106 protein-coding genes (1 of these 106 only partly in view) are annotated in these 112,263 nt (G+C 60.0%); 47 read left to right on the forward strand and 59 right to left on the reverse strand.

Annotation, left to right across the window (positions count from 1 at the left end; genetic code table 11):
- Window positions 1-81: 81 nt before the first annotated feature.
- Entirely contained in the window at window positions 82-600 is a 519-nt protein-coding gene (mobB, locus tag EKL15_RS18725; protein WP_060425412.1) for a molybdopterin-guanine dinucleotide biosynthesis protein MobB, read from the reverse strand.
- Window positions 597-1,187, reverse strand: a complete 591-nt coding sequence (gene mobA / locus EKL15_RS18730; protein WP_060425409.1) for a molybdenum cofactor guanylyltransferase MobA — start codon at window positions 1,185-1,187, stop codon at window positions 597-599. The genes mobB and mobA overlap by 4 nt, the downstream gene beginning before the upstream one ends.
- Before the next feature lie 148 nt (window positions 1,188-1,335).
- On the opposite strand from mobA, the gene EKL15_RS18735 reads away from it, so the two are divergent.
- The 3 genes from EKL15_RS18735 to dsbA all read left to right on the forward strand — a co-directional run bounded on the left by EKL15_RS18735 (window position 1,336) and on the right by dsbA (window position 3,343).
- Window positions 1,336-1,605: a YihD family protein gene (locus EKL15_RS18735; protein WP_004931268.1), complete on the forward strand. Its 270-nt coding sequence runs from the start codon at window positions 1,336-1,338 to the stop codon at window positions 1,603-1,605.
- Window positions 1,606-1,703: 98 nt separating this feature from the next.
- Window positions 1,704-2,690 (forward strand): serine/threonine protein kinase, encoded by a 987-nt coding sequence (locus EKL15_RS18740; protein ID WP_100397010.1) that lies wholly within the window; start codon window positions 1,704-1,706, stop codon window positions 2,688-2,690.
- Between the two features lie 29 nt (window positions 2,691-2,719).
- Window positions 2,720-3,343 (forward strand): thiol:disulfide interchange protein DsbA, encoded by a 624-nt coding sequence (gene dsbA, locus EKL15_RS18745; protein WP_004931264.1) that lies wholly within the window; start codon window positions 2,720-2,722, stop codon window positions 3,341-3,343.
- A 43-nt stretch (window positions 3,344-3,386) separates the two neighbouring features.
- Here dsbA and EKL15_RS18750 read toward each other — a convergent pair whose 3' ends face one another.
- Complete coding sequence (locus tag EKL15_RS18750) at window positions 3,387-4,283, reverse strand: acyltransferase (protein WP_015379457.1); 897 nt, start codon at window positions 4,281-4,283, stop codon at window positions 3,387-3,389.
- 497 nt (window positions 4,284-4,780) lie between these two features.
- On the opposite strand from EKL15_RS18750, the gene polA reads away from it, so the two are divergent.
- Window positions 4,781-7,579: a DNA polymerase I gene (polA, locus tag EKL15_RS18755; RefSeq protein ID WP_203090208.1), complete on the forward strand. Its 2,799-nt coding sequence runs from the start codon at window positions 4,781-4,783 to the stop codon at window positions 7,577-7,579.
- 516 nt (window positions 7,580-8,095) lie between these two features.
- On the opposite strand, the gene yihA is transcribed toward polA, so the two are convergent.
- Window positions 8,096-8,740, reverse strand: coding sequence for a ribosome biogenesis GTP-binding protein YihA/YsxC (gene yihA, locus EKL15_RS18760; RefSeq protein WP_019452177.1), 645 nt, complete (start codon window positions 8,738-8,740; stop codon window positions 8,096-8,098).
- 734 nt (window positions 8,741-9,474) lie between these two features.
- Here yihA and yihI point away from each other — a divergent pair.
- Together yihI and hemN are read left to right on the forward strand one after the other, a co-directional pair.
- Window positions 9,475-10,014, forward strand: a complete 540-nt coding sequence (gene yihI, locus EKL15_RS18765; RefSeq protein ID WP_071890410.1) for a Der GTPase-activating protein YihI — start codon at window positions 9,475-9,477, stop codon at window positions 10,012-10,014.
- A gap of 182 nt (window positions 10,015-10,196) precedes the next feature.
- On the forward strand, window positions 10,197-11,570 hold the full coding sequence (hemN, locus tag EKL15_RS18770) for an oxygen-independent coproporphyrinogen III oxidase (protein ID WP_100397012.1): 1,374 nt from the start codon (window positions 10,197-10,199) through the stop codon (window positions 11,568-11,570).
- 34 nt (window positions 11,571-11,604) lie between these two features.
- Here the strand turns inward: hemN and EKL15_RS18775 are convergent, their stop codons facing one another.
- From EKL15_RS18775 to glnA, 4 genes are all read right to left on the reverse strand, one after another.
- On the reverse strand, window positions 11,605-11,727 hold the full coding sequence (locus tag EKL15_RS18775) for a YshB family small membrane protein (protein WP_015379453.1): 123 nt from the start codon (window positions 11,725-11,727) through the stop codon (window positions 11,605-11,607).
- A 112-nt stretch (window positions 11,728-11,839) separates the two neighbouring features.
- Window positions 11,840-13,252, reverse strand: coding sequence for a nitrogen regulation protein NR(I) (gene glnG, locus EKL15_RS18780; protein WP_015379452.1), 1,413 nt, complete (start codon window positions 13,250-13,252; stop codon window positions 11,840-11,842).
- An 8-nt stretch (window positions 13,253-13,260) separates the two neighbouring features.
- Window positions 13,261-14,310, reverse strand: a complete 1,050-nt coding sequence (gene glnL, locus EKL15_RS18785) for a nitrogen regulation protein NR(II) (protein WP_004931246.1) — start codon at window positions 14,308-14,310, stop codon at window positions 13,261-13,263.
- Between the two features lie 193 nt (window positions 14,311-14,503).
- Window positions 14,504-15,913 (reverse strand): glutamate--ammonia ligase, encoded by a 1,410-nt coding sequence (glnA, locus tag EKL15_RS18790; protein WP_019452181.1) that lies wholly within the window; start codon window positions 15,911-15,913, stop codon window positions 14,504-14,506.
- A 370-nt stretch (window positions 15,914-16,283) separates the two neighbouring features.
- Between glnA and typA the strand changes: the two genes are divergently transcribed.
- From typA to fabY, 5 genes are all read left to right on the forward strand, one after another.
- Window positions 16,284-18,107 (forward strand): ribosome-dependent GTPase TypA, encoded by a 1,824-nt coding sequence (typA, locus tag EKL15_RS18795; protein ID WP_004931243.1) that lies wholly within the window; start codon window positions 16,284-16,286, stop codon window positions 18,105-18,107.
- Between the two features lie 166 nt (window positions 18,108-18,273).
- On the forward strand, window positions 18,274-18,864 hold the full coding sequence (gene yihX / locus EKL15_RS18800; protein WP_060425015.1) for a glucose-1-phosphatase: 591 nt from the start codon (window positions 18,274-18,276) through the stop codon (window positions 18,862-18,864).
- 51 nt (window positions 18,865-18,915) lie between these two features.
- Window positions 18,916-19,809: a virulence factor BrkB family protein gene (locus EKL15_RS18805; RefSeq protein ID WP_049201866.1), complete on the forward strand. Its 894-nt coding sequence runs from the start codon at window positions 18,916-18,918 to the stop codon at window positions 19,807-19,809.
- Complete coding sequence (gene dtd / locus EKL15_RS18810) at window positions 19,806-20,243, forward strand: D-aminoacyl-tRNA deacylase (protein ID WP_025304712.1); 438 nt, start codon at window positions 19,806-19,808, stop codon at window positions 20,241-20,243. Before EKL15_RS18805 ends, dtd begins: the two co-directional genes overlap by 4 nt.
- A 21-nt stretch (window positions 20,244-20,264) precedes the next feature.
- Entirely contained in the window at window positions 20,265-21,212 is a 948-nt protein-coding gene (fabY, locus tag EKL15_RS18815; protein WP_004931235.1) for a fatty acid biosynthesis protein FabY, read from the forward strand.
- A gap of 38 nt (window positions 21,213-21,250) precedes the next feature.
- Here the strand turns inward: fabY and EKL15_RS18820 are convergent, their stop codons facing one another.
- Together EKL15_RS18820 and EKL15_RS18825 are read right to left on the reverse strand one after the other, a co-directional pair.
- Window positions 21,251-22,912, reverse strand: coding sequence for an AsmA family protein (locus EKL15_RS18820; RefSeq protein ID WP_100397014.1), 1,662 nt, complete (start codon window positions 22,910-22,912; stop codon window positions 21,251-21,253).
- Window positions 22,913-23,040: 128 nt separating this feature from the next.
- The gene (locus EKL15_RS18825) at window positions 23,041-24,441 is read right to left on the reverse strand and encodes an NCS2 family protein (protein ID WP_019452186.1); all 1,401 of its coding nucleotides are present in this window, start codon (window positions 24,439-24,441) and stop codon (window positions 23,041-23,043) included.
- 240 nt (window positions 24,442-24,681) lie between these two features.
- Here EKL15_RS18825 and gltS point away from each other — a divergent pair, with 240 nt between their 5' ends.
- Window positions 24,682-25,893, forward strand: coding sequence for a sodium/glutamate symporter (gltS, locus tag EKL15_RS18830; protein WP_038872558.1), 1,212 nt, complete (start codon window positions 24,682-24,684; stop codon window positions 25,891-25,893).
- Between the two features lie 42 nt (window positions 25,894-25,935).
- Here the strand turns inward: gltS and recG are convergent, their stop codons facing one another.
- The 6 genes from recG to EKL15_RS18860 form a co-directional block, all read right to left on the reverse strand.
- The gene (recG, locus tag EKL15_RS18835; protein WP_033636486.1) at window positions 25,936-28,017 is read right to left on the reverse strand and encodes an ATP-dependent DNA helicase RecG; all 2,082 of its coding nucleotides are present in this window, start codon (window positions 28,015-28,017) and stop codon (window positions 25,936-25,938) included.
- Window positions 28,014-28,709 (reverse strand): tRNA (guanosine(18)-2'-O)-methyltransferase TrmH, encoded by a 696-nt coding sequence (gene trmH, locus EKL15_RS18840; RefSeq protein ID WP_060425007.1) that lies wholly within the window; start codon window positions 28,707-28,709, stop codon window positions 28,014-28,016. The genes recG and trmH overlap by 4 nt, the downstream gene beginning before the upstream one ends.
- A 5-nt stretch (window positions 28,710-28,714) precedes the next feature.
- The gene (gene spoT, locus EKL15_RS18845) at window positions 28,715-30,826 is read right to left on the reverse strand and encodes a bifunctional GTP diphosphokinase/guanosine-3',5'-bis pyrophosphate 3'-pyrophosphohydrolase (RefSeq protein WP_019452189.1); all 2,112 of its coding nucleotides are present in this window, start codon (window positions 30,824-30,826) and stop codon (window positions 28,715-28,717) included.
- A gap of 18 nt (window positions 30,827-30,844) precedes the next feature.
- Entirely contained in the window at window positions 30,845-31,120 is a 276-nt protein-coding gene (gene rpoZ / locus EKL15_RS18850) for a DNA-directed RNA polymerase subunit omega (protein WP_004931221.1), read from the reverse strand.
- A gap of 54 nt (window positions 31,121-31,174) precedes the next feature.
- Window positions 31,175-31,798, reverse strand: coding sequence for a guanylate kinase (gene gmk / locus EKL15_RS18855; protein WP_004931218.1), 624 nt, complete (start codon window positions 31,796-31,798; stop codon window positions 31,175-31,177).
- A gap of 205 nt (window positions 31,799-32,003) precedes the next feature.
- Window positions 32,004-33,527 (reverse strand): MFS transporter, encoded by a 1,524-nt coding sequence (locus tag EKL15_RS18860; protein ID WP_100397015.1) that lies wholly within the window; start codon window positions 33,525-33,527, stop codon window positions 32,004-32,006.
- A gap of 115 nt (window positions 33,528-33,642) precedes the next feature.
- Between EKL15_RS18860 and EKL15_RS18865 the strand changes: the two genes are divergently transcribed.
- On the forward strand, window positions 33,643-34,539 hold the full coding sequence (locus tag EKL15_RS18865; RefSeq protein ID WP_100397016.1) for a LysR family transcriptional regulator: 897 nt from the start codon (window positions 33,643-33,645) through the stop codon (window positions 34,537-34,539).
- On the opposite strand, the gene EKL15_RS18870 is transcribed toward EKL15_RS18865, so the two are convergent.
- Window positions 34,533-35,150 (reverse strand): trimeric intracellular cation channel family protein, encoded by a 618-nt coding sequence (locus EKL15_RS18870; protein WP_025304704.1) that lies wholly within the window; start codon window positions 35,148-35,150, stop codon window positions 34,533-34,535. The genes EKL15_RS18865 and EKL15_RS18870 overlap by 7 nt on opposite strands.
- Before the next feature lie 253 nt (window positions 35,151-35,403).
- Between EKL15_RS18870 and EKL15_RS18875 the strand changes: the two genes are divergently transcribed.
- Window positions 35,404-35,838, forward strand: coding sequence for a DUF3574 domain-containing protein (locus EKL15_RS18875; RefSeq protein ID WP_055317175.1), 435 nt, complete (start codon window positions 35,404-35,406; stop codon window positions 35,836-35,838).
- 34 nt (window positions 35,839-35,872) lie between these two features.
- On the opposite strand, the gene EKL15_RS18880 is transcribed toward EKL15_RS18875, so the two are convergent.
- Window positions 35,873-37,057, reverse strand: a complete 1,185-nt coding sequence (locus EKL15_RS18880; protein ID WP_004931212.1) for a NupC/NupG family nucleoside CNT transporter — start codon at window positions 37,055-37,057, stop codon at window positions 35,873-35,875.
- 360 nt (window positions 37,058-37,417) lie between these two features.
- On the opposite strand from EKL15_RS18880, the gene EKL15_RS18885 reads away from it, so the two are divergent.
- A complete protein-coding gene (locus EKL15_RS18885) occupies window positions 37,418-37,807 on the forward strand; it encodes a hypothetical protein (RefSeq protein WP_084827040.1) in 390 nt (129 codons plus the stop codon).
- A gap of 55 nt (window positions 37,808-37,862) precedes the next feature.
- Here the strand turns inward: EKL15_RS18885 and EKL15_RS18890 are convergent, their stop codons facing one another.
- Window positions 37,863-38,726, reverse strand: coding sequence for a YicC/YloC family endoribonuclease (locus tag EKL15_RS18890; protein WP_015379441.1), 864 nt, complete (start codon window positions 38,724-38,726; stop codon window positions 37,863-37,865).
- Window positions 38,727-38,852: 126 nt separating this feature from the next.
- Between EKL15_RS18890 and rph the strand changes: the two genes are divergently transcribed.
- On the forward strand, window positions 38,853-39,569 hold the full coding sequence (rph, locus tag EKL15_RS18895) for a ribonuclease PH (RefSeq protein WP_025160305.1): 717 nt from the start codon (window positions 38,853-38,855) through the stop codon (window positions 39,567-39,569).
- A gap of 96 nt (window positions 39,570-39,665) precedes the next feature.
- Window positions 39,666-40,307: an orotate phosphoribosyltransferase gene (gene pyrE / locus EKL15_RS18900; protein WP_004931204.1), complete on the forward strand. Its 642-nt coding sequence runs from the start codon at window positions 39,666-39,668 to the stop codon at window positions 40,305-40,307.
- Between the two features lie 31 nt (window positions 40,308-40,338).
- Here the strand turns inward: pyrE and slmA are convergent, their stop codons facing one another.
- The 3 genes from slmA to coaBC all read right to left on the reverse strand — a co-directional run bounded on the left by slmA (window position 40,339) and on the right by coaBC (window position 42,840).
- The gene (slmA, locus tag EKL15_RS18905; RefSeq protein ID WP_004931203.1) at window positions 40,339-40,935 is read right to left on the reverse strand and encodes a nucleoid occlusion factor SlmA; all 597 of its coding nucleotides are present in this window, start codon (window positions 40,933-40,935) and stop codon (window positions 40,339-40,341) included.
- A 251-nt stretch (window positions 40,936-41,186) separates the two neighbouring features.
- Window positions 41,187-41,645 carry a dUTP diphosphatase gene (dut, locus tag EKL15_RS18910; protein ID WP_100397017.1) on the reverse strand — a complete coding sequence of 153 codons (459 nt, stop codon included), beginning with the start codon at window positions 41,643-41,645 and terminating at the stop codon, window positions 41,187-41,189.
- On the reverse strand, window positions 41,623-42,840 hold the full coding sequence (gene coaBC / locus EKL15_RS18915; protein ID WP_049201884.1) for a bifunctional phosphopantothenoylcysteine decarboxylase/phosphopantothenate--cysteine ligase CoaBC: 1,218 nt from the start codon (window positions 42,838-42,840) through the stop codon (window positions 41,623-41,625). Before coaBC ends, dut begins: the two co-directional genes overlap by 23 nt.
- 183 nt (window positions 42,841-43,023) lie before the next feature.
- On the opposite strand from coaBC, the gene radC reads away from it, so the two are divergent.
- From radC to mutM, 4 genes are all read left to right on the forward strand, one after another.
- Window positions 43,024-43,707 carry a DNA repair protein RadC gene (radC, locus tag EKL15_RS18920; RefSeq protein WP_025304698.1) on the forward strand — a complete coding sequence of 228 codons (684 nt, stop codon included), beginning with the start codon at window positions 43,024-43,026 and terminating at the stop codon, window positions 43,705-43,707.
- A gap of 262 nt (window positions 43,708-43,969) precedes the next feature.
- The gene (gene rpmB / locus EKL15_RS18925) at window positions 43,970-44,206 is read left to right on the forward strand and encodes a 50S ribosomal protein L28 (RefSeq protein ID WP_004931195.1); all 237 of its coding nucleotides are present in this window, start codon (window positions 43,970-43,972) and stop codon (window positions 44,204-44,206) included.
- Between the two features lie 11 nt (window positions 44,207-44,217).
- Window positions 44,218-44,385 carry a 50S ribosomal protein L33 gene (rpmG, locus tag EKL15_RS18930; protein WP_002442576.1) on the forward strand — a complete coding sequence of 56 codons (168 nt, stop codon included), beginning with the start codon at window positions 44,218-44,220 and terminating at the stop codon, window positions 44,383-44,385.
- Window positions 44,386-44,466: 81 nt separating this feature from the next.
- Complete coding sequence (gene mutM, locus EKL15_RS18935) at window positions 44,467-45,282, forward strand: bifunctional DNA-formamidopyrimidine glycosylase/DNA-(apurinic or apyrimidinic site) lyase (protein ID WP_004931185.1); 816 nt, start codon at window positions 44,467-44,469, stop codon at window positions 45,280-45,282.
- 3 nt (window positions 45,283-45,285) lie between these two features.
- Here the strand turns inward: mutM and coaD are convergent, their stop codons facing one another.
- Genes coaD through waaA form a run of 3 tightly spaced genes read right to left on the reverse strand, consistent with a single transcriptional unit; the run spans window position 45,286 to window position 47,826 of the window.
- Window positions 45,286-45,771: a pantetheine-phosphate adenylyltransferase gene (gene coaD, locus EKL15_RS18940; RefSeq protein ID WP_004931181.1), complete on the reverse strand. Its 486-nt coding sequence runs from the start codon at window positions 45,769-45,771 to the stop codon at window positions 45,286-45,288.
- A 3-nt stretch (window positions 45,772-45,774) separates the two neighbouring features.
- Window positions 45,775-46,548, reverse strand: a complete 774-nt coding sequence (locus EKL15_RS18945; RefSeq protein ID WP_038872579.1) for a glycosyltransferase family 2 protein — start codon at window positions 46,546-46,548, stop codon at window positions 45,775-45,777.
- Window positions 46,549-47,826, reverse strand: coding sequence for a lipid IV(A) 3-deoxy-D-manno-octulosonic acid transferase (waaA, locus tag EKL15_RS18950; RefSeq protein ID WP_203090211.1), 1,278 nt, complete (start codon window positions 47,824-47,826; stop codon window positions 46,549-46,551). It lies immediately after the preceding gene.
- A 125-nt stretch (window positions 47,827-47,951) separates the two neighbouring features.
- Here waaA and EKL15_RS18955 point away from each other — a divergent pair, with 125 nt between their 5' ends.
- Window positions 47,952-48,965 carry a glycosyltransferase family 9 protein gene (locus EKL15_RS18955; RefSeq protein ID WP_049201837.1) on the forward strand — a complete coding sequence of 338 codons (1,014 nt, stop codon included), beginning with the start codon at window positions 47,952-47,954 and terminating at the stop codon, window positions 48,963-48,965.
- Between the two features lie 44 nt (window positions 48,966-49,009).
- On the opposite strand, the gene EKL15_RS18960 is transcribed toward EKL15_RS18955, so the two are convergent.
- The 3 genes from EKL15_RS18960 to rfaQ are packed head-to-tail and all read right to left on the reverse strand — an operon-like array spanning window position 49,010 to window position 52,319.
- Entirely contained in the window at window positions 49,010-50,110 is a 1,101-nt protein-coding gene (locus EKL15_RS18960; RefSeq protein WP_100397019.1) for a glycosyltransferase, read from the reverse strand.
- A 2-nt stretch (window positions 50,111-50,112) separates the two neighbouring features.
- The gene (locus tag EKL15_RS18965; protein WP_049270058.1) at window positions 50,113-51,240 is read right to left on the reverse strand and encodes a glycosyltransferase family 4 protein; all 1,128 of its coding nucleotides are present in this window, start codon (window positions 51,238-51,240) and stop codon (window positions 50,113-50,115) included.
- Window positions 51,237-52,319 carry a putative lipopolysaccharide heptosyltransferase III gene (gene rfaQ / locus EKL15_RS18970; protein WP_100397020.1) on the reverse strand — a complete coding sequence of 361 codons (1,083 nt, stop codon included), beginning with the start codon at window positions 52,317-52,319 and terminating at the stop codon, window positions 51,237-51,239. Before rfaQ ends, EKL15_RS18965 begins: the two co-directional genes overlap by 4 nt.
- Before the next feature lie 210 nt (window positions 52,320-52,529).
- On the opposite strand from rfaQ, the gene EKL15_RS18975 reads away from it, so the two are divergent.
- The gene (locus EKL15_RS18975) at window positions 52,530-53,486 is read left to right on the forward strand and encodes a polysaccharide deacetylase family protein (protein ID WP_100397021.1); all 957 of its coding nucleotides are present in this window, start codon (window positions 52,530-52,532) and stop codon (window positions 53,484-53,486) included.
- A gap of 8 nt (window positions 53,487-53,494) precedes the next feature.
- Entirely contained in the window at window positions 53,495-54,589 is a 1,095-nt protein-coding gene (locus tag EKL15_RS18980; RefSeq protein ID WP_060424994.1) for a glycosyltransferase family 9 protein, read from the forward strand.
- A 36-nt stretch (window positions 54,590-54,625) separates the two neighbouring features.
- Here EKL15_RS18980 and EKL15_RS18985 read toward each other — a convergent pair whose 3' ends face one another.
- Genes EKL15_RS18985 through rfaD form a run of 6 tightly spaced genes read right to left on the reverse strand, consistent with a single transcriptional unit; the run spans window position 54,626 to window position 60,999 of the window.
- On the reverse strand, window positions 54,626-55,603 hold the full coding sequence (locus EKL15_RS18985) for a glycosyltransferase (RefSeq protein WP_203090214.1): 978 nt from the start codon (window positions 55,601-55,603) through the stop codon (window positions 54,626-54,628).
- Window positions 55,600-56,841 (reverse strand): O-antigen ligase, encoded by a 1,242-nt coding sequence (locus EKL15_RS18990; RefSeq protein WP_060441454.1) that lies wholly within the window; start codon window positions 56,839-56,841, stop codon window positions 55,600-55,602. Before EKL15_RS18990 ends, EKL15_RS18985 begins: the two co-directional genes overlap by 4 nt.
- Window positions 56,842-56,869: 28 nt before the next feature.
- On the reverse strand, window positions 56,870-58,036 hold the full coding sequence (locus tag EKL15_RS18995; protein WP_060441455.1) for a glycosyltransferase: 1,167 nt from the start codon (window positions 58,034-58,036) through the stop codon (window positions 56,870-56,872).
- Entirely contained in the window at window positions 58,033-58,998 is a 966-nt protein-coding gene (gene rfaC, locus EKL15_RS19000) for a lipopolysaccharide heptosyltransferase RfaC (protein ID WP_047729607.1), read from the reverse strand. Before rfaC ends, EKL15_RS18995 begins: the two co-directional genes overlap by 4 nt.
- 2 nt (window positions 58,999-59,000) lie before the next feature.
- Window positions 59,001-60,047 carry an ADP-heptose--LPS heptosyltransferase RfaF gene (gene rfaF / locus EKL15_RS19005; RefSeq protein WP_047729608.1) on the reverse strand — a complete coding sequence of 349 codons (1,047 nt, stop codon included), beginning with the start codon at window positions 60,045-60,047 and terminating at the stop codon, window positions 59,001-59,003.
- 22 nt (window positions 60,048-60,069) lie between these two features.
- Window positions 60,070-60,999 (reverse strand): ADP-glyceromanno-heptose 6-epimerase, encoded by a 930-nt coding sequence (gene rfaD, locus EKL15_RS19010; protein WP_203090218.1) that lies wholly within the window; start codon window positions 60,997-60,999, stop codon window positions 60,070-60,072.
- Window positions 61,000-61,238: 239 nt separating this feature from the next.
- Here rfaD and kbl point away from each other — a divergent pair, with 239 nt between their 5' ends.
- Both kbl and tdh read left to right on the forward strand, forming a co-directional pair.
- Complete coding sequence (gene kbl / locus EKL15_RS19015; RefSeq protein WP_100397023.1) at window positions 61,239-62,435, forward strand: glycine C-acetyltransferase; 1,197 nt, start codon at window positions 61,239-61,241, stop codon at window positions 62,433-62,435.
- Window positions 62,436-62,444: 9 nt separating this feature from the next.
- Window positions 62,445-63,470, forward strand: a complete 1,026-nt coding sequence (gene tdh / locus EKL15_RS19020) for an L-threonine 3-dehydrogenase (protein WP_025304682.1) — start codon at window positions 62,445-62,447, stop codon at window positions 63,468-63,470.
- Between the two features lie 40 nt (window positions 63,471-63,510).
- On the opposite strand, the gene EKL15_RS19025 is transcribed toward tdh, so the two are convergent.
- The 3 genes from EKL15_RS19025 to gpmM are packed head-to-tail and all read right to left on the reverse strand — an operon-like array spanning window position 63,511 to window position 67,355.
- A complete protein-coding gene (locus EKL15_RS19025) occupies window positions 63,511-64,464 on the reverse strand; it encodes a divergent polysaccharide deacetylase family protein (protein ID WP_203090221.1) in 954 nt (317 codons plus the stop codon).
- A gap of 2 nt (window positions 64,465-64,466) precedes the next feature.
- Window positions 64,467-65,801, reverse strand: a complete 1,335-nt coding sequence (gene envC / locus EKL15_RS19030) for a murein hydrolase activator EnvC (RefSeq protein WP_049201812.1) — start codon at window positions 65,799-65,801, stop codon at window positions 64,467-64,469.
- A 9-nt stretch (window positions 65,802-65,810) separates the two neighbouring features.
- Window positions 65,811-67,355, reverse strand: a complete 1,545-nt coding sequence (gene gpmM / locus EKL15_RS19035; RefSeq protein ID WP_100397026.1) for a 2,3-bisphosphoglycerate-independent phosphoglycerate mutase — start codon at window positions 67,353-67,355, stop codon at window positions 65,811-65,813.
- A 297-nt stretch (window positions 67,356-67,652) separates the two neighbouring features.
- On the opposite strand from gpmM, the gene EKL15_RS19040 reads away from it, so the two are divergent.
- The 5 genes from EKL15_RS19040 (at window position 67,653) to cysE (ending at window position 70,836) form a co-directional block, all read left to right on the forward strand.
- Complete coding sequence (locus tag EKL15_RS19040) at window positions 67,653-68,087, forward strand: rhodanese-like domain-containing protein (RefSeq protein WP_038872623.1); 435 nt, start codon at window positions 67,653-67,655, stop codon at window positions 68,085-68,087.
- A gap of 28 nt (window positions 68,088-68,115) precedes the next feature.
- A complete protein-coding gene (grxC, locus tag EKL15_RS19045) occupies window positions 68,116-68,364 on the forward strand; it encodes a glutaredoxin 3 (protein WP_004931142.1) in 249 nt (82 codons plus the stop codon).
- A 57-nt stretch (window positions 68,365-68,421) separates the two neighbouring features.
- Entirely contained in the window at window positions 68,422-68,892 is a 471-nt protein-coding gene (secB, locus tag EKL15_RS19050) for a protein-export chaperone SecB (protein WP_025304678.1), read from the forward strand.
- Window positions 68,892-69,911 carry an NAD(P)H-dependent glycerol-3-phosphate dehydrogenase gene (gpsA, locus tag EKL15_RS19055; RefSeq protein WP_038872626.1) on the forward strand — a complete coding sequence of 340 codons (1,020 nt, stop codon included), beginning with the start codon at window positions 68,892-68,894 and terminating at the stop codon, window positions 69,909-69,911. The genes secB and gpsA overlap by 1 nt, the downstream gene beginning before the upstream one ends.
- A 103-nt stretch (window positions 69,912-70,014) precedes the next feature.
- Window positions 70,015-70,836, forward strand: a complete 822-nt coding sequence (gene cysE / locus EKL15_RS19060) for a serine O-acetyltransferase (RefSeq protein WP_004931135.1) — start codon at window positions 70,015-70,017, stop codon at window positions 70,834-70,836.
- Window positions 70,837-70,897: 61 nt separating this feature from the next.
- Here the strand turns inward: cysE and EKL15_RS19065 are convergent, their stop codons facing one another.
- The 5 genes from EKL15_RS19065 to cpxR all read right to left on the reverse strand — a co-directional run bounded on the left by EKL15_RS19065 (window position 70,898) and on the right by cpxR (window position 75,115).
- A complete protein-coding gene (locus EKL15_RS19065) occupies window positions 70,898-71,569 on the reverse strand; it encodes a DUF3313 domain-containing protein (protein WP_038872629.1) in 672 nt (223 codons plus the stop codon).
- Between the two features lie 104 nt (window positions 71,570-71,673).
- On the reverse strand, window positions 71,674-72,447 hold the full coding sequence (locus EKL15_RS19070) for a CHAD domain-containing protein (protein ID WP_203090223.1): 774 nt from the start codon (window positions 72,445-72,447) through the stop codon (window positions 71,674-71,676).
- A gap of 61 nt (window positions 72,448-72,508) precedes the next feature.
- Window positions 72,509-72,982 carry a tRNA (uridine(34)/cytosine(34)/5-carboxymethylaminomethyluridine(34)-2'-O)-methyltransferase TrmL gene (trmL, locus tag EKL15_RS19075; RefSeq protein ID WP_004931130.1) on the reverse strand — a complete coding sequence of 158 codons (474 nt, stop codon included), beginning with the start codon at window positions 72,980-72,982 and terminating at the stop codon, window positions 72,509-72,511.
- 43 nt (window positions 72,983-73,025) lie between these two features.
- Complete coding sequence (cpxA, locus tag EKL15_RS19080; protein ID WP_047729612.1) at window positions 73,026-74,420, reverse strand: envelope stress sensor histidine kinase CpxA; 1,395 nt, start codon at window positions 74,418-74,420, stop codon at window positions 73,026-73,028.
- Window positions 74,417-75,115 carry an envelope stress response regulator transcription factor CpxR gene (gene cpxR, locus EKL15_RS19085; RefSeq protein ID WP_004931124.1) on the reverse strand — a complete coding sequence of 233 codons (699 nt, stop codon included), beginning with the start codon at window positions 75,113-75,115 and terminating at the stop codon, window positions 74,417-74,419. Before cpxR ends, cpxA begins: the two co-directional genes overlap by 4 nt.
- Window positions 75,116-75,263: 148 nt before the next feature.
- Here cpxR and cpxP point away from each other — a divergent pair, with 148 nt between their 5' ends.
- The 4 genes from cpxP (at window position 75,264) to EKL15_RS19105 (ending at window position 79,148) form a co-directional block, all read left to right on the forward strand.
- Complete coding sequence (cpxP, locus tag EKL15_RS19090) at window positions 75,264-75,743, forward strand: cell-envelope stress modulator CpxP (protein ID WP_004931122.1); 480 nt, start codon at window positions 75,264-75,266, stop codon at window positions 75,741-75,743.
- A 132-nt stretch (window positions 75,744-75,875) separates the two neighbouring features.
- Window positions 75,876-76,778, forward strand: coding sequence for a CDF family cation-efflux transporter FieF (gene fieF / locus EKL15_RS19095; protein ID WP_033649885.1), 903 nt, complete (start codon window positions 75,876-75,878; stop codon window positions 76,776-76,778).
- A gap of 231 nt (window positions 76,779-77,009) precedes the next feature.
- A complete protein-coding gene (pfkA, locus tag EKL15_RS19100) occupies window positions 77,010-77,972 on the forward strand; it encodes a 6-phosphofructokinase (protein ID WP_004931116.1) in 963 nt (320 codons plus the stop codon).
- Between the two features lie 186 nt (window positions 77,973-78,158).
- On the forward strand, window positions 78,159-79,148 hold the full coding sequence (locus tag EKL15_RS19105; protein WP_038872640.1) for a sulfate ABC transporter substrate-binding protein: 990 nt from the start codon (window positions 78,159-78,161) through the stop codon (window positions 79,146-79,148).
- Window positions 79,149-79,213: 65 nt separating this feature from the next.
- Here the strand turns inward: EKL15_RS19105 and tpiA are convergent, their stop codons facing one another.
- Together tpiA and EKL15_RS19115 are read right to left on the reverse strand one after the other, a co-directional pair.
- Window positions 79,214-79,981, reverse strand: coding sequence for a triose-phosphate isomerase (tpiA, locus tag EKL15_RS19110; protein WP_004931113.1), 768 nt, complete (start codon window positions 79,979-79,981; stop codon window positions 79,214-79,216).
- Window positions 79,982-80,109: 128 nt separating this feature from the next.
- Entirely contained in the window at window positions 80,110-80,694 is a 585-nt protein-coding gene (locus tag EKL15_RS19115) for a DUF1454 family protein (protein WP_047729614.1), read from the reverse strand.
- A 199-nt stretch (window positions 80,695-80,893) separates the two neighbouring features.
- Here EKL15_RS19115 and EKL15_RS19120 point away from each other — a divergent pair, with 199 nt between their 5' ends.
- Entirely contained in the window at window positions 80,894-81,313 is a 420-nt protein-coding gene (locus EKL15_RS19120) for a DUF805 domain-containing protein (RefSeq protein WP_047729615.1), read from the forward strand.
- An 11-nt stretch (window positions 81,314-81,324) separates the two neighbouring features.
- Here the strand turns inward: EKL15_RS19120 and fpr are convergent, their stop codons facing one another.
- Window positions 81,325-82,071, reverse strand: a complete 747-nt coding sequence (gene fpr, locus EKL15_RS19125) for a ferredoxin--NADP(+) reductase (RefSeq protein WP_203090226.1) — start codon at window positions 82,069-82,071, stop codon at window positions 81,325-81,327.
- 3 nt (window positions 82,072-82,074) lie between these two features.
- Window positions 82,075-82,686, reverse strand: coding sequence for a metalloregulator ArsR/SmtB family transcription factor (locus EKL15_RS19130; protein WP_047729617.1), 612 nt, complete (start codon window positions 82,684-82,686; stop codon window positions 82,075-82,077).
- Between the two features lie 297 nt (window positions 82,687-82,983).
- On the opposite strand from EKL15_RS19130, the gene emrD reads away from it, so the two are divergent.
- Both emrD and tehA read left to right on the forward strand, forming a co-directional pair.
- Window positions 82,984-84,168 (forward strand): multidrug efflux MFS transporter EmrD, encoded by a 1,185-nt coding sequence (gene emrD / locus EKL15_RS19135; RefSeq protein WP_004931102.1) that lies wholly within the window; start codon window positions 82,984-82,986, stop codon window positions 84,166-84,168.
- A 134-nt stretch (window positions 84,169-84,302) separates the two neighbouring features.
- The gene (gene tehA / locus EKL15_RS19140; protein ID WP_060424970.1) at window positions 84,303-85,277 is read left to right on the forward strand and encodes a dicarboxylate transporter/tellurite-resistance protein TehA; all 975 of its coding nucleotides are present in this window, start codon (window positions 84,303-84,305) and stop codon (window positions 85,275-85,277) included.
- Between the two features lie 40 nt (window positions 85,278-85,317).
- Here the strand turns inward: tehA and glpX are convergent, their stop codons facing one another.
- From glpX to EKL15_RS19155, 3 genes are all read right to left on the reverse strand, one after another.
- The gene (gene glpX / locus EKL15_RS19145) at window positions 85,318-86,328 is read right to left on the reverse strand and encodes a class II fructose-bisphosphatase (RefSeq protein ID WP_060441465.1); all 1,011 of its coding nucleotides are present in this window, start codon (window positions 86,326-86,328) and stop codon (window positions 85,318-85,320) included.
- Between the two features lie 128 nt (window positions 86,329-86,456).
- Window positions 86,457-87,965, reverse strand: a complete 1,509-nt coding sequence (gene glpK / locus EKL15_RS19150; protein WP_203090242.1) for a glycerol kinase GlpK — start codon at window positions 87,963-87,965, stop codon at window positions 86,457-86,459.
- A 42-nt stretch (window positions 87,966-88,007) separates the two neighbouring features.
- Window positions 88,008-88,853, reverse strand: coding sequence for an MIP/aquaporin family protein (locus EKL15_RS19155; RefSeq protein WP_038872721.1), 846 nt, complete (start codon window positions 88,851-88,853; stop codon window positions 88,008-88,010).
- 524 nt (window positions 88,854-89,377) lie between these two features.
- Here EKL15_RS19155 and zapB point away from each other — a divergent pair.
- On the forward strand, window positions 89,378-89,617 hold the full coding sequence (gene zapB / locus EKL15_RS19160) for a septal ring assembly protein ZapB (RefSeq protein WP_004931092.1): 240 nt from the start codon (window positions 89,378-89,380) through the stop codon (window positions 89,615-89,617).
- A gap of 60 nt (window positions 89,618-89,677) precedes the next feature.
- Here the strand turns inward: zapB and rraA are convergent, their stop codons facing one another.
- The 7 genes from rraA to priA all read right to left on the reverse strand — a co-directional run bounded on the left by rraA (window position 89,678) and on the right by priA (window position 97,749).
- The gene (rraA, locus tag EKL15_RS19165; protein ID WP_038872664.1) at window positions 89,678-90,163 is read right to left on the reverse strand and encodes a ribonuclease E activity regulator RraA; all 486 of its coding nucleotides are present in this window, start codon (window positions 90,161-90,163) and stop codon (window positions 89,678-89,680) included.
- 75 nt (window positions 90,164-90,238) lie between these two features.
- A complete protein-coding gene (locus EKL15_RS19170) occupies window positions 90,239-91,156 on the reverse strand; it encodes a 1,4-dihydroxy-2-naphthoate polyprenyltransferase (RefSeq protein WP_100397030.1) in 918 nt (305 codons plus the stop codon).
- A gap of 96 nt (window positions 91,157-91,252) precedes the next feature.
- Window positions 91,253-92,587, reverse strand: coding sequence for an HslU--HslV peptidase ATPase subunit (hslU, locus tag EKL15_RS19175; protein ID WP_025304663.1), 1,335 nt, complete (start codon window positions 92,585-92,587; stop codon window positions 91,253-91,255).
- Between the two features lie 12 nt (window positions 92,588-92,599).
- Window positions 92,600-93,130: an ATP-dependent protease subunit HslV gene (gene hslV, locus EKL15_RS19180; RefSeq protein WP_004931085.1), complete on the reverse strand. Its 531-nt coding sequence runs from the start codon at window positions 93,128-93,130 to the stop codon at window positions 92,600-92,602.
- A gap of 102 nt (window positions 93,131-93,232) precedes the next feature.
- On the reverse strand, window positions 93,233-94,168 hold the full coding sequence (gene ftsN, locus EKL15_RS19185) for a cell division protein FtsN (protein WP_087762548.1): 936 nt from the start codon (window positions 94,166-94,168) through the stop codon (window positions 93,233-93,235).
- Between the two features lie 65 nt (window positions 94,169-94,233).
- Window positions 94,234-95,262, reverse strand: coding sequence for a DNA-binding transcriptional regulator CytR (cytR, locus tag EKL15_RS19190; RefSeq protein ID WP_038872675.1), 1,029 nt, complete (start codon window positions 95,260-95,262; stop codon window positions 94,234-94,236).
- A gap of 291 nt (window positions 95,263-95,553) precedes the next feature.
- Window positions 95,554-97,749 carry a primosomal protein N' gene (gene priA / locus EKL15_RS19195; protein WP_033654545.1) on the reverse strand — a complete coding sequence of 732 codons (2,196 nt, stop codon included), beginning with the start codon at window positions 97,747-97,749 and terminating at the stop codon, window positions 95,554-95,556.
- Between the two features lie 199 nt (window positions 97,750-97,948).
- Here priA and rpmE point away from each other — a divergent pair, with 199 nt between their 5' ends.
- The gene (gene rpmE, locus EKL15_RS19200; protein WP_004931078.1) at window positions 97,949-98,164 is read left to right on the forward strand and encodes a 50S ribosomal protein L31; all 216 of its coding nucleotides are present in this window, start codon (window positions 97,949-97,951) and stop codon (window positions 98,162-98,164) included.
- A 77-nt stretch (window positions 98,165-98,241) separates the two neighbouring features.
- Here rpmE and metJ read toward each other — a convergent pair whose 3' ends face one another.
- Window positions 98,242-98,559: a met regulon transcriptional regulator MetJ gene (gene metJ, locus EKL15_RS19205; RefSeq protein WP_006317756.1), complete on the reverse strand. Its 318-nt coding sequence runs from the start codon at window positions 98,557-98,559 to the stop codon at window positions 98,242-98,244.
- 304 nt (window positions 98,560-98,863) lie between these two features.
- On the opposite strand from metJ, the gene metB reads away from it, so the two are divergent.
- The 3 genes from metB to metF all read left to right on the forward strand — a co-directional run bounded on the left by metB (window position 98,864) and on the right by metF (window position 103,587).
- On the forward strand, window positions 98,864-100,024 hold the full coding sequence (gene metB / locus EKL15_RS19210; protein WP_060441468.1) for a cystathionine gamma-synthase: 1,161 nt from the start codon (window positions 98,864-98,866) through the stop codon (window positions 100,022-100,024).
- 2 nt (window positions 100,025-100,026) lie between these two features.
- Window positions 100,027-102,462: a bifunctional aspartate kinase/homoserine dehydrogenase II gene (locus EKL15_RS19215; protein ID WP_087762549.1), complete on the forward strand. Its 2,436-nt coding sequence runs from the start codon at window positions 100,027-100,029 to the stop codon at window positions 102,460-102,462.
- A 228-nt stretch (window positions 102,463-102,690) separates the two neighbouring features.
- Window positions 102,691-103,587 carry a methylenetetrahydrofolate reductase gene (gene metF / locus EKL15_RS19220; RefSeq protein ID WP_033645217.1) on the forward strand — a complete coding sequence of 299 codons (897 nt, stop codon included), beginning with the start codon at window positions 102,691-102,693 and terminating at the stop codon, window positions 103,585-103,587.
- Between the two features lie 109 nt (window positions 103,588-103,696).
- Here the strand turns inward: metF and ppc are convergent, their stop codons facing one another.
- Both ppc and argE read right to left on the reverse strand, forming a co-directional pair.
- The gene (ppc, locus tag EKL15_RS19225; RefSeq protein WP_100397032.1) at window positions 103,697-106,333 is read right to left on the reverse strand and encodes a phosphoenolpyruvate carboxylase; all 2,637 of its coding nucleotides are present in this window, start codon (window positions 106,331-106,333) and stop codon (window positions 103,697-103,699) included.
- Between the two features lie 258 nt (window positions 106,334-106,591).
- Window positions 106,592-107,737: an acetylornithine deacetylase gene (gene argE, locus EKL15_RS19230; RefSeq protein WP_033649896.1), complete on the reverse strand. Its 1,146-nt coding sequence runs from the start codon at window positions 107,735-107,737 to the stop codon at window positions 106,592-106,594.
- 216 nt (window positions 107,738-107,953) lie between these two features.
- Between argE and argC the strand changes: the two genes are divergently transcribed.
- The 4 genes from argC to argH all read left to right on the forward strand — a co-directional run.
- A complete protein-coding gene (gene argC, locus EKL15_RS19235; protein WP_025304655.1) occupies window positions 107,954-108,958 on the forward strand; it encodes an N-acetyl-gamma-glutamyl-phosphate reductase in 1,005 nt (334 codons plus the stop codon).
- A 20-nt stretch (window positions 108,959-108,978) separates the two neighbouring features.
- Window positions 108,979-109,752 (forward strand): acetylglutamate kinase, encoded by a 774-nt coding sequence (gene argB, locus EKL15_RS19240; RefSeq protein WP_038872691.1) that lies wholly within the window; start codon window positions 108,979-108,981, stop codon window positions 109,750-109,752.
- Between the two features lie 25 nt (window positions 109,753-109,777).
- On the forward strand, window positions 109,778-110,998 hold the full coding sequence (locus EKL15_RS19245) for an argininosuccinate synthase (RefSeq protein WP_019452247.1): 1,221 nt from the start codon (window positions 109,778-109,780) through the stop codon (window positions 110,996-110,998).
- A 68-nt stretch (window positions 110,999-111,066) separates the two neighbouring features.
- Window positions 111,067-112,263 carry the 5' portion of an argininosuccinate lyase gene (gene argH / locus EKL15_RS19250; protein ID WP_043140965.1) on the forward strand. The gene runs 177 nt beyond the window's last position, so only the first 1,197 of its 1,374 coding nucleotides appear in the window; its start codon is at window positions 111,067-111,069; the stop codon falls past the right edge of the window.

Raw genomic sequence — 112,263 nt, forward strand, 5'->3', positions numbered from 1 at the left:
CTGCCAGGCATCAAACAAAGCCGAAAGCCCTGAACATCAGTTCAGGGCTTTTTGCTATGCGTAAAATGCAAAAAAGCGCAGCTACGCTGCGCCGTTCAACCACTCGACAATAAAATCGGCGATGCTTTCCGGTTGATTGAGATCCAATTGCTTAGCCGCGATGGATAGCGGCCGATCGCTGGCTACCGCCACGACAAACTGATCCAGCATGCCTTCCAACGGTCTGCCGATCTCGGCCCGATAAAGCAGGATCTTGCTGACCGGCTCATGTTTGAACCCTTCCACCAGAATCAAATCGACCTTATCGGCATCAAAACGTTCTGCCAGGTAGCGCAGGTCCAAAGGTTGTTGTTCCGGCGTTTCGGTCATTAATGCCCAGCGGCGATCGCTGGCGACCAGCGTTTGGTCGGCACCCGCTTTGCGCAGCTCATAGCTGTCTTTGCCCGGCGTATCCACATCCATGTCATGATGCGTATGCTTTATCAACCCAACCCTCACCTGGCGCTGTTTCAGCATCGGGATCAGCTGTTTGAGCAGGGTGGTTTTTCCCGTTCCGCTATAGGCACCGATAGCCAGCAAGGGGGGCAATGAACGATTCATTTCTTTAGCTCTCGTGCTTGCTGCCAATTCCGGCAGTCTTCCGGCGTATTCAGATTATGAAATGCCGCTTGTTGCCCGCTGAACACCACGCGTTGTGCGTTAATCTGATGCAAGAACAGCATCAGCTTGCGTTCACCCCGCGTCAGATAGTCAGCCAGCTGCGGCGCTGTTTGGGTATGCAATAACGCCAGCGTAGGGTGATCTCGTTCACCATCGCTGGCAAAGGCCGCTGGCGCTGCGCCTTTTTGCTGCCATAGCTGCGCGACTAAGTCGGCGGGAAAGTCGGGGACGTCACAAGGGACGAAGGCCACCCACTCGTTGGGAGATTGCTTGAGCCCGGCGAGCATCCCGGCCAACGGCCCGGCGAAATCGGGCGTCAGATCGCCAATCACCGGCAAACCGCTCGCCTGGTAGCGTGCCTGATTGCGGTTGGCGCTGATGGCGACGGAAGCCACCTGCGGCCGTAACCGGGCCAGAACATACTGATAGAGTGCGATACCGCCAATCGACACCAGGCCTTTATCCTCACCGCCCATGCGCGTGGCTCGCCCGCCGGCCAAAATTACGCCGCTGATTTCTTTATGCATCTCGTTTATCCCGCCTTGTCGATGCGCTGATTGTAGCGCTAAAGCCGGCGTGACATCAGGATTTACCTTTATTGACAAGCCGGTTCTTTCACTGCGTGGGTAAGCCTGTTACTTTGTGAGTTTATTCATGCTATTGGACGATATTGAGATGAAAACGCATCGCGTAAATGAGTTGATCGAGCTGTTGCACCCGGCCTGGCAGGAAGATCCCGATCTCAATTTGATGCAGTTTTTGCAAAAACTGGCGAAGGAAGCGGGCTTCCAGGGCGAGTTGTCCGAGCTGAGCGATGATATTCTTATTTACCACCTGAAAATGCGCGGCAGCGCCGGCACGGATCAGATCCCGGGCCTGAAGAAAGATTACGAAGAAGATTTTAAAACGGCGCTGTTGCGCGCTCGCGGGGTTATTAAGGACTGACCTTCGTGCGGTGCGAGAAAGCATAGCTCGTGAAACGCGCCATTAATGCTACTATTTCTCATTCCCGGCACCGTGCTGTCAGCGATCAAACGAACGTTATGAATAACTCTGCTTTTAATTTCGACACTCTGTCGCCCGACTTGATTATGGACGCGCTAGAAGGGGTTGGCCTGCGCGTCGACTCCGGTCTGACGGCGCTGAACAGCTACGAGAACCGCGTCTATCAGTTTATGGACGAAGATCGCCGGCGCTACGTGGTGAAGTTTTACCGCCCGGAGCGCTGGAGCGCTGCGCAGATCGGTGAGGAGCACCAGTTCGCTCTGGATCTGGCGAAGGCGGAGATCCCGGCGGTAGCGCCGTTGGCGTTGCAAGGCGCTACGCTGCATACGCACGCTGGGTTCTTCTTTACCCTGTTCCCCAGCGTGGGCGGGCGGCAGTACGAGATAGACAACCTGGATCAGTTGGAATGGGTGGGTCGTTTCTTGGGGCGTATCCATCAGGTCGGTGGTGAGCGTTTGTTCGCCGAGCGGCCGACGATGGGGGTTGAAGAGTATCTCACCGCCCCGCGTCAGGTGTTGGCCGGTTGCGAGCTGTTGCCGGCAGCGCAGCGTGAGGGGTTCCTGCAGGCGACGGATAACCTGATCGCGGCGATTAAGCCGCACTGGCATCTGAACTGGCAGCCGCGCCGTTTGCACGGTGATTGCCATCCGGGCAATATTCTGTGGCGCGACGGCCCGCTGTTCGTCGATCTTGATGACGCACGTAATGGCCCTGCGGTGCAGGACTTGTGGATGCTGCTGCACGGCGAACGCCGCGATCAACTGATGCAGTTGGACGTCTTGCTGGAGGCGTACGGTGAATTTGCCGAGTTCGATCAGCGTGAGTTGGCGTTGATCGAGCCGCTGCGGGCGATGCGCATGGTGTATTACCTGGCCTGGGTCGCCCGCCGTTGGCAGGATCCGGCCTTTCCTAAGAGTTTTCCGTGGATGGTGGAGTCTGATTTCTGGTTGTCTCAGACTGCGGCCTTCACCGAACAGGTTAAGCTGTTGCAGGAGCCTCCTCTGCAGCTGACGCCAATGTATTGAAGCTTTAACACAATGGAGAGTTTAGTCTTATGAAAAAAATATGGTTGGCGCTCGTTGGCATGGTGATGGCATTCAGCGCCTCGGCGGCACAGTTTAGCGATGGCGCTCAGTACGTGACCCTGGACAAGCCGGTGACCGGCGAGCCGCAGGTGCTGGAGTTCTTCTCCTTCTACTGCCCGCACTGCTACCAGTTCGAGCAGGTCTATCACGTGTCTGAAAACGTGAAGAAGGCCTTGCCTGCCGGCACCAAAATGACCAAGTACCACGTGGAGTTCCTGGGGCCGTTGGGCAAACAGCTGACTCAGGCATGGGCGGTTGCGATGGCGCTGGGCGTGGAAGACAAAGTAAGCCCGCTGATGTTTGAAGCGGTACAGAAAACCCAGACCGTGCAAACGCCGGACGATATCCGTAACGTCTTCGTGAAAGCGGGCGTGACCGCCGCTGATTATGACGCGGCCTGGAACAGCTTCGTGGTGAAATCTCTGGTGGTTCAACAGGAGAAAGCCGCGGAAGATCTGCAGCTGCGCGGTGTGCCGGCGGTATTCGTGAACGGCAAATACATGGTTAAAAACGATGGCCTGGACACCAGCTCGATGGACGCGTACGTGAAGCAGTTCGCCGACGTGGTTAAATTCCTTAGCCAGCAGAAATAAGCCTGATTCAGCATGAAAAACGCCGGCATTGCCGGCGTTTTTTTTACCCGTATTGCCGCTTCAATTTATCCAGCAACCGATCTTTTTCCTGCCACAGCGTATTCAGCCACAGCTGGAAGCGCCGCTTGAACTGTTTGTCGTTGAAGTAGTCCCCGTGCAGGGTTTCATCGATCGGCAGCGTTTCTATTCTTACCACGATACGCGTCAGCCGCCCACACAGCATATCCATAAAGGGCCGTTGGTTATTTTCCGGATAGAGCAGGGTAACGTTCAACACTTTGTCGAACTGATTGCCCAGTGCGCTGAGCGTAAACGCAATGCCGGCGGCTTTGGGCGCCAGCAAATTGCGATACGGCGAATTGCTTTTAATTTTCTTGGCTTCCGTGAAGCGCGAACCCTCGACGAAATTGACGATGGTGGTTGGACGCTGACGGAATTTTTCGCAGGAACGGCGCGTCGTTTCGATATCCTTGCCGCGTTTCTCCGGATGCTTGAGTAAATAGGCGCGGGAGTAACGCTTCATGAATGGCATGTCCAGCGCCCAACAGGCCAGACCGACAAAAGGCACCCAGGCTAACTGTTGCTTGAGGAAGTACTTATTCATTGGAATATGATTTCTGAACAGCACGCACAATACGACAATGTCCGACCAACTTTCGTGGTTGCTGATCAGCAGATACCAGTTTTTTCGATCCAGCCCCTCCAGCCCTTCAATATCCCAACGTAATTGCCCGTTAATGCGCAATAACAGCGCCAGCCCCTGACACCAGCACCACATCATGAAATCGGCAAAAGCCGAGATATATCGCCAAACGGCGGGAATGGGCACCAGGAGTTTCACGATGCCGGCCAGCGTGATGGGGATGGAGCACAACACCGTCACCAGAATCGTGAGTATGACGGAAATGATAAAGATAACAGGCGTTAACAATCTTGGCATGGTTATGGGCTGACGGTTGTTGAGAACATCGTTGCATGCCGAAGCGCATGAACAAAAACATATTTTAACAGAAATCGCCGGGGTAAAGCGCCGCTAAAAATGACTGTTTTTCGTCTCATCGGATAACCATTTGCTGAGTTTTCGTGCAACTTTCCCAGCTTGTGCTAGGGTAATTGAGGCGCCGAATTTGATTAATAGTGCGATTAAAATCCGGCGAAAGTTATATCCACAAATCCAATAAAAGCCAGTAATAAAGCGTCGCCGGAATTCGTTCTTTTAACGCGGTGATTTAAATAGGAATTTTATTCGCCGTTATAACGATAATCGGAGCGTTATAATTCGGTCTCTTTTCTATGCACAAAGTTATCCACAGGTAAGATCTTGCGGATCCTCACGCACTATCACATCATTTTCGTCCGTAATGCACGCTAAGGTTCGTCTCCGGCGGCCAGCTATGGCATGCTTACCCCTATGTCCGATCACGATAAAGAAACGCTATGGCCCAGATTGCAGAAAACCCACTAATCCTGGTTGACGGTTCCTCCTACCTCTACCGCGCTTATCACGCCTTCCCGCCGCTGACCAACTCGGCGGGCGAGCCGACCGGCGCGATGTACGGCGTGCTGAATATGCTGCGCAGCCTGTTGCTGCAGTATCAACCGAGCCACGTTGCCGTGGTGTTTGATGCCAAAGGGAAGACTTTCCGCGATGAGCTGTTCGCCGAATACAAGTCGCACCGGCCGCCGATGCCGGACGATCTGCGAGCGCAGATCGAGCCGTTGCACAGCATGGTCAAGGCGATGGGCCTGCCGCTGCTGGTGACGCCCGGCGTTGAGGCGGACGACGTTATCGGTACGCTGGCGCTGGAGGCCGAAAAGGCCGGCCACGCGGTGCTGATCAGCACCGGCGACAAAGACATGGCGCAGCTGGTGACACCGAACGTCACCCTGATCAACACCATGAACAACACGATCCTCGGCCCGCAGGAAGTGTGCGACAAGTACGGTATTCCACCGGAGCTGATCATCGACTTCCTGGCGTTGATGGGCGATTCATCGGACAACATTCCCGGCGTGCCGGGCGTGGGCGAGAAAACCGCCCAGGCGTTGCTGCAGGGCATCGGTGGGCTGGATGCCTTGTACGGCAATCTGGAGAGCATCGCCACGCTGAGCTTCCGCGGTGCCAAAACCATGGCGGCCAAGCTGGAGCAGAATAAAGAGGTCGCGTATCTCTCCTATAAGCTGGCGACGATCAAAACCGACGTCGAGTTGGATCTGACCTGCGCTGAGCTGACGGTGTCCGAGCCGGATGTCGATACGCTGCAACAGCTGTTCAAACAGTACGAGTTCAAACGCTGGCTGGCGGACGTGGAAGCCGGCGTATGGCTGGAAAACAAGAAAGGCGCGGGTGCGAAAGCTGCCGGCGCTGCCAAACCGGCCGCCGCGGCGGAAGCGCCGAAGGCGCTGGCGGAGGCCAAGCTGTCCCAGGAAGGGTATATCACTATCCTGGATGAAGCGACCTTTACCGACTGGCTGGCGCGGCTGAAAAAGGCCGACGTGTTTGCCTTCGATACCGAAACCGACGGCCTGGATACCCTGACCGCCAACCTGATCGGTCTGTCCTTCGCGATTGCACCGGGCGAAGCGGCTTATTTGCCGGTGGCGCACGATTATCTGGATGCCCCGCCACAGCTGGATCGCGCCTACGTGCTGGAAGCGCTCAAGCCGCTGCTGGAGGACGATAAAGCGCTGAAGGTCGGGCAAAACCTGAAGTTCGATATGAGCCTGCTGGCGCGCTACGGCATTGAGATGCGCGGTATCGCCTACGACACCATGCTGGAGTCCTATGTGCTGGACAGCGTCGGCGGCCGTCATGATATGGACAGCCTGGCCGATCGTTATCTGGGCCACAAAACCATCACCTTCGAAGAAATCGCCGGCAAGGGCAAGAACCAGCTGACGTTCAACCAGATCGCCCTGGAGCAGGCGGCGCCTTACGCTGCCGAAGACGCGGATGTCACGCTGCAGCTGCACCTGGCGATGTGGCCGCAGCTGAAGCAGAGCGCAGAACTGCTGACGGTGTTCAACGAGATTGAAATGCCGCTGCTGCCGGTGCTCTCGCATATTGAACGCACCGGGGTGCTGATCGATCCGGCCATTTTGTCGGCCCACTCCCAGGAGCTGGCCAAGCGTCTGGCGGAACTGGAGGCGCAGGCCCATGAGCTGGCGGAAGAGCCGTTCAACCTGGCGTCGACCAAGCAGCTGCAGGCTATCTTGTACGAAAAACAAAAGCTGCCGGTGCTGAAGAAAACCCCGGGCGGGGCGCCCTCCACTAACGAAGAAGTGCTGGCCGAGCTGGCGCTGGACTACCCGCTGCCGAAGGTGATCCTGGAATACCGCGGCCTGGCGAAGCTGAAGACCACCTATACCGACAAGCTGCCGCTGATGATCAATCCGGTCAGCGGCCGGGTGCATACTTCGTATCATCAGGCGGTGACCGCGACCGGGCGTCTCTCCTCGAGCGATCCGAACCTGCAGAACATCCCGGTGCGCAACGACGAAGGGCGACGCATTCGCCAGGCCTTTATCGCGCCGGAAGGTTACCGCATCGTCGCGGCCGACTACTCGCAGATCGAGCTGCGCATCATGGCGCATCTGTCACAGGATGAAGGGCTGCTGAAGGCCTTCGCCGAAGGGAAAGACATTCACCGCGCCACGGCGTCGGAAGTCTTCGGCGTGCCGTTGGATAAAGTGACCGGCGAACAGCGCCGCAGCGCCAAGGCGATTAACTTCGGTCTGATTTACGGCATGAGCGCCTTCGGCCTGGCGCGTCAGCTGGGGATCCCGCGTGGGGAAGCCCAGCGCTATATGGATCTGTACTTCGAGCGTTACCCGGGCGTGCTGGACTACATGGAGCGCACCCGCCAGCAGGCTTCCGAACAGGGCTATGTCAGCACGCTGGATGGGCGCCGCCTGTATCTGCCGGACGTCCGCTCCAGCAACGCCATGCGCCGCAAGGCGGCCGAGCGTGCCGCCATCAACGCCCCGATGCAGGGCACGGCGGCCGACATTATCAAACGTGCGATGATCGAGGTCGACGCCTGGCTGCAAGGGCAGGAGAAGCCGCTGGTGCGCGCGATCATGCAGGTGCACGATGAATTGGTGTTTGAGGTGCACGAGTCGGTGATCGAAGAAGCCAGCCAACTTATCCGCCAATTGATGGAGGGCAGCATGACGCTGGCGGTGCCGTTGAAGGTCGACGTGGGCGTCGGCATGAACTGGGATGAGGCGCACTGATCGCCGGTTTATCGCCGGATGTGCTAACTGGCGAGAACCTAAGCATTTTTCGTAATTAAGCTACAAGATGCGGCGATAGTTTCCCCAACTTCGCCGTTCTTGCGCCGCAAATTGTGTAAGTAAACTACAAAAAATTCTTTTGCCCTGTGAAAAAATAATGTAGAGTTACAGGCGTAGGGTACAGAGGTAAGATGTTCTATCTTTCAGACCTTTTACTTCACGTAATCGGATTTGGCTGAATATTTAGCCGCCCCAGTCAGTATTGACTGGGGCGTTTTTTATTGTAAAAACAGCAGCAAGCCATACGTTTTTCCTATCTCTTCGCACCGCTTTTCGTTCCCGCTTCCGCTCCCTCAACGCCGTGATTTGGTGAGATCAGCCTGCCCTGGCGATAAGTTTTTATGATGGCTTTATTTCAGAACTGTAATTAGATAACAAAAAATCCCGCCTGTGGCTGAACTGCGGGCATAAAAAAGCCGATGCGGTGAGGCATCGGCTCTGGCGTTCAGCCTGGGCTTATTCGCCGGCTTCGTCTTCCGGCAGCACTTCCGGCGGGATCTCGTTAAACCAGGTATCCAGCTTCTGGCGCAGCTTGTCGACGCCGATCTTCTTCAGCGACGAGAAGGCTTCAACCTGGATATCCCCCATAAACGGCAGCACCGCTTCACGCACCATATTGAGCTGCGCCTTGCGTGCGCCGGAGGCCAGCTTGTCGGCCTTGGTCAGCAGCACCAGCACCGGGGTGCCGACGTCGACCGCCCACTGGATCATCTGCTGGTCGAGATCTTTCAGCGGATGGCGGATATCCATCAGCACCACCAGTCCTTTCAGGCTGTTGCGCATCTGCAGGTATTCGCCCAGCGCGCGCTGCCATTTGCGCTTCATCTCTTCCGGCACTTCGGCGTAGCCGTAACCCGGCAGGTCGACCAGGCGGATGCCGTCTTCCACTTCGAACAGGTTGATCAGCTGGGTGCGCCCCGGTGTCTTACTGGTGCGCGCCAGGCTTTTTTGGTTGGTCAGGGTGTTCAGCGCACTGGATTTCCCGGCGTTGGAACGGCCGGCAAAGGCGACTTCAATTCCTGCATCCCCCGGCAGATGGCGAATATCGGGTGCGCTGGTGACGAAATGGGTCACATGATAGTTGTAGTTCTTGCTGGTCAAAATTTTTCGTCTCCGTGAGGATGGCTAACTGGTTGGCGATTATAACTGCATCAGCGGTAAAAATGGCGTGTTTCTCGGTTTTTAAGCGGTGGGACGCGATAAAACGACAGTTATGCCGCGCGTAGGTTGTGAGACATTTGCCATTCGAATCGCGGGTAATGTCGCTTTATTCGAAAGTGATATTTATGTTTTTATTTTAAAAACAACATGTTGTTTTTTCGTTGTAGGGAAATGTCATCCAAAACGGTGTCAGGTGCCTTGAGCCTTCGCAACAATAACGTAAAGTAGTCGTTAACGCAGGGTTGCGCAGGATTAGGGAACATCCGGGAAGGATGACAAATCTCAGGGAACGCACAGGGCGTGCAATGAGTGCCAGGATGAACGCAAAAGGAAGTGACCCTTTCGCACCGGAATAGGCGGCAGGCACATCGGATGGTGAAGTATCGGCAATTTGGATGCCCGCAGGAAGCGCGCTCGGGAAGAGCGGATGCGAATGGATTGCGCCATGGACGATTTTTCTTTCAGGATGAAGGACGTAGTGGCAGGGAATGCGGTTATAGCAGAGGGAAAAACCGGGATGTTGCATGTACGCAAGGAGCGCGTAACAGGAATACCCTTCGCGAGAAGGTGCGAAATAGGCGGCAGGTTTAACCTGCCGCCTTTTTTCTTTGTCCGCTTTCTGCTAGATTCCGCCGCAATTCTATACTGAATCTACATACCTAAGAGCACACGCTATGAACCAGCCATCAAAAGCACCTCGCGGCAGCGCGGCGAAGTCAAAAACGAAAAAGAAAAGCCGTATGGAGCTCGATCAGGAAGCGCGCGAGCGCAAACGCCTGAAAAAGCGCCGTGGCCTCGCTTCCGGTTCGCGCACCCAGGTCGAGTCCGGCAGCCAGAAAAATAAATCGGCGGCGGCAGCCAAAGATCCGCGTATCGGCAGTAAAGTGCCGGTTGCGCTGGTGGTCGACGAGACCAAAGTGAAGGCCAAACCGCAGCCGAAACCAAAGGCCGAAGCGAAACCGCGCCTGTCGCCGGAAGAAGAGCTGGCGAAGCTGGAAAATGACGAGCGCCTGAACGCGCTGCTGGATCGCATCGACGACGGCGAAACGCTGAACGCGGAAGAGCAAGCGTATGTCGACAAGACGCTGGATCGCATCGATGTGCTGATGGACGTGCTGGGCATCGAACTGGGCGAAGACGACGACGAAGAAGAAGAGAAGCAGGAAGATATTCTGAAGCTGCTGAAAGGCGGCAATCCGAAAGACGCCTTTTAACGCGCTATGTGGCTAATCCCGACAATAGCCCTACTCTTGATGTGTTATCTGCTGTGGTTATTCGGTAAACTATGGCGGCTGTCTAAGCGCAAAGCGCGTTTTCGCAGCGCTTCCGTGGCCAGACAGCGCAGACAACCGCCCCTCTCCCGGCCCGGTAGAAAAAGATATCGGAAGGAGTGAGCATGTCAGAGCAGACGATTGTCTGGGATTTGGCCCTGATCCAAAAATATAACTACTCAGGGCCGCGTTATACCTCATACCCCACGGCGCTGGAGTTTAACCAGCGCTACGACGAAGCGGCGTTTCAACGCGCCGCTGCGCGCTACCCTGAGCGGCCGCTGTCGCTGTACGTGCATATCCCTTTCTGCCATAAGCTGTGCTACTTCTGCGGCTGCAACAAGCTGGTGACGCGCCAGACGCACAAGGCCGACGAATACCTGAACGTTTTGGCGCAAGAGATCGCCTGCCGTGCGCCGCTGTTCGCCGGCCGTAAGGTCGGCCAGATGCACTGGGGCGGCGGTACGCCGACCTACCTGGATAAAGCGCAAATCAGCCGGCTGGTGGCGTTGCTGCGCGAACACTTTGATTTCCTGCCCGATGCGGAGATGTCGATCGAGGTCGATCCGCGCGAGATAGAGCTGGATGTGCTCGATCATTTACGCGCAGAAGGCTTTAACCGTCTGAGCATGGGGGTGCAGGATTTCGACAAGCAGGTGCAGCAGCTGGTCAACCGCGAGCAGGATGAGGCCTTTATCTTCGCCCTGATAGAGCGGGCTAAAGCGCTGGGCTTCCGCTCGACCAATATCGATCTGATCTACGGCCTGCCGAAACAGACGCCGGAAAGCTTCGCTTTCACGCTGCAGCGGGTGGCTGAGCTGAATCCCGATCGCCTCAGCGTGTTCAACTACGCGCATATGCCGAACTTGTTCGCTGCCCAGCGCAAAATCAAAGACGCCGATCTGCCGGGCGCGCAGCAGAAGCTGGATATCCTGCAGCAGAGCATCGCTTTCTTGACCGGCACCGGCTATCAGTTCATCGGCATGGATCACTTTGCGCGCCCGGACGACGAGCTGGCAATCGCCCAACGCGAAGGCAAGCTGCACCGCAATTTCCAGGGCTACACCACCCAGGGCGACAGCGATCTGCTGGGGCTGGGCGTGTCGGCCATCAGCATGCTAGGCGACAGCTATGCGCAGAACCAGAAAGAGCTGAAGCATTACTATGACAGCGTACAGGCGCAGGGTAATGCACTGTGGCGCGGGCTGGCGTTGACGGACGACGATTGCCTGCGGCGCGATCTGATCAAAACCCTGATCTGCAATTTCCGGTTGGCGTATCAGCCGCTCGAACGGCAATACGGCATCGACTTTACCGCTTACTTCGCCGAAGACTTGCAGCTGCTGGCGCCGTTTGAACGCGATGGGCTGGTGGAGCGGGACGAGCAGGGCATCCGCGTCACGCCGCGCGGGCGCTTGTTGATCCGCAATATCTGCATGTGTTTTGACCGCTATCTGCGGCAACAGGCGCGCAGCCAGCAATTCTCACGGGTGATTTGAGGATGAAAAAACAGCCGCTGATGCGGCTGTTTTTTTAACTGAAGAAGTTAATCAGCGCGGCGCACAACACCGCGGCAACCGCCGCCTGCGGGGTGTGACTGGCAGCGGAGCCCAGCTCCGCGCCCTGAGAAATGAATACGATGAAAGAGTCCAGCATCGTCAACCTCCAGAGTGTGCGACACGATCATACTGCGCCCGCACCGGCTGTAAAGCCTGCGATTGGCGTTTTTTTGTGCGCCGGACTGCGTTTTTCATCATCCATCCTGCTCCTATTCCATGCCCAGCTCTTTAAGCTTGCGGGTCAGGGTATTGCGCCCCCAGCCCAGCAGGCGCGCGGCTTCCTGTTTGTGCCCTTGGGTGTGGCGCAGGGCGGTGGTGAGCAGCGTGCGCTCCATTTCCGGCTGCGCTTCCGACAGCAGGTTTTGATGACCGGAACGCAGCGCGCGATCGGCCCACTGCGCCAGCAGCGTGGCCCAGCTGTCCGGCAGACTGTGGCTGGGGCTTTCCGGCGCGGCGGTTTCGAACAGCTCACCCGGCAGATCCTGGATCAGCACTTCCTGCCCGGCGGCCATCACCGTCAGCCAGCGGCAGGTGTTCTCCAGCTGGCGCACGTTGCCCGGCCAGGGCAGGCGGGTCAGCGCGGTTTCGGTTTCCGGGTGCAGGTTCTTGGCTTCGACGCCTAACTCTTTGGCGGCGATCTGCAGGAAGTGGCGCGCCAGCCGCGGGATGTCTTCACGGCGCTCGCGCAGCGGCGGCAGGTGTACGCGGATCACGTTCAGGCGGTGGAACAGATCCTCGCGGAACTTGCCTTCCTGCACCCGCAGCTCCAGGTTCTGGTGCGTGGCGGCGATGATGCGCACGTCGACTTTCACCGGCGCATAGCCGCCGACCCGGTAGAACTGGCCGTCCGCCAGCACCCGCAGCAGGCGCGTTTGCACGTCGAGCGGCATATCGCCGATCTCGTCGAGGAACAGCGTGCCGCCGTCGGCCTGTTCAAAGCGGCCCTGACGGATTTGGTTCGCGCCGGTGAAGGCGCCTTTCTCGTGGCCGAACAGCTCCGACTCGATCAGATCCTTGGGGATGGCGGCCATGTTCAGGGCGATGAACGGCGACTTGGCGCGCGGGCTGTGGCGGTGCAGCGCATGCGCCACCAGTTCCTTGCCGGTGCCGGATTCGCCGTTGATCAACACGCTGATCGACGAACGCGACAGCCGGCCGATGATGCGAAACACGTCCTGCATCGCCGGCGCTTCGCCGATGATGTCCGCCGCCGGATCGCTGGCCGGCTGGCTGCGCACCGGCTGCTGCTGCTCCTGATAATGGCTGATGGCGCGTTCGACCAGCGCCACCGCTTCGTCGATGTCGAACGGCTTCGGCAGGTAGTCGAAGGCCCCTTGCTGATAGGCGCTGACGGCGGCGTCCAAATCCGAATGCGCGGTCATGATGATCACCGGCAGCATCGGATGGCGCTGTTTGATCTGCTTGAGCAGCGCCAGGCCGTCTATACCCGGCATGCGGATATCGGACAGCAGCACGTCGGGGGTTTGCGTGGCCAAGGCTTCCAGCACGTCATTGCCGCCTTCGAAGGTGGCGCAGCTCAGGCCCGCGCCGGTGAGCGCACGCTCAAGCACCCAGCGGATGGAGCTATCGTCATCGACGATCCAGACTATCCCTCGTTGCATAGCAAACCTCACTGACGAATGGGCAGGTAGACCGAGAATTCGGTATGACCTGGCCAACTGTTGAATTCAATTTTTCCGCAATGCTGATCGATAAGATTGCGGGCGATGGATAATCCCAGGCCGGTACCGCCTTCACGGCCGCTGACCATCGGGTAGAACAGCGTGTCCTGCAGCTGCGCCGGTACGCCGGGGCCGTCGTCTTCGACGTCGATGCGCGCCGCCAGGCGGTAGCGGGTGCCGTGCAACGTAATCTGAAACGCGGTGCGGGTGCGCAGCGTGATGGTGCCGCCCGCTTCGCCCAGCGCCTGCAGCGCGTTGCGGGTGATGTTCAGCAGCACCTGTTCAATCTGATCCGGGTCGTGGGCCATTTCCGGCAGGCTCGGATCGTAGTCGCGCACCAGCGTGACGTTATCCGGCATTTCCAGCGACACCAGCTGGCAGACGCGCTCCGCGACCTGATGAATGCTCTGGGTAATGTGCTGGCCGGGCCGCTGTGGGCCGAGCAGGCGATCCACCAGATTGCGCAGCCGATCGGCCTGCTCAATGATCACCTTGGTGTATTCGGTCAGCGCCGGATCGGGCAGCGCCTTGGCCAGCAGCTGCGCCGCGCCGCGCAGGCCGCCCAGCGGATTCTTAATCTCGTGCGCCAAACCGCGCACCAGATCGCGAGCCGCCACCTGTTGAGCATGCTGCAGCTGTTCCTGGCTCAGGCGGCGCTGATTGTCCATCGGCGCCAGCTCGACCAGGATATAGCCTTCCGGCAGCGCCTGAGCGGTCAGGGAAAGGATATGCGCGCGGCCGTCGACCACCAGGGTCACTTCGTTGTCGGTGAAGCCCTGACCGGCGCGCAGGCTTTCGCGCATCAAAGAGACGTTCAGCGAAAAATAACCGAGCAAATCGGGCAGCGGCGTGCCGAACAGCTTGCGGGAGCTTTGTGCCAGCAGCTGCTGTGCCGCCGGGTTGGCGTAGTGAACCGCCAGTGAGTCATCCAACAGCAGGATGCTGTTGATGAGTGAATTGAGGATCTGCCCAGCATCGGGCAGCTTGCCAGTTGCCATACAGCAGACTCCTGCACCTTTTTAGTGCATCTATCCTACTCCATCCGGGATCGGCGCGGTATGGAATAGTTTTGCAGAAAATACGGTGGAGAAAAAAACCCATCCGAAGATGGGCTGAAAGTTTCCACGGCAACAAAAAAGCGATAACAAAAATGTGGGCGCCGCCCGCCTGTGCAGACGGCGCGGGTAGGGCTTAGACGCTGTAGTACAGTTCGAACTCAACCGGGTGTGGCGTCATGCGAACGCGGTCCATCTCTTCTTTGCGCAGTTCGATGTAGGCATCGATCGCATCGTCGGTGAACACGCCGCCGCGGGTCAGGAACTCGCGGTCTTCGTTCAGTGCGGCCATTGCTTCGTCCAGCGAGCCGGCCACTTTTGGGATCTCGGCTTCTTCTTCCGGCGGCAGGTCGTACAGGTTTTTGTCCATGGCGTCGCCAGGGTGGATCTTGTTGATGATGCCGTCCAGGCCGGCCATCAGCAGCGCGGCGAAGCACAGGTATGGGTTAGCCGCCGGATCCGGGAAGCGGGCTTCGATGCGGCGCGCTTTCGGGCTGGAGACCACCGGGATACGGATGGACGCGGAGCGGTTACGGGCGGAGTAAGCCAGCATCACCGGCGCTTCGTAGCCTGGCACCAGACGCTTGTACGAGTTGGTGGTCGGGTTGGCCAGGGCGTTGATCGCTTTGGCGTGCTTGATGATGCCGCCGATGTAGAACAGCGCGGTTTCAGACAGGCCGCCGTATTTGTCGCCGGCGAACAGGTTGGTGCCGTTCTTGGACAGCGACATGTGGCAGTGCATGCCGGAACCGTTGTCGCCGAACATAGGCTTCGGCATGAAGGTCGCGGTTTTGCCGAAGGCGTGCGCCACGTTGTGCACCACGTATTTGTAGATCTGAATTTCGTCGGCTTTCTTGGTCATGGTGTTGAAGCGGGTTGCCACTTCGTTCTGACCGGCGGTTGCCACTTCGTGGTGGTGCGCTTCAACCACCAGGCCCATCTCTTCCATGGTCAGACACATGGTGGAACGCAGATCCTGCGAAGAGTCGACCGGTGGAACCGGGAAGTAACCGCCTTTCACCGCCGGACGGTGGCCTTTGTTGCCGCCGTCGTATTTTGTACCGGAGTTCCAGGCGCCTTCGATGTCGTCGATGGCCACGTGGGAACCGCGGATGCTGCTGCCGAAGCGGATGTCGTCGAACAGGAAGAACTCAGGCTCTGGCCCGAACAGCACGGTATCCGCGATGCCGGAGGAGCGCAGGAAGTCTTCGGCGCGTTTGGAGATGGAGCGCGGGTCGCGATCGTAGCCTTGCATGGTGCCCGGCTCGAGAATGTCGCAGCGAATGATCAGCGTAGGTTCTTCGAAGAACGGATCCAGAACCGCCGTGCTGGCGTCCGGCATCAGCACCATGTCAGATTCGTTGATGCCCTTCCAACCACCGATAGAGGAGCCGTCAAACATTTTACCTTCTTCGAAGAAGTCGGCGTTTACCTGGTGAGCCGGGATAGTCACGTGCTGTTCCTTACCCTTGGTGTCAGTGAAACGCAGGTCTACGAATTTCACTTCATGCTCATTCAGCATCGTCAAAACGTGTTCAGCGGACATACTTAACTCTCCCGGTTTATCATTGTCGTCGTCGTGGAACGAATCTGTGGAACTGGCTTTTTTTCGCCTTGAAAAGACTAAAGCGAAAAGCGTGCCAACTTTTAGAAAAGGCTTTTATCGCCTCTCTGCGCGGGTTTTACCCAGCCACAGTATGCACCATCAACGATAAATTGCACTGTTATGGTGCAATAAGGGTGGGCGCGGGCACCGAAATGGTGCAAAAGTGCAACGATTGCGGCTTTTTGCACCGTGAAAGGGATCACAAACTGACCGGTACGCGGTTGTTTATAAGAGATGGTTGTGATCTTGTTTAGTCCCTCGCTTAATACGTGTACAATAGCGCGCTATTTCTAATGCCCGAGGCAAAGCTGTGATCGAAAATTTGCGTAACATCGCCATTATTGCCCACGTTGACCATGGTAAAACCACCCTGGTTGATAAGCTGCTGCAACAATCCGGTACTTTCGGAGAGCGTGCGGAAGCGACCGAACGCGTAATGGACTCCAACGATTTGGAGAAAGAGCGTGGGATTACCATCCTCGCAAAAAACACCGCCATTAATTGGAACGGTTACCGTATCAACATCGTGGATACCCCAGGACACGCCGACTTCGGCGGCGAGGTAGAGCGCGTGATGTCGATGGTTGACTCGGTGCTGCTGGTTGTGGATGCAATGGATGGCCCTATGCCGCAAACCCGCTTCGTGACCAAGAAGGCCTTCGCCAACGGTCTGAAGCCGATCGTGGTCATCAACAAGGTTGACCGTCCTGGCGCGCGCCCTGACTGGGTTGTGGATCAGGTGTTCGACCTGTTCGTGAACCTCGACGCGACCGACGAGCAGCTCGACTTCCCGATCATCTACGCTTCTGCGCTGAACGGCATCGCCGGCGTCGACCACACCGACATGGCGGAAGACATGACCCCGCTGTATCAGGCGATCGTCGACCACGTGTCTGCGCCGCAGGTTGAGCTGGAAGCGCCATTCCAGATGCAGATCTCCCAGTTGGACTACAACAACTACCTGGGCGTTATCGGCATTGGCCGCATCAAGCGCGGTAAAGTGAAGCCGAACCAGCAGGTCACCATCATCGACAGCGAAGGTAAAACTCGCAACGGTAAAGTGGGCAAAGTGCTGGGCCACCTGGGTCTGGAGCGTATCGACAGCACCCTGGCGGAAGCGGGCGACATCATCGCCATCACCGGCCTGGGCGAGCTGAACATCTCCGACACCATCTGCGACACCAATGCCGTAGAAGCGCTGCCGGCGCTGTCCGTCGACGAGCCGACCGTAACCATGTTCTTCAACGTCAACACCTCGCCGTTCTGCGGTAAAGAAGGTAAGTACGTAACGTCGCGTCAGATCCTTGACCGTCTGAATAAAGAGCTGGTACACAACGTAGCGCTGCGCGTTGAAGAAACCGACGATGCGGACGCCTTCCGCGTATCCGGCCGTGGCGAACTGCACCTGTCGGTGCTGATCGAAAACATGCGTCGCGAAGGTTTCGAGCTGGCGGTTTCCCGTCCGAAAGTTATCTTCCGTGAAATCGATGGCCGCAAGCAGGAGCCATTCGAGAACGTAACGCTGGATATCGAAGAGCAGCATCAGGGTTCCGTGATGCAGGCGATGGGTGAGCGTAAAGCCGACCTGAAAAACATGGATCCGGACGGTAAGGGCCGCGTGCGTCTCGACTACGTGATCCCAAGCCGCGGTCTGATCGGCTTCCGTAACGAATTCATGACCATGACTTCGGGTACCGGCCTGCTGTACTCCACCTTCAGCCACTACGACGACGTGCGTCCGGGCGAAGTGGGCCAGCGTCAGAACGGCGTGCTGATCTCCAACGGCCAGGGCAAAGCGGTAGCGTTCGCGCTGTTCGGCCTGCAGGATCGCGGCAAGCTGTTCCTGGGCCACGGTGCAGAAGTGTATGAAGGCCAGATCATCGGTATTCACTCACGCTCTAACGACCTGACCGTAAACTGCCTGACCGGTAAGAAGCTGACCAACATGCGTGCTTCCGGTACTGACGAAGCGACTACCCTGGTTCCGGCCATCAAAATGACCCTGGAGCAAGCTCTGGAGTTTATCGATGACGACGAACTGGTAGAAGTGACGCCAACCTCGATCCGTATCCGTAAGCGTCACCTGACGGAAAACGATCGTAAGCGTGCCAGCCGCGGTCCTAAAGACGCTTAATCGCTGATTGAGTGTCTCATGCTTAGGGCGCGGTTCTCGCGCCCTGAGTTTTTTCCTCTGTTGTTCCTCGTTTGTGCGGCGCGCTATGCGCTTTTCCGTTCGCTCCCTGTTCAGCTGTTCCTTTTCCCGCTACAGTGAAATCTCACCGGCCCATCAGGAGAGGACTATGCTGTATATCTTTGATTTAGGTAATGTGATCGTCGATATCGATTTCAAGCGTGTGCTGGGCGTGTGGAGCAATTTGAGCGGCACGCCGTTGGCGGTGCTATCCGATCGTTTCACCATGGGTGAGGTATTCCAGCAACATGAACGCGGTGAAATCAGCGACGAAGACTTCGCCGGCAAGCTGTGCGATGAAATGGGCATCGCGCTCAGCTTCGAGCAATTCGCCACCGGCTGGCAGGCGGTATTTGTCGCGCTGCGCCCGGAAGTAATCGACATCATGCAGCGCCTGCGCAACGAGGGTCACCGGGTGGTGGTGCTGTCGAACACCAACCGTCTGCACTGCAACTACTGGCCGCAGCACTATCCTGAAGTGGCCGCCGCCGCCGATCATCTTTATCTGTCGCAAGATCTCGGCATGCGCAAGCCGGAGGCCGATATCTATCAACATGTGCTGGCTGCGGAAAACACCGCCGCCGCCGACGCGGTGTTCTTCGACGATCACCCGGCGAACGTCCTCGCCGCGCAGGCGCTGGGGATCAAGACGGTGCACGTCACCGATCGCGACGTGGTGCCGGCCTATTTTGCCCAATGAGCGCAGGGCGCGTTAAGCTTAAGGCGTATCAACTGACATCAAGGAGTGACCATGTCGTTTTTCCGCCGCAAGAAGCTGCCCTCTGCGATTAAGCCCGGCGTCACCTTCGGACGGTTGCTGTACCAGCGTATCGATCACGATGGCCTGACGATGTTGGCGGGCCATCTCGCCTATGTTTCCCTGCTGTCGCTGGTGCCGCTGGTCACCGTGGTGTTCGCGCTGTTCGCCGCTTTCCCGATGTTTTCCGACATCAGCGAACAGCTGAAGAGCTTCATCTTTTCCAATTTCGTGCCGGCCGCCGGCAACGTCATACAGAACTACCTGGAACAGTTCGTCGCCAACTCCAACAAGATGACCGCCGTCGGCACCTGCGGGCTGATCGTCACCGCGCTGCTGCTGATCTCCTCGGTGGACAGCGTGCTGAACACCATCTGGCGCAGCAAGAACAAGCGGCCGATCGTCTTCTCCTTCGCCGTGTACTGGATGGTGCTGACGCTGGGGCCGCTGCTGGTGGGTGCCAGCATGGCCATCAGCTCCTACCTGCTGTCGCTCAACTGGCTGGCACAGACCGGCGTCAACGGTTTGGTGGATCAGGTGCTGCGCATCTTCCCGCTGATTTTGTCGTGCATTTCCTTCTGGCTGCTGTATTGCATCGTGCCGACGGTGCGAGTGCCGCCCAAAGACGCGCTGATTGGCGCGGTGGTGGCCGGATTGCTGTTCGAGCTGGGCAAGAAGGGATTCGCGCTGTACGTCACCATGTTCCCCTCCTATCAGCTGATTTACGGCGTGCTGGCGGTGATCCCGATTTTATTCCTGTGGGTCTACTGGAGCTGGTGTATCGTGTTACTCGGCGCGGAAATCACCGTGACCATCGGCGAATACCGCGACTACCGCCGGCAGAAGGCGGAGCAACAGGAACAGAAACCAGAAGGGCAGCAGGAATGATTGCGTTGATTCAACGGGTGTTAAACGCCAGCGTCACGGTGGGTGGCGAGACGGTAGGCAAGATTGGCCCCGGTTTGTTAGTGTTATTGGGCGTGGAGCAGGGCGATAACGAGCAAAAAGCGCAGCGCCTGTGCGAACGCGTGTTGGGATACCGCATTTTCGGCGACGAGAACGACAAGATGAATCTCAACGTCCAGCAGGCCGGGGGCAGCGTGCTGGTCGTTTCGCAGTTCACCCTGGCGGCGGACACCCAAAAGGGCATGCGGCCCAGCTTCTCGCGCGGTGCTGCGCCGCAGGAAGCCGATCGGTTGTATCAATATTTTGTTGGCCAGTGCCGCGAACGCGGCGTAGAGACCCAGACCGGCGAGTTCGCCGCCGACATGCAGGTGGCGCTGGTCAACGATGGTCCGGTGACATTCTGGCTACAGGTCTAAGCATTCGGAGAACAGGCGTCTATGTATCACCTACGAGTACCCGTAACAGAGCAAGAACTGAAGGAGTATTACCAGTTTCGCTGGGAAATGCTGCGCAAGCCGCTGCACCAGCCGGTGGGTTCGGAAAAGGATGCCTATGACGCCATGGCCCATCACCAAATGGTGGTGGACGAGGCCGGTAAAATCGTCGCCATCGGGCGGCTGTACATCAATGCCGACAACGAGGCGGCGATCCGTTTTCTGGCGGTAGACCCGACGCTGCAGGATAAAGGGCTGGGGACGCTGGTGGCGATGACGCTGGAGTCCGTTGCGCGGCAGGAGGGCGTGAAGCGGGTGGTGTGTAGCGCCCGTGAGGACGCGGTGGACTTCTTCGCCAAGCTGGGGTTCGTCAATCAGGGGGAGATCACTGCGCCGCAGACCACCCCGATCCGCCACTTTTTGATGATCAAACCGGTAGCGACGCTGGACGATATCCTGCATCGCCCCGACTGGTGTGGCCAACTGCAGCAGGCCTGGTATGAACATATCCCGCTGAGCGAAAAGATGGGCGTGCGCATCAGCCAATACACCGGCCAGCGCTTCGTCACCACCATGCCGGAGATCGGCAACCAGAATCCACACCATACGCTGTTCGCCGGCAGCCTGTTCTCGCTGGCGACGCTGACCGCCTGGGGGCTGATTTGGCTGCTGCTGCGCGAGCGCCATCTCGGCGGCACCATCATTCTGGCGGACGCGCACATTCGCTACAGCAAACCGATCACCGGCAGGCCGCGGGCGGTGGCGGATCTCGGCTCGCTGAGCGGCGATTTGGCGCGTCTGGCGCGCGGCCGCCGCGCGCGCGTACACGCCGAAGTACATCTGTTCGGCGACGAGGATAAAGGCGCGGTGTTCGAAGGCACCTACATGGTGTTGCCGGCCGAGCCGGATGTGCCGTTGGATCAGGGCGGTTCTGAAGCGCTGGAAGAATAAGGCGGCGGCCCTGCCCTGAGGGCGGGCCGCGCAGTGCATTACGGCAGTTGTTGGTTCACCGCTTGGCCGTCGCCGGCGGTGGCCTGCAGATTGCCCTTCAACGAGGCTTTGAACGGCCCGTCGCTGTTCAGCAGCCCTTTCAACTGCAGCTCAAGGTTGCCGTCGCCCGTCAGCGGCACCGGCTGCCATCCCCATTGCTGCAAAGTGTTGATCGGTACCGATCGGCCGTGCAGCGTCAGCTGGAACGGCTTGCCCGGCAGCTGATCGACGGTCGCTTTGGCCTCAAGCAACCCATTAGGCATAAAGGCGCTGAGCTCGGTGACGGCGATCTGATTGGCGTCGGCGTTCAGCGCCAGCGAAGGGCGCCGCACGTCTATCTTGTTGAAGGTCGCTTCGCTGCCGTTCAGGTTCAGCGAGCCGGACCAGATGCCCCATTGGCGATCGCGCGCCAGCAGCAGGTTGCTGCCGTAGCCGTCCAGCGCGGTGATCTGGAACGGGAATGCCGGGTTGATATCGATGATCAGATTGCGGTTGGTGGTCAGTTTAGTGACGTACACCTCCGCCAGCCAGTCCGGCAGCGGTTTCAGCCACAGCTCGTGCCAGTCGATCGGCAGGGTGTACTCCAGCGCCGCCATGGCCACTTCATCCAGCTGCAGGCGTTTGCCGGCGCGCAGCCAGTTGCCGGAGGTGCGCAGCAGCCCGCCTTCCCAGCGGGTGGTGAATTGCTGAATGGCGATGCCGGCGGAAGAGAGCCGCAGGGTGGCGATCGGGTCGATCAGGTGGAAACTGCCGTTGATCACGTCGCCGGCGTTGACGTTGAGCGAGCCGTCTTCGCTGCGCCAGTCGCCTTTTTCGATGCTGACGTTTTGCAACGACAGATCGAGATCGTTAAACGCCCATGCCTTGCCTTCCAGGCGCGCGTCGATCAGATCGAAACGCTTGAGGGTGACCGGCGGCAGCGTGGTAAAGCGCTGCATGAATTCCGCCAGCGTCAACGGGGTCTGCATGCGCACGCCGCTCAGCCGCAGGCGATCCACCTGCCAACTGCCGTCGGCGGCGCGGCTGGCCACGCCGGTCAGGTCGCCCTGCGCCAGATTGGCGCCGAAGTTGTTCAACAGCAGCTGGCCCTGTTTTTGCTCCCCCTGCACCAACACCTTCGAGGCGGGTATGCCGTTCAGCGTCATCGAACCGGCGCTGAACTGGAACTGGTTGTTGTCCCCCAGCAGATGGCCGGCCAGCGGGCGCCACGGCGTGATGCCGGCAGTGACCTGCTGCGCGTTGAGCTGCCACTCGCTATCGTTGGACTGCAACGCCATGTTGCTCAGCTGCAGCACGTCGGCCTGTACAGGCAGCGCCGCCGCCTGGGGCTGCACGTTCAACGTGCCGTCGCGCAGCGTGACGCTGTGGAAATAGCGCGGTTCGGTGATTTGGCGCAGGCTGAGGCCGAGATCGACGCGTTTGGCGACCAGCGCCTGCGGCTGGCCGTTGCGCGCCAGCTGCACGTCTTCCAGAGCGATCTGGTCCGGCTGGCTCCACGAATGGGTGATTTTTCCTATCGACAGGCGGTATTCGCTGTTGTCGCTGATCCAGGCGCTCAGGCGGCCTGCCGCCCAGCGAGTTTGCCCCACCAGGTACAGCACCACCACCGCCAACACGATCAGCAGCAGCAACGTCAGCAACAGCTTTCCGATAAATTTCATCGTCTACATCCGCATCGGTCAAAAAAGATACCCTGTTTATGCCGCAATTGGCCGGGCATCTCAAGGGCAATGGTCTGATAGACAATAAAAAACGGCCGCAAGCGGCCGTTTGAACATCAATGGACGGGTTACTTTTTCTCGTGTTCCTGCGGGAACACCAGGTTCAGCACGATGGCGGTAATGCCGCCGGCGGCGATGCCGGAAGAGAGCAGGGTTTTCAGCCAGTCCGGCGCGAACTGCAGGATCAGAGGTTGCTGGGAGACGCCCATGCCGACGGCCAGCGACAGCGCCATGATCATGATGGCGCGACGGTTCAGACGCTCGCGCGACACGATGCGCACGCCGGAGGCGGCGATGGTGCCGAACATCACGATGGTCGCGCCGCCCAGGACCGGCTCGGGAATGTGCTGTACGAAGCCGGCCACCGCCGGGAACAGCCCCAGCGCGATCAGCATCAGCGCCACCACGAAGCCGACGTAACGGCTGGCGACGCCGGTCAGCTGGATCACGCCGTTGTTCTGGCCGAAGCAGGAGTTGGGGAAGGTGTTGAACACCGCCGACAGCATCGAGTTCAGGCCGTTGGCCAGCACGCCGCCCTTCAGGCGCTTCATGTACAGCGGCCCGCTGACCGGCTGTTCGGAGACGTCGGAGGTGGCGGTGATGTCACCGATGGTTTCCAGCGAGGTGACCATAAAGATCAGCATCAGCGGCAGCAGCAGGTTCCAGTCGAAGCCCAGGCCGTAATAGAGCGGCGTGGGGATGGTGATCGCCGCCGTGGGGGCCGCCGGTGCGTCGGCGGGCAGCATGTCCATCGCCCAGGCCAACAGATAGCCGACCGCCATGGCGATCACCAGCGAAGCCACGCGCAGATAAGGGTTGCGCTGGCGGTTCAGCAGGATGATCACCGCCAGCACCGCGCCGGCCAGCAGCAGGTTTTTCGGCGAGCCGAAGCTGTGATCGTTCATCGCGGCGTAGCCGCCGCCGATCGAGGTCAGGCCGACCTGAATCAGCGACAGGCCGATGATCATCACCACGATGCCGGAAACCAGCGGGGTGATGATGCGGCGCGCCAGATGCAGCACGCGCGACAGCAAAATTTCGGTGCAGGAAGCGACCATCAGGGTGCCGAACAGCGCGGCCATCATGGTCGGCACGTCGGCGCCGCCGTTTTTCAGCGCCAGACCGCCCATGATCAGCGGCGAAACGAAGTTGAAGCTGGTGCCCTGAATCGACAGCAGCCCGGAACCCACCGGCCCCCAGGTTTTGATTTGCAGAATGGAAGCCAGACCGGAGGCGAACAGCGACATGCTGATGATGTGCTGGGTATCCTGTGCCGGCAGGCCCAGCGCCTGGCAGATCAGCAGGGCCGGAGTGATCACCGCGACGAACATCGCCAGCAGATGCTGGCCGGCGGCAAACAGCGTTTGCGGCAGCGGCGGGCGATCTTCCAGGCGATAAATCAGTTCACTGGCGCGGGGTTCTGAGGCGGCTTGGCGCGCGGCATCAAGCTCGGAGGATGACATGCTCATGGTGTGGCGTTTCCAGATACGGCAAAGCAGGCATTTTAATGCTCCGCCCCGCAAAAGCAAACGGTTGCGCGTAAATATTATGTTGCCGACTTTCTCGCTTATGTCGCATTTTCATTCATTTTTTCTTGTCATCTCAGCGTTTTTTACTTTTAATCCTGCACTCATCAAGTTTAAAAACTAAGTGGTTTTCTATAACTTATTATTTTTATTTGGATCTTTTCCCTTACATGGAGTACCTGGATGTTTCATCTTGATACTTATGGCACGTTAGTCGCGGCGACGCTGGTTTTGCTCCTCGGGGGCAAGTGCGTCAGAACCATTCCTCTGCTGCGAAAATATACCATTCCTGCTCCCGTCGCCGGCGGTTTGCTGGTGGCTCTCCTGCTGTTAGCCCTGAAAAAGCTCGTCAACTGGGAAATCAGTTTTGACATGTCGCTGAAGGACCCGCTGATGCTGGCCTTCTTCGCCACCATCGGCCTGAACGCCAACCTGGCGCGTTTGCGCGCCGGCGGCAAGGTGCTGGTGGTGTTCCTGTTCGTGGTGCTGGGGTTGCTTATCGTGCAGAACGCCATCGGTATCGGCATGGCGAAAATGCTGGGGCTGGATCCGCTGATGGGCCTGATCGCCGGGTCGATCACCCTGTCGGGCGGGCATGGTACCGGGGCGGCCTGGAGCAAGCTGTTCATCGAGCGCTACGGTTTTGAAAACGCGACGGAAGTCGCCATGGCCTGCGCCACCTTCGGGCTGGTGCTGGGCGGCCTGATCGGCGGCCCGGTGGCGCGCTATCTGGTCAAGCACTCCTCCACGCCGGAGGGCACCCCGGAAGACAGCGTGCAGCCGAGCGGCTTCGAGAAGCCGGAAAGCGGTCGCCTGATCACCTCGCTGGTGATGATCGAAACCATCGCCATGATCGCCATCTGTCTGAGCCTGGGGCAGCTGATTGCCGGCCTGCTGAGCGGCACGGTGTTTGAACTGCCGAACTTCGTTTGCGTGCTGTTCGTCGGGGTAATCCTCAGCAACACGTTGGCCTTCACCGGTTTTTATACCGTGTTCGAGCGGGCGGTATCGGTGCTGGGCAACGTCAGCCTGTCGCTGTTCCTGGCGATGGCACTGATGAGCCTGCGCCTGTGGGAGCTGGCCTCGCTGGCGCTGCCGATGCTGGCGATCCTGGCGGTGCAGACGCTGGTCATGGCGCTGTACGCGATCTTCGTTACCTACCGGGTGATGGGTAAAAACTACGACGCGGCGGTGCTGGCTGCCGGCCACTGCGGCTTCGGCATGGGCGCCACGCCGACGGCGATCGCCAACATGCAGGCGATCACCGATCGCTTCGGCCCGTCGCACGTGGCGTTTTTGGTAGTACCGATGGTGGGGGCGTTCTTTATCGATATCGCCAATGCCATCGTCATCAAGCTGTATCTGCTGCTGCCGGTGTTCCCGGCGGTGGGGTGATATCGCGAGTCATAATGAAAAGGGCGCCTGCGGCGCCCTTTTTTATGCGTTGGAGTAGCGTGCCTTCTCCGGCAGCCAGCGTTCTATCAGCGCCTGGGCGTGCTCCGGATAGTGCTGATGGAGATGGCGAGCGACGCGCTGCACTTCGGGGATCATCGCCTGGTCGCGCAGCAGGTCCGCCACCTTGAATTCGGCGCTGCCGGTCTGGCGGGTGCCAAGCAGCTCGCCCGGGCCGCGGATCTCCAGATCGCGCTGCGCGATGACGAAGCCGTCGTTGCTGTCACGCAGCACCTGCAGGCGCGTTTGCGCAGTCTTGCTCAGCGGCGTTTTGTACAGCAGCACGCAGTGTGAGGCCACGGCGCCGCGTCCTACGCGGCCGCGCAGCTGGTGCAGCTGCGCCAGGCCCAGCCGCTCCGGGTTTTCGATGATCATCAGGCTGGCGTTCGGCACGTCGACGCCGACTTCGATCACCGTAGTGGCGACCAACAGCTGCAGCTCGCCCTGTTTAAACGCCTGCATCACCGCCTGCTTTTCCTGCGCTTTCATGCGGCCGTGCACCAGCGCCACCTTCAGCTCCGGCAGCGCGGTTTTCAATTCTTCCCAGGTGGCTTCCGCCGCCTGCGCTTCCAGCAGTTCGGACTCTTCGATCAGCGTGCACACCCAGTAAGCCTGCCGCCCCTCTTCCAGACAGGCGCTCTTCACCCGTTGAATGATGTCGGCGCGGCGGGTATCGGGAATGGCGACGGTAGTCACCGGCGTGCGGCCCGGCGGCAGCTCGTCGATGACCGAGGTATCGAGATCGGCATAGGCGGTCATCGCCAGCGTGCGTGGGATCGGCGTGGCGGTCATGATCAGCTGATGGGCGTGGAAGCCCTGTTCTTCGCCTTTCTCCCACAGCGCCAGCCGCTGATGCACCCCGAAGCGGTGCTGCTCATCGATGATCACCAGCGCCAGGCCGTTAAATTGCACCTGCTCCTGGAAGATGGCGTGGGTGCCGACCACCATCGACACCTGACCGCTGGCGATGGCCTCCTGCTGCGCGATGCGCGCCTTGCCTTTCTGTTTGCCGGCCAGCCAGCCGACCTCCAGCCCCAGCGGTTCGAACCACTGGCGGAAATTGTTGGCGTGCTGCTCGGCCAGCAGCTCGGTCGGCGCCATCAGCGCCACCTGCTTGCCGTGCGCGATAGCGCGCAGCGCCGCCAGCGCCGCCACCAGCGTTTTGCCGGAGCCGACGTCGCCCTGCACCAGTCGCATCATCGGGAAGTCTTTTTGCATATCGGCTTCGATGTCGGCCACCACGCGCGTTTGCGCGCCGGTCGGCGAGAACGGCAGCTGGGCGAGAAAACGGTTTTTCAGCCGATCGTCCGGCAGCAGCGGCTGCGCCTGGTAACTCTGGGCGCCGGCGCGTACCGCCAGCATGCTGAGGTTATGCGCCAGCAGCTCTTCGAGGATCAGGCGTTTTTGCGCCGGGTGTTTGCCCAGCTCCAGATCCGCCAGCTGGATGTCCGGCGGCGGGCGATGCAGGGTGTGCAGCGCCTGCGGCAGGCTCATCAGGCCGCCGCTCAACTCCGGCGGCAGCAGTTCGGCGATGGCGCAGGTATCCAGCAGCTCCAGCGCCTGATCGGTCAGCTTGCGCAGCGTGGCTTGCCGCACCCCTTCGGTGGTGGGGTAGACCGGCGTCAGAGACTCTTGCAGCTCGACTTCGCTGGCTTCGCCCTGAATGCGGTATTCCGGATGGATGATCTCCGCGCCGTGGTTGCCGCGTTTGATCTCGCCGTAGGCGGTCACGCGGCGGCCGGTGGCCAGGCTGTTCTTCATCGCGGCGTTGAAGTTGAAGAACCGCATGGTGAGGATGCCGGTACCGTCGCTGATCTGGCAGGTCAGCATGCGGCGGCGGCCGAAGCTGATGTCGCTGCGCAGCACTTCCCCTTCTACCGTGGCGTAGATGCCCGGCAGCAGATCGTTGATCGGGTAGAGGCGAGTGCGGTCTTCGTAGCGCAGCGGCAGGTGCAGCAGCAGATCCTGAATGGTCTCGAGGCCAAGCTTGGCCAGTTTGCCCGCCTGGCTGGCGCCAACCCCGGAAAGCGTGGTGAGTGGGACAGCATCCAGCAGGCGGCCTTTCATTTGCGCACCGTCGCCTGCATGGCCGCCCACCATTCGGCGCTGGCGATCACCTGGCCCTGCTCGTCAATCTGCGGGCGTGGCAGCCCTTTGCGCTTGGCCACGTTGGCCAGCACCGGGTAGCCACCTTCGAACAGCAGACGCTGCTGCTCTTCTTCATCCAGCATGCTGTTGTCGCGGCGATACAGGCCGGCGTTCTGCCGCTGGCGCTGCGCTTCATACAGGATCAGTGCCGAGGCCACGGAGACGTTGAGCGATTGCACCATGCCGATCATCGGAATGACGATGTCCTGATCGGCCAGCGCCAGCGCTTCTTCGGTGATGCCGGTTTTTTCCTGGCCGAGCAGCACGCAGGTGGGCCGGGTGTAATCCACCTCGCGGAAATCGACCGCGCGCGCAGACAGATTGGTGGCCAGAATTTGCATGCCCTGCGCTTTCAGGTGACCGACCGCGTCGCCGATGGAGCGATGGGTTTTGACGCTGACCCAGCTGTTGCTGCCGGCGGCGGAGGAAACCAGGGTGCGCATGCGGGTGGTGGGCCACACGGCGTGGACCTGATGCACGCCGACGGCGTCGGCGGTGCGGATAATGGCGGAGACGTTATGCGGTTTGTGCACTTGCTCCAGGCAGACCGTCAAATCCGGCTGCCGGGTCGCGAGCATTTCACAAATCCGCGCATAGCGTTCAGGACTCATAAGCGCTAGTTTCGGTTGCGGTTAACTTTGATCACATCCGGCATGATACGGATTTTACGCATGATGTTTGCCAGATGGATGCGATCGCGGGTGGTCAAGCGGATAAAGGCGCTATAAACCCGACCGTCTTTCTCTTCGGTGTTCAGGCTCTGAATATTGGACTCGGCTGCGTTGATCGCCGCCGTCAGGTTGGCCAGCGCGCCCTGGTGGTTGAACATGTCCACCTTGATCTCGGCGATGAACTCCTGCTCGGTCTCTTTATCCCACTCGACCGCCATGAACTTCTCAGGCTCTTTCTGATAGCCGCGAATATTGCGGCAGGATTCATGGTGGATCACCAGCCCTTTGCCCGGGCTGACGTGAGCGATAATCGGGTCGCCCGGAATCGGACGGCAGCACTTGGCGAAGGTGATCAACACCCCGTCGGCGCCCTTGATGGCCAGGTTACGCACGCCGGAGGAAGCGCCCAGGCTGGACTGATCGCCCTGCAGGTTCTTCGCCACCACCACGCTCATGGCGTTGCCGAGGCCGATTTCCGCCAGCAGATCGTCCAGCGTCGCCAGCTTCATGCGGTCCAGCTCGTGCTGAATGTTTTCCTGCGGGATTTCGGCCAGCTTGCGGCTGCCGCCCAACGCGTGGTTGAGCAGACGGCGGCCGAGGCCGACGGAGTCGTCGCGCTTGAGATTCTTCAGCATCTGGCGAATTTTGGCGCGCGCTTTCGAGCTGACCACGAAGTTCAGCCAGGCGGCGTTGGGCCGCGCGCCCGGTGCGGTGATGATCTCGACGGTCTGACCGCTGGTCAGCGACTGCGACAGCGGGTAAGGCTGACGATCGACGCGCGCGCCGACGCAGGCATGGCCGATATCGGTATGCACCGCATAGGCGAAATCGACCGGCGTGGCGCCGGCGGGCAGCTCGACGATGCGGCCTTCCGGGGTGAAAACGTAAATCTCATCCGGGAACAGATCGGATTTGACGCTCTCGATAAATTCAAACGAACTGCCGGCGCTTTGCTGCAGCTCCAGCAGGCTTTGCATCCAGCGCTGGGCGCGGATCTGCGCCGTGGTGCCGGTTTCGCCCTGTTCTCTTTCCTTGTAAGCCCAGTGCGCGGCCACCCCCATCTCAGCCATCTGATCCATGTCTTCGGTGCGGATCTGCACTTCGACCGGCACGCCGTGCGGGCCGATCAGCGAGGTATGCAGCGATTGATAGCCGTTGGCCTTGGGAATGGCGATGTAATCTTTCACTCGCCCCGGGCGCGGTTTGTACAGGCTGTGCACCTGGCCGAGCACGCGGTAGCAGGTATCGACCTCTTTCACGATCACCCGGAACGCGTAGATATCCATGATGGAATGGAAACGCTGTTCTTTGAGGTGCATCTTGAGGTAGATGGAGTAGAGGTGTTTTTCCCGCCCGCTGACGCGGCAGGCGATGCCGGCTTCGGTCAGCCGCCCTTCGATCTCGGAGAGGATTTTTTGAATCATCTCTTTGCGGTTGCCGCGCGCGGCTTTCACCACTTCCTTGATCACGCGATAGCGGTTCGGGTACAGCGCCTCGAAGCCCAGCTCTTCCAGCTCGGTCTTCAGGTGATGAATACCCAGACGGTGGGCGAGGGGGCTGTAGATTTCCAGGGTTTCACGCGCGATGCGCCGGCGTTTGTCGGGGCGCAGCGAACCGAGGGTGCGCATGTTGTGCGTACGGTCGGCCAGCTTGATCAGCACGACGCGGATATCCTGCACCATCGCCATGATCATCTTGCGGAAGTTTTCCGCCTGCGCTTCTTTCTTGTCCTGGAACTTCAGCTTGTCGAGCTTGGAGACGCCCTCAACCAGTTCGGCGACGCTCTTGCCGAACAGCTGTTCCATATCTTGATAGGTGGCTGGGGTGTCTTCGATGACGTCGTGCAGCAATGCCGCCATCAGCGTCTCGTGATCGAGACGCATTTCCGCCAGGATGCAGGCCACGGCGACCGGGTGAGTAATGTAAGGCTCACCGCTGGAGCGTGTCTGGCCCTCGTGCGCGTCGCGCGCGACGAGGTATGCCTGTTTGAGGCGCTTAATCTGCTCCTCGGGCAGGTAACGTTGAATCAGCAGATTCAGGCTTTCAAACAGGTACAAGGCGGACTCGCAGTCTAATTAACGACGACCTTCAGCAATCGCGGTAACCGCTTGAATCTCTGCGGCTTCCTGCTCTTGCTGTTCCTGGCGCTCACGCACGTCGAGGATCTGGCTGGTGATCAGGCCTTCTTCGATTTCGCGCAGGGCGATAACGGTGTACTTGTCGTTCTCTTCCGGAACCAGTGCATCTTTGCCGCCGGTCTGGATCTGACGCGCCCGACGAGCAGCGACCAACACCAGGTCAAAACGGTTACCAATTTTCTCTACAGCGTCTTGAACAGTTACGCGTGCCATATTTGTGCTACTCCACAGGTGACGAAAAGACTGGGCATGATACTGAAACTGCCTTCAGTCTGCCAATAGTTTGCTGATTAAAGCGTCATGCCGCAGCAACTGGCGGCCCAAACGCAGGCGTTCGGCGCGAATGATGGTCTTCAGATCGGACAGCGCCAGATCGAAATCATCGTTCACAATCAGGTAATCGTACTCCGCATAATGCGTCATTTCCGCCACGGCCTGAGCCATGCGCTTGGCGATCACCTCTTCGGAATCCTGCCCGCGCCCGCGCAGGCGGCGGCCCAGTTCTTCCTTCGACGGCGGCAGAATGAAGATGCTGCGCGCCTGCGGCATTTTGGCGCGGATTTGCTGCGCGCCCTGCCAGTCGATATCCAGAAACACGTCTACGCCGGTCGCCAACACTTGTTCGATGGCGGCGCGCGAGGTGCCGTAATAGTTGCCGAACACTTCGGCGTGCTCAAGAAACGCGTCCTGCTCGATCATCCGGCGGAATTCGTCTTTCGAGACGAAGAAATAGTGTTCGCCGTGATTTTCACCCGGGCGGCTGTCGCGCGTGGTGTGCGAAACCGAAACCTGCGTGTCGTACAGCGGTTGCGTCTTTAACAAAGCCTGAATCAGACTTGATTTACCTGCGCCACTGGGAGCAGAGACAATATAAAGCGTGCCTTGAGCCATGATGATGTTCGTTGATAACGGTTGATATGCCAATAACAGCGGATGTGTATTTTCTCCGCACAGTATACACGGCTAACGCGCCGGGTGCAGCGTTAGCTCGCATTTTGCCCGCCGCTTTGCGCGGAAAAAGCGGCGAATGAGCGAATTTGCGCGTCGAAGGGCAACATTTCAGCTGTTTTGGCCTCGGCGGCGAGGCCATGTCAGATTACGGCGCGTCGGTAATGCGTGGGGCGGACGAAGGGGTTTCCCGTGCGGGGTGGCGGAGAAAGAGAAAGATAATGACGGCGGACGCCAGCGTCGTCAGGGCGAGTAGGTACAGCAGATTCTGGAAAGCCAGTTCGTAGGCGTGCTTCAGCCGTGCGGCGTCCGCATTGAGCAGGGCGGTCGCCCGCGGCATATCCCCCATGGCCAGGGCGTGCGCGCCGGCGGCGTTTGCGGTTGGGGGAGCGAGATGGCGCCCAACCAACAAGGCCAACAGGGCACCGACGATCGCCAATGCAATGCCTTCCCCCGCGACGCGAACGGTGCTGAAAATGCCGGTCGCCATGCCCGCTCGCTCTCGCGGCACGACGCTGACGGCTAAACCGTCCATCAATCCCCAGGGCAAGCTGATACCGCAACCGATGGTCAGCATCGGTAGCAGTAGCCGCGCGAGCGATTGCCCCGGCGCATAGTGCGCCAGCCATGCCAGCCCGGCGGCGCAAATCAACAAGCCTAGGCTGGAAACGGCGCCGGCGGAAAAGCGGTGAGCGAATGCCCCGGTCAGCAGCGGCAGCGCCAGCATTGGTGCGGACAACGTCAGCATCATCATGCCGGTTTCCACGGTGCTGTAACCCTCGATGCCGATAAATCGGAGGGGAAGCAGCACCAGCAACACCACGTACGAATAGGCCGGCGCTGCCGCCAACAGCTGTACGCCGACAAAGCGCGGGTAGCGAAACAGCGACAGATCGAGCATCGGCCGAGCGGTGCGGCGTTCAATCAGGATAAAAGCCAGCATAAACAGCAGCGAGCCGGTCAGCGGCCTAATGACTTGCGCGCTGCTCCAGCCGCTGTCGGGCGCCAGCAGCACGGCGTAAGTCAACAGCGACAGCGCCAGCGTAAAGACGATGGCGCCGGGCCAATCGAGGCGAGAGGCGGCGGGATCGCGCGATTCGGGCATATCGCGCTGGCCGCTGAACAACGCAATGGCGCTGAGCAGCGCCAGGCAGAGAAAAAGTGCGCGCCAGCCGAAGAGCTGCGTCAGCGTGCCGGCCAGCAGCGGACCGAATGCCAGCCCGATGCCGAACGTGGTGCCCAGCAGGCTGAAGGCCTTGCTTCTCTCCGGCCCGTTAAATACCTGGGCCAGGCTTGCGGTTCCGCCGGCCAGTGCGGCCGCGGCGGAGATGCCTTGCAGCGCTCGTATCGCGTCGAAGGACATAATGTCTTGCGCCGCGCTCATGAGCAGAGCGCTGAGCGCGAGCGCCGCCAATCCACAGATAAACACGCGCTTGCGGCCAAAACGATCGGCGAGCGCTCCGGCGAGCATCAGGCTGCAGCCGAAGGTCAGCATAAACGCGTTGGTGACCCAACTGAGCGCGACCAGTCCGCCGCCCAAATCTTTAGCGATTGCGGTGAGCGCGACTGCGGGGCCGGTAAAGCTCAGCGGCATGATCAGGCCTGCGAGACACACGGAAAAGAGTATGAGCCAGCGCTGCGGGGGCGCATTCCGGGATGGATGAGCGTTCATGGGCGATTCCTGATGCGGTGGTTTCGATGGGTATGGATGATAAATAAGACTGAATAGGTTAAAAATAAGGCTGAATTCCACACTTTCAGGACAAAAACGCTCTAATGGGGGCCATATGGAAAGTTTGAGTGGGCTGCTGGCGTTTGTTCGCGCTGCCGAATCGTGCAGCTTTGTCGCTGCTGGGGAGCGATTGGGGGTGTCGGCCTCGGCGGTGGGTAAAAGCGTGGCGCGGCTGGAGGCGTCGTTGGGCGTCAGGCTGTTCAACCGCAGCACCCGGCGCATCAATTTGACGGAGGAAGGGGCGCTATTTTACGAACGCTGCCGGCGTATTGTTAGTGATATCGAGAACGCTGAAGCCGAGATGGCACGTATTTCAGAGGCGCCGCGCGGCAAGCTGCGCGTCAGCATGCCTGCCATCGGTTACCGCATGCTGGTGCCGCTGTTGGCTGATTTTACCGCGCGTTATCCTGAGATTGAGTTGGATGTGGACTTCAACGATCGCATCGCGGATCTGATCGCCGAGGGCGTTGATGTGGCGGTTCGCGGCGGAGAGCTGGCTGATTCCCGCCTGATGGCGCGGCGTCTTGGACCGTTTCGCCAGGTTTTGGTCGGCGCGCCGGACTACTTCCGCCGGCGCGGAACGCCGTTGAAACCGACGGATCTGCTCGAGCATGCTTGTTTGCGTTATCGCTTCCCGGGCGGGCAGCAGTTGCAGGCGTGGCGGCTGAGCGCCGACGATGAGGCGCTGTCGTTAAGGTTGCCGGTGACGATGAGTTTCAGCAGCGTTGAGGCGCTAATCCATGCGGCGCAGCAGGGATTGGGCATCGCCTACCTGCCGGATTTCACTTTGAGCCAGGCCCTGCGCGGCGGGCAGCTGACGGCGGTGCTGCAAGACAGCACGCCCGAGCGCGGCGCGTTTTCTGCCGTGTGGCCCTCTAACCGGCACATGTTGCCGAAAGTCCGGGTGTTCGTGGATTATCTGGCGCGGTACATGCTGCCGGACGATCAGTGATCCGGATGCTGGTAGTTGAACACCGGCAGGCCGAGGCGGAAGCGCAGGGCGATCAGGCGCGCGCTCAGGCCGGCGACCAGCGTGAGGATCACCACCAGATTGTGCGGCAGGCTGAGGTGCTGCAGGCCGATATACAGCCAGGCGGCGCTGAAGGAGATGCCGGCGTAGATCTCTTTCTGGAAAACCAGCGGGATACGGTTGCAGAACATATCGCGCAGCACCCCGCCGAAGACGCCGGTGATCACTGCGGCGATGGCGGCGATAATCGCACTGTGCCCCATATCCAGCGCCACCTGCGCGCCGATGATGGAGAAGACGATCAGGCCGACGGCGTCGAGCACCAGGAACAGGCGGCGCAGATGGCGCATCAGGGGGGCCACCCAGGTGGTGACGATCGCCGCTATCGCGACGATGACGATGTATTCCGGGTGTTTGACCCAGCCCAATGGAAAATGCCCGAGCAGCATATCGCGCACCGACCCGCCGCCGATCGCCGTGACCGAAGCGATGATGATCACGCCGAACATGTCCATTTGGCGGCGGCCGGCCGCCAGCGCGCCGGTCATGGCTTCGGCGGTGATGCCGATGATATAAAGGATGCTCAGTAACATAAGGGATTCACAGCGTACTTGCGTCAGAATGATGGCCGGCAGGGTAATCGCCGCCGATGGCGCGCGCCACTGAGTTTTTTTCACTGATGGTGTTTCGGATTAATTTAGCTAATCCAAACTCCGTTTTTATTGCCGATAACCAGCCTTTTTTAACATCTGGCTGTTGATAAAAGCATTAGAAATTTCGCGCTGGTTTCCATCGCTGACTATGCTTTTTGCAGCTAATCCTTCAACCGAGAAACCGAGACTGCAGATGAAAAACTCCCCGAAACTGGCCGCCGGCGCCGTGGTGGCCGCCCTGCTGCTGAGCGGCTGCGTGGCGCCAGGCCATCAGGCTGTGTCACCCGCTCCGGCTTGCCACACCGGCGATCCGATGATGCAAACAACGCTCTACTTCGGCCTGAATCGCCCGGCGGGGCCGGCGATCACCGCCGCCGAGTGGCAAACCTTCGTCGACAGCCAGGTGACGCCGCGTTTTAAAGACGGGTTGACGGTCTTTGATGCCAAAGGGCAGTGGCTGGGCCACGACGGCAAGCTGGCGCGCGAGAACAGCAAGGCGCTGCTGTTGATCCATGCGCCGGGCAAAGAGAGCGAGGCGAATATCGAGGCGCTGCGCAGCGGCTATAAGCAGCAGTTTGCGCAGGATTCGGTGATGCGGGTGGATGCGCCGGTGTGCGTGGCGTTTTAAAGCGAACTCCCGGCCATGCGGCCGGGAGTGGGGATTACAGCACCAGGCCGGCGATGGCCGCTGACAGCAGGCTCACCAGCGTCGAGCCATAAACCAGCTTCAGGCCAAAACGGGAAACTACGTTGCCTTGCTGCTCGTTCAGCCCCTTGATGGCGCCGGCGACGATGCCGATGGAGGCGAAGTTGGCGAACGACACCAGGAACACCGACAGAATACCTAGCCCGCGCGGCGACAGCTCCGCCGCGATTTTCTTCAGCTCAATCATCGCCACGAATTCGTTGGCCACCAGCTTGGTCGCCATGATGCTGCCCGCCTTCAGGGCCTCCTCCGCCGGGATGCCGATCAGCCAGGCCAGCGGATAGAACACATAGCCGAGGATCTGCTGGAAGCTGATGCCGAGCACCGCGGAGAACAGCGCATTGACGGCGGAGATCAGCGCGATAAAGCCGATCAGCATCGCCGCGATGATCATCGCAATTTTGAAGCCGGCCAGAATGTACTCGCCCAACATTTCGAAGAAGCTCTGATCTTCATGCAGTTTGTTCAGCTTCAGCTCCGGCTCGTCTTCGACCTGATACGGGTTGATGATCGACAGAATGATGAAGGTGCTGAACATATTAAGGATCAATGCCGCCACCACGTACTGCGCGTCGATCATCGACATGTAGGCGCCGACGATGGAGAGCGATACCGTCGACATGGCGGTCGCGGCCATGGTGTACATGCGGCGCGGCGAGATATCGCCGATGATGCCTTTATAGGCGATGAAGTTCTCCGACTGCCCCAGCACCAGCGTGCTGACGGCGTTGAACGACTCCAGCTTGCCCATGCCGTTGACCTTGGATAGCAGGGTGCCGACCAGGCGGATGATCAGCGGCAGGATGCGGAAATGCTGCAAAATGCCGATCAGGGCGGAAATAAAGATGATAGGGCACAAAACGCCGAGGAAGATGAACGCCAGGCCATCCTTGCTCATGCCGCCGAACACGAACTCCGATCCTTGGGCGGCGTAGGCGAGCAGGGTGTCGAAGAAGCCGGCGACGTGTTTGATCACGCTGAGCCCGCTGGCGGAGTGCAGGAAGAAATAGGCCAGCGCGCCTTCGATCACCAGCAGCTGGATGATATAGCGCAGGCGGATTTTCTTGCGATTATTGCTGACCAGCAGCGCCAGGGCGATGATCACCACCAGAGCCATAATAAATTGCAGAATTTGTGGCATAAACGGTCCGTACGGTTCACGGGCAGAGAAAAAACACATTTAGCCACAGCATCGACGTCCTTTCATTACCTTGCGTGATAATTAGAACAAAATACTTATGGCATGCGGGATATCTTGCCAAATGTCATCCACACGCGCTGTCCGGCAGTTTTTCATAAGCTTCCCGGTGAGCCGGTTCCCCAGGGGCCTGCCGGCTCGCAACCTGATGCAATCACTGTCACTCGCGTGCAAACGCCTGGAATCTGGCTCGCAACTGGTGCTTTTTCATGGCGTAAAGCGTGGTTTTCTCGAGGGAGGCAAAGAAAAATGCCTGAACAAGGCGCCATGATCGGCGCATCTTCTCGGATAAGGAGGCGAACAATGAATACCGGCATGTTGCTCAGGGCGCTGGCCAACGGGATTAATCCCGACACCGGCGAGCTATTGAGACCGGCTTCGGCGGCCTGCGCGCCGGAGGCTATCCGCCTGCTGTTCGCGTTGGCCAACGAGTTCGACGGTGAAGCCGAACTGCAGAAAAAAGCCCGGCTGACGCCGGAGGAGAAGCGGCAGAAGAATCTGGCCGAGGGGCGGCCGGCCAATGCCTACTTCCCTTGGCCGGAAGAGGAAAAGCTGAGGTTGCGCGAGAGCCATGCGGCCGGGGCGACGCTGGAAGCGCTGAGCGATGAGTTTGAACGCTCAACCTGGAGCATTGCGGTGCAGCTGCAGAAAATGGGGCTGATGGGCGAAGAACAGGTGGCCGCTTATCGCTGAGCTGCAGCCATAAAAAAGCCCGCTTGGCGCGGGCTTGATGGCGTGCGGGGCAGGATCACTCGATGTTCTGGATCTGCTCGCGCATTTGCTCGATCAGCACTTTCAGCTCGATGGCGGAAGCGGTGACGTCGGCATTGATCGACTTGGAGGCCAGGGTGTTCGATTCGCGGTTGAACTCCTGCATCATGAAGTCGAGGCGGCGGCCGACGGCTTCTTTCTTCTTCAGGATGTTGTGCGTCTCTTTCACGTGCGCTTCCAGACGATCCAGCTCTTCGGCGACGTCGATGCGCTGCGCCATCAGCACCAGCTCCTGCTCCAGGCGGGTGTTTTCCAGCTGTACCTGCGCCTCTTCCAACTTGCTGACCAGGCGTTCGCGCTGCCATTGCAGGATGTTCGGCATCTGGGCGCGCACTTTGACCACTTCGGCGCTGACGCCGTCGAGGCGTTGTTCGATCAGCGTTTTCAGCGCGGCGCCTTCGCTTTCGCGTGCGACGATGAAGTCATCCAGCGCGCCGTCCAGCGCCTGCATCAACTCGGCACTGATGGCGTCCAGATCCTGCTCCTGCGCGGACATCACGCCCGGCCAGCGCAGCACGTCGATCGGGTTGATTTCCCCTTCGTCGCTCTGCATTTTCACCCAGTTGGCGGCTTCAACCAGCTGTTTGGCCAGTTTTTCGTTCAGGATCAGCGAGCTTTGCGCGCTTGGATCCAGTTCGAAACGCAGGTTGCATTCGACTTTGCCGCGGGTCAGGCGGCCACGGATACGTTCACGGATCACCGGCTCCAGGCTGCGGAATTGTTCCGGCAGGCGGATGTAGGTTTCTAAGTAGCGCTGGTTAACGGAACGCAGCTCCCAGGCTGCGCTGCCCCATTCACCCTTGATTTCACGCCGGGCGTAGGCGGTCATGCTGCGGATCATTGATGCGTACCCGTAATAGGAAAAGATGGGGCGATTATAGCGTCGCGGCTGCGGGCAGGATAGGCATTACGTCACGAAGCCCGTATAATGCGCAGCCAATAGTTGATTTGAAGCCGGAGAGAGCCCATGCGTCCTGCAGGCAGAGCACCACAGCAAGTTCGCCCCCTGACACTGACCCGTCACTATACCAAACACGCTGAAGGTTCAGTGCTGGTTGAGTTTGGCGATACCAAAGTCTTGTGCACCGCCACGGTAGAAGAGGGCGTTCCGCGCTTCCTGAAAGGCCAGGGGCAAGGTTGGATCACCGCCGAGTACGGTATGCTGCCGCGCTCCACCCACAGCCGCAATGCCCGTGAAGCCGCCAAAGGCAAGCAGGGTGGCCGCACGCTGGAGATCCAGCGCCTGATCGCGCGCTCGCTGCGCGCCGCGGTGGATCTGAAAAAGCTCGGTGAATTCACCATCACCCTCGACTGCGACGTACTGCAGGCCGACGGCGGTACCCGCACCGCCTCCATCTCCGGCGCCTGCGTGGCGCTGGCCGATGCGCTGAACACGCTGGTGGCCAACGGCAAGCTGAAAGCCAACCCGATGAAGGGCATGGTGGCGGCGGTTTCCGTCGGCATCGTCAATGGCGAAGCGCTGTGCGATCTGGAGTATGTGGAGGATTCCGCGGCGGAAACCGACATGAACGTAGTGATGATGGAAGATGGCCGCATGATTGAAGTGCAGGGTACCGCCGAAGGCGAGCCGTTCAGCCACGATGAGCTGTTGGCGCTATTGGCGCTGGCCCGAGGGGGCATCGAAACCATCTTCCAGGCGCAGAAAGCGGCGCTGGCGGACTGATTTTTTAAGGCGACTGAGAAGTCGCCTTTTTTATGCCCGACGATCGGGCGGCAGTAATGACAAGACCCAAGCAGATTCAGACGAGGAGAAGCAGTAATGAAAGCCTATCAGCGCCAGTTTATCGAGTTCGCGCTTAACAAGCAGGTATTGAAATTCGGCGAGTTCACCCTGAAGTCCGGCCGCACCAGCCCGTATTTCTTCAATGCCGGCCTGTTTAATACCGGGCGCGATCTTGCGCTGTTGGGGCGCTTCTACGCCGAAGCCCTGATGGACTCCGGCATCGATTTCGACCTGCTGTTTGGCCCGGCCTATAAAGGTATTCCTATTGCCACCACTACGGCGGTGGCGTTGGCGGAACACCATGAGCGCGACGTGCCTTACTGCTTTAACCGCAAGGAAGCCAAGACCCACGGCGAAGGCGGTTCGCTGGTAGGCAGCCCGCTGCAGGGGCGCGTGATGTTGGTAGACGATGTGATCACCGCCGGCACCGCGATCCGAGAGTCGATGGAAATCATCGGCGCCAGCGGCGCTTCGCTGGCGGGCGTGCTGATCTCCCTCGACCGTCAGGAACGCGGCCGCGCGGATATCTCCGCCATTCAGGAAGTGGAACGCGACTATCACTGCAAGGTGATTTCAATCGTGACGCTGAAGGACCTGATCGCCTATCTGGAAGAGAAACCGGAAATGGCGGACCACCTGGCGGCGGTGCGCGCTTACCGCGAGCAGTACGGGGTGTAAGTAAAAACGCCGGGCATGCCCGGCGTTATCTTTATTGCAGCTGGGCCGCCAACAGCGGCCAGCGGGCGTCAAATTCCTGCGTTGGGCGATAGCGGAATTCCGAACGCACATAGCGCGACAACATGCCTTCGCAGAAGGCCAGCAGCTGGCTCGCCAGCAGCGTTTCATCGACGATAAAGCCTTTGCCTTCGCGCAATTTACGCTCTTTCAACACCTGGCGCAGCTGCGCCTCGATGCGTTCGAACAGCTGGTTGATGCGGCCCTGCAGGCGATCCTGTTCAAACATCAGCGCGTGGCCGGTCATGATGCGCGTCAACCCCGGGTTGCGTTCCGCAAAGCCCAGAATCAGCAGTAAAATCAGGCGCAGACGATTAAACGTCTCTTTCTCGTCCTGCAAGATCAGGTTGATGCGGGTGATCAGGCTGTCTTCGATAAACTCGATCAGACTGTCGAACATCCGTGTCTTGCTGGGGAAATGCCGGTACAGTGCAGCTTCAGAAACACCCACGTTCGCGGCGAGCTTGGCGGTGGTAATGCGTTGGCTGCCGTCGCTGGACTCCAGCATCTGGGCTAACGCCTGCAATATTTCCTCGCGCCGATTCCTTTTCGTCTTTTCTTTTTCTGCCATGTCTGATTAGACCCTTGCTAAAACTTAACTGACGGAAACCCGCGCACCGGCCGCTGCAGAGCAGGCTCTGTGCGGCTTATGTGATAGCTTTTTTACGATGCTGGGGTCAGCGGCCTTAACGGCCTTTTTCCGCGCTGCCTGGTGTGCGCTGCAATTGTCGCGGTAAAACCTTGCCGCAGAGACATCCTTCTCCCCGGAAAGGCAAGGTTCAGGCGACGTTTCCCTGCCGGCCATCGTGCCTTGGGTGGCGCTTAGTGGCGCCCCGAGTGGCCGAAGCCGCCTTCGCCGCGCTCGCTGCCGTCGAACTCTTCCACCAGGTTGAATTCGGCCTGCACCACCGGCACAAAGACCATCTGCGCGATGCGTTCGCCCGGCTCGATGGTGAAGTGCTTCTGGCCGCGGTTCCAAACGGACACCATCAGCTGGCCCTGATAATCGGAGTCGATCAGGCCGACCAGGTTGCCCAGCACGACGCCGTGCTTGTGGCCCAGGCCGGAGCGCGGCAGGATCACCGCCGCCAGGCCGGCGTCGGCGATGTGGATCGCGAGGCCGGTAGGCAACAGCGTGGTTTCACCCGGCGCCAGCTCCACCGCGCTGTCCAGGCAGGCGCGCAGGTCGAGACCGGCGGAGCCCGGCGTGGCGTAGGTCGGTAGCGGGAAATCCTGACCGATGCGCGGGTCGAGGATCTTAACGTCGATTTTTTTCATCATAACGGCTGACTATCTCGTCTATTAAACGTTGGCCAAGGAGTGCCTTGTCGCTCAGCGCCAGGCGCTTTTCTCCATCCTGCCAAAAAAGATGCAGGGCATTGGTGTCGCTGTTGAACCCGTGCTCTGCAAGCGATACATCGTTAGCGCAAATCAAATCCAGCTTCTTACGCGCCAGTTTTTGCCGCGCGTATTCTTCCACATTCTGGGTTTCGGCGGCAAACCCCACGACAAACGGTCGATTTTTGGTCATCGCCGCCACGCCGGCGACGATATCGGGGTTTTTTACCATCTTGAGGACGATTTCATCACCCTGTTTTTTTATTTTTTCATCGGCGATCTGCTCGGGGCGGTAGTCGGCCACGGCGGCGCAGGATATGAAAATCTGCTGCTGCGCGGCGCGCTGTTGCACCGCCTGCTCCATCTCCAGCGCACTGGTGACGTCCACTCGGGTGACCGATGGCGGCGTCGGCAGGCTGACCGGCCCGGCGATCAGCGTCACCTGCGCGCCGCGGGCGGCGGCGGCGCGGGCAATGGCGAAGCCCATTTTGCCGGAGCTGTGATTGCTGATGAAACGTACCGGATCCAGCGCCTCACGCGTCGGGCCGGCGGTGATCATAACCTGTAAATGTTGCAGATCCTGCGGGGCGGAGAAATGCGCGTTCGCCAGGTCGACGATGTCCAGCGGATCCAGCATGCGGCCCGGGCCGACGTCGCCACAGGCCTGGCTGCCGCTGTCCGGCCCCCAGAGCAGCATGCCGCGCGCCTGCAGCGTTTGCAGGTTGGCCTGCGTGGCGGCGGCGCGATACATCTGCTGGTTCATGGCCGGGGCGGCGGCGATAGGGGCGTCGGTCGCCAGGCAGACGGTGGTCAACAGATCGTTGGCCATGCCGGCGGCGACGCGCGCCAGCAGATCGGCGGTCGCCGGCGCCAGAATCACCAGATCCGCCCACTTGCCGAGTTCGATGTGGCCCATGGCGGCTTCGGCGGCGGGATCCAACAGATCGTCGGACACCGGGTAGCCGGAAACGGCCTGCAGCGTCAGTGGCGTAATGAACGCCTTGGCGGCGTGGGTCATCACCACGCGCACTTCTGCGCCCCTGTCGCGCAGGCGGCGCACCAGCTCTGGGCATTTGTAGGCGGCGATGCCGCCGCTGATGCCAAGCACAATATGTTTGCCGGAAAGTCCCGTCATCATCATTGTCCGATTGAAAGCCGAAAGATGCGCCATTTTAGCATATCCGCCGTTCAGGTGAGCGATTCCGCAATGGCTGCAGGGCGTTACATTGTGCTTTGCGAAACACTTCGCAATGTTATCAAACACCTGTCGAACGCGCCGGGCAGCACATGGCATGCTGTAGCCCTTTCAGGGAGGAACACGATGAGCAACCCGATTGTGGCGTGCTGGCCGGGCGCGCTGGCGCCGCGTGAAAAGCTGTTGATGCAGGGGGCGGCGGCGCTGTCAGACGCAGAACTGTTGGCCATTTTTTTGCGTACCGGGCTGCCCGGCGTGCACGTGATGCAGCTGGCGGAGCAGCTGCTGCGCCGGTTCGGCTCGCTTTATCACCTGATGTCGGCCGATCATCAGGCTTTTTGCAGCCAAAAAGGCCTGGGGGACGCCAGCTATACGCAGCTGCAGGCGATTGCCGAGCTGGCGCTGCGCTTCTTTTCCAGCCATTTGTCGCAGGAAAACGCCATGCTCAATCCGCGCGTCACCCAGCATTATCTGCAAAGCCTGCTGGCGCATCGCGAGCGTGAGGTCTTTTTGGTATTGTTTTTAGACAATCAGCACCGGGTTATTCGCCATCAGGAGATGTTTGCTGGTACCATCAGCAGCGTCGTCGTCTACCCGAGAGAAATTGTGCGTGAAGCGTTGAAGGCTAATGCCGCCGCGCTGATTCTCGCGCATAATCACCCTTCGGGTAAGGCTGAACCCAGTCATGCCGACCGTTTGATAACGGAACAGGTGGTGAAAGCCTGTCAGTTATTGGAGATCCGAGTGCTTGATCATTTGGTGATCGGTCGGGGTGAATGCGTCTCTTTTGCCGAGCGCGGATGGCTTTAAGCGATTTTTTCGCGATCCTTGTGGGATCTTTAGCTGTTCGGGACTTGAGCACTTACGCTTCAGAGCGTATACTACGCCACCTTTGAGAATCTTGGGTTTGGCGCAAGAGCCTATCTCAGCAGGTTTCTGACCTGATGTGTGGTTTCTACCTGATGACGAGAGTCTCCTCAGTATGAAGTTTGCTGAGATGGGCTCTAAAAGCCTGACGAGGCGGCCATACCCTATACGAAGCTCGAGCTGATTTGATTTTTGGAGAATAGACATGTCCCGAGTCTGCCAAGTTACTGGCAAGCGCCCGGTGAGCGGTAACAACCGTTCCCACGCAATGAACGCGACCAAACGCCGTTTTCTGCCTAACCTGCACTCACACCGTTTTTGGGTTGAGGCTGAGAAGCGCTTTGTAACTCTGCGTGTATCTGCTAAAGGTATGCGTGTTATCGATAAGAAGGGTATTGAGACGGTTCTGGCCGATCTGCGTGCCCGTGGTGAGAAGTATTAAGGAACTGAATCATGGCTAAAGGTGTTCGCGAGAAGATCAAGCTGGTTTCTTCTGCTGGTACTGGTCACTTCTATACCACCACGAAGAACAAGCGTACTAAGCCGGAAAAATTGGAACTGAAGAAATTCGATCCAGTTGTCCGTCAGCACGTAGTATACAAAGAAGCTAAAATTAAATAATTTTAGTGGATTAATGAAAAACCCGGCCTTGGCCGGGTTTTTTGTTTTATAAAGGGTAGAAAACGTCGGAGGGGAAGCCAGATGCCTGAATTACCGGAAGTTGAGACGAGCAGACGCGGTATAGAGCCTTATCTTGTCGGCCACAGCATTCAGTATGCGGTGGTGCGCAACGCGCGCCTGCGCTGGCCGGTTTCCGAGCAGATCCTGACGCTGAGCGATCGGCCGGTGCTCAGCGTGCAGCGCCGGGCTAAATACCTGCTGATCGAGCTGGAGAACGGTTGGATTATCGTGCACCTGGGCATGTCGGGCAGCTTGCGCATGCTGCGCGAGGAAAACGAAGATGAAGCCGGCAAACACGACCACGTCGATCTGGTGATCAGCAACGGCATGATCCTGCGCTATACCGATCCGCGCCGTTTCGGCGCCTGGCTGTGGTGCGAAGATTTGGCGACCAGCAGCGTGTTGGCGCACCTGGGGCCGGAACCGCTGAGCGAAGCGTTCAACGGCGACTACCTGTATGAAAAATCACGCAATAAGCGCACGTTGATTAAACCGTGGCTGATGGATAACAAGCTGGTGGTCGGGGTCGGCAATATTTACGCCAGCGAATCGCTGTTCAGCGCCGGGATCTTGCCCGATCGTCCGGCGGGATCCTTGAGCAAAGCCGAAGCGGAACTGCTGGTGAAGACCATCAAGGCGGTGTTGCAGCGTTCTATCGAGCAGGGCGGCACGACATTGCGCGACTTTTTGCAGTCGGACGGCAAACCGGGGTATTTCGCACAGGAGCTGCAGGTTTACGGGCGGGCGGGAGAACCGTGCCGCGCGTGCGGCACGCCGATCGAATCCGCCAAGCACGGGCAGCGCAGCACCTTCTTTTGCCGTCGCTGCCAGCGCTGAGCATCACTCGGCGGCGAGCTTCGCCATCAGTGCCTGGGTGACCACGTCAGGCAGGAAAGGTGCGATATCGCCGCCGTGACGGGCGACCTCTTTCACCAGTGAGGAGGAGATGAACGACCACTCTTCGGAAGGCATCAGGAACACGCTTTCCAGCGTCGGCATCAAATGGCGGTTCATGTTCGCCAGCTGCAATTCGTATTCAAAGTCAGACACCGCACGCAGGCCGCGCACCAGGATATTGGCATTTTGGTGAGCGGCGAAGTGCGCCATCAGCTCGCTGAAGCCCAGCACTTCCACATTGTCCAGATGCGAGGTGACCTGCGTCGCCAACGCCACGCGTTCATCCAGGCTGAACAGCGGCTTTTTACTCGGGCTGGCGGCGATGGCCAGAATCACGTGATCGAACATCAGTGACGCGCGCGTCACTAAATCCAGGTGGCCGTTGGTCATGGGATCGAAGGTCCCGGGATAGATGGCTTTGCTGGTCATGATTCACTTCTCTGAGTAGTTGCGGCCCAATGCCCATAATGCGGCATATTTATTGAAGGTATATTGCGCGTTGACCACCGCTAACAGCAACCCCTGTTTGCCATCCAGGAAGCCGGCGCGCAGCAGCCAGGTTTTGACGAAGGCGCCGAGCGTGTGGGTCAGGATAGACAGATAGCCGCAGCGCTTGCCGGCCCGGTGGCGCTGCGTGGCCCACTCTTCGGCGTAGCGCAGCTGTTTGCGCTGGAAGGCGAAGAAGTCGCGGCAGGTCAGGTGCAGCATATCACCGCTGAGGGGGATCACTTTGGCGCCGCCGATGTTCAGCGATTCGTGCACCAGATCGTCGTTATAACGATAGCGTTGGTTGGCGTACAGGCGGTTGACGCGGTCGGGATACCAGCCGCTGTGGCGCATGAAGCGGCCTAGAAACAGGTTGCGCCGCGCACAGCTGTAGACGGCGCCGTCGTCCGGCGCATTCAACACCCGCTCGATGGATTGTCGCAGCTCGGGCGTGACGCGTTCGTCGGCGTCGATCATCAAAACGTAGTCATGGCTGGCATAGCTTTGCGCCAGCTGACGCTGCTTGCCGAACCCTTGCCAGTCGGTGTGCGTGAAGACTTTGGCGCCCAGGCCTTCGGCGACGGCGACGCTGTCGTCCTCGCTGCCGGAGTCCAGCACGATGATTTCATCGGCCCATTCGACCGAACGCAGACAGTCCGGCAACAGCCCGGCTTCGTTTTTGGCGATCATCACCACCGACAGGCTTTTGCGGCTGCTCATTCAGTGACTCCGGGGCGGCAGGTGCGGTTCCAGCAGCTGCAGCAGACGCTGCAACGCTCCCTGATTCTGATACAACACTTCCACCGCATGGCGGCCGTAGTAGCGCCGGTAGTCTTCGTCGGTCAGCAGGGTTTCCACTTCCTTCACCAGCGAATCCACGTCGGTCACGGTGATCAGGCCTTCGGCCTGCGAGAGCTTGGCGCAGATGTCTTTGAAGTTGAAGGCATGCGGGCCCATCAGCACCGGGATGGCGTGCGCGGCGGCTTCCAGCGGGTTGTGCCCGCCGCGTTCCACCAGACTGCCGCCGACAAAGGCCAGATCGGCGATGCCGTACAGCAGCATCAGCTCGCCCATGGTATCGCCGATCACCACCTGGGTGCTGCCGGACGGGATTTCGCCGCTGCTGCGCAGGGTGTAGCTGAAGCCGGCCTTCTGCACCAGCTCTTTGGCGGTCGGGAAGCGTTCCGGGTGACGCGGCACCAGGATCAGCAGCAGATCGGGGTGTTTTTCCAGCAGTTTGCGGTGTGCTTCCAGCAGGATGGTTTCTTCACCGTCATGGGTGCTGGTAGCGATCCACACCGGGCGGCGCGGCGCCCATTGGCGACGCAGCGTAACGGCGCGGGCGGCCAGTTCCGGGGTGACGGAGATATCGAACTTCAGGCTGCCGGTTACGGCCAGCTGCGAGCGCTTCAGGCCCAGTTCGATAAACCGATCGCCGTCTTCCTGGTTCTGTGCGGCGATCAGCGTAATGCGGCGCAGCATATCGCGCATGAACCCGCCAATTTTCTTATAGCCGGCGGCGGAGCGGGCCGACAGACGCGCATTGGCGATCACCAGGGGGATCTGCCGCTGATGCAGCGCGTTAATCAGGTTAGGCCACAGCTCGGTTTCCATGATGATCACCAGCTTGGGATTCACCTGGTCGAGGAAGCGGTTCATGGAACCGGGCAGATCGTAGGGTAGATAGACATGATGTACGTCTTTGCCGAAAGCGGACTGGACGCGTTCTGAACCTGTTGGGGTCATTGTGGTCACAGTTATCGGCAAAGCGGGGTAACGGTGGCGCAGTGCCCGTACCAACGGGATGGCCGCCAGCGTTTCGCCGACGGAGACGGAATGCAGCATGATGCCGCCTGGCACGACTTTCCCGGCGCAGAAGCCATAGCGTTCCGCCCAGCGTTTACGGTAGGCTGGAGCTTTGCGGCTGCGCAGCAGTAAGCGGAGCCAGATCAGGGGTTGGATGAGGTAGAGTAGTACCTGATATAAACGCAGCAACATTCTATCAATTTCATTTATATGGGTTATTCGGAATAGTACCATAACTGGAAGGGAAAGGCGCTAATTTGGTAACCTTGGGTGTCAGTTTCAGACAACCGGCGAGCGATTTCGCCGACAGGCTCGGAATGAAGAATATTTTAATTATTCGCCGCGACAACATCGGCGATCTTGTTTGCACCACGCCTCTGATTGAAGGGGTGAAAATTGCCTATCCGGACGCTAAAGTTTATCTGCTGATCAATAAAGTCAGCCAGGACGTTGTTAAAAACAATCCTCATCTCGAGAAAGTCTTTGTCTATAAAAAGGCCAAGCACAAGGCCAAAAATGAAACGACGTTGGGCGTTTATTTCGAACGCTTGATGATCTTCCTGAAGCTGCGAAAAATAAAGTTCGATGCGGTCATTCTGGCCAACCCGGTGCCTTGCAAATACAGCCTGCGTTTAGCGAAAATGGCCGGCGCCACCCATATCATCGGCGCCGATTTGGGCACGAAAGATATCCATCGTCCGTTCCGCAAGGACGATTTCCACGGTCAACATCAGGTCGAACATACCTACAGCTATTTATCGGCGATAACCGACCAATCCATTCCGATCCCGCCGGTGCGGGTGTTTCTGACGCCTGAAGAGCGGCAATTGGCGGCGCAACGGCTACAGGAGCGTCTGCCGCCGGTCGAACGCGTATGCGCCGTGCACATCAGCAGCCGCAGCCCGAAAAGGCGTTGGCCGGTTGAACGCTATGCCGAAATCATCAACCGTCTGGTTGCCGATCCCCACACCGGCGTGCTGATCTTCTGGTCGCCGCAGGGCACGCTGGCGCCGGACGACATCGGCGACCAGCAGCGCGCCGAACAGCTGTTGGCGCTGTGCCAAAACGAACGCGTCGCGCTTTATCCGACGGCCTCGGTGCGCGAGCTGTTGGGTGGGTTCGATTTATGCGACCGGGTGCTGTGCAGCGACGGTGGGCAGATGCATCTTGCCGCCGCGCTGAATAAGGACATGGTGGTGTTCTTTGGCGATACCGATAAAGCCTCCTGGCATCCATGGACCGGCCGTCATCATATTTTGCAGAGTGAGTCGGGGCACTGTGAAGATGTTTCTGTCGATGAGGTTTGGCAGAAAATGCAGGCGCTCAGCTAACGAATAAAATAAGGCAGGTATCCCCTGCCTTATTTATTTCTCTATTATTTTTCTTTCAGCTCAATATATTGACGGCAAATAGGCTCCAGCCCATAACTCAGCAATTGCTGTTGATTTATCTGGGGCGGATTGGCGTAAATTTCCGCCATTTTTTCTGCCAGCGACGCTTCGTTTAATTCCGCCAGCGCGTTAGCCATGCCGGCTTTTTCCAGAATTTCCGCAGGGCCGCCCGGGCAGCGAGTGCTGACCACCGGCGTGCCGCACAGCAGCGATTCCACCAGCACGTTACCAAACCCTTCGCTGTCGGAGCTGAGCACCAGCAGCGAGGCATGGCGAATAAACGGGTAAGGATTGGCCTGGAAACCGAGGAAGAGCACGCGCTCTGCGATGCCCAGCTCTGTCGCCAGACGTTTGACCTCGGCGACTCTGGCATCATTCCCGGTGCCGATCAAGGCCAGCGGTGCCTGAATGCCCGAGTGCGCATAGGCTTTCAGCAGACGGTCATGCCGTTTGGTGGCGTGAAAGCGGCCGACGTGCACCAGATAGTCCTGGCCGGCCAGTTCGCAAGGCGCCGCCGCCTGTTGCTGGATGGCGTCGATGTCGAACGGGTTGTTGATGACCGCCAGCCGGCGTGGGCGAATCGGCAAGTTCTGCTGCAGATCGTCGCCAACCGCCCGTGAAACGGCGACGATATTTCTTCCTTGGTAAACGTTGGCGATTTTGCGCTGCTTCAGCCAGCGATCCAGGCCCTTGCGGTGGCCGAGATAGGAGGTGGAGAGAATGCCGTGAATGCAGAACCACAGGCGATCCGCGGCCAACCGCTTGCTGCGGCTGACGATGCGATCGGTTTTATGCAGATTGGAGAACACCAGATCGAACGCGCCGTGTTGGCGCTCGTGTTCGGCTATTGCCCGATCCAGCGCGGCGGCACGGCGCGACAGCTCGGTCAGCTTGCGCCAGGGGGCACGGCTGCGATCGGCCACCACCTGATAATCAATGCCTGACGGGATAGGGTAATTGCAGACGTCGCGCAGCGAGATCAGACTGACGTCATGCCCCTGTTGCTGCATGCCCTGGCATAGGGTCAGCACCACTTTTTCCGCGCCGCCTCCCGGCAGGCCGTCGATGATCATCAGAATACGCATAGCTAATCCAGTAACCGGTTATAGAGGGAAATCAGCTGTTCGGACAGATGCGCCGGCGTAGCCGTCATAATGCGCAATCTCGCCGCTTCGCCCATGGATGATCCCAGCGCCTGGCGCGGCAGCGCCCGAATGGCCTCCGTGATGGCCGGTACGTCGAGCGCGTCGGTCACGAAGCCGTTCTGGCCGGGGGTGATAAACTCGGCGCCGCCGCAGGTGGTGCTGGTGATAACCGGCAGGCCGCACGACATCGCTTCCAGAATCACATTCGGGAACGGATCGTACAGCGTCGGCAGGAGCAGCGCGTCCGCAGCCTGATAGAACGGCAAAGTCTGCTTCTGAACGCCCATAAAGTGAACCCGCTCGCCGCAGCCCAGCGACTGTGCCAGCGCCCGGTAGCGTTTTTCGGCCTTGTCTTTGCCGACCACCAACAGATGGCTGTCGGTCGCCGCCACGGCGCGGATGGCGGCGGCCAGCCCTTTGCGCTCGAAACCGGAGCCGACGAAGATCAGGCAGTGCGCCCGTTGTGGGATCTGATACTGCTCGCGCAGACGTTGGCGCAGGGCCTCGTCGGCGGGCGGGAACTTTTGATTGTCGATGGCGTTATAGATCACCGTGATTTTGTCGGCGGGTACGCCAAAGTCGGCGATGATTTCCTGCTTGATCATCTCGGCGTTGCAGATGACGGCTTTCAGCTCCGGCGCGGCGTACATGGCGCGCTCGGCGCACATCACATAGCGGTGATAGCGATTGGAGAACAGCCATTTGCGGCGCCATTCCGGCAGCAGACGCGCACGCTGCAGCAACCAGCGGCGGTGTACGCCGTCGCCGGCGCGGTAGATGTCGCAGCCGGGAATGCGCTCGTGGCTTTGCACCAGATCGAAACGCTCTTTCTGCCACAGCGCCCTGGCTGCCACGGCGAAGCCTCGCTCGCGGCTGATGCGGCCGAGTTTTAACGGGTTGCACAGGTGGATATGCCAGTTGGGATTGGCGTCACCCTGCCATTCGCGGGTGATGACGTTCAGATCGAGATCCTGTTGCTCCAGCGCCTCCAGGGCGCGGGAAACGAAACGTTCGGCCCCGCCGTCCGGGCGGTATTTTTGGCGAACGATCGCCAAACGAAATGCTTTCATGCCAGCGTGCTCCGCGCGGCTGCAATCACCGCGTCTGTAGGAATAAGGTCGAGATACCGTTCGTCGGTGCCGGTATCAATGGCGTCCGGATCGGGCAGTTCGCCGAAGTCGCCAGCCCAGATCACGGCGCCGGTAGCCTGCCATGGCCGCCAGAAAGTCAGCTTGGAAGGGCCGAACAGCGCCACACACGGCGTTTGCAGCGCGGCGGCCATGTGCATCGGCACCGAATCCACGCCGATAAACAGCTTGGCGTGGTCGATCAGGGCGGCCAGCTGGCGCAGCGTCAGCTGGCCGGCCAACGAGATCACGCCCTGCGGCGGGCAGAGCGCCAAAATGCGTTCTACCATGGCTTGTTCTCTGGCGTCGGGGCCGGAGGTGATCACCAACTGATGGCCATCGGCCTGCAAGGCGGCGAGGGTGGCGGCCATTTTCTCTTCGCTCCAGCATTTGAAGAACCAGCGCGAGGTGGGCTGCACCACAATATAACTGCCGGCGACGCCCTGTTTCTGCAACCGTTGCTCACAGGCCTGCCAATCCTGCGGATCGTAACCCATGGTCACATGATCACTGAGCGCGGGCAGGTTCAGCGGCGCCAGCAGCGAGAGATTTTGTTCGACGGTATGCAGGTGGGCGTGATTGTCGACCGGCACCAGCTGCGTGTGGCAGTGGCGCCACAGGAAGCCGCGGCGTTTGGGGAAATCGAAGCCCAGACGGATGCGCGCGCCGGTCAGGCGCGTGATAATGGCGCTGCGCCACTGATCGGCCAGGTTGACCACCAGATCGTAGCGCTGCGCCTTCAGGCGGCGCAGCAGCGCCAGCTCGTGCCCCAGATGCGCGCGGGTGCCCTGTTTTTTCCATTGGCGGTCGATGGCGAACAGCGTCGACAGTTCCGGATTGCTGGCCAGCATCTCCTGCGTTTCCTGATACAGCAGCACATCGATCTGCGCCTGCGGGTAGTTTTGCCGCAGGCTGCTGATGACCGGCGTGACCAGCAGCATATCGCCGTGATGGCGCAGTTTTATGATCAAAATACGCTGTACGGATGGGGCGGAAGTTGGGGCAGGCGCGTCGTTCATCATGAGTCGCTTTCTGGGAAACCAATCTTTGATTCTAAATGACCCGATCGCATGTGGCTACTGTTGCAAGGTTTTCTTGCCGGGCCGCAAAAAAATCGTCGGGCCGGGGACGAATGCGCTTCAACGTTGTCCAAACCAGGCAGCAAAGTCGTTTGCCCTGGCGAAACGGCCTGCGTAACATAGTGCATTCTGTTGATATCAGGCTCGATATTCATGACTAAACCGGCGTTTCTCATCACCATTGATACCGAAGGCGATAATCTGTGGCAAAACCACGATCGCATCGCGACCGAAAACACGCGTTTCTTGCCGCGCTTTCAGGCATTGTGCGAAAAATACGCCTTCAAACCGGTTTATCTCACCAACTATGAAATGGCGATGGATCCGGCTTACGTCGAGTTCGCGCGCGACGTGATCGCCCGCGGCGCGGGAGAAGTGGGCATGCACCTGCACGCCTGGAACAGCCCGCCGCTGACGCCGCTCACCGACGACGACTGGCGCCACAAGCCTTATTTGATCGAGTATCCCGCCGATCAGATCCGCGCCAAGGTCGATCACATGACCAAGCTGCTGGAAGATGCCTTCCAGACCAAAATGCTCAGCCATCGCGCCGGCCGCTGGGCGTTCAACGAATATTATGCCTCGCTGCTGCTGGAATACGGCTATCAGGTGGACTGTTCGGTGACGCCGCGGGTCAACTGGCAGTTTTCGCCGGGCAACCCGCAGGGTAACGGCGGTACGGACTATAGTCGGTTCCCGTCGCAGGCCTATTTCATCGATCCGCAGAATATCGCCAGGCCGGGCGCTTCGTCGCTGCTGGAAGTGCCGATGAGTATCCAGTATAAGCACTCCGCATTCGTTAATGCATTCAAGCAAGGGTACGATCGGCTGCGTGGCAAACGGCGCCCGACATCAGTCTATTGGTTGCGGCCAAGCGGCAGCAACCTGGATCTGATGAAAACTGTAGCTGAAGCATCGTTTTCTCAAGGTAATGATTTTGTTGAGTTTATGCTGCACTCCTCCGAATTTATGCCGGGCGGCAGCCCGACGTTCAAAACCGAGCAGGATATCGAAGGGCTGTACCGCGATCTGGAGCAGCTGTTTGACTGGCTGCAGCAGCGTACGGTGGGCATGACGCTGGCCGAGTATTATCAACTTAAAGCGAACTAAGCACGCACATGTCGAAGAAATGGAAAATCAAGGTTGCCGACTGGTTCTTGCGGCGCTATACGGCGAAGTACGGCCGTTTTCAGGACAAGGCGACGTTCGACGGCGCCCAGCAGTTTGACAATATCGTCATCTATTCCACCACGGCGTTGGGCGACTTCATGTTCAACACGCCGGCATTGAGGGCGATGAGGGAACGCTACCCCAATGCGCACATCACGCTGGTGGTGCACAAGAAAAACCGCGAGCTGGTGGAAAACGGCCGTTATTACGATCGCGTGGTGTATTGGGACAGCAAGATCAAGACGATACGCCCATTGCTGAAATCGCTGCGCGAGCATCAGCCGGATTTGGCGCTGATTCTGCACTCCCACCTGCCTTATGACATCATCAGCGCCGTACTGGCCGGGGCGAAGTACATTATCAGGGATAACTACAGCTCGGGCATTTGCGGGCTGGAGCCTTGGCTGACCAACTATATCTTCCATTATTACGGCCACTTTGTACGCCGCAAACTGGAGCTGATTTCCATCTTAGGCTGCCGCAGCGACGATCCGACGATGGAAATTCCCGTGGATTATCAGCGCGGCGTCAAAAGCAGCGAGCATCCCACCATCGGTTTTCAGCTGGGGGCGTCAACAGAGTCGCGTTGCTGGCCGGTTTCGCACTATGCGCGGCTGGCCGATGAGCTGGTGGCGAAGCACCCCAATGTGCGCATCGTGCTGATTGGCGCACCGTTCGACGACGGCAAGGCCAAACAGTTTATGAGCCTGATCGGCCCGCAAACGCAGGCCTGCGTGGATAACCAGATCGGTAAAACGGGACTGCAAGGCTTGCTGACGTTGATCGACAGTTTCCATGTTCTGGTCACCGGCGATACCGGGCCGCTGCATCTGGCAGTGGCGTTGAAGGTGAAAACCATCAGCCTGTTCGTGACCGCCGACTCACGCTCCACCGGCCCGATTCAGGATGCTGAACTGCACCGCATCATTCAGGTGTCGCGTACCGGCTATACGATGCCGCTGGAGGCGGAAAGCCCGATGGGGGTCATCCAGCCGCAGCGGATTTATGAGGAGCTGGTCGCGCACGTGCCTTTAGCGCGCTGAGGGAGCGACGACGCATCGGCCGCCCGGCCGATGCGGTTAGCGCGGCTTGCGCCCGCGCAGCTTCGAAAGAAAGGTATCCACTCGCGCATAGCGCATCTGGCGGACTTTTTTGCCCGGCACGTCGCTGTTGCGGCAGATATCGGCGGCGCGGCGCAGGATGTGCAGCGTTGCCGGCGCGTAATGATAATAGCCGTACACCGCCTTCGACATGCTTTTCACCTCGGAAAAGCAGTTGGCCAGCATCAGGGCGGCCAACCGGCGCAGCGGCTCATCCCCGGGATGCTGCGCCACAAAACGCAGCATCTTCTCCATGGCGAACAGCAGATCTTCAATATCTTTGGGTTTGATATTGCGAGTGATGCCTTGGCTGTTATCCCGATAGAAATAGAGCTCGCAGTCCAGATGGGCGATGCGGCGGGTTTTGAAATACTGAAAAGGCGTGAAAATCACGTCTTCATAGCGCCTGCCGTCTTCGAACGTTTCCCCTTCCAGCAGCGTGCGTTTATACACGCGGCTCCAGAGATGCCACATCGAGCGTGCGAACAGGGGTTGCAGGCAGCTCAGCCCCAACTGTGAAAAGTCGTAGGCTACGGGCAGCGCCGCGCGGTTATCCGGCGTCGGCGGTTGTTCGGTGAACTTCTGATAATTAAAGTCGATCAGGTCATATTCACCGGTGGTAAGCAGGGGCCGCAGGATTGCCAGATAGTCGTCGCTCAGCAGATCGTCGCCGTCGAGGAAGGTGAGATAGCGGCCGGTGGCCAGCCGTAAGCCGACATTGCGGGCGTGCGCAATGCCGCCGTTGGGCTGTGAAGTAAAGACCACGCGCGGGTGCCGCCGCTGCGCCAGATATTGGTTGACCTGCGCACCGGAGGCGTCGGTGGAGCCATCGTCGATGATCACCACCTCGATATCGTCGCTAATCTGCGCAAATAACGAATCCAGCGCAGCGATAACGAACGCTTCATTATTATAAAACGGCACGATAACGCTGAGCAGCGGCTCCTGAGGATTCACGGGGTGGGCTCCTGAACAGGGGGCTGTTTCGTGACGGAAAGAACGGCGGCGATCAGCGCCAGGCAGAACATGGCGGTGCCTTCCGTGCTGAAGAAGATGACGTCGCTCAGGCCGTAAACGAACAGGCTGACGCTAACGCTCAGCAGCAGCGCGTTGCGCTGTGGCCGGAACGAAGAGAAGAACAGACAGACATAGAGCGCCAGCAGCAGCAGTACGCCCCAGACGCCCTTGAGCGAGTAGGTTTCCAGCAGCTCGTTGTGCAGGTGGACGTTGATGTAGGGCATGACGCCAGACAGGCGAGGTTGCTGTGCGACCATTGCACGGATCTCTTCGCCGCGCTGTTCGGCGGATTGGCCCCAAGGGGCTTGTGAACCGGTGCGCCATGCCAGCGTTTGCATCGACAGCCGTGAAATGATCGAGTTTTCAGTCTGTGGCTGATCCATCAGACGCATATCGGTCTCAAAGGCCTGAATGCGTTCTTCTATCTGCGGTTTAAACACCAGGCCGCAGGCTACGAGCAGCAGCGGTACCGAGGCCACCAACGCGAGTTTGTGTTTCCTGGAAACCAGCTGCTTGGTCGCCAGCAGCGACAGGCAGACCGCTACCGGGTAGACCAACATGGCCGCGCGCGTGCCGGTGAGTACCAGTGCAGAGAAGGACAGCAGGAATGCCGCAATGTACAACACCAGGCGGTAGCGGGTGCGCAGCATCAGGATGGCTTGCATCATGACCAGATCGATGGCGGTCATCAGGTAGGCGGCGACCGTGGCGCGATCGAAGTTGAGCTCTACGCGCGGGATATCCAGACGCAGCCCCTGATAGAGGGAATAACCGTTGATCGCCAGGCCGGTGGCGAGAGCTACAACGATCAGCAGGCGCTGCACGCACAACCGCTCATTGAGTGCGATCAGCAAGATGAAGGCGGTCGCGAGCTGCAGTTTGCCGGTCGACATATAAGAGCGATAAATATTGATGTACTCACCCGGCTGTTTGAAGTGATGCATCCAGAGGATGGTTCCCATGCCCACGCTGAACATCAGCGCGGGCAGCAGCAGATTTCTCGCGTTGCTGAAGTAGTAGCGCGGGTACAGGCAAACGGCGATAAAGGCGATGTAGCTGGAAACGTAAAACAGATTGCGTCCGGTCGCGGAACCGAAAGGGATGGTGCAAAAAGCGATGGCGCACCCCAGATAGATCAGATAGCTGAAGGCAGGGTGCGGCGTTCTGTGTTTTAGCATCGGGCGTGTTTTCCGGCTCACGTTTCAATTAAGCGATAAAGGATCGCAGCGTGTCGTCGAACTCAGCTTTGAACTGAGCATAGTTGAAATGTTCCGCAGGATAGCGCTGCGCATTTCGGCTCAGAGTCTGGTAGGTTTCGCGCGCCAGCAATTTCTCAACCGCATCCGCACAGTCGAGATGCGACAGCAGCTTGGGCGCCACCAGGCTGTCGGTCAACGGATCGTAGACCTCATGCGGGAAGTCGACCTCGATATTGGTGAGCTGCCGGTGTTGTTCGACGGTGACCGACGGCGTCAGGCCAATGCCGCAGACGCCGTCCTTGACCGCTTCCGGCTGGCCGTCAACCTGCGGGAAAATGACCGGCACGCCGAAATAGAGCGATTCCATGCAGGACAAGCCGAACGGCTCGGTGATCGGCGTGCTCATGTAGATGTGCGTGCGATTGAAGAAGCCGGCGACGTCATCCTGATAACCGCTGAAGGTGACGCGGTCGCCGAGCTGAAGCCGGGCCGCCAGCGCCTCGAACGCCGCGCGATCCGGCCCTTTGCCGGCCACTTCCAGCGTGACGTCATGCCCGCGCCGCAGCAGTTCCTGCATCATTAATAATGAAACGCTGATGCCTTTCAGGCTGACCAGGCGTGAAGCGGTGCCGATCCTGACCGGCTGCGACAGCGTTTTCGGCGCAGTGTCGATCCCCGCCGGCGTCTTGATGCGGTTGATCACCACGTGATTTGGGCAAGGCAGATTAAAACGCAGCTCCATCACCCGCTTCGACGCGTGCGAGGCGGAAATGACGCCGTCCAGCATGGCGAAGAAACTCAGCGTCTTTTTATTCTTGGGGTAACGCCAGGAGCAGCCGTGATCGTAGTAAACCAGTTTGCCGCGTTTGGGTTTGGCCGCCAGCCCCGGCACCAGGTCCCAGACGATCACCACGTCGGCGTTCGCCCGCTCGATTTTCCACTTCAGCAAAAATTTGCGCAGGAACTGCGGGCAGCGTAACGGCAGCGCATTGATCAGGCGGTTGGCGAAGGTGACGGGCTGATGCGCAGGCAGCTGGCGGCGGATCTCTTCGCCAATGTCGCCGCTGATGCACAAGACCTGGTTGCTGCCGTCGGTGGTATCGTTGATGTACTGCAGGAACAGGCGTTCGACGCCGCCCATTTTACCCAGGTTGATAATATGCAGTTTTTTCATGCTATAACCTTTTGCAACGCCTGCCATGCCGTATCGGCGTCGATTGTCGCCATGCTTTTTTCCGGCGAAATCAGCGAGTGCTGATTTTGCCCGTAGCCGCCGATCAGGCCGGGATCGGTCGGCCCGAACAGCGTGATGTTGGGTTTGTCGAGCGCGGCGGTCAAATGGCTGAGCCCGGTGTCGACCGAGACCACGCCCTTGGCGCCGGCCAGCACCTCGGCCACCTGCTGCAGGCTGAGCTTCGGCAGCACTTCGACATGTGAAAAACCTTCCGCCAACCGCAGCGCGCGCTGATGTTCATGCTCTGCGCCCCACGGCAGTTTGATCTTCAGCCCGCTGTCGGCCGTCAGCGCGATCAGCTCGCGCCAGTTCTGCTCCGGCCAGTGCTTGTCGTCACGCGTCGTCGCGTGCAGAAACACCAAATACTGCCCGGCATCGGCCGGCGGGCGGCTGAGAAAGCGCGCGGCGATGGCGTAATCGCCGTAGCTGCCCGGTTTGTCGTAACCGAGGCTTTTGGCGAACAGCTCACGCGTGCGTTCCACCGCGTGCTGCTGTTTGTCTATCTCATGGCGCACGTTGTAGAACCAGCTGGCGAACGGCTCGCGCGCGCTCTTGCAGTCCGGGCCATGTTTGTTGCCTTTGGCGATGCGCGTGATCAGCGCGGCGCTTTTGATCAGGCCCTGAGCGTCGATCACCACGTCGTAGCGGCGTTCTTGCAGCGCGCGCTTGAAGTCGCAGCGCTGTTGCCGGGTGTCGTTGCCGAACCAGTTCTTGCGCCAGCGGCGAATGGCCACCGGGATCACGCGATCCACCGCTGGGTGCCAGGTGGGGATTTGGCTGAAGCCTTCTTCCACTACCCAGTCGAAGCGGATATCGGGAATGGCCTGCAGCGCGTCGGTCAGGGCGGGCAGCGTATGCAGCACGTCCCCCATCGAGGAGGTTTTTACGATTAACACCTGCATGACTATTCCTCGCTGGCGACAAGTAACGGCGTCAGCGCGTCCAACACTTGCTGCGGCTGAATATCGATCAAACTTTGGTGGTACCCCTGCTCGGCATCACCCTTACGCACCTTGTGGTAGCCGCTGATCAAGCGAATGACCCGCGCCTTGTCGGAGAGCGGCGGCGTGAAGTCGGGGCTGCTTGGGCCGTACAAGGCTATCAGCGGTTTGTTCAACGCTGCGGCAACGTGCATTAAGCCCGAGTCGTTGCTGACCACTGCCCGGCAGGCCGCGATCAGGATCACCGCCTGCTCCAGCTGGGTTTTTCCGGCCAGGTTAAGGCAGAAATCGCGCGCGTCTTCCTGCAGCGCGGCGCGGATCTGTTCGCCGGCCTCGTGGTCTTTCGCCGAACCGAACAGCGCTATTTGATAGCCGCTCTCGATCAGCCGCTGAGCCAGCGCCGCGTAGTGATAGTGCGGCCAGCGTTTGGCGGGGCCGAATTCCGCGCCCGGGCAGAAGCCGACGATCGGCCGGCTGCCGGTCAGGTTGAACGCTGCGGTGGTGTCGGCGATCTCTTCGTCGCTCACCTGCAGCTGCGGCCACAGCAGCGGCTGCGGCAGATCGTCGGCGCGCTGAATGCGGCCTTTGTCATAGGCCAGCGCCACGTAGCGCTGCACCATCAGCGGGAAGGCCGCCTTGTCGAGCACGCGGACGTCGTTCAGCAGGCCGTAACGCATTTCGCCCCGCCAGCCGGTACGCTGCGGGATATCGGCAAAGAAAGGCACCAGCGCGGATTTGAACGAGTTGGGTAGAACGTAAGCGCGATCGTAACGGTTGGCGCGCAGGGCCCGCCCCAGGCGGCGACGCTCGCCGAGCCCCAGCGCGCCGTGGCCCAGCGGCATCGCCAGCGCCTGATTGACTTCCGGCATGCGCGCCAGCAGCGGGCGGCACCAGGCCGGCGCCATCACATCGATCTCCGCCGACGGGTATTCGGCCTTCAGGGTGCGATAGAGACTTTGCGACATCATCATGTCGCCAACCCAAGAAGGGCCGATAACCAGTATTTTCATACCCAGCGTTAATTCCTTCAGCTTATGCGGTGCGGTTCAACCAGGCCATGTACTCTTTCACGCCTTCGGCGACCGTTTTGAACGGTGCGTCGTAGCCGGCGGCGCGCAGCTTGGTCAGATCGGCCTGGGTGTAAGCCTGATAGCGGCCCTTCAGCTTCTCCGGGAACTCGATGTATTCCACCGCGCCCTTCTGGTGGAAGTCCACCACCGCGTCGGCCACCGCCTGGAAGGTTTCCGCCCGGCCGGTGCCGCAGTTGAAGATGCCGGATTTGCCGGTTTCCCAGAACCACAGGTTAACCGCCGCTACGTCGCCGACGTAGATGAAGTCACGCTTGAAGTTTTCGCTGCCGGCGAACAGCTTCGGGTTTTCGCCGCGGTTGATCTGGGTATTCAGGTGGAAGGCGACGCTGGCCATGCTGCCTTTGTGGCCTTCGCGCGGGCCGTAAACGTTGAAGTAGCGGAAGCCGCAGATCTGCGAGTCTGCTTCCGGCAGGATCTCGCGCACGTACTGGTCGAACAGGAATTTGGAGTAGCCGTACACGTTGAGCGGCGCTTCATACTCCCGCTCTTCGATGAACTCTTCGCGGCCGCCGTAAGTGGCGGCGGAGGAGGCGTACAGGAACGGGATTTCGCGATCCAGACAGTAGTGCAGCAGGTCTTTGGAGTACTGATAGTTATTGTCCATCATGTACTTGCCGTCCCACTCGGTGGTCGCGGAGCAGGCGCCTTCGTGGAAGACCGCTTCGATATCGCCCAGATCGTCGCCGGCCACGATGCTGGCAATAAAGTCTTCTTTATCGATATAGTCGGCGATGTCCAGATCGACCAGGTTGACGAACTTGGTGCCGTCTTTCAGGTTATCCACCACCAGGATATCGCGATATCCCTTGTCGTTCAGTGCCTTAATGATGTTGCTGCCGATCATGCCGGCGCCGCCTGTGACGAGAATCATTGGGTTACCCCTGCTAAGCTGCTGGCGGGGCACAATGCCCCACGCTCAATGGCGGTTATCATAGCATTTCATGCCGCGGCAAACAGCGGAAGGGCTCCGAATATCCCGCATTGCCATTGAAGCCCGCCTTTTGCCGTGATATCTGCTGCAATTTTAATATTCTCTCCCGCGCATTCTCGTCAGTTTGGTTACAAATCAGTAAAATATGCCGCAAATAGCCCAATCCTGGAGATAACCGAATGTCAGCGTCTTTTTATCAGCAGTTGGAACAACAGCTTGCCGCCACTCGCAGTGAAGGGCTGTTCAAGGAAGAACGCATCATCACCTCCGCGCAACAGGCGGACATCGCCGTCGCCGACGGCTGCCATGTGATCAACTTCTGCGCCAATAACTACCTGGGTTTGGCCAATCATCCGGCGCTGATCGCCGCCGCCAAGTCGGGAATGGACAGCCACGGTTTCGGCATGGCGTCGGTGCGCTTCATCTGCGGCACCCAGGACAGCCACAAGCAGCTGGAACAGAAACTGGCGGCTTTCTTGGGCATGGAAGACGCGATCCTGTACTCCTCCTGCTTCGACGCCAACGGCGGGCTGTTCGAAACCCTGCTGGGCCCGGAAGACGCCATTATCTCCGATGCGCTGAACCACGCGTCGATCATCGACGGCGTGCGCCTGTGCAAGGCCAAGCGCTATCGCTACGCCAATAACGACATGACCGAGCTGGCCGCACAGCTGAAGCAGGCCAAAGCCGACGGCGCGCGTCACATCCTGATCGCCACCGACGGCGTATTCTCGATGGACGGCGTGATCGCCAACCTGAAAGGGGTCTGCGATCTGGCGGACGAGTATCAGGCTCTGGTGATGGTGGATGACTCCCACGCGGTGGGCTTTGTCGGCGCCAACGGGCGTGGCACCCATGAATACTGCGAAGTGATGGGTCGCGTCGATATCATTACCGGTACGTTAGGCAAAGCGCTGGGCGGCGCTTCCGGCGGCTACACCGCCGCCAAGAAAGAAGTGGTGGAGTGGCTGCGCCAGCGTTCGCGCCCGTACCTGTTCTCCAACTCGCTGGCGCCGGCGATCGTCGCCGCGTCGATCAAAGTGCTGGAACTGCTTGAAGAGGGCGACGCCCTGCGCGATCGCCTGTGGGCTAACGCGCGTCTGTTCCGCGAAAAAATGACCGCCGCCGGCTTCACATTGGCCGGCGCCGATCACGCCATCATCCCGGTCATGCTGGGTGAGGCGAAGCTGGCGCAGGAATTCGCCAATGCGTTGCTCAAGGAAGGCATCTATGTGACCGGTTTCTTCTATCCGGTGGTGCCGAAAGGCCAGGCGCGCATCCGCACCCAGATGTCCGCCGACCACACCCCGGAGCAAATCGAACGCGCAGTGGCGGCGTTTACACGTATCGGTAAGGATCTTGGCGTTATTGCATAAGGTAAAACCATGAAAGCACTGTCAAAACTGAAAGCGGAAGAAGGGATTTGGATGACCGACGTGCCTCAGCCGGAGCTGGGCCACAACGACATCATGATCAAAATCCGCAAAACCGCGATCTGCGGCACCGATGTGCATATCTACAACTGGGACGAGTGGTCGCAAAAAACCATTCCGGTTCCGATGGTGGTCGGCCATGAATACGTGGGCGAAGTGGTGGCGATCGGTCAGGAAGTCAAAGGTTTCAGCATTGGCGATCGCGTGTCCGGCGAAGGCCATATCACCTGCGGCCACTGCCGCAACTGCCGCGGCGGCCGCACGCACCTGTGCCGCAACACCGTCGGCGTGGGCGTGAACCGTCCGGGCAGCTTCGCGGAATACCTGGTGATCCCGGCGTTCAACGCCTTCAAGATCCCGGATAACATCTCCGACGAACTGGCTTCGATCTTCGATCCGTTCGGCAATGCGGTGCACACCGCGCTGTCGTTCGATCTGGTCGGTGAAGACGTGCTGGTCTCCGGCGCCGGCCCGATCGGCATCATGGCGGCGGCGGTGTGCAAACACGTCGGCGCCCGTCATGTGGTGATCACCGACGTTAACGAATACCGTCTGGAACTGGCGCGCAAGATGGGCGTGACCCGCGCGGTGAACGTCAGCAAGGAAAACCTCAACGACGTGATGGCCGAGCTGGGCATGACCGAAGGGTTCGACGTCGGTCTGGAAATGTCCGGCGCGCCGCCGGCGTTCCGCACGCTGCTCAATGCGATGAACCACGGCGGGCGTATCGCCATGCTGGGCATTCCGCCTTCGGACATGTCGATAGACTGGAACCAGGTTATCTTCAAAGGGCTGTTTATCAAAGGGATTTACGGCCGCGAAATGTTCGAAACCTGGTACAAGATGGCGGCGCTGATCCAGTCCGGCTTGGATTTGACCCCGATCATCACCCACCGCTTCTCGATCGACGAGTTCCAGCAGGGCTTCGACGCCATGCGCTCCGGCAAGTCGGGTAAAGTGGTGCTGAGCTGGGATTGATCCCGGCAAACGTGAAAAGGGCCGGCATGCCGGCCCTTTTTTATGCTTGCGGTTTGGCTTGCGTCCAGTGCTGCCAATGACGCTTGATGAAGGTCACCGGCGGTGAGCTGGCGATGCTGTCGGCGATGACGCCCAGCGCGGTACCGGCGTTGGTTTTTTCCTTCGGCGGTTTGACCTTGCACTGCTTGATGCCGCCGCTGAACGGGTTCTTCGGCTGCGGTTTTTGCGGTTTGACCGGCGGCGGGACGTAGCTGCCGCCAGCGTTGCCCTGCGGTTCGTTCAGCAGCGCGCTCGGTTTGACCAGCACGATATCGGCGGGCAGCGACGGCAGCATCAGCTGCAGCACCTTTACCGTCGCCGGGCGCGGGTGGCCGATGGCGATGGCGGAGCCGTTGCGCCGCGCCAATTCGACCGCGCGGTTGAACTGGCGGCGGATGTCGGCTTCGTTCGCGGTATCGTCGAGAAACACCTTGCGTTTGATCACTTTCACGCCGGTGCCGGCCGCGGCGCGGGTCGCCTGGCTGCTGCCGATGGTCATGCTGTCGAGGAAGTACAGGCGGTAGCTTTCGAGCGCCTGCATCACTTTCTGCATGCCCGGCAGGCTGGAGGTCATGGCGCTGCCCATGTGGTTGTTCATGCCGACCGCGTAGGGCACGTTGTTCACCGCATTGCGGATGATGCGCTGGATCTCGTCGCTGCTCATGGAAGGCTGCAGGGTATCGCGCTCCAGCGGCTGCTTGCTGAGCGGCGCCATCGGCATGTGGATCAAGACTTCGCGGCCCTGGCTGTGGGCGCGGGTGGCCATCAGGCGGGCATGCGGTGCGTTGGGCAACACCGCGACCGAGATCGCCGTCGGCATTTGCAGCACCGCGTTTTCTTCGTGAGGGCGGTAGCCCACGTCATCGATGACGATGGAGAGTTTTCCTGCCTGCGCAGCGTAAACCTGCAGCAGACAGCCTATTAACAGAGCTGTTCGGGTTTTGACATAGCGCAAATCTATCTTCCCAACCACGGCAGTGGGTTAACCGCCTGTCCCTGACGACGGATTTCGAAATAGAGCGACGGCGTTCCCTGGCCGCCGCTGGTGCCGACCAGAGCGATCGGCTGGCCGGCGCGCACCTGCGCCCCGACGTTGACCAACGCGCTTTGGTTGTAGCCGTACACGCTCATGTCGCCTTTACCGTGTTCGACCACCACCATCAGGCCATAGCCTTGCAGCCAGTCGGCCAGCAGCACGCGGCCATCGGCGACGGCTTTCACTTCGCTGCCTTCGCGGGCTTCGATCACCATGCCTTTCCAGCGTAGCTCGCCCTGCTGCTGTTCGCCAAAGCCGTGCAGCGTGCGGCCGCGCACCGGCCACATCAGCTGGCCGGCCGGACGACCGAGGCCGCCGGTTCGCGCCATCAGCGAGCGATCGGCTTCGCTAGGTTTGTAGGTCGTGCCGGTTTTCTTCGCCTGCTGCTCCTTGATGCGCACCTGTTCGCGCACCTTGGCCGCTTCACGCGCTTCGCGTTCGGCGCGCGCACGGGCTTCGCGCTCCGCCCGAGCGATCTTGTCGCGCATGCGGGCTTCGTTCTGGCGCAGTTCCACCAGGCGTTGTTGGTCTTTTTCCAGCGAGGCTTCCAGCGCGGTCAGCGTTTTCTTGCGGGCGCCACGCGCCTGCTCCAGCTTCTGCTGCTGCGTCTGTTGCTCGCCCAGTAAGGATTTTTGCTGGCCCTGTTTGGCCACCAGCGTGGTTTTTTGCTTCGCCAGCTCGGCGCGGGTCTGCTTCAGCTCTTCGATGGTTTTCTGACGCGCTTCGTTCAGATAGCCGAAATAGGCCAGAATACGTTCGCTGCGCTGGCTTTCTTCACCGCTGAGGATCAGCTGCACGGCGCTGTGCTGCCCTTGCCGGAAGGCGGCGTCGAGCTGTTTGGCGAGGAGGTTTTGTTGGGTCGATTGCTGCTTTTGCAGTTTGGCTATCGAGGCGTTCAGGCCGGAAATGTCTTTGCCCAGCTGGGTGAGCGTGCCCTGGGTGTCGCGCAACTGGCGGCTGGCCTGGGCGATGGTTTTTTCCTGCTGACGCAGCTGATCCTGCAGCGAGCTGCGCTGCTGTTGCTGCTGCTTCACCGCTTTTTCTTTCTCGGCGATGCTCTGCTGGATGTCTTTCAGCTGGGATTTATTGTCTTCCGCCGCCTGGCCGGCGAGCGGCAACAGCAAGACGCCAGCGCAAAATACGCTGGCGCACATGGCGGTGAACGTCCTTGGCGCGGTGCGTTCAGGCAGCGGTCGGCTGCCTGCGTTTGCGCTTCGGGTTACCCTTGATAGTGCAAAAAACGCCTTCTCCCTCATGGAGAAGGATTATTCCACGATGAACAGCGGCTTACCAGTCATCTCTTGCGGGATTTCCATTCCCATCAGCGTTAACAGGGTTGGCGCGATGTCCGAAAGCTTGCCGCCTTCGACCGCCCGCGCCGGTTTGCCGACGTAAATCAATGGCACCGGCAGGCTGGTGTGGGCGGTGTGCGCCTGGCCGGTGGCCGGATCGCGCATCTGCTCGGCGTTGCCGTGATCGGCGGTGATCAGCAGCTGGCCGTCGACGTCGCGCACCGCATCAACCACCTGGGCGATGCAGGCGTCCAGCGTCTCCACCGCTTTGACCGCCGCTTCATACACGCCGGTATGCCCTACCATGTCGCCGTTCGGGTAGTTGCAGATAATGGCATCGTATTTGCCGCTGCGGATGGCGCTCAGCAGCTTGTCGGTCAGCTCGGCGGCGCTCATCTCCGGCTGCAGATCGTAGGTGGCGACCTTCGGCGAGTTGACCAGCACGCGGTCTTCGCCCTTGAACGGCGCTTCTACGCCGCCGTTATAGAAGAAGGTGACGTGGGCGTATTTTTCGGTTTCCGAGATGCGCAGCTGGGTTTTGTCGTGCTTCATCAGCCATTCGCCGAAGGTGTTGGCCAGCGACGCCGGCGGATAGGCGCAGGCGGTCGCGATGTCGGCGGCGTATTCGGTCAGCATCACGAAATCGCCGAACTGTACCTGCTTGGCGCGTGGGAAACCGTCGAAATCCGCGTTCACGAAGGCGCGGGTGATCTGGCGCGCGCGGTCGGCGCGGAAGTTCATGAAGATCAACGCGTCGCCGTCCTGCATTGCGGCATCGGCCTCACCGGCGGCGCGGATCACGGTCGGTCTGACGAACTCGTCGTTTTCACCGCGCTGATAAGCGGCCTGCAGGCCGGCGATCGCATCCTCGGCCACGGCGTCGCCTTTGGTCGCGGTCAGCAGGTCATAGGCCAGCTGCACGCGATCCCAGCGGTTGTCGCGGTCCATCGCGTAGTAGCGGCCGATCAGCGAGGCGATGCGCCCGACGCCCAACGCGGCGAAGGCGTCACGGCAGCGTTGCAGCGGGGCTTCGGCGCTGCGCGGCGGCGTGTCGCGCCCGTCGAGGAAGGCATGCAGATAAACGGCTTTGGCGCCGCGTTGGGCGGCTAGCTTGATCATGGCCAGGATGTGCTCGTCGTGGCTGTGCACGCCGCCCGGCGACAGCAGGCCCATGATATGCACCGCCTTGTCGGCCGCTACGGCCTTATCGACGGCGGCGGTCAGCACCGGGTTGGCGAAGAAGTCGCCGTCGGCGATCGCTTTGTCCAGCCGGGTCAGATCCTGGTACACGATGCGCCCGGCACCCAGATTGACGTGGCCGACTTCGGAGTTGCCCATTTGGCCGTCGGGCAGGCCGACATCCAGCCCGGAAGCGGCGATCAGCGTATGCGGCTGCTCCCGCCACAGGCGATCCATCACCGGGGTGCCGGCGTTCAGGATCGCGTTGTCCTGCCGCTCTTCACGATGGCCGTAACCGTCCAGGATCACCAGTACCATCGGTTTTTTGTTGCTCGACATTGCATTGACCTCTTATGAACTTTTTAAGCTGCGAATAGCCATGCGCCCGCCGCAGGCATGGCTATTCACCCTCGAAAAACCGGCTGATTTTACACCGCCGGCGGCGATAAATAGCCCAAAGAGATCAAGGTTGCGGCGAATCGCGCGGGCTTTTATGCTCTGACGTCGGGAATTTCTCAGCGCAGCCCGCAGTTTCTACAATCGCGCTTGCTTATTGGCTGTATTTGCCGCACTCGGCAGGTATACTCTGGAACCTTGACTTATTTATCCCTTAACTGACGGGAGTTGTTACACCCCATGCTGCAAGAAATTATGCCATTCGTAAGCAGACACCCTATTCTGAGCCTGGCTTGGATCGCTCTGCTGGTCGCCGTGATCGTCATGACCTTCAAAAGCCGTTTCTCCAAGGTTAAAGAGATCGCCCGCGGTGAAGCTATTCGCCTGATCAACAAAGAAGAAGCCGTGGTGGTCGACACCCGCAGCCGCGACGATTTCCGCCGTGGTCACCTGGCCAACGCCATCAACCTGACCGCCAGCGAAATCAAAAACGGCAGCCTGGGCGAGCTGGAAAAACACAAAGCGCAGCCGATCATCGTCGTGTGCGCCAACGGCACCGCCTCCCGCGAGCCGGCGGAGAACCTGAGCAAGGCCGGTTTTGAAAAGGTGACTATGCTGAAAGACGGCATTTCCGGCTGGAGCGGAGAAAACCTGCCGCTGGTGCGCGGTAAGTAACCGTTTAACCTATTTGAGGTGGCAATCCATGGCTAACATTGATATCTACACCAAAGCGACCTGTCCGTTCTGTCATCGCGCCAAGGCGCTGTTGAACAGCAAGGGCGCGGCGTTTAACGAGATCGCCATCGACGGCGATAACGCCAAGCGCGAAGTGATGATCGAGCGCAGCGGGCGCACCACGGTGCCGCAGATTTTCATCGACGGCCGGCATATCGGCGGCTGCGATGATTTATATGAACTCGATGCTCGCGGCGGCCTGGATCCGCTGCTTTAAGCAGCTTGCCGGTTCACCGAGTGTCAATAAGGACGTTTAACCAAGGGTATTACTCACATGTCAGAACAAAACAGCACCGAAATGGCTTTCCAGATCCAACGTATTTATACCAAGGACATTTCCTTCGAAGCGCCGAACGCGCCGCAGGTTTTCCAGCAGGAATGGCAGCCGGAAGTTAAACTTGATCTGGATACCGCGTCCAGCCAGCTGGCTGACGAAGTGTATGAAGTGGTACTGCGCGTAACCGTGACGGCGAGCCTGGGCGAAGAAACTGCGTTCCTGTGCGAAGTGCAACAGGCGGGCATCTTCTCGGTAGCAGGCATCGAAGGCACGCAGCTGGCGCATTGCCTGGGTGCATACTGCCCGAACATCCTGTTCCCGTATGCGCGCGAGTGCATCACCAGCCTGGTTTCCCGCGGCACATTCCCGCAGCTGAACCTGGCACCGGTCAACTTTGACGCGCTGTTCATGAACTATCTGCAGCAGCAGGCGGAAGGCGAAGGTGCCGCACCACATCAGGATGCCTGATGAACACCGTCAATGCTTCAATGACTGTCATCGGTGCCGGCTCGTACGGCACCGCATTGGCCATTACGCTGGCGCGTAACGGCCACTCCGTGGTGCTGTGGGGGCACAACCCCGCGCAAATTCAAACGTTGCAGCAAGATCGCTGCAATCAGGCGTTTCTGCCCGACGTTCCCTTCCCCGATACCCTGCTGCTTGAAGCCGATTTGGCGCGTGCGCTGGCGGCCAGTCGCGACGTGCTGGTGGTGGTGCCGAGCCACGTGTTCGGCGACGTGCTGCGCCAGCTGAAGCCGCATCTGCGCCCGGACGCCCGTATCGTGTGGGCCACCAAGGGGCTGGAAGCGGAAACCGGTCGGTTGCTGCAGGACGTGGCGCGTGAGGCGTTGGGCGAGACGATCCCGCTGGCGGTGCTCTCCGGGCCGACGTTTGCCAAAGAGCTGGCCGCCGGCCTACCGACGGCGATCGCGCTGGCGGCGACCGATGCGCAGTTCGCCGACGATCTGCAACAGCTGCTGCACTGTGGCAAGAGCTTCCGCGTCTATAGCAATCCCGACTTCATCGGCGTGCAGCTTGGTGGCGCGGTGAAGAACGTGATCGCCATCGGCGCCGGCATGTCCGACGGCATCGGTTTCGGCGCCAACGCCCGCACCGCGTTGATTACACGCGGGCTGGCGGAAATGAGCCGTCTGGGTTCTGCGCTGGGCGCCGATCCTTCGACGTTCATGGGCATGGCGGGGCTGGGGGATCTGGTGCTAACCTGCACGGACAACCAATCGCGCAACCGCCGCTTCGGCATTATGCTGGGGCAGGGCAAAGGCGTGCAGGAAGCGCAGGACAGCATCGGCCAGGTGGTCGAGGGCTATCGCAATACCAAAGAGGTGTTGGCGCTGGCGCAGCGGCACGGCGTGGAAATGCCGATCACCGAACAGATTTATCAGGTGCTTTACTGCCATAAAGACGCCCGCGAAGCGGCGCTGAGCCTGCTGGGGCGAGCCCGAAAGGACGAAAAACCCAGCGCGTGACATAAAACGATATGCCGGGGCAGCGTGCTGACCCCGCAAATGACCTGGGCCGCTTCGCGCTACCGTGTGAAGCGGCCCGTTTGGCAAGGCAGAGGGGAATGTGATGTCGTCAGAAGAGTTGGAGCAGGTCTGGAACAGCATTAAATCAGAAGCGCGAGCACTGGCTGATTGTGAACCGATGCTGGCCAGCTTTTTCCATGCGACGTTGCTCAAGCATGAGAACCTGGGCAGCGCGCTCAGCTATATGCTGGCCAACAAGCTGGCGACGCCGATCATGCCCGCCATCGCGGTGCGCGAGGTGGTGGAAGAGGCCTACAAGTCCGACAACCAGATGATCGTTTCGGCGGCGCGCGATATCCTTGCGGTGCGGCTGCGCGACCCGGCGGTCGATAAATATTCCACGCCGCTGCTTTACCTGAAAGGGTTCCATGCGCTGCAGGCTTACCGTATCGGTCACTGGCTGTGGCAGCAAGGGCGGCAAGCGCTGGCTATCTACCTGCAAAATCAAATTTCCGTCGCCTTCGGCGTGGACATCCACCCGGCGGCGACCATCGGCTGCGGCATCATGCTCGACCACGCCACCGGCATCGTGATCGGTGAAACGGCGGTGGTGGAGAACAACGTCTCTATCCTGCAGTCGGTCACTCTGGGCGGTACCGGTAAAACCAGCGGCGACCGTCACCCGAAAATTCGCGAAGGGGTGATGATTGGCGCCGGCGCCAAAATTCTCGGTAATATCGAAGTGGGCAAGGGCGCGAAGATCGGTGCGGGCTCGGTGGTCTTGCAGGCGATACCGCCGCACACCACCGCCGCCGGCGTACCGGCGCGTATCGTCGGGCGTCCGGAGAGCGATACGCCGTCGATGGATATGGACCAATACTTCAACGGCACCAATCACGGCTTTGAGTACGGCGACGGCATTTGAGTGCCGTCTGCGCAGCCATTCAGGGGGAGCTTCGGCTCCCCCTGTGTTTTTCAGGCGGCGGTCAGCCCTGTTTCGGGAAGTTGGTGATATCGGTAACGATGTCGTCGATCGCCGCCTTGACGTCATCCGCCGTGACCGGCGTGCTGTCGTTGTTGACGGTTTTGCCGTAAGCCTTGCGTACCACTTCCATCACCGTTTTACCGGTATCCTGGTCGATCAGCTCGCCTTCGATATACAGCGCGGTATTTTGCGTCCGGTGCCCGGTCGCCGCCATGGTGCTGGCAACGACCGCCGCGACCGGTACCACCTCATAGAACTTCATGTCTTCGTTTTCGGCGGAAACGGCGGTGATGGCGAGTTTGGCTACTAATACACGTGAGCCTGCCGGGCTGGGCAGAATGGTGAAGCGGTTCTGTAGCGCGGCTTTAATCCGCTGGGTCGCATACGCCTTGATTTTGTTCAGCGTGTCCTGGCTGACGCGCGTGGTCGGTTTTTCCGCCGGGAAATAGACCACCGGTTGGAAATAGAGGCCGCGGTAGTTGGATTCCTTGTAGTTTGGATCTATCCAGCGCAGCGTTTTATGGCCGCTTGGCGAGGTGGTTTCCTGCAGCTTGCTGTAATCGGACAAGAAGCCCGAATATTGAGACGTTTGGGTGACTTTGGACGAACAGCCCGCCAGCAACAGGCCCGCTGCCAGAACCGCCATGGCAACGCTCAAGCGTTGTTTCTTCATATGGTTTCCTATGATGAGTGGTGATTACCCTTACAAAACATAGCGCATTATCTGTGCCTCATCGGGCATTTTCGGGGCCGGGCGTGCCCTGCCGTGGCCTTTTTTCAGGATCGTGATGCGCCGCCGGTTTTCGCCGCCAGCGCCGGTGATAAGGCGGCGAGTAGGGTATCCGCTCTGGCCAGCGCCTGGCGTTGCTCAACTTGCCATAGGGGCAACAACGGCCAGAGATCCGCCTGATGCTCGGCCTGCAGGCACCAGACCTCCCGATCGTGCCAGTCGCCGAGGGCGTTTTGCGCCGCTTTGAGGCCCGTCGTCGCTTCGGCAGAGAGGGGAAGGCGTTGCGGATAGGCTTCGGCGGCGTAACGCAGGCGTTTTATCAGCAGCCGCAGACGGTGGCGATCGTAGCCGGTATCGGCCAATGCCCGGCGCAGCTGCCGCTGTTGGCGCTGCAGGCGCCGGTTCAGGCGGTATTTGGCGGTGCGTCGCGCGGTGCGGCGGAAGCGGCGCGGCCAGGCGTGCAACAGCGAGGGAAAGTCGATGAGCTGCGGATGGGCGAGCAGTTGACGGCAGCGAGCCTGAAGATCGCTCCGGCGCACGTTGGCCTGCCAATCGAGGCGATGGCTTGCCAGTTCGGCGATCAGCACCTCGAGATCGCGCAGCGGCGTCGTGAGCCTGCCCAACTCGGCGGCGGCCCGATCGAGCCGCGTTGCGCCGGGGCAGCCGCGCAACGGGCGCAGCAGGCTGCGAATGCGGCGCAGACAGACGCGCAGGTCGTGCAGCGCTTCGCTGTCTTGCGCCTGCTGCAGCCGCAGCAGCGCCTCGTTCAGCGCCGTCTCGAGGCGGCGAAGCTGGGTGACAATATCCTCGATGAAAGCCATGTGCCGTTCCTGGAAAGAACATCGCAGCGATGATGCTTCCAGTATGGCGCGTCGTCGCGGATTATGCCTTGATCAGCGCGCCGGCATAGTCCAGCTGCCGCCAGGCCTCATACACCACCACCGATACGGCATTCGACAGGTTCATGCTGCGGCTTTGCGCCTGCATCGGGATGCGGATTTTTTGCTGCGCAGGCAGCGCATCGAGGATGTCGGCGGGCAACCCGCGCGTTTCCGGGCCGAACAGCAGGTAGTCGCCGGCCTGATAGCTGACGGCGCTGTGCGCCGGCGTGCCTTTGGTGGTCAGGGCAAACAGCCGCTGTGGGTTTTCGGCGGCGAGAAAGGCAGCGTAATCGGCATGGCGGCTGACGCGGGTGAACTCATGATAGTCCAACCCGGCGCGGCGCAGGCGCTTGTCGTCCCACGGGAATCCCAGCGGTTCGATCAGGTGCAGGTTAAAGCCGGTATTGGCACACAGGCGGATGATATTGCCGGTGTTGGGTGGAATTTCGGGTTCAAATAAAACGATGTTCAGCATGTTGCAGGCCCCTCGTGAACGAGGGGCGCAGGATAGCAAACTCTTACTGTTCTGTCTTAGTCGACAGACGTTGATGATGCAGCGGCAGCCACAGCACCAGCCGCAGGCCGCCAAGCGGGCTGTCTTCGGCCTTCACCCAGCCGCGATGCTGGTTGACTGCCGCTTCGACGATCGCCAAGCCGAGGCCGGTGCCGCCGGATTCGCGGTCGCGCGCTTCATCGGTGCGGTAGAACGGACGGAAGATCTGCTCGCGATCTTCGGCGCTGACGCCGGGGCCGTCGTCGTCAACCTCGATGGTCACGCCCTGATTGTCGGCGCTGAACGCCACGGCAATGCGGGTGTGCGAATAACGCAGGGCATTGCGCACGATGTTTTCCAACGCGCTGTCCAGCGCACTCGCGTTGCCGAACAGCGTCCACGGGCCGGGCGGCGCGGTGATCTCCAACTGCTTGCCCATCTGTTCCGCTTCGAAACGGGCATTGTCCAGCACGTCGGCCCACAGGTCGTTGGCCTTCAGCTGCTCGCGCGCCAGCTCGCCTTTTTGCTGCCCGCGCGACAGCGCCAGCAGATCGTTGATCATCGAATCCAGCCGCTGCGCTTCGGTTTCGATGCGCGCCAGCTCGTGGCCTTCACCATGGCGGCGACGCATCAACGCGGTGGCCAGCTGCAGGCGCGTCAGCGGCGTGCGCAGCTCGTGCGAGATGTCCGAGATCAGCCGTTGCTGCGCGTTCATCATGCGCTCCAGCGCGCTGACCATCTGGTTGAAGCTGGCGCCGGTGGCCAGAAACTCCTGCGGGCCGGCCTCCAGTTCCGGATGCTGCTTCAGGTTGCCACGCGCCACGTCATCGGCGGCGTTCTTCAGCTTGCGTGCCGGTTTCGCCAGGCTCCAGGCCAGCCACAGCAGCAGCGGGGCGCTGATCAGCATGGTGACGATCAGCAGCAGCAGCGGCCGGTCGAACATCAGGTTGATGAAATCGGATTGCGGGCTGTTGGCGGGGCGGATCAGGTACAGCTGGTAGTTGTCTTCGCCGTCGCGCACCGCGAACGGCCCGACCAGCTCGACGCGACCGTACTTTTTCTTCTTCGGATGATCTGAATTATCGGATTGGCCGATGAAGTTGCGGACGATCTGCATTTCATTGCGCTGCGCGCCGATCACCCGGCCTTCGCTGGTGACCAGCAGCAGGCGTTGGCCCGGCGGCGCCCATTTGTCGATGGCGCGGAACAGGCGGCGCCACCACATCAGATCGTTGGCCGGATCGTTTTGCAACTCGGCCTCGACGTGCTGTTCCAGCATCAACCCCTGCCGCTGCTCGCTGTCGAGCAGCGAGGTCATTTGGCGGGAGTCGAGCTTGGGCACCATCAGCACCAACATTAGCACCAGGGCTAACGTGAACCAGAAAATGGCGAAGATGCGTGCCGTCAAACTGTTGATCATGTTGCAGATACCATCAAATAACCCCGCCCGCGCAGGGTTTTGAACCACGGATGCCCGTCTTTGCGATCCGGCAGCTTACGCCGCAGGTTGGAAATGTGCATGTCGATGGCGCGATCGAACGGGGTCAGGCGTTTGCCCAGCACTTCCTGGCTCAGCAGTTCGCGCGACACCACCTGGCCGAGATGCTGCGCCAGCAGGTAAAGCAGGGTGAATTCGGTGCCGGTCAGATCCAGTACCTGACCGTCGAAGCTGGCCTCCTGGCGGCCGGGGTTGAGCTGCAGGCCATCGACATCCAGCGTCGGGGCGCCGCTGTCGACCTGCTGCTGCTGTTCGCTCCAGTTGGAACGGCGCAGAATGGCGCGAATGCGCGCGACCAGTTCGCGATCGTTGAAGGGTTTCGGCAGGTAATCATCGGCGCCCAGCTCCAGACCCAGCACGCGGTCCAGTTCGCTGCCGCGCGCGGTCAGCATGATGACCGGCGTCTGGTGATGTTGGCGCAGTTCTTTCAGCGTATCGATGCCGTTTTTCTTCGGCATCATGATGTCGAGCAGCAGCAGGTCGACGGAGCTGTCCAGCAGCGACAACGCCTGCTCGCCATCGTGCGCGACGACGATATTAAAACCTTCCATTTCAAGCAGTTCTTTTAACAGCGAGGTCAACTCGCGGTCGTCGTCAACTAACAGAATCTTGTTCATTATGATTTACCTCCAGACGCAAAATACGTCATCAACTGTTGCCATTCCATGACTTTACGTAGTTTTACATGCACTGACGCAGGTTTTCAGGTGTAGCGGTACACTGCTCCTCGTTGATTCGCAAAGTGAGAAAGCTTGAGGAGTTGAAATGCGTAAGGTGACCGCATTAGTTATGGCATCACTGCTGGCAATTGGTTCGACCGCTGCCTTCGCTGCCGACACTATACCGGACACAGCCCAACCTCCCGGCAACGACGCGATGACCCGAATACCCGGCCAGCACCATATGTTCGACGGTGTCAGCCTCAGTGAACAGCAGCGCCAGCAAATGCGCGATTTGATGCGCCAGGCCCGGCACGATCTGCCTGGTGTCAATGTAGCTGAAATGGAAGCCATGCATAAACTGGTGACCGCAGAGAAATTTGACGAAGCCGCCGTGTATGCCCAGGCGGAAAAGATGGCCCAACAGCAGGTAAAACGCCAGGTCGAAATGGCCCGGGTGCGCAACCAAATGTATAACCTGCTGACGCCAGAGCAAAAAAGTGTTTTAGACCAGAAACATCAGCAGCGTATGCAGCAGATGGAGCAACAAATTTCTGGTTTGCAGCAAGCTTCTGCCCAGAAGTGAAGTACGACTGAGTAGTCCCCTGTTTTTCCTTGCCATAGACACCATCCCTGTCTTCCCCGCCATGATGGCGGGGTTTTTTTTATCCGACATTTCGCTATATTGAGCGCCACACCTTTTGACCGGGATCCCTTCATGGAACAGCGCTATGCACGCCTGGTAAAGTCCGCTGCGTTGGCCGCTACCGCGCTGGCGTCGTCGCTGCTGTTGATCAAAATCGTCGCCTGGTACCACACCGGTTCGGTCAGCCTGCTGGCGGCGCTGGTGGATTCGCTGGTCGATATTGCCGCCTCGCTGACCAACCTTCTGGTGGTGCGCTATTCGCTGCAGCCGGCCGATGCCGAGCACACCTTTGGCCACGGCAAAGCGGAATCGCTGGCGGCGCTGGCGCAAAGCATGTTTATTTCCGGCTCCGCCCTGTTTCTGTTCCTCACCGGCTTCCAGCATTTGTATGCGCCGCAAACGCTGCGCGATCCCGGCGTCGGGATCGTCGTGACGGTGATCGCGTTGATCAGCACCCTAATTCTGGTCACCTATCAACGTTGGGTGGTCAGAAAAACGCGCAGCCAGGCAGTGCGCGCAGATATGCTGCATTATCAGTCAGATGTCATGATGAATGGTGCTATTCTTATCGCTCTTGGGCTAAGCTGGTACGGCTTCCAGCGGGCGGACGCGCTGTTCGCGCTGGGCATCGGCGTTTACATCCTGTATAGCGCGCTGCGCATGGGCTACGAAGCGGTGCAGTCGCTGCTGGATCGGGCGTTGCCGGATGACGAACGCCAGGCGATTATCGAGGTGGTTTCCTCTTGGCCCGGGGTGAAAGGCGCGCACGATCTGCGCACGCGGCAGTCGGGGCCGACGCGTTTCATCCAGCTGCATCTGGAGATGGAAGACACGCTGCCGCTGCGTGAGGCGCATCGGTTGGCCGATCAGGTGGAACAGGCGTTGCGGCACCGTTTTGCGGGGGCAGACGTCATCATTCACCTGGATCCGTGCTCCGTGGTGCCACCGGGTAGGCAGGGGCATTGGGAGCTATAATCAGATAGAGGCATAGATCGAAGTATTATCATGAATATCTGAGTTAGCTCAGCGTGCCATGCGGTATTTTTACCGTTATATTGCGTGACTTGAATCAATTCAGCTGGGTGTTTTTGATATAATATCCAGCAATAAGCCGTAAAGCTGGTTTTCTGCAGCCGGAGAGGTTTCAAGACGATCGGCGGAGACAGAATTCTTAAGAAATTGCATCTACACAGTTCAGAGGTAGTCATGATCAAGAAAATCGGTGTACTGACGAGCGGCGGTGATTCGCCGGGTATGAACGCTGCAATCCGCGGCGTTGTGCGTTCTGCGCTTTCAGAAGGTCTGGAAGTTTTTGGTATTTACGATGGCTACCTTGGCTTGTACGAAGATCGCATGGAGCAGCTGGACCGCTATAGCGTGTCCGACATGATCAACCGCGGCGGCACCTTCCTCGGCTCGGCCCGCTTCCCGGAGTTCAGGGATGAAAACGTGCGCGCCAAGGCGATTGAAAACCTGAAGAATCGCGGCATCGACGCGCTGGTGGTGATCGGCGGCGACGGTTCCTACATGGGCGCCAAACGCCTGACGGAAGAAGGCTTCCCGTGCATCGGCCTGCCGGGCACCATCGATAACGACGTTGCCGGCACCGACTACACCATCGGTTACTTCACCGCGCTGGAAACCGTGGTGGAAGCGATTGACCGCCTGCGCGATACCTCCTCTTCGCACCAGCGTATCTCCATCGTGGAAGTGATGGGCCGTTACTGCGGCGATCTGACGCTGGCGGCGGCGATTGCCGGCGGTTGCGAATTCATCGTGCTGCCTGAAATCGAATTCAACCGCGAAGATCTGGTGTGCGAAATCAAGGCCGGTATCGCCAAGGGTAAAAAACACGCCATCGTGGCGATCACCGAGCACATCTGCGACATCGATGAGCTGGCGCGCCACATCGAACAGGAAACCAAGCGTGAAACCCGCGCCACCGTGCTGGGCCACATTCAACGCGGCGGTTCACCGGTTGCCTACGACCGTATCCTGGCCTCGCGCATGGGTGCCTACGCCATCGAGCTTCTGCTGCAGGGCTACGGCGGCCGCTGCGTCGGTATCCAGAACGAAAAAATGGTGCATCACGACATCATCGACGCGATCGAAAACATGAAGCGTCCGTTCAAGGGCGACTGGCTGGAAACGGCGAAAAAACTGTACTGATATGCCGCTCACCGCACGACAGAAAAGCCTCCGCTTGCGGGGGCTTTTTTATGCCCGTCGGCGATATATTCCGGAATCATCTATCCCAAAATTTTTTATTCTTTAATTGCCGGGAAAGTTTCTGGCAGGCTCTGATGCTAAATCAACCGATTGAGGTTGCGCTTAATTTTCTGGGAGAGCCTGTCGATGCGTAAATGGGGTGTTGGTCTGACATTGGTGCTGTTGGCGTCCGGCGCCATGGCGAAGGATATTCAACTGCTGAACGTGTCATACGATCCGACGCGTGAGTTCTATCAGGCTTACAACACGGCATTCAGCAAGCACTATCAGGCGGAAACCGGCGACAAGGTGACGGTGCGCCAGTCGCATGGCGGCTCCGGCAAACAGGCGACCTCGGTGATCAACGGCATCGAGGCCGACGTGGTGACGTTGGCGCTGGCCTATGACGTCGACGCCATCGCCGAACGCGGGCGTATCGAGAAAGACTGGATCAAACGCCTGCCGGACAACTCGGCGCCTTACACCTCGACCATCGTCTTCCTGGTGCGCAAAGGCAACCCGAAACAAATTCACGACTGGCCCGATCTGCTCAAGCCGGGTGTGTCGGTGATCACCCCGAACCCGAAAACCTCCGGCGGTGCCCGCTGGAACTACCTGGCCGCCTGGGGCTACGCGTTGCACCACAACAACAACGATAAGGCCAAGGCGCAGGAGTTCGTCAAAAACCTGTACAAGAACGTCGAAGTGCTGGATTCCGGCGCGCGCGGCTCGACCAACACCTTCGTTGAGCGCGGCATCGGCGACGTGCTGATCGCCTGGGAAAACGAAGCGCTGCTGGCGGAGAAAGAGCTCGGTAAAGACAAGTTCGAGATTATCACCCCGAGTGAATCGATCCTGGCCGAACCGACGGTGTCGGTAGTGGATAAGGTGGTCGATAAACGCGGTACCCGCGATGTGGCGACCGCCTACCTGAAGTATCTGTATTCGCCGGAAGGGCAGACCATCGCGGCACAGCACTATTATCGTCCGCGCGATGCGGCGGTGGCGGCCAAGTTTGCCGGGCAGTTCCCACAGCTGAAGCTGTTCACCGTGGATGACACCTTCGGCGGCTGGACCGAAGCGCAGAAGGTGCACTTCGCCACCGGCGGCGTGTTCGATGAGATCAGCAAACGCTGATGCCGGCTGAGCGGCAATAAAAAACCCCGGCTTGCCGGGGTTTTTTTATGGCAAGCCTAAGGCAATCAGGCTTTTTTCGCTGCGGCAGCGGCTTTGACGATCACGGCGAAAGCGTCGGCTTTCAGCGAGGCGCCGCCAACCAGCGCGCCGTCGATGTCCGGCTGAGAGAACAGCTCTGCGGCGTTCTTGTCGTTCACCGAACCGCCGTACTGGATGATGATTTCAGCGGCAACCGCGGCATCGTGTTTGGCGATGTGGTCACGGATAAATTTGTGCACGGCCTGCGCCTGCGCAGGGGTAGCGGACTTGCCGGTACCGATGGCCCAGACCGGCTCATAGGCGATCACGGTGCCTTTCATCGCCGGTGCGCCCAGCGTTTTCAGCACGGCGTCGATCTGGCGCGCACACACTTCTTCAGTTTTGCCCGCAGCGTTTTCCGCTTCGGTTTCACCGATGCACAGTACCGGGATCAGGCCGGCTTCTTTCAGCACGGCGAATTTCTCGGCGATGACTTCGTCGCTCTCTTTGTGGTAGGTGCGACGCTCGGAGTGGCCGATGATGATGTACTGGGCGCCGACGTCTTTCAGCATGTTGGCGGAAACTTCACCGGTGAAGGCGCCGGACAGGTTAACGTCCACGTTCTGCGCGCCCAGCGCGATGCGGCTGCCGGCCAGCGCGTGCTTGGCCTGATCCAGATACATCACCGGCGGGGCGATGGCGACGCCACAGCCGTCAACGCTGCTCAGCTCATTGCGCAGGCCGGCGATCAGTTCGTTGACCATGTGGGTGCTGCCGTTAAGCTTCCAGTTACCCATAACTAATGGATGACGCATGTTTTTTTCCTCCAACTAGAAAACGCGAGAGTCGAAATGACAACTGCCGGACCGGCAGTTTACCTGCCCAACAGTATAGAGATCATTAAGCGCGAAGGCTTTGCTTTTCGTCATTAAATGCCGCGCCGTTACGGCTCGGAAAGCGCCAGCTTAATCGGTTCAACCGCGAAGGTTACGCCTTTATCGCCGTTGTCCGAGACGACATAGCGAATGGCGCCGACCTGCTGTTGGTAAAAGCGCGACCCTTTGCCTTTTTCCAGCAGGCTGTTCACCTTGTTCTGGCTCTGTTCCACCGTCAACGCCGGTTCGAACTGGCGCATCAGCGCCGCCATGTAGCTGATGGCGATGGCGCGCGCGGCTTTTTCTTCATTGGCCTGCTGCAGCGGCAGGTGAGTGATCTGCAACGTTTTGATTTTACCGGTGCCTTTCTCCAGCGCGGTGGAGGCGTACAGGTTTTCGTTGAGTTTGCTGGCGGCGCGCGTCAGCAGCGGCGAATCGTCTTCGGCGGCGGGAATGGCGCGGAATTCGCCAATCGGCAGCTTCGGGTTATCGCGGTTGTATTTTTCGCGGAATTTGACCACCGTCAGATCGAACGTCGGTGCCCCGGCCAGCAGGTAAGGTGCGGCGGGCGTCGCATCGGCGGGCGGCGGATCGGCCCAGGCGCTGGCGGCCACCTGAAGCAGGCAGGCGATGACGAGGGTTTTTCTCAGCATGGCGTATGGCATCAAGGACAAAGATGGCTCCGATTAAAGCGATAACCCGCGGGGCTTGTCAAAGATCCCACGCCATTATCGGTTCGCTGACGAGAAAGCTGTGCGGCGCACCGCGTTATGCGAGGCGGAAAACTCGGCCCGGCAGCGCCTATGTTACACTGCGGCGCAGAATATGGGCAGGCTTAGAGCGCAGGAATCGATGACGTTACAACAGTGGTGTTTTTCTTTTAAGGGCCGCATCGGGCGGCGCGACTTCTGGATTTGGATGGGGCTGTGGTTGGCGCTGATGGCGGCGGCGTTTACGCTGGCCAATTATCAGCTGGTCGCCATCCAATCCATCGCCTTCTTTATCGTGGCGCTGCTGTGGCCGACGGCGGCGGTGCTGGTCAAGCGCCTGCACGATCGCAACAAGGCCGGCTGGTGGGCGCTGCTGCTGATCCTGGCGTGGATGCTGGCGGCGGGGAACTGGCAGATGCTGGCGCCGATCTGGCAATGGGGCGTCGGGCGTTTCATTCCGACGCTGATTATCGTGATGATGATGATCGATCTGGGGGCCTTCGTCGGCACGCCGGGAGATAACCGGTTCGGCCCGGAAGCCGAACCGGTGAAGTTCCGCTGACCCTCGCCGGGTTACCAGTAGTGTTCGCTGGTGATGTGGCCCGGCTTGCGGCGCAGGTGCTTGCGCATCTGGCGGTGGTCTTTCAGCGTTTGCTGGGTGTCCCGCACCATTTGCGGGTTGCCGCACAGCATCACGTGGCTGGTTTCGGCGTCGATAGTCAAACCGATCGCCGCTTCCAGCCGTCCGTCCTCGATCAGCGCCGGTACGCGGCCGGTCAATGAGCCGGGCGCCTCTTCGCGGCTGACGACGGTCTGGATGCGCAGCTTGCCGTTGTAGCGTTGCTGCAGTTGCTGCATCAGCGGCAGGTAGCTCAGGTCACGCGCAAAGCGCGCGGCATGCACCAGCACCAGGTTGTTGAAGCGCTCCAGGCCGGCGCCCTGCTGCAGAATCGATAAATAGGGGCCGATGGCGGTGCCGGTCGCCAGCATCCACAGCGTATCGCAGTCGGGCACCTCGTCCAGCACGAAGAAGCCGGCCGCTTCTTTGGTTACCATCACGTCCGAGCCCGGCTGCAGCTGACTGAGGCGCGGGCTCAGCTTGCCTTCCGGCACGGTGACCAGATAGAACTCCAGATTGGCGTCGTCGGGGGCATTGACGTAGGAGTAGGCGCGTTGCACCCGTTCGCCGTCGATCTCCAGCGCCAGCTTGGCAAATTGCCCGGCGGTGAAAGGATCGATGGGGGCATTGACCACCAGGCTGAACAGCCCGCCGGTCCATTGTTTTACCTGCGTAACCTTGCCGTTTACCCATTCAGCCATACTCTAAAGCTCCCGTGGTCGAATCAAATAAGCACAATGTCGTGAGCCGGAAATGGCGTGCGCGGTGCGCTCTACCCGGTAGTCGTTGCCGAACAGGCGGTGAAACAGCTGCAGCTCGGAATTGCACAGGCTGCTGCAGCTGGAACCGGCCACGCCGATCGGGCAGTGGTTTTCCACCAACAGCGCGCCGTGCGGGTGGTCGAACAATTCGGCCATGTAACCGTCGTGTTGCCGCAGGCGCACCAGGCGGGCTAACCGGTCCTGATGGCTGCGCTCGGCGGACAGCTCTTCGGCATAACGCAGATAAAGCTGCTCTTCGCGCGCGTTGAGCAACGGCTCCACCCCGGCGCCGCCAAACAGCTGCAGCGCGGATGCCCGCAGCCGCTCCTGATCGGCGGCGGCAAAGGCGTGCCCTCGCTCGGTCAGCGACCAGTAGCGCGTCGGGCGGCCGACCTTGCTGCGCGCTTCTTCGTAACAAACCAACTCACGTTTTTCCAGGGATTGCAGATGTTGTCGGATGCCCATCGGCGTAATGTCCAGACGCTCCGCCAGCATTTTGGCCGAGTGCGGGCCGAGAGCCTTTAACTGCAATAAAATCAGCTCAGGTGTTTTCATGAACCAAATCCCTATGGTGTTATTTTATTTCAAGTTGATGAAAAGAATTATCGATTAAATGCTAAAGCGCGGCTACTGCAAGGGCGCTATTTTTAACTCCAAAGCGTTAGACGTACAGTTTAATTTACGAGCCTGGTCGGGTTTGCTGCCAGTGTGACCTGGATCAATATCTGCCTGAAACTCGCTAAAAAAATCAGATTTGATTAGTTTATGCCGCCATAGAGGGCTGCTCGCCGTTCTGGCTGCTGCAACGGCCATACCGGGACGCTGTGACGGGTTGAAACGTTAACGAAGATAATGAGAAAACTAGAGAATTTTCACCTGCTGGTGATGCTTATCCTGTTGGTCGCCGTCGGTCAGATGGCGCAAACCATTTATGTTCCCGTGATTGCTGATATCGCCCACGATCTGTCGGTTCGCACCGGCGCCGTGCAACGGGTGATGGCGGCGTATCTGCTGACCTACGGTTTCTCCCAGCTGATTTACGGTCCGATATCGGACCGTATCGGACGTCGTCCGGTGATCCTGACCGGCATGATGATCTTCCTGGTCGGTGCGCTGGGCGCGCTGCTGTCCACCAACCTGACGATGCTGGTCGCCGCCAGCGCGATTCAGGGCATGGGCACCGGCGTGGCGGGCGTGATGGCGCGCACCATGCCGCGCGATCTGTATGCCGGCACCGCGCTGCGCTACGCCAATAGCCTGTTGAACATGGGGATTCTGGTTAGCCCGCTGCTGGCGCCGGTGATCGGCGGCGCATTGGCAATGGTGTTCGGCTGGCGCGCCTGTTATGCCTTCCTGTTGGCGCTGTGCGCCTGCGTCGCCTTCGCCATGTTTCGCTGGTTGCCGGAGACCCGCCCGGTGCAGACGGAAAAACGCCGCATGCTGGCCAGTTTTCGCCAGCTGCTGGGCGACAGCACTTTCAGCTGCTATCTGGTGATGCTGATCGGCGCGCTGGCGGGGATTGCGGTATTCGAGGCCAGCTGCGGCGTGTTGATGGGCGGCGTGTTGGGGCTGAGCGGTCTGACCGTCAGCATCCTGTTCATTCTGCCGATCCCGGCGGCGTTTTTCGGCGCCTGGTACGCCGGGCGCGACGGCAAGACCTTCCACACCCTGATGTGGCATTCGGTGATTAGCTGCCTGCTGGCGGGGGCGATGATGTGGATCCCGGGCTGGTTCGGCGTGATGAACATCTGGACGCTGATCGTGCCGGCCGCGCTGTTCTTCTTCGGCGCCGGCATGCTGTTCCCGCTGGCGACCACCGGGGCGATGGAGCCGTTCCCTTACCTGGCCGGCGCGGCGGGCGCGCTGGTGGGCGGCATGCAGAACATGGGATCGGGGCTCGCGACCTGGCTTTCCGCCATGCTGCCGCAAACCGGGCAGTTCAGCCTCGGATTGCTGATGTTCGCGATGGCGCTGCTGATCCTGCTGTGCTGGTGGCCGCTGTCCAACCGGATGCAACATCAGGGGCATACCGCATAACCCTCTTCCTGAACCGGCGCAGGCCTTAGTCTTGCAAGACGACTAAGGCCCTGCCGCCGGTTTGACCCAGGTTATTACTGCGCTGAGGCGATCGGTATACACTTTACCGACAGTATTTTTCCGGGTTATTCGCTATGTCATCACTGCAGTGCATTCAACGTGTTCCCGTCGGCTTCTTTGGGATGGTTCTGGGGGTTTTCGGCCTCGGCAGCGCCTGGCGATACGCCGCCACGCTCGGCTATGGGCCCGGCTGGCTGGGTGAGTCGCTCATCTTTCTCGGCAGTGCTATCTGGCTGGCGTTGGCGCTGATCTATCTCTGCCGCTGCCTGATTGACCCACGCGCGGTGCGTGACGAGTTTCGCAGCAACACTCAGTTCAGTTTTATCAGCCTGCTTCCGGCAGGCGGCGTGTTGGTGTCCATCGGTTTGCACCCCTACAGCCTGCCGCTGGCGAATGGGCTGATGGTCGCGGGCTCCGTCGGCCAGCTCATCTTCTCGGCCTGGCGCTGTGCGCCGTTGTGGCGCGGCGAGTTCGCGTCGGAGGCCACGACGCCGGGATTCTACCTGCCGACGGTGGCCGCTAACTTTATCTGCGCGATGGCGTTTGGCACCGCCGGCCACCCTGATATCGGCATGATGTTTCTTGGCGCCGGTTTGATTTCATGGCTGACCCTCGAACCCGCCATTATCCACCGTCTGCGCACCAAGGCCGCGCTGCCGGCCGCCGCCCGCGGCGTTATCGGTATTCAGCTGGCTCCGGCCTTTGTCGCCTGCTACGCGTGGTTATGCGTCAATGGCAACGACTTCGATACGTTCGCCTTAATCCTGTTGGGCTACGGCCTGCTGCAGCTGTTTTTTATGTTCCGGTTGGTGCGTTGGTTTTTTGCCGGTGGCTTCAGCCCGGGCATGTGGGCTTTCTCGTTCGGCTTATCGGCGATGGCGAACGCGTCGCTGCGGTTGTTGCAGAGCCAGCGCGGGGCAGATATGCAAGTGCTGGCCTGGGGGCTGTTCGCGTTGGCTAACCTGCTGCTCGTCGGCCTGATGGTGAAGACGCTGTGGCTGCTGTTGCGTGGGAAACTGCTGCCCGCCAAAACGCCGGTGGCGGGATGAACCCGCCCTCAGCGGCTACTGGGGGCGGTCTCTTGTCGGCTTACAGCAAAAACTCGTGCAGCGCCGGGTCTTTGCGATCCAGATAGTGGGTCGAACGGATGCGGCGGATGGTGCGTGACTTGCCGCGGATCAGCAGGGTTTCGGTCGTGGCCATGTTGCCCTGGCGGCTGATACCCTCCAGCAGATCGCCCTTGGTGATGCCGGTGGCGGAGAAGATCACGTTGTCGTTGCGCGCCATCTGGTCCATGCGCAGCACCTGACCGGCCTCGATACCCATTTCCCGGCAGCGCGCCAGCTCCTGTTCGCCGATGCGGCGGTTCTCGGCGCTGTCGCCTTTCACTTCATGGCGCGGCAGCAAACGCGCCTGCATGTCGCCGTCCAGCGCGCGGATCACCGCAGCTGAGATCACCCCTTCCGGCGCGCCGCCGATGCCATACATCACATCGACCTCGCTTTCCGGCATGCAGGTGAGAATGGAGGCCGCCACGTCGCCGTCAGGAATGGCGAACACCCGCACGCCCAGCTGCTGCATCTGCGCGATGACGCCGTCGTGGCGCGGTTTGGCCAAGACGATCACCGTCAGCTGCGACAGCGGTTTGCCCAGCCGTGCGGCGACGTTCTGCAGGTTCTCCGCCAGCGGCAGGTCGAGATCGATGGCGCCGCGCGCCGCCGGGCCGACCACCAGCTTCTCCATGTACATGTCCGGCGCGTGCAGGAAGGTGCCGCGATCGCCCACCGCCAATACCGCCAGCGCATTCGACTGGCCCATGGCGGTCATGCGGGTGCCTTCGATCGGATCGACCGCGATGTCGACCGCGTCGCCCTGGCCGGTGCCGACCTGTTCGCCGATATACAGCATCGGCGCTTCGTCGATCTCGCCTTCGCCGATCACGATGCGGCCATCGATATCCACTTTGTTGAGCATGATGCGCATGGCGTGGACCGCCGCGCCGTCGGCGGCGTTCTTGTCGCCGCGTCCCAGCCATTTGTAGCCCGCCAGCGCGGCGGCTTCGGTAACGCGGGAAAATTCGATGGCTAATTCACGTTTCATGGCAAACCTGTCTGTGAGAAAGGGAAGAAAATATCGGCAAAGTCTATCACAGCACGGTGGCGGCGGGGCGGGGCAAAAAAAAGCGCCGCCCGCAGGCAGCGCTTGTTGGAGAAACGGCAGCGTCGAGATTACTCGTGATCTTCCCATGCCTGAGCACGAGCCACCGCTTTTTTCCAGCCGCTGTAGCGGTAGTTGCGTTCGGTGGTTTCGATGCTTGGGCGGAATTCGCGCTCAATCATCGCTTTGCTCTTCACTTCATCCAGATCGTTCCAGTAGCCGATGGCCAGGCCCGCCAGGAACGCGGCACCCAGCGCCGTCGATTCACGCACCTCAGGGCGTTCTACGCGGGTGCCGAGGATATCGGACTGGAACTGCATCAGGAAGTTGTTGGCGACCGCGCCACCGTCCACGCGCAGCGATTGCAGGCGGGTGTTGGCGTCGGCCTGCATGGCGTCCAGCACGTCACGGGTCTGGAAGGCGATGGATTCCAGCGTGGCTCGGATGATGTGGTTGCTGTTGGCGCCACGGGTCAGGCCGAAGATGGCGCCGCGGGCATACGGATCCCAGTAAGGGGCGCCCAGGCCGGTAAAGGCCGGCACCACATAGACGCCGTTGCTGTCTTTCACCTTGGTGGCGAAGTATTCGGAGTCGGCGGCGTCGCTGATCAGTTTCAGCTCATCGCGCAGCCACTGGATAGACGCACCGCCGATGAACACCGCGCCTTCCAGCGCATAGTTCACTTCGCCGCGCGGGCCGCAGGCGATGGTGGTCAGCAGGCCGTTTTTCGAGCGCACCGCTTCTTTGCCGGTGTTCATCAGCAGGAAGCAGCCGGTGCCGTAGGTGTTCTTCGCCATGCCCGGTTGAACGCACAGCTGGCCGTACAGCGCTGCCTGCTGGTCACCGGCGATACCGGCGATAGGAATACGCGTACCGCCCTTACCGCCGATGTTGGTCTGGCCGTACACCTCGGAGGAAGGACGGACTTTCGGCAGCATGGCGCGCGGGATATCCAGCACTTCCAGCATGCGCTCATCCCAGTCCAGCTCGTGGATGTTGAACATCATGGTGCGTGAGGCGTTGGTGTAATCGGTAACGTGTACGCGGCCCTGGGTCATTTTCCACACCAGCCAGGTATCGACGGTGCCGAACAGCAGTTCGCCGCGCTTGGCGCGCTCGCGGGCGCCTTCGACGTTGTCCAGGATCCACTTCACCTTGGTGCCGGAGAAGTACGGGTCAACCACCAGGCCGGTGTTGTGACGGATGTACTCTTCCAGGCCGTCGCGCTTGAGCTTCTCGCAGATGTCGGCGGTGCGGCGGCACTGCCAGACGATGGCGTTGTAAATCGGCTTGCCGGTCTCTTTTTCCCAGACGATGGTGGTTTCGCGCTGGTTGGTGATGCCAATGCCGGCGATCTGATCGGAACTGATGTCGGCTTTCGCCAGCACTTCTACCAGCGTCGAGCTTTGCGACGCCCAGATCTCCATCGGGTCGTGCTCAACCCAGCCGGCCTTTGGATAGATCTGCGGGAATTCGCGCTGCGATACCGCAACGATGTTGGCGTCGTGATCGAGCACGACGGCGCGTGAACTGGTGGTCCCTTGGTCGAGTGCGACAATGTATTTTTTTTCTACAGTCATGGTAATTATCCTGCTGTTGTTAACCGTGTAAAACTGCACCCATCACGCTTTGCGCTGCTGGGTCTTGGCATCAGGCTCTTCTTCCGTCACGCAGACGTCGCACGGCAGGTGGCGGCCAATCAGCGCGCGGTAACCGAAAGCGCCCAGGCCACAGCCGACGATAGGGGCGAAGATCGGCACCAGGAAGTACGGGATGTCCCGTGCGCCGGTGAAGGCGACTTTGCCCCAGCCGGCCAGGTAGGCAAACAGTTTCGGCCCGAAGTCACGCGCCGGGTTCAACGCAAAGCCGGTCAATGGTCCCATGGAGGCGCCGATCACGGCAATCAGAATACCGATCAGCAGCGGGGCCAGCGGGCCGCGCGGAATGCCGTTGCCGTCGTCGGTCAGCGCCAGGATCAGGCACATCAGAATGGCGGCGATCACCGTTTCTACCAGGAAGGCCTGGCCGACGGAGATGTGCGCGTTAGGGTAAGTCGAGAAGATGCCCGCCAGTTCGAGGCTTTCGTTGCTGCCGCGCACCATGTGGTGAGCCGCTTCAAAGTCGAAGAACAGGTTGTAGTACAGCCCATAGACCAGGGCAGCGGCGCAGAAGGCACCGGCGACCTGTGCAATGATGTAAGGCACCACTTTGCGCCCGTCGAAGCAGGCGAACAGCCACAGAGCGAGGGTGACCGCAGGGTTGAGATGCGCGCCGGAAATGGCGGCGGTCAGATAGATGGCCATGGCGACGCCCAGGCCCCAAATGATGCTGATTTCCCACTGGCCGAAGCTGGCGCCCGCCAGTTTCAGCGCGGCAACGCAGCCTACGCCAAAGAAGATCAGCAGCGCCGTGCCGAGGAACTCGGCGATGCACTGGCCTTTTAATGTCGGACTGGTGGTTTGGCTCATAATGTTGTTGTCCTGCAAAACGGCGGTTGTTGGTTTATAGGCTCAGTTGGGTATACATCCGGCCTATGGGCACAGTTTTTTTCATCTCGTCCAATTATTGAATAAGGACGTGATGTAAATTTATCGTTAACGAACATAAACGAGAAATAGCGAAATCAAAATGTGTGTGGCGCGTCATAAAATTGAGCGATTTCGCGTCGTTTAGTGTTCTTTCTGAGCCATAAAAGTGTGATCTGACCAGTGGTTTGGCGAGGGTTGTTAACAACTCGCGGCGGTGGCGGCGGGGATTTTCAGTTTTTGCTGATGGCGGGGGCAGGAAAATTGCAACAGACTGCGCGATGATCCGGTATGTTGCTAGACAGGCGGAGACTGGCTACTTACAATCGTTTTTAACGAATCGAGACTGGCGCGCCTTCTGTAACGGCGCGCGTCACTGAGCGCGATGCAATATTCGCAGTAGCTGCAGCCGACGTTGCGGCCGCTACTTATAGATGTACGCCTTGCTATCATGAGGGGACTGAAGCATGTCATTTGAAGTATTTGAGAAACTGGAAGCAAAAGTACAGCAGGCGATTGATACCATCACCTTGTTGCAGATGGAAATTGAAGAGCTGAAAGACAAAAACAACTCTCTGTCGCAGGAAGTTCAGGCTGCCTCCGGCAACCACGAAGCGCTGGTGCGCGAAAACCAACAGCTGAAAGAAGAACAGCACGTATGGCAAGATCGCCTGCGCGCTCTGCTGGGCAAAATGGAAGAGGTCTGATTCCTCACGCCATGCAGCAACGAAAAGGGCGCCTCAGGCGCCCTTTTTCATGACCGAAAATCACTCGATGTCGAGCGGGTCTTCGGAGAGGATGATGCCGGTGTTGTCGGCATACAGGTGATCGCCGGAGAAGAAGGTGACTCCACCGAAGTTGACGCGGATATCGCTTTCGCCCACGCCTTCGCTCACGGCACCCACCGGGATCGCCGCCATCGCCTGAATGCCGATGTCGAGTTCTTCCAGATCGTCCACCTGACGCACCGCGCCGTACACCACGATGCCTTCCCATTCGTTCTGGGCGGCCAGGCGCGCCAGTTCGGCGTTGATCAGCGCCCGGCGTACCGAACCGCCGCCGTCGACCAACAGCACGCGGCCGCGGCCGTTTTCTTCAAGCAGATCGAACAACAGGCCGTTATCCTCAAAGCATTTCACCGTGGTGATCTGCCCGCCAAATGAAGTACGCCCGCCAAAATTGGAGAACAGAGGTTCAACAACGTTCACCTCTTCATGATAGATGTCGCAAAGTTCGGAAGTATCGTATTTCATAGGATTTTACGTCTGTTTGCCGCTGGAATGTTCAGTATATCCCTTTATTCGCCCTGTTGGCAAAATCATCAGTTTTTAACTGAGCGCCACGCCGATGGCGAACAGCAGGTTGGCCAGCAACGCCGCCTTGACCATGTGTTCCAGCATCGGCCGCATGCCGACCGGCGTCGGATCGCGCAGCACGCGCAGGCCGTGGCGCACCAGCGGCGGGATCGCCAGCACGAACAGCCAGCCCCACGGGCTGTGGAGATTGAACAGCGTAAACAGCGCGAAACACAGCACCGCGCCGCCGAGCAGCAGGGCATGGTAAATGCGCGCCTTGTGCGGGCCGAGGCGCACCGCCAGCGTGTTCTTGCCGTTTTCGCGATCGCTCTCGATATCGCGCAGATTGTTGATGTTGAGCACCGCCGTCGCCAGCAGGCCACAGGCGGTGGCCGGCAGCATCACGACGCTGTCGAAGGTGTGCGTTTGCAAATAGTAGGTGCCGGCCACGCTCAGCCAGCCGAAGAACACCAGCACCGAGATGTCGCCCAGCCCCAAATACCCGTAGGGCTTGTTGCCGACGGTATAGGTGATGGCCGCCACGATAGACAGCCCGCCCAGCACCAGGAAGCCCACCACGTCGCTGGGTTGCTCGCAGGCGACGGCGATCAGCGAACAGCCGGCGAGGGCAATCAGCACCACCGTCACCACCAGCGCCCGTTTCATCTGCGCCTGGGTGATCATGCCTTTTTGCATGCCGCGCAACGGCCCGATGCGATCTTCATTGTCGCTGCCTTTGACCGCATCGCCGTAGTCGTTCGCCAGGTTGGAGAGGATCTGCAGCAGGCCGGCGGTCAACAGCGCCAGCAGCGCCACTTCAGGTTTCAGGCTGCCGTGCCAGGCGGCGATGGCCGAGCCGACCACGATGGAGGCAAAAGCCAACGGCAGGGTGCGGGGGCGTAGACTTTCCAGCCAGGCGGAGATCGGGGTGGTGGAGGTTGATGAGCTCATGTTTCGCTTCTGTCAGTGAGTTGCGGTGTCCGTTAGAAATAATTGTGGGAGGCAATGCCTCCCACACAGATGACTGACAAGACAATGATTGAGCGATTATAGGATAAAACGACTCAAATCTTCATCCGCCACCAGTTCATCCAGATGACTGCGCACGTAATCCGCATCAATTGTAATGGATTGGCCATTAATTTCACTCGCATCGTAGGAAATATCTTCCATCAGACGTTCCAGCACGGTGTGCAGACGACGCGCGCCGATATTCTCGGTGCTTTCGTTGACCTGCCACGCGGCTTCGGCGATGCGGCGGATGCCGTCGGCGGTGAACTCGATGTTGACGCCTTCGGTGCCCATCAGCGCTTTGTACTGCTCGGTCAGCGACGCGCTCGGCTCGGTCAGGATGCGCTCGAAGTCTTCAGTGGTCAGCGCCTGCAGCTCAACGCGGATCGGCAGACGGCCCTGCAGTTCCGGGATCAGATCCGACGGATTGGCGGTCTGGAACGCGCCGGAAGCGATGAACAGGATGTGGTCGGTCTTCACCATACCGTGCTTGGTCGACACGGTGCAGCCTTCCACCAGCGGCAGCAGATCGCGCTGCACGCCTTCGCGCGAGACGTCCGGGCCGGAGCTCTGGCCGCCGCGCTTACAGATTTTGTCGATCTCGTCGATAAACACGATGCCGTGCTGTTCAACCGCTTCGATCGCCTGCTCTTTCAGCTCTTCCGGGTTCACCAGCTTGGCGGCTTCTTCTTCCACCAGCAGCTTGAAGGCTTCTTTGATCTTCACCTTGCGCGGCTTTTGCTTCTGGCCGCCGAGGTTCTGGAACATCGACTGCAGCTGGTTGGTCATCTCTTCCATGCCCGGAGGCGCCATGATTTCCACGCCCATCGGCGCCGCGGCCAGATCGATTTCGATCTCTTTGTCGTCCAGCTGGCCTTCGCGCAGTTTCTTGCGGAATGCCTGGCGAGCGGCAGACGGCTCCTGATGCTCTTCCGGCTGGCCCCAGTTGTTCTTGGCCGGCGGGATCAGCACGTCGAGAATGCGCTCTTCGGCCAACTCTTCGGCACGGGTGCGGTTTTTCTCGATCGACTGCATGCGCACCATTTTGATGGCGGCATCGGTCAGATCGCGGATGATGGAATCCACTTCTTTGCCCACATAGCCCACTTCGGTGAACTTGGTGGCTTCAACCTTGATGAACGGCGCGTTGGCCAGCTTCGCCAGACGACGGGCGATTTCGGTTTTACCGACGCCGGTCGGGCCGATCATCAGAATGTTTTTCGGGGTCACTTCGTGACGCAGCATCTCGTTGAGCTGCATCCGGCGCCAGCGGTTGCGCAGGGCAATGGCGACAGCGCGTTTGGCCTTGTTTTGGCCAATGATATAGCTGTCCAGTTCGCTGACGATCTCGCGCGGGGTCATTTCAGACATGGTATTCGATCCTTACGCTTTGGAAGGCAATTCTTCAATGGTGTGGAAATGGTTGGTGTAAATACAGATGTCGCCGGCGATGTTGAGGGATTTCTCAACGATGTCGCGGGCGCTCAGCTCGGTATTTTCCAACATGGCGCGGGCTGCGGCCTGGGCGTACGGGCCGCCGGAGCCGATGGCGATCAGATCGTTTTCCGGCTGCACCACATCGCCGTTGCCGGTGATGATCAGCGAGGCGGTTTCATCGGCGACCGCCAGCAGCGCTTCGAGCTTGCGCAACATGCGGTCGGTGCGCCAGTCTTTCGCCAGCTCGACGGCGGCTTTCACCAGGTGGCCCTGATGCATTTCCAGTTTGCGTTCAAACAGTTCAAACAGCGTGAAGGCGTCAGCGGTGCCACCGGCGAAACCGGCGATCACTTTGTCGTTATACAGGCGACGCACTTTCTTGACGTTACCCTTCATCACCGTATTACCCAGGGTTGCCTGGCCATCACCACCGATGACGACCTGGCCGTTGCGGCGTACGCTTACAATTGTTGTCACGAGCAGACCCTCGTTAAAGACGGAAAGAAGTCCCCGCAGCGCCTGCTTTCGCAGACGCTACGAGGCATATTGAGAGTATAGATGGGGGGGGATTGACGCTTTTCAACCCCCAACGGAGAGGGGAATGCAACTCGACATGCCGACGCCCTTCAGGCGCGAAAGGGTTTTGTCCGCGGCGGCACGGCTGCTGTACGGGCCGAGCACCACGCGATTCCAACCGCCGCCGGCGGTGATGCGGCTCTCGATGCCTTCGAACGCCAGGCGCGCACGCACGGATTCAGCCTGATCGGTGGCGCGGAACGAACCGCATTGCACCATCCACTTCTGCTTCGATTCCGGTTTGGTTTCCTGCTTGGCCGTTTCCTGCTTCACTTCCGGTTTGGGCTCCGGCTTCGGTTGCGGCTTCGGCTCAGGCTGTTTCACCTGCACCGGTTGCTGGGTAGTCGGTTTTGGCTGCGGGTGCGGCTGCACCGGCGCGGTAGTGGCCCCGTTGCTGAACGGGTTGCGCGGCGGCTGGCTGACCTGCTGCTGTTGCTGTACCGGCTGCTGCTGCATTTGCTGTTGTTGCATCTGCTGCTGTTGGCGGGTGCTGCGCGCGTTGGCCTGGCCCGGATCGTTATACGGCACTTCGTTCAACTGCGTCGGGCGCTGCTGCATATCGGCCTGCATCTGCTCCAGCAGCTGCCGCTGTTCGGCGGTCAGCTGAGTTTTGGAATTGAGCTCGCCGCCGGCCGTCGGTTCGGTCGGGGTTTGCACGCCGATCTGCCGGTTTTCCAGCTCTTTGATGTAGCGCCAGCGCTCTTCCGGCTTCGGCGGCAGGCCGTTGCCGGGGCGCGTGGTGTGCGCAGGCAACAACGGCGCGTCTTCCGGCTTGTTGTGGGTAATGAAATAGAGGCCACCGACAAAGACAACCAGCAACGCGGCGGCTAACGCCAGCACGGTTTTGGAAACCTTCGGAGAACTGCGTTTTTTACGGCTGGGGGTTTTACGCTTAGCTCCTGCTGCGCGCCCACGGCTTACATAGTCTTTTTGTGCCACTATTATTCCGCTGTGTCCTGATGAGAGGATAAGTCCGTCATGTTACTGAACCCTAAAATATTTGACTAGCGTTTCGGGGCAGCGGTGCTGCCTCTGATAATCAATTCACTGTCCAATAGCCGGGAGCCGCTGGCCACCGTCTGGCCGTTCAACTGCTCCAACAGCAACAACATCGCCTGCTGGCCGATCTGGAAGCGCGGCTGCGCCACCGTGGTCAGCGGCGGATCGCAATACTGCGCCAGCTTGAGGTCATCAAAGCCGACGATCGACAGATCCTGCGGTATCCGCAGCCCCATTTTCTTCGCCTGGGACAGCACGCCGATCGCCATGACGTCGCTGTGGCAGAATACCGCCGTTGGCGGTTTCGGCTGCGCCATCAGCGCCGTCAGCGCTTGCGCGCCGGCTTCGTAGGTAAAATCACCCCGGGTAATATAGCTGCTTTCGACGGTAATGCCATTACGACGTAGCGCTTGAACGTAACCCTGTAGCCGATAATGGCTCAGCGGCATCTGTTCCGGCCCGGCGACGCAGGCGATCTGCCGGTGGCCCAATTGATGCAAATAATGCACGGCTTCAAAGGCGGCGGTCAGGTTGTCGATGTGCACCGTCGGCAGTTCCAGCTCGGGGGCGAACTCGTTGGCCATCACCATCGGCGGCAGGTTGCGCTGTTCTTCCTTGCTGGCGTCGAACGGCAGGTTGGAGCCCAGCAGCAGCATGCCGTCGATCTGTTTGGTGATGATCAGATTGACGAAGGTGCGCTCTTGCTGGTTTTGCTGCGCGCAGTCGCCGATCAGCACCAGATAGCCTTGTTGGGCGGCGGTCTGTTCGATCCCCTGGATCACATCGGCGAAAAACGGATCGCAGATGTCGGGCACGATCACCAGGATGGTGCGGGATTCGTTGCGCTTGATATTGCGTGACAGAGCATGAGGAGAATAACCCACGGCCAGGACGGCCTGTTCCACTTTCTGGCGCGTCGGCGTTGACACCTTTTCCGGGTTCATCAGCGCACGCGATACGGTAGCCGTTGAAACGCCCGCCATTTCGGCGACGTCTTTCATGGTCGCCATGGATAACTCTTTCTTGTGTTCCAACGCCTTTCTCCTTGCGTCAGCCCCATGCCGACGCCACTACTGCTGTTTGCTCACAATGTCCGGCATGCGGTGGCGAGATTGTTGTCATTGAGCGCCACTCGCGTTCGGGCACTCCGTCGCGCTGCGATGTGGCGACAAAATTTGCCCTCGCAGACATTCTAAACAGAATACGCCCCGCCTTTGTTACCTAATTTGCATAAAAAATGTGACCTGAGAAGGTTTTTTAGCGTTCGCTCGCAATTTCAAGGGTAAACGTTTGCACTGCGGCAGCTAAATCGGACTTTTCCGGGATCAGCTGTCGATCGGATCGACATCCAGCGTCCATTTCACCTTGCGCGTTTGCGGCAGGGTGCCGATCAGCGGCAGCGAGCTTTTCATCAGCTGTTGCAGGACGCGCCGCGTCGGGTGCTGCAGCAGCAGCTGCCAGCGGAAACGGCCGCCGCGTTTGGACTGCAGCGCCGGCACCGGGCCCATCACCCATAGCGAGTCGTCCTTCAGCGGGCTGGCTTCCAGCAGGTTGCGCAGCTGCTGCAGGAACAGCGGGGCCTGCTGGTTGTCGTGATCTTCGGCGCGCACGATGATGTGGCTGGTGTAAGGCGGCAGAAACACGCTGTTGCGCTCCGCCAGCGTCTGTTTGGCGAAGGCGTCGTAACCCTGTTGCAGCAGCACCTGCAGCAGCGGGTGCTCCGGATGGTGGGTTTGCAGCAGCACTTCACCCTGTTTGCCCGCCCGGCCGGCCCGCCCGGAGACCTGGGTATACAGCTGAGCGAAACGCTCGGCGGAGCGGAAGTCGGCGGAGAACAGCGCGCCGTCCACGTCCAGCAACGCCACCAGGGTGACGTCGGGAAAATGGTGGCCCTTGGCCAGCATCTGCGTGCCGATCAAAATGCGCGCTTCGCCGCGATGGATATCCGCCAGGTGCTGCTCAAGCGCGCCTTTACGGCTGGTGGTGTCGCGATCGATGCGGGTGATTGGCGTATCGGGGAACAGCGGCGCCAGCTCCTGCTCCAGCTGTTCGGTGCCGACGCCGACCGACACCAGGTGGGTGGAGCCGCACTGCGGGCACTGGTGCGGCACCGGCCGCTGGCTGTCGCAGTGGTGGCAGCGCAGCTGGCGCTGATGCTGGTGGAAGGTGTAGTAGTGATCGCAGCGCTGGCATTCGGCGATCCAGCCGCACTCGTGGCACAGCAGCGCCGGGGCGTAACCGCGGCGGTTGAGGAACAGCATTACCTGATTGCCGGCTTTTAAATGGTGCTGCATGCTCTTCAGCAGCGGCTGCGACAGGCCGACCTTCAGCGGCAGCCCCTTCAGATCGATCAGGTGCTGCGCCGCCGGTTTGGCGTTGCCCGCGCGCTGGGTGAGCTTCAGTTGGCGGTATTTGCCCAGCTGCACGTTGTGCAGCGTTTCCAATGCCGGGGTCGCGGAGCCCATCACCATCGGGATATCCTCTTCCCGGGCGCGGAACACCGCCAGATCGCGGGCGTGGTAGCGCCAGCCTTCCTGTTGTTTATAAGAGCTGTCGTGCTCTTCGTCGATGATGATCACGCCCAGCTGACGGAACGGCGTGAACAGCGCCGAGCGGGTGCCGATGACGATGGCGGCTTCGCCGCTGCGCGCGCGCAGCCAAACCGCCAGCCGCTCGCTGTCGTTCAGGCCGGAGTGCAGTACGTCTACCGGCGCGTTGAAGCGCTCGCGAAAGCGGGCGATGGTTTGCGGCGTCAGGCCGATTTCCGGCACCAGCACCAGCGCCTGCCGGCCTTTGGCCAGCACGTTCTCCAGTACGCTGAGGTAGACCTCGGTCTTGCCGGAGCCGGTCACCCCGGCCAGCAGCCAGGCGGCGAACTGCTCATCCTCGCTTCTGATCGCCCCGACGGCGGTAGCCTGTTCAGTGTTCAGCCGCAGCCGCTCGCCGAGCACCGCGAAGTTAGGGCGCCAGTCGTGCGTATCCGCGACCTGAGCGCGCAGATCGATCAGCCCTTTGGCGCGTAGCGCCTGCAGGGCGCTTTCCGTCAGCTCCAGCTGGCTGACCTGGTGGCGATAGACCGGGCGTTGCAGCAGCGCCGCCAGCGCCTGCTGCTGTTTCGGCGCGCGTTTCAGGCTTTCGGGCGGGGTGGCACGCCCCTCTTCGGTGGCGAACCATTGCCACAGCGGTGCGGCCTCGGCCGGTTTGCCTTGCCGCAGCAGGATCGGCAGCGCATGGAACAGCACCTCGCCGATGGGGTAGTGATAGTAATCGCTGGCCCAGCGCAGGATGCGCCACAGGCTGGGGGAGAACAGCGACTCGGCGTCGATCACGCTGTCGATCGGTTTGAGCTTGTCCAGCGGCAGTTCGCTGGTGTCGCTGCAGCCGGTGACGATGCCGATCGCATGCTGCCTGCCCCAGGGCACGCCCACGCGCGCGCCGGCCACCGGCTGCATGCCGGGCGGCAGCAGATAGTCGAAGGTGCGGGCGAGGGGGACCGGCAAGGCAACGTGTACGACGGGCATGATCTCATCCAAATTGAAAAAAGTGGGCATCAGTTTACACGGCGCATCGGCAAATGTACGGTTCCGATTGCGCGCCTCGGCTAATGCTGTATAATTTGCCGCCTTTGGTATAATTCGATACCAAAATTCTATTATCAACCACGTGTGGTGTCTGGCGAAACAGGGCTGGATAGCGACACGGCCTTAACTGAGGTTTCCCATGAAACAAGGTATCCACCCAAAATACGAAGAAGTTACTGCTAACTGCTCTTGCGGTAACGTGATGAAGATCCGCTCCACCGTGGGCCACGATCTGAACCTGGACGTTTGTGGCGCATGTCACCCGTTCTACACTGGCAAGCAGCGTGACGTTGCTACCGGTGGCCGCGTTGACCGCTTCAACAAGCGTTTCAGCGTACCAGGCGCTAAGAAATAAGATTTCTTATCGTCCGATGAAAAAGGCGCCTTTGGCGCCTTTTTTCGTTTCTGCCGCCGGCGTTCGCCGGACGGTTCTCAATATTCCCAGGTATCGGGATCGACACCCAGTTCGCGCATCAGCACTTTTGCGGCTTCCGGGATTTCATCGCTGCGCTCTTTGCGCAGGTCTTCATCGTTCGGCAGCGGCTGGCCGGTAAAGGCATGCAGAAACGCTTCGCACAGCAGTTCGCTGTTGGTGGCGTGGCGCAGGTTGTTCACCTGGCGACGGGTCCGTTCGTCGGTGAGGATTTTCAGGACCTTCAGCGGAATGGATACCGTGATCTTTTTGACTTGCTCGCTTTTTTTACCGTGTTCAGCGTAAGGGCTGACATACTCGCCGTTCCACTCAGCCATGGGACACCTTAACTTTGTCAGAAAAATTACAAAATTCTAAAAACCGGCCAATTATGCCCGATCTTCACTGTTCTCACTAAATAAATGTCAATTTTACGCGACCAGGGTCACTGAATGCCCCGCCTCGGCCGGACATTGTGGCTTAACATCTTATCGTCATGTCATATCGGCATAATTTTAGCGGGTATTGTGCCATTGCTCAATCTATACGCAGAGAAGTTTAGATGTCCAGATGTATTGACGTCTATCAATCCTGCGATTACTCTTTAGGCCTCATTCACCGAACCGAGAGCCGAGCGAGCCCATGACGCGTAAACCAGCCACGATTGCCGTACGCAGCGGCCTGAACGACGACGAACAGTATGGCTGCGTTGTCCCGCCGATTCATCTGTCCAGCACCTATAACTTTACCGACTTCAACCAACCCCGAGCCCATGATTACTCGCGCCGCGGCAACCCGACGCGCGACGTGGTGCAACGCGCGTTGGCGGAGCTGGAAGGCGGCGCCGGCGCGGTGATGACCGGCAGCGGGATGTCGGCGATCCATCTGGTGACCACCGTGCTGCTGAAGCCGGGCGATCTGCTGGTGGCGCCGCACGACTGCTACGGCGGCAGCTATCGGTTGTTTGACAGCCTGAGCAAGCGCGGAGCCTATCGCGTGCTGTTCGTCGATCAGGGTAATGAAGAAGCCCTGCAGCAGGCGCTGGCGCAAAAGCCGAAGCTGGTGCTGATTGAAAGCCCCAGCAATCCGCTGCTGCGGGTGGTGGACATTGCGGCGATCTGCACCGCCGCACACGCGGCGGGCGCGTTGACGGTGGTGGACAACACTTTCCTCAGCCCGGCCCTGCAACAGCCGATCGAACTCGGTGCCGATCTGGTGGTCCATTCTTGCACCAAATACCTGAACGGGCATTCGGACGTGGTGGCCGGCGCGGTGATTGCCAAAGATCCCGAGCTGGCGGTCGAATTGGCCTGGTGGGCGAACAATATCGGCGTGACCGGCGGCGCGTTCGACAGCTATCTGCTGCTGCGCGGCATGCGCACGCTGTCGCCGCGCATCAAGGCGGCGCAGCAAAACGCCGAAGCGATTGTCGGCTATTTACAGCAGCAACCGCTGGTGAAAAAGCTGTATCATCCCTCCCTGCCGGAAAATCCGGGGCATGAGATCGCCCGCCGGCAGCAGCGCGGCTTCGGCGCGATGCTGAGTTTTGAACTGGACGGCGATGAAGCGGTGCTGCGCCGTTTTCTCTCTGCCCTTGAGCTGTTTACTCTGGCAGAATCGCTGGGCGGCGTAGAAAGCCTGATCTCGCATGCAGCGACCATGACCCACGCCGGCATGGCGGCGGAGGCGCGGGCAGCGGCCGGCATCTCCGAGAGCCTGCTGCGCATTTCCGTGGGTATTGAAGACAGTGAAGATTTGATTGCCGATCTGGAACGCGCGTTCCAGGCGGCGGCAACGAGGTAAGCATGAATGCAATTGCTGTAGCAGGGCCGGTGAGCGGGCGTCAACTGCACAAGTTTGGCGGCAGCAGTCTGGCGGATGTGAAGTGTTATCTGCGTGTGGCCGGGATTATGGCGGAATACAGCCAGCCGGGCGACATGATGGTGGTATCGGCCGCCGGCAGTACCACCAACCAGTTGATCAACTGGCTGAAGCTCAGCCAGAGCGATCGCCTGTCTGCGCACCAGGTGCAGCAGACGTTGCGTCGTTATCATAGCGATCTTATCAGTGGCCTGCTGCCGCCGGAAAGCGCCGAGCCGCTGATCGCCGAGTTCATTCAGGATCTGGAACGTCTGGCGGTGCTGCTGGACGGCAAAGTCGACGAGGTGTGCTATGCCGAAGTGGTCGGGCACGGCGAGATCTGGTCGGCGCGCCTGATGGCGGCGGTGCTCAACCACCTGGATATGCAGGCGGCCTGGCTGGATGCGCGTGATTTCCTGCGCGCCGAGCGCGCCGCGCAGCCGCAGGTGGATGAAGGCCGTTCTTATCCGCTGTTGCAACAATTGTTGGCCCAACATCCGGGCAAGCGCCTGGTGGTGACCGGCTTCATTTCGCGCAACGACGCCGGGGAAACCGTGCTGTTGGGGCGCAACGGCAGCGACTACTCTGCCACTCAGGTCGGCGCGTTGGCCGGCGCGGCGCGCGTCACCATCTGGAGCGACGTGGCCGGGGTATACAGCGCCGACCCGCGCAAGGTGAAAGACGCCTGCCTGCTGCCGCTGCTGCGCCTGGACGAAGCCAGCGAGCTGGCGCGCCTGGCGGCGCCGGTGCTGCATACCCGCACCCTGCAGCCGGTCTCCGGCAGCGATATCGATCTTCAGCTGCGCTGCAGCTACCAGCCGGAGCAGGGCTCGACACGCATCGAGCGCGTATTGGCGTCCGGCACTGGCGCCAAGATTGTCACCAGCCACGATGACGTGTGTCTGATTGAGCTGCACGTCGCCGCTCAGCACGACTTCAAATTGGCGCAGAAAGAGTTGGATCTGGTGCTCAAGCGCGCACAGATCAAACCGCTGGCGGTGGGCATCCATCCTGACCGCAATCGGATACAGCTGTGCTACACCTCCGAGGTGGTCAACAGCGCGCTGGCGACCCTGCAGGCCTCGGCGCTGCCGGGTGAACTGCACCTGCGCGAAGGGTTGGCGCTGGTGGCGATGGTCGGCGCCGGGGTATGCAAGAACCCGCTGCACAGCCACCGTTTCTATCAGCAACTGAAAGATCAGCCGGTTGAGTTTATCTGGCAGGCCGAAGATGGCATCAGCCTGGTGGCGGTATTGCGCCAGGGGCCGACCGCGCTGCTGATTCAGGGGCTGCACCAAAGCCTGTTCCGCGCCGAGAAGCGCATCGGTCTGGTGCTGTTCGGCAAGGGGAACATCGGGTCGCGCTGGCTGGAGCTGTTCGCCCGCGAGCAGACCAATATCTCCGCGCGCAGCGGTTTCGAATTTATCCTGGCGGGGGTGGTGGACAGCCGCCGCAGCCTGCTGAATTACGACGGGCTGGACGCCAGCCGCGCATTGGCGTTCTTTGAGGACGAGGCGCAGGAACTCGACGAAGAGTCGCTGTTCCTGTGGATGCGCGCGCACCCGTTCGACGATCTGGTGGTGCTCGACGTGACCGCCAGCGAAGAGCTGGCCGGGCAGTATCTGGATTTCGCCAGCTACGGTTTCCACGTGATCAGCGCCAACAAGTTGGCGGGTGCCTCGTGCAGCGATACCTATCGCCAAATTCGCGACGCCTTCGCCAAAACCGGCCGCCACTGGTTGTACAACGCCACCGTCGGCGCCGGGCTACCGGTCAATCATACGGTGCGCGATCTGCGCGACAGCGGCGACAGCATTTTGGCAATCAGTGGCATCTTCTCCGGCACGCTTTCCTGGCTGTTCTTGCAGTATGACGGCACGGTACCATTTACCGAGTTGGTGGATCAGGCCTGGCAGCAGGGGCTGACCGAACCGGATCCACGGGTCGATCTCTCCGGTCAGGACGTGATGCGCAAGCTGGTGATCCTGGCGCGCGAAGCGGGCTACGACATCGAACCGAACCAGGTGCGGGTCGAGTCGCTGGTGCCGGCGGGCTGCGAGCTGGGCTCCGTCGATCAGTTCTTCGAGAACGGTGAGGCGCTGAACCAGCAGATGCAGCAGCGCTTTGAGGCCGCCAGCGAAATGGGCCTGGTGCTGCGTCACGTGGCGCGTTTCGACGCCAACGGCAAGGCGCGGGTCGGCGTGGAGGCGGTGCGTCCTGAGCATCCGCTGGCCTCGCTGCTGCCGTGCGACAACGTGTTCGCCATCGAAAGCCGCTGGTATCGCGATAATCCGCTGGTGATCCGCGGGCCGGGCGCCGGCCGCGACGTGACCGCCGGCGCGATCCAGTCAGACCTTAACCGGTTGGCACAGCTGCTTTAATCCTCTGCGGGCGCGGGTTCACCGCGCCCCTTTGCTTTTCCTGCCATACTTATCCCTGCCGCCGTCATGAAATTCCCTCGTTGAGTGGGTGAGGATTAATCATCTTATTCCCCTCATTTTCCTGTTGACTCTTTAGCCAACATGCGGCATTTTCTATCTAGACGTCTAAACGTATAGACGCTCATCAAAATGAAATAAAAACAGTGATCGATAAGAGGTGAGCAGGGTATGAGCTTTTTCCACGCAAACCAGCGGGAAGCGCTGAATCAGAGTCTGGCGGAGTTGAACGGCCAGATTAACGTATCATTCGAGTTCTTCCCGCCACGCACCAGCGAGATGGAAGAGACCCTGTGGCAGTCGATCGATCGTCTGAGCATCCTCAAACCCAAATTCGTTTCCGTCACCTACGGTGCCAACTCCGGCGAGCGCGATCGCACCCACAGCATCATCAAGGGGATCAAGGAGCGCACCGGCCTGGAGGCGGCGCCGCACCTGACCTGCATCGACGCCAGCCCGGCACAGCTGCGCGACATCGCGACCGATTACTGGAACAGCGGCATCCGCCATATCGTGGCGCTGCGCGGCGATCTGCCGCCGGGTGGCGGCAAGCCGGAAATGTACGCGACCGATCTGGTGGCGCTGCTGAAAGACGTGGGCGACTTCGATATTTCCGTCGCCGCCTACCCGGAAGTGCACCCGGAGGCGAAGAGCGCCCAGGCCGATTTGATTAACCTAAAGCGCAAGATCGACGCCGGCGCCAGCCGCGCCATCACCCAGTTCTTCTTCGACGTCGAGAGCTACCTGCGCTTCCGCGACCGCTGCGTCGCCGCCGGTATCGACGTGGAAATCGTGCCGGGCATTCTGCCGGTGTCCAACTTCAAGCAGCTGCAGCGCTTCGCCACCATGACCAACGTGCGGGTGCCAAGCTGGATGACCAGCATGTTCGAAGGGCTGGACGACGATGCGGAGACCCGCAAAATGGTCGGTGCCAACATCGCCATGGACATGGTGAAGATCCTCAGCCGCGAAGGGGTGAAAGATTTCCACTTCTATACGCTGAACCGCGCCGAGATGAGCTACGCCATCTGCCACACGCTGGGCGTGCGCCCGGTGGCCGCCGCCTGACAGGTTTGTTCCATTGAAAAAGGGCGTCGCTTTACCGCGGCGCCCTTTTTTGTGGGGAAGACAAGACATAAAAAAACGGCCCCGATAAACGGGGCCGCGATTAGGCTCACTAGCCGGTGTTGCGCATCCCGGCGGCGACGCCGGCGATGGTGACCATCAGCGCCTGCTCGACGCGGGCGTCCGGCTGCTCCTGCTGACGCGAACGATGCAGCAGCTCGGCCTGCAAGACGTTCAGTGGGTCGGTATAAACGTTGCGCAGCGCGATGGATTCGGCGATCCACGGCAGGTCTTCCATCAGGTGCGCATCGTTGGCGATGGTCAGCACCACCTTGATGTCGCTTTCCAGCTGATCGCGCAGCTGTTGGCCCAGCGGCCACAGCGATTTATCCACCAGGCGTTGATCGTAGTATTCCGCCAGCCACAGGTCGGCTTTGGCGAACACCATTTCCAGCATGGCGATGCGGGTGGAGAAGAACGGCCAGTCGCGACACATCGCCTCCAGCTCCGCCTGCTTGCCGGCTTTCACCGCTTCCTGCAATCCGGCACCGGCGCCGAGCCAGGCCGGCAGCATCAGGCGGTTCTGCGTCCAGGCGAAGATCCACGGAATGGCGCGCAGGCTTTCCACGCCGCCGTTCGGCTTGCGTTTGGCCGGGCGTGAGCCCAGCGGCAGTTTACCCAGTTCCAGTTCCGGCGTGGCCGCGCGGAAGTAAGGCACGAAGTCCGGGTTTTCACGCACGTAGCCGCGATACATTCGGCAGGAGGTCTCGGACAGATCGTCCATCAACGCCCGCCATTCTTTCTTCGGTTCCGGCGGCGGCAGCAGGTTGGCCTCGAGGATCGCGCCGGCATACAGCGCCAGGCTGCTGATGGTGACTTCCGGCAGGCCGAATTTGAAGCGGATCATCTCGCCCTGTTCGGTGACGCGCAGGCCGCCCTTCAGGCTGCCTGGCGGCTGCGACAGCAGCGCCGCATGCGCCGGTGCGCCGCCGCGGCCGATGGAGCCGCCGCGTCCATGGAACAACGTCAGCGCCACGCCGGCTTTTTCACAGGTTTTGATCAACGCGTCCTGCGCACGGTACTGCGCCCAGGAAGCGGCCATCACGCCGGCGTCTTTCGCCGAGTCGGAGTAGCCGATCATTACCATCTGTTTGCCCTGAATAAAGCCGCGATACCAGTCGATGTTCAGCAGCTGGGTCATTACGTCGTCGGCGTTGTTCAGATCGTCGAGGGTTTCGAACAGCGGAGCGACCGGCAGCGCGAACGGGCAGCCGGCCTCTTTCAGCAGCAGGTGCACCGCCAGCACGTCGGAAGGCGTGCGCGCCATCGAAATCACGTAGGCGGCGATCGAGCCCTGCGGCGCTTCGGCGATCACCCGGCAGGTTTCCAGCACTTCCTGCGTGTCGGCGCTCGGTTGCCACTTCAGCGGCACCAGCGGGCGTTTGGAGTTCAGTTCGCGGATCAGGAACGCCTGTTTATCGGCTTCCGACCAGCTTTCATAGTCGCCCAGCCCCAGATAACGGGTCAGCTCGGCGATGGCTTCGGTATGGCGAGTGCTTTCCTGGCGCACGTCGATGCGCACCAGCGGCACGCCGAAGCAGCGCACGCGGCGTAGGGTATCCAGCAGCTGACCGTTGGCGATGATGCCCATACCGCAGGCCTGCAGCGATTGGTAGCAGGCATACAGCGGCTCCCACAGCTGCTCGTTGTTCACCAGCAGGTCGTGCGGCTTCAGCACGCGTTCGCCCTTCAGGCGGCCTTCCAGATAGGCCTGGGAGCTCATCAGCTGGCTGCGCAGCTGCTTCATGATTTCGCGGTACGGTTCCTGCACCTCGTCACCGCCGGCGCGGGCGCGCAGCTCCGGGGTGCATTCGGTCATCGACAGCTCGGAGACCAGCACCTGGATATCGCGGGTGAACAGGTCGCAGGCTTTCCAGCGGCTGAGCAGCAGCACATGGCGGGTGATTTCGGCGGTCACGTTCGGGTTGCCGTCGCGGTCGCCGCCCATCCAGGAGGTGAAGCGCACCGGCACCGCTTCCGCCGGCAGGCTGTAATTGATGGAGTTTTCCAACTGCTCGTTGAACTCGCGCAGGAACGCTGGCACGCCTTCCCACAGGCTGTTTTCTACCACCGCGAAGCCCCATTTGGCTTCGTCGATCGGGGAGGGGCGATGTTTGCGAATTTCATCGGTGTGCCACGACTGGGCCACCAGCTGGCGCAGGCGGCGCATGATCTTGTTGCGCTCGTAGTCGGCCAGGTCGTTGTGATCGAGCTGGCTGAGGCAGGTGTTGACCTCCACCAGCTTGTGGATCAGGGTGCGGCGGGTGATCTCCGTCGGGTGCGCCGTCAGCACCAGCTCGATGGCAAGTTGCGACACCGCGTGCTGCAGCTCTTTGTCGCTGAGCTTTTTGTCTTTGAGGCGGCTGAACAGCTGCGCCAGCGCTTCCGGGTTGCTGGCGGCTTCGCCGTTGGGCGAAATGCTGTGGTACTGCTCGGCGACGTTGGTCAGGTTGAGGAACTGGCTGAAGGCGCGCGCCACCGGCAGCAGCTCGTCGTTGGACAGGTTCTGCAGGGTGGAGAGCAGCTCCTGGCGATGCGCTTCGTTGCCGGCGCGTGAAGATTTGGAAAGCTTACGGATGGTCTCAACGCGATCGAGAATATGCTCGCCCAGCGCTTCTTTGATGGTATCGCCGAGCAATTTGCCGAGCATACTGACATTACTGCGCATTGCCGAATATTGTTCGTTCATATAACCCCTGACCCAGTTCTGTATGATTTTTATCTTGTAAATAAATTTCACGCGTCAGGCGCAGACCGCCCGCCTGATCACATCGCGTTCCTGTCCAATCGTCAATTGACACTATTTTTAGCAAAAAAACATCAAAATCGGCGCATTTTCTGAAATTTAATTACGCCGCGTCGGTTATCAGCGTGGCTTATTTCGCCGTTTTCTACTTATTTTGAGGTAGGGGAAAGCATAAAGCATTTCCCCTGCTAAATGTCGGGTTTATTGCCGGCAAAAGTGATTGACCAGCTGGCCCAACAGTTTGCGCGTCGGTTCGATAAACGCGGTGTCGATATATTCGTCCGGCTGGTGGGCCTGATCGATGGAACCGGGACCGAGCACCAACGTCGGGCAAACCTGCTGCACGAACGGCGCTTCGGTGCAGTAGTTGACCACCTGCGTGCGGGTGCCCAGCAGTTCCTCGATCACCGCCACCATGCGGTGGTCGGTCGGGCATTCGTAACCCGGCACCGACGCGTGCAGCTCTTCGATGGTCAGGCGGCCCGGCCAGCGTTGGCTCACCGGCTCCAATGCCTGATGCATCAGCTCGTTGATGTTGTCGAGCGTCATGCCGGGCAACGGGCGGATATCCAGGTGCAGCTCGCAGCAGGCGCAGATGCGGTTGGCCGCGTCGCCGCCGCTGATATGGCCGAAGTTCATGGTGGGATAAGGCACGGCGAACGCCGGGTTGTTGTAGCGCTCCTGCAGGGTTTTGCGCAGCTCCATCAGGCGGCCGATGGATTCGTGCATCAGATCGATAGCGTTGACGCCGCGCGCCGGATCGCTGGAGTGGCCGGACTGGCCGACGATGCGAATGGCGTTGGCCATGTGGCCCTTGTGTGCGCGCACCGGCTGCAGCGAGGTTGGTTCGCCGATGATGGCGAAATCCGGCCGAATGGCGGTGGAGGCGGCGAAATAACGCGCGCCGGCCATCGTCGTTTCTTCATCTGCGGTAGCCAGAATGTACAGCGGCTTGGTCAGTTTGCTCGCGTCGATGTCGCGCACCGCATCCAGAATAAAGGCGAAGAAGCCTTTCATGTCGGCGGTGCCCAGGCCGTAGAGCTTGTTGTCGTGCTCGGTCAGGGTGAAGGGATCGCGCGTCCAGCGGCCTTCGTCGTAAGGCACCGTATCGGTATGGCCGGCCAGCAGCAGGCCGCCGCTGCCTTCGCCGATGCTGGCCAGCAGGTTGAATTTGTGGCGCGATTCCGGCACCGGCTGTACGTCGACGCGAAAGCCCAGGTCGGCAAACCATCCGGCCAGCAAGTTGATTAACGCCTCATTGCTCTGATCGAGACCGGCATCGGTGGCGCTGATCGACTTCGTTGCGATCAACGCCCGGTACAGCTCAATAAATGGAGGTAATTTCATCTTCACTGTTGACAGCCTTTGGTTAGGATAGTATCAATATTCATGCATTTATTTTGAATAAAAATACAGTAAGCCGAAGCGTAAGGGAACCCGATACCCGGATGTTTATAAAAGCATCAACGCCTGGCTCCGTGGGTGAACGGCGCAACAACGCTGGCTAGCCCTGTTACCTGGGTCGCAAGCGACCGCACGTCAGTTTAGAAGGTGAAAGGCCACATGTTGAATACGCTGATCGTTGGTGCCAGCGGTTACGCCGGAGCGGAGCTCACGGCTTACCTGAATCGCCACCCACACATGAACATAACCGCTTTAGCGGTTTCAGCGCAAAGTGCAGATGCAGGAAAGTTGCTTTCCGATCTCCATCCCCAGTTGAAAGGCATCGTCGATCTGCCGCTGCAGCCGTTGACCGACGTTGCCAAGGCGGCGCAGGGCATCGACGTGGTGTTCCTCGCCACCGCCCATGAAGTCAGCCACGATATCGCACCGGCCTTCTTGGCGGCGGGCTGCGTGGTGTTCGATCTGTCGGGCGCCTTCCGCGTGCAGGACGCCGGTTTTTATAGCCAGTACTACGGTTTTGAACATCAGCATGGCGCCCTGCTGGAGCAGGCGGTATACGGCCTGGCGGAATGGCAGAGCGACAAGATTAAACAGGCGCAGCTGATTGCCGTGCCGGGCTGTTACCCGACGGCGGCGCAGCTGGCGCTGAAGCCGTTGATCGAGAAGCAGCTGCTGAACCTCGACCAGTGGCCGGTGATCAACGCCACCAGCGGCGTCAGCGGCGCCGGTCGTAAGGCCAGCATGACCACCAGCTTCTGCGAAGTGAGCCTGCAGCCGTACGGTATTTTCACTCATCGGCACCAGCCGGAGATCGCCGCGCACCTGGGCGTGCCGGTTATCTTTACGCCGCACCTGGGCAACTTCCCGCGCGGTATCCTTGAAACCATCACCTGCCGCCTGAAGGCCGGCGTGACCGCGCAGGACGTCGCGGCCGCCTATCATGCCGCCTATGACGACAAGCCGCTGGTGCGGTTATACGACCAGGGCGTGCCGGCGCTGAAAGCGGTGGTGGGGCTGCCGTTCTGCGACATCGGTTTTGCGGTGCAGGGCGAGCATCTGATCGCCGTAGCGGTGGAAGACAACCTGCTGAAAGGCGCGGCGGCGCAGGCGGTGCAATGCCTGAATATCCGTTTCGGCTTCCCGGAAACCCAGTCACTCCTTTAAACCAGCGTGAGTAAACAGCAATGAACCCGTTAATTATCAAGTTAGGTGGCGTGTTATTAGACAGTGAAGAAGCGCTGGAGCGCCTGTTTACCGCGCTGGACAGCTACCGGCAGCAGCATCAGCGCCCACTGGTGATCGTGCACGGCGGTGGCTGCGTGGTGGACGAACTGATGAAGCAGCTCTCTTTGCCGGTGGTGAAAAAGAACGGCCTGCGGGTCACGCCGGCCGATCAGATCGACATCATCACCGGCGCGCTGGCCGGCACCGCCAACAAAACGCTGCTGGCGTGGGCGATTAAACACCAAATCAACGCCGTCGGCCTGAGCCTGGCGGATGGCGGCAGCGCGGTCGTGACCCCGCTCGATCCGGCATTGGGCCACGTCGGCAACGCGCAGCCCGGTTCGCCCGCGCTGCTCAATACCCTGCTGAGCGCCGGCTACCTGCCGGTGGTCAGCTCCATCGGCATCACCGCCGAAGGGCAGTTAATGAACGTGAACGCCGATCAGGCGGCGACGGCGCTGGCGGCGACGCTGGGGGCGGATCTGATCCTGCTGTCGGACGTCAGCGGCATCCTCGACGGCAAGGGGCAACGCATTGCGGAAATGACGGCGCAAAAAGCGGAACAACTGATCGCGCAAGGCATCATCACCGATGGTATGGTGGTGAAGGTGAATGCGGCGCTCGACGCGGCCCGCACCCTCGGCCGCCCGGTGGATATCGCCAGCTGGCGCCATGCCGATCAGCTTCCTGCTTTGTTTAACGGCGTGTCGATTGGCACCCGGATCCTCGCTTAATTTTAGAATTAGAAAGGAATAGATCATGCAAAACCAAGGCATCAAAAAAATCGTTCTGGCGTACTCCGGCGGCCTGGATACCTCGGCCATCATTCCATGGCTGAAAGAGAACTACGGCGGCTGTGAAGTGGTGGCGTTCGTGGCGGACATCGGTCAGGAGCGCAGCGATCTGGAAGGCGTGGAGCAAAAAGCCCTGCAGTCCGGTGCCTCTGAATGTCACGTGGTCGATCTGCGTGAAGAATTTATCCGCGATTACGTTTATCCGGTGCTGCAGACCGGCGCCCTGTACGAAGGCAGCTACCTGCTGGGCACGTCGATGGCGCGGCCGATCATCGCCAAGGCGCAGGTCGAGCTGGCGTTGAAAGTGGGCGCCGACGCGCTGTGCCACGGTGCGACCGGCAAAGGCAATGATCAGGTGCGTTTCGAGACCACCTACACCGCGCTGGCGCCGCAGCTGAAAGTGGTGGCGCCGTGGCGTGAGTGGAACCTGCGTTCCCGTGAAGCGCTGTTGGATTACCTGAAAGAGCGCAACATCCCGACCACCGCGTCGCTGGAGAAGATCTACAGCCGCGATGAAAACGCCTGGCACATCTCCACCGAAGGCGGCGTGTTGGAAAGCCCGTGGAATGCGCCGAACAAAGATTGCTGGGTATGGACCGTCGATCCGCAGGAAGCGCCGGATCAGCCTGAGCAGGTGACCGTTACCGTCGAGAAAGGCCGCGTTGTGGCGGTTAACGGTAAAGCGCTGTCGCCGTACCAGTGCCTGGAAACCCTGAACGCGCTGGGTGCCAAGCACGGCGTCGGCCGTATCGACATCGTGGAAAACCGCCTGGTGGGCATAAAATCCCGCGGCTGCTATGAAACCCCGGGAGGCACCATCATGGTGGCGGCGCTGCGCGCCGTCGAACAGCTGGTGTTGGATCGCGACAGCTTCAAATGGCGCGAGCAGCTGGGCCTGGAGATGTCCTATGTGGTGTACGACGGCCGCTGGTTCGCGCCGCTGCGCCGCTCGCTGCAGGCTTCTGCCGAAGCGCTGGCGGAAGAGGTGAACGGCGAAGTCGTGCTGCAGCTGTACAAAGGCCAGGTGACGGCGACCCAGAAGAAATCGGCCAACAGCCTGTACTCCGAAGAGTTCGCCACCTTCGGCGAAGACGAAGTTTACGATCACAGCCACGCGGGCGGCTTTATTCGCCTGTTCTCTCTGTCTTCACGCATCCGCGCGTTGAACGAGAAAAAGAATAAATAATCGATTGGCGTGACTCTGCAAGGGCGCAGCATGCTGCGCCCTTTCGCATAAAAATTCAGGAGTAAGATATGGCACTTTGGGGTGGACGGTTCACTCAGGCGGCGGATCAGCGGTTCAAGCAACTCAACGATTCGCTGCGGTTCGATTATCGCCTGGCGGAGCAGGATATCGTGGGCTCGGTGGCCTGGTCGAAGGCGCTGGTGACCGTTAACGTGTTGACGGCAACGGAGCAACAGCAGCTGGAGCAGGCGCTGAATGCGCTACTGACGGAGGTCCAGGCCGACCCTTTGGCGATCGTCCAAAGCGATGCCGAAGACATCCACAGCTGGGTGGAGCAGAAGCTGATCGAGAAGGTCGGTGATTTGGGCAAGAAGCTGCACACCGGCCGCAGCCGCAACGATCAGGTCGCGACCGATCTGAAGCTGTGGTGCAAACAGCAGATCGGCGATCTGCATCAGGCGATCGTCCAGCTGCAGCAGGCGCTGGTGGAGACCGCCGAAGCCAACCAGGATGCGGTGATGCCGGGGTATACCCACCTGCAACGCGCGCAGCCGGTGACTTTCGCGCACTGGTGCCTGGCCTATGTCGAGATGCTGGCGCGCGATGAGAGCCGTCTGCAGGATACCCTGAAACGGCTGGACGTCAGCCCGCTGGGCAGCGGCGCGCTGGCCGGTACCGCTTATCCTATCGATCGCGAGCAGCTGGCCGGCTGGCTGGGCTTCGCCTCGGCGACCCGCAACAGCCTGGACAGCGTATCCGATCGCGATCACGTGCTGGAGCTGCTGTCCAACGCCGCCATCAGCATGGTGCACCTGTCGCGCTTCGCCGAAGATCTGATCTTCTTCAACAGCGGCGAAGCGGCGTTTGTCGAGCTGTCCGACCGCGTGACCTCCGGCTCTTCGTTGATGCCGCAGAAGAAAAACCCGGACGCGCTGGAGCTGATCCGCGGCAAATGCGGCCGCGTACAGGGCGCGCTGACCGGTATGATGATGACGCTGAAAGGCCTGCCGCTGGCGTACAACAAAGACATGCAGGAAGACAAAGAAGGGCTGTTCGACGCGCTCGACACCTGGATGGACTGCCTGCAGATGGCGGCGCTGGTGCTGGACGGCATCCAGGTGAAACGCCCGCGCTGCCAGGAAGCGGCGGAGCAGGGCTATGCCAATGCCACAGAGCTGGCGGATTACCTGGTCGCCAAGGGCGTGCCGTTCCGCGAAGCGCACCACATCGTCGGCGAGGCGGTGGTAGAAGCGATTCGCCAGGGT

Source organism: Serratia sp. 4542 (assembly GCF_016805595.1).
GTDB classification, from domain to species: Bacteria; Pseudomonadota; Gammaproteobacteria; order Enterobacterales; family Enterobacteriaceae; genus Serratia; species Serratia nevei.

Coding starts and splice junctions, on each gene's coding strand:
- mobB (WP_060425412.1), bottom strand. CDS start 600: ATGAATCGTTCATTGCCCCCCTTGCTGGCTATCGGTGCCTATAGCGGA.
- mobA (WP_060425409.1), bottom strand. CDS start 1,187: ATGCATAAAGAAATCAGCGGCGTAATTTTGGCCGGCGGGCGAGCCACG.
- EKL15_RS18735 (WP_004931268.1), top strand. CDS start 1,336: ATGAAAACGCATCGCGTAAATGAGTTGATCGAGCTGTTGCACCCGGCC.
- EKL15_RS18740 (WP_100397010.1), top strand. CDS start 1,704: ATGAATAACTCTGCTTTTAATTTCGACACTCTGTCGCCCGACTTGATT.
- dsbA (WP_004931264.1), top strand. CDS start 2,720: ATGAAAAAAATATGGTTGGCGCTCGTTGGCATGGTGATGGCATTCAGC.
- EKL15_RS18750 (WP_015379457.1), bottom strand. CDS start 4,283: ATGCCAAGATTGTTAACGCCTGTTATCTTTATCATTTCCGTCATACTC.
- polA (WP_203090208.1), top strand. CDS start 4,781: ATGGCCCAGATTGCAGAAAACCCACTAATCCTGGTTGACGGTTCCTCC.
- yihI (WP_071890410.1), top strand. CDS start 9,475: ATGAACCAGCCATCAAAAGCACCTCGCGGCAGCGCGGCGAAGTCAAAA.
- hemN (WP_100397012.1), top strand. CDS start 10,197: ATGTCAGAGCAGACGATTGTCTGGGATTTGGCCCTGATCCAAAAATAT.
- EKL15_RS18775 (WP_015379453.1), bottom strand. CDS start 11,727: ATGCTGGACTCTTTCATCGTATTCATTTCTCAGGGCGCGGAGCTGGGC.
- glnG (WP_015379452.1), bottom strand. CDS start 13,252: ATGCAACGAGGGATAGTCTGGATCGTCGATGACGATAGCTCCATCCGC.
- glnL (WP_004931246.1), bottom strand. CDS start 14,310: ATGGCAACTGGCAAGCTGCCCGATGCTGGGCAGATCCTCAATTCACTC.
- glnA (WP_019452181.1), bottom strand. CDS start 15,913: ATGTCCGCTGAACACGTTTTGACGATGCTGAATGAGCATGAAGTGAAA.
- yihX (WP_060425015.1), top strand. CDS start 18,274: ATGCTGTATATCTTTGATTTAGGTAATGTGATCGTCGATATCGATTTC.
- EKL15_RS18805 (WP_049201866.1), top strand. CDS start 18,916: ATGTCGTTTTTCCGCCGCAAGAAGCTGCCCTCTGCGATTAAGCCCGGC.
- dtd (WP_025304712.1), top strand. CDS start 19,806: ATGATTGCGTTGATTCAACGGGTGTTAAACGCCAGCGTCACGGTGGGT.
- fabY (WP_004931235.1), top strand. CDS start 20,265: ATGTATCACCTACGAGTACCCGTAACAGAGCAAGAACTGAAGGAGTAT.
- EKL15_RS18820 (WP_100397014.1), bottom strand. CDS start 22,912: ATGAAATTTATCGGAAAGCTGTTGCTGACGTTGCTGCTGCTGATCGTG.
- EKL15_RS18825 (WP_019452186.1), bottom strand. CDS start 24,441: ATGAGCATGTCATCCTCCGAGCTTGATGCCGCGCGCCAAGCCGCCTCA.
- gltS (WP_038872558.1), top strand. CDS start 24,682: ATGTTTCATCTTGATACTTATGGCACGTTAGTCGCGGCGACGCTGGTT.
- recG (WP_033636486.1), bottom strand. CDS start 28,017: ATGAAAGGCCGCCTGCTGGATGCTGTCCCACTCACCACGCTTTCCGGG.
- trmH (WP_060425007.1), bottom strand. CDS start 28,709: ATGAGTCCTGAACGCTATGCGCGGATTTGTGAAATGCTCGCGACCCGG.
- rpoZ (WP_004931221.1), bottom strand. CDS start 31,120: ATGGCACGCGTAACTGTTCAAGACGCTGTAGAGAAAATTGGTAACCGT.
- gmk (WP_004931218.1), bottom strand. CDS start 31,798: ATGGCTCAAGGCACGCTTTATATTGTCTCTGCTCCCAGTGGCGCAGGT.
- EKL15_RS18860 (WP_100397015.1), bottom strand. CDS start 33,527: ATGAACGCTCATCCATCCCGGAATGCGCCCCCGCAGCGCTGGCTCATA.
- EKL15_RS18865 (WP_100397016.1), top strand. CDS start 33,643: ATGGAAAGTTTGAGTGGGCTGCTGGCGTTTGTTCGCGCTGCCGAATCG.
- EKL15_RS18870 (WP_025304704.1), bottom strand. CDS start 35,150: ATGTTACTGAGCATCCTTTATATCATCGGCATCACCGCCGAAGCCATG.
- EKL15_RS18875 (WP_055317175.1), top strand. CDS start 35,404: ATGAAAAACTCCCCGAAACTGGCCGCCGGCGCCGTGGTGGCCGCCCTG.
- EKL15_RS18880 (WP_004931212.1), bottom strand. CDS start 37,057: ATGCCACAAATTCTGCAATTTATTATGGCTCTGGTGGTGATCATCGCC.
- EKL15_RS18885 (WP_084827040.1), top strand. CDS start 37,418: ATGAATACCGGCATGTTGCTCAGGGCGCTGGCCAACGGGATTAATCCC.
- EKL15_RS18890 (WP_015379441.1), bottom strand. CDS start 38,726: ATGATCCGCAGCATGACCGCCTACGCCCGGCGTGAAATCAAGGGTGAA.
- rph (WP_025160305.1), top strand. CDS start 38,853: ATGCGTCCTGCAGGCAGAGCACCACAGCAAGTTCGCCCCCTGACACTG.
- pyrE (WP_004931204.1), top strand. CDS start 39,666: ATGAAAGCCTATCAGCGCCAGTTTATCGAGTTCGCGCTTAACAAGCAG.
- slmA (WP_004931203.1), bottom strand. CDS start 40,935: ATGGCAGAAAAAGAAAAGACGAAAAGGAATCGGCGCGAGGAAATATTG.
- dut (WP_100397017.1), bottom strand. CDS start 41,645: ATGATGAAAAAAATCGACGTTAAGATCCTCGACCCGCGCATCGGTCAG.
- coaBC (WP_049201884.1), bottom strand. CDS start 42,840: ATGATGACGGGACTTTCCGGCAAACATATTGTGCTTGGCATCAGCGGC.
- radC (WP_025304698.1), top strand. CDS start 43,024: ATGAGCAACCCGATTGTGGCGTGCTGGCCGGGCGCGCTGGCGCCGCGT.
- rpmB (WP_004931195.1), top strand. CDS start 43,970: ATGTCCCGAGTCTGCCAAGTTACTGGCAAGCGCCCGGTGAGCGGTAAC.
- rpmG (WP_002442576.1), top strand. CDS start 44,218: ATGGCTAAAGGTGTTCGCGAGAAGATCAAGCTGGTTTCTTCTGCTGGT.
- mutM (WP_004931185.1), top strand. CDS start 44,467: ATGCCTGAATTACCGGAAGTTGAGACGAGCAGACGCGGTATAGAGCCT.
- coaD (WP_004931181.1), bottom strand. CDS start 45,771: ATGACCAGCAAAGCCATCTATCCCGGGACCTTCGATCCCATGACCAAC.
- EKL15_RS18945 (WP_038872579.1), bottom strand. CDS start 46,548: ATGAGCAGCCGCAAAAGCCTGTCGGTGGTGATGATCGCCAAAAACGAA.
- waaA (WP_203090211.1), bottom strand. CDS start 47,826: ATGTTGCTGCGTTTATATCAGGTACTACTCTACCTCATCCAACCCCTG.
- EKL15_RS18955 (WP_049201837.1), top strand. CDS start 47,952: ATGAAGAATATTTTAATTATTCGCCGCGACAACATCGGCGATCTTGTT.
- EKL15_RS18960 (WP_100397019.1), bottom strand. CDS start 50,110: ATGCGTATTCTGATGATCATCGACGGCCTGCCGGGAGGCGGCGCGGAA.
- EKL15_RS18965 (WP_049270058.1), bottom strand. CDS start 51,240: ATGAAAGCATTTCGTTTGGCGATCGTTCGCCAAAAATACCGCCCGGAC.
- rfaQ (WP_100397020.1), bottom strand. CDS start 52,319: ATGATGAACGACGCGCCTGCCCCAACTTCCGCCCCATCCGTACAGCGT.
- EKL15_RS18975 (WP_100397021.1), top strand. CDS start 52,530: ATGACTAAACCGGCGTTTCTCATCACCATTGATACCGAAGGCGATAAT.
- EKL15_RS18980 (WP_060424994.1), top strand. CDS start 53,495: ATGTCGAAGAAATGGAAAATCAAGGTTGCCGACTGGTTCTTGCGGCGC.
- EKL15_RS18990 (WP_060441454.1), bottom strand. CDS start 56,841: ATGCTAAAACACAGAACGCCGCACCCTGCCTTCAGCTATCTGATCTAT.
- EKL15_RS18995 (WP_060441455.1), bottom strand. CDS start 58,036: ATGAAAAAACTGCATATTATCAACCTGGGTAAAATGGGCGGCGTCGAA.
- rfaC (WP_047729607.1), bottom strand. CDS start 58,998: ATGCAGGTGTTAATCGTAAAAACCTCCTCGATGGGGGACGTGCTGCAT.
- rfaF (WP_047729608.1), bottom strand. CDS start 60,047: ATGAAAATACTGGTTATCGGCCCTTCTTGGGTTGGCGACATGATGATG.
- rfaD (WP_203090218.1), bottom strand. CDS start 60,999: ATGATTCTCGTCACAGGCGGCGCCGGCATGATCGGCAGCAACATCATT.
- kbl (WP_100397023.1), top strand. CDS start 61,239: ATGTCAGCGTCTTTTTATCAGCAGTTGGAACAACAGCTTGCCGCCACT.
- tdh (WP_025304682.1), top strand. CDS start 62,445: ATGAAAGCACTGTCAAAACTGAAAGCGGAAGAAGGGATTTGGATGACC.
- envC (WP_049201812.1), bottom strand. CDS start 65,801: ATGAGGGAGAAGGCGTTTTTTGCACTATCAAGGGTAACCCGAAGCGCA.
- gpmM (WP_100397026.1), bottom strand. CDS start 67,355: ATGTCGAGCAACAAAAAACCGATGGTACTGGTGATCCTGGACGGTTAC.
- EKL15_RS19040 (WP_038872623.1), top strand. CDS start 67,653: ATGCTGCAAGAAATTATGCCATTCGTAAGCAGACACCCTATTCTGAGC.
- grxC (WP_004931142.1), top strand. CDS start 68,116: ATGGCTAACATTGATATCTACACCAAAGCGACCTGTCCGTTCTGTCAT.
- secB (WP_025304678.1), top strand. CDS start 68,422: ATGTCAGAACAAAACAGCACCGAAATGGCTTTCCAGATCCAACGTATT.
- gpsA (WP_038872626.1), top strand. CDS start 68,892: ATGAACACCGTCAATGCTTCAATGACTGTCATCGGTGCCGGCTCGTAC.
- cysE (WP_004931135.1), top strand. CDS start 70,015: ATGTCGTCAGAAGAGTTGGAGCAGGTCTGGAACAGCATTAAATCAGAA.
- EKL15_RS19065 (WP_038872629.1), bottom strand. CDS start 71,569: ATGAAGAAACAACGCTTGAGCGTTGCCATGGCGGTTCTGGCAGCGGGC.
- EKL15_RS19070 (WP_203090223.1), bottom strand. CDS start 72,447: ATGGCTTTCATCGAGGATATTGTCACCCAGCTTCGCCGCCTCGAGACG.
- trmL (WP_004931130.1), bottom strand. CDS start 72,982: ATGCTGAACATCGTTTTATTTGAACCCGAAATTCCACCCAACACCGGC.
- cpxA (WP_047729612.1), bottom strand. CDS start 74,420: ATGATCAACAGTTTGACGGCACGCATCTTCGCCATTTTCTGGTTCACG.
- cpxR (WP_004931124.1), bottom strand. CDS start 75,115: ATGAACAAGATTCTGTTAGTTGACGACGACCGCGAGTTGACCTCGCTG.
- cpxP (WP_004931122.1), top strand. CDS start 75,264: ATGCGTAAGGTGACCGCATTAGTTATGGCATCACTGCTGGCAATTGGT.
- fieF (WP_033649885.1), top strand. CDS start 75,876: ATGGAACAGCGCTATGCACGCCTGGTAAAGTCCGCTGCGTTGGCCGCT.
- pfkA (WP_004931116.1), top strand. CDS start 77,010: ATGATCAAGAAAATCGGTGTACTGACGAGCGGCGGTGATTCGCCGGGT.
- EKL15_RS19105 (WP_038872640.1), top strand. CDS start 78,159: ATGCGTAAATGGGGTGTTGGTCTGACATTGGTGCTGTTGGCGTCCGGC.
- tpiA (WP_004931113.1), bottom strand. CDS start 79,981: ATGCGTCATCCATTAGTTATGGGTAACTGGAAGCTTAACGGCAGCACC.
- EKL15_RS19115 (WP_047729614.1), bottom strand. CDS start 80,694: ATGCTGAGAAAAACCCTCGTCATCGCCTGCCTGCTTCAGGTGGCCGCC.
- EKL15_RS19120 (WP_047729615.1), top strand. CDS start 80,894: ATGACGTTACAACAGTGGTGTTTTTCTTTTAAGGGCCGCATCGGGCGG.
- fpr (WP_203090226.1), bottom strand. CDS start 82,071: ATGGCTGAATGGGTAAACGGCAAGGTTACGCAGGTAAAACAATGGACC.
- EKL15_RS19130 (WP_047729617.1), bottom strand. CDS start 82,686: ATGAAAACACCTGAGCTGATTTTATTGCAGTTAAAGGCTCTCGGCCCG.
- emrD (WP_004931102.1), top strand. CDS start 82,984: ATGAGAAAACTAGAGAATTTTCACCTGCTGGTGATGCTTATCCTGTTG.
- tehA (WP_060424970.1), top strand. CDS start 84,303: ATGTCATCACTGCAGTGCATTCAACGTGTTCCCGTCGGCTTCTTTGGG.
- glpX (WP_060441465.1), bottom strand. CDS start 86,328: ATGAAACGTGAATTAGCCATCGAATTTTCCCGCGTTACCGAAGCCGCC.
- glpK (WP_203090242.1), bottom strand. CDS start 87,965: ATGACTGTAGAAAAAAAATACATTGTCGCACTCGACCAAGGGACCACC.
- EKL15_RS19155 (WP_038872721.1), bottom strand. CDS start 88,853: ATGAGCCAAACCACCAGTCCGACATTAAAAGGCCAGTGCATCGCCGAG.
- zapB (WP_004931092.1), top strand. CDS start 89,378: ATGTCATTTGAAGTATTTGAGAAACTGGAAGCAAAAGTACAGCAGGCG.
- rraA (WP_038872664.1), bottom strand. CDS start 90,163: ATGAAATACGATACTTCCGAACTTTGCGACATCTATCATGAAGAGGTG.
- EKL15_RS19170 (WP_100397030.1), bottom strand. CDS start 91,156: ATGAGCTCATCAACCTCCACCACCCCGATCTCCGCCTGGCTGGAAAGT.
- hslU (WP_025304663.1), bottom strand. CDS start 92,587: ATGTCTGAAATGACCCCGCGCGAGATCGTCAGCGAACTGGACAGCTAT.
- priA (WP_033654545.1), bottom strand. CDS start 97,749: ATGCCCGTCGTACACGTTGCCTTGCCGGTCCCCCTCGCCCGCACCTTC.
- rpmE (WP_004931078.1), top strand. CDS start 97,949: ATGAAACAAGGTATCCACCCAAAATACGAAGAAGTTACTGCTAACTGC.
- metJ (WP_006317756.1), bottom strand. CDS start 98,559: ATGGCTGAGTGGAACGGCGAGTATGTCAGCCCTTACGCTGAACACGGT.
- metB (WP_060441468.1), top strand. CDS start 98,864: ATGACGCGTAAACCAGCCACGATTGCCGTACGCAGCGGCCTGAACGAC.
- EKL15_RS19215 (WP_087762549.1), top strand. CDS start 100,027: ATGAATGCAATTGCTGTAGCAGGGCCGGTGAGCGGGCGTCAACTGCAC.
- metF (WP_033645217.1), top strand. CDS start 102,691: ATGAGCTTTTTCCACGCAAACCAGCGGGAAGCGCTGAATCAGAGTCTG.
- ppc (WP_100397032.1), bottom strand. CDS start 106,333: ATGAACGAACAATATTCGGCAATGCGCAGTAATGTCAGTATGCTCGGC.
- argE (WP_033649896.1), bottom strand. CDS start 107,737: ATGAAATTACCTCCATTTATTGAGCTGTACCGGGCGTTGATCGCAACG.
- argC (WP_025304655.1), top strand. CDS start 107,954: ATGTTGAATACGCTGATCGTTGGTGCCAGCGGTTACGCCGGAGCGGAG.
- argB (WP_038872691.1), top strand. CDS start 108,979: ATGAACCCGTTAATTATCAAGTTAGGTGGCGTGTTATTAGACAGTGAA.
- EKL15_RS19245 (WP_019452247.1), top strand. CDS start 109,778: ATGCAAAACCAAGGCATCAAAAAAATCGTTCTGGCGTACTCCGGCGGC.